Genomic DNA, 115343 nt, shown 5'->3' with positions numbered 1-115343 from the left:
AAGATTTCAGCATCAGTTAGCTCATCAAACCAACCTTCTGAATCGCGTACAACGGCTTTGGCATGGTTCCAGCTTTGTGGGTTACCAATACGAATTGCAGTTGCAACAGTTTCAGGGTTTTCTACAGGCGCACCACGTAAGAATGGCGCAGCGCCAGACGCTTGATAACCCACCATGATTGGGCGGCCTTCAGGGTTTGGACCTGTGAATTTGTCCGTTGCTGCGTCATAGACCACTTGCTCGAATTGATCGGCAGATTGGTTGGCAACCGCTTCGGTATAACCCATCCAGTGTGCAGTAATGTTGCCTGCGTTACCTACAGGTAAGCAGTGGTAATCTGGTGCACGACCTAACTCATCTACAATTTCATACGCAATGGTCTTTTGACCTTGTAGGCGGTAAGGGTTGATCGAGTTCACAATGGTCACAGGTGCTTGGTCAGCAACTTCTTTAACTAGACGCATACCATCGTCAAAGTTACCGCGGATTTGCATGGTGATGGCACCGTACATCATCGCTTGTGCCATTTTACCCATGGCAATTTTGCCTTCAGGAATTAAAACGAATGCTTTGATGCCTGCACGTGCAGCATAGGCAGCAGCAGCAGCAGAAGTATTACCTGTAGATGCACAGATAATGGCTTTTGAACCTTCTTCAACTGCTTTAGTAACTGCCATGGTCATACCACGGTCTTTAAATGAACCTGTCGGGTTTAAGCCTTCATACTTCACATAAATTTCAACATCTTTACCAATAATGCGTGGAATATTCTCAAGCTTAATCAGTGGCGTGTTTCCTTCGCCTAGAGAGATTGCACGTGTGGTTGCAGACACTGGTAAACGGTCACGATAACGGTCAACTAAACCAGTATAACGATTGGCATTCGACATGATGATGTTCCAATTGTGTGTAGAGCTTGGCAAGGGGAAATACTCCCCTTCACCCGATTAATTATCAAGCGATTCTAAACGAATTCGTACAATTTCGCCATGAATGGTTGGCAATGCTTGAATTTGTTGTAACGCTTCATCCATTTTCGATTCTAGGACTGGGTCAGTCAGAATCACGATAGGAATAAGGTCTTTTAAGCGTGATTGCTGCATGATGGCATCAATACTGATTCCCGCACGGCTTAAAATTGTGGTGACATCAGCAAGTACGCCAGTTTGGTCTTCGGCATTAATGCGAATGTAGTAACCCGTGGTCATTTCTTCACGGCTTAAAATTGGCAAGTCGGTTAAGGCTTCAAATGCCAATTGTGGAATTGTACCTGCGCCATCTTCGGTATAAGAAATGTCACGGACAATATCAACGACATCTGCAACTACTGCAGAGGCTGTTGGACCTGCACCTGCACCTGCGCCATAATAGAGCGTTGGACCAACCGCATTGGCTTGTACCAAGACCGCGTTTTTCACGCCATTAACATTGGCAATCAATTCTTCTTCAGGAATTAAAGTTGGGTGAACACGCAATTCAATACCTTTATCGGTACGACGGGCAATCCCCAAGTGTTTGATGCGGAAACCGAGTTCTTCGGCATATTTCACATCTTGTGCGGTCACTTTGCCAATACCTTCGGTAAAGACTTTGTCAAACTGTAGTGGAATACCAAATGCACATGAAGCCAAAATAGTCAGTTTGTGTGCAGCATCAATACCTTCGACGTCAAAAGTCGGATCGGCTTCGGCATAGCCTAACTCTTGCGCTTCTTTCAGTACATCTTCAAATGCACGACCTTTTTCACGCATTTCACTTAAAATGAAGTTGCCTGTACCGTTGATGATGCCTGCCAACCATTCAATTTTGTTGGCAGCCAAACCTTCACGGATGACTTTAATAATTGGAATACCACCTGCAACCGCAGCTTCATAGGCAATTTGTACGGCATTGTCTTCAGCTGCTTTAAATAGCTCATTGCCGTGTTCTGCAAGTAGGGCTTTGTTGGCTGTCACTACTTGTTTGCCGTGCTTCATGGCTTCCATGATCACGTCATAAGCAGGGTGAATACCGCCCATCACTTCAACCACCACGTCTACATCGGGTTGACGGACAATGTCCATCAAGTCGGAGCTTTGCTTGACCGATTCAGGCAAGTTTAGGTCAGGACGCGGACGACGTGTTCCCACATAAGTGATTTCAATTTCACGACCGGTGCGACGTCTAATCTCAGCAGCATTTTCTTTTAATAGTTTAAGGGCACCACCACCCACAGTACCAAGACCGAGGATTGCCAGACGAACTGGTTTCACGTCACACTCCATATTTTAATAACTTTAAGCAAGCCTAGATCATAGCTAAAAAAACGCGCTGACTCTAGGGCAGATCTCACTTATCTTCACAGTATAAAAAAAAGTAAAATAACGCATAAAAAATCGTTATTTATATTGGCTTCATAGATGCTACGTCTTGGTATATTGGGATGATTCAGCATCTACAAAACCTCTATTTTTATTTGTCTAAACGCTTGATCAATTCAGCGGTAGACAGATAGCCGCCTAAATATACGCCTTCGGCATTATAAATTGCAGGTGTGCCATTGACGCCCATATTTAAGCCCAATTGATACTGAGCACGAACAGGGTTTTTACAGTTGGCAGGTGCAATTTGTGCGCCATTCATGACCTGATTAAAGGCAGCGTGACGATCTTCGCTACACCAAATTGCTTCCATAGCAGGCATGTGCTGTTCACCACGCGGCCAAGCAATGTAACGGACTTCAATGCCTTTACCATTCATTTCATCCATTTGTTCATGTAGACGATGGCAATATGGACAGCTGACATCGGTAAATACATAAATGACGTGTTTGGTTTTGCCTTTGGCAGGGAATGCCAATAAATCTTCCTGTTTTAATTCAGCAAAAATTTTCTTGTTCACGCCTGCTTGCAGGTTTTCACTGACGTTATGTAGTTCTTTGTCACCTAAACGGATCACATCGCCTTGAATAATGTATTTGCCATCACTGGTGGCATAGACCGATGACATGCCTTCAAGACTCACCCAAAATAAATTTGGAACTTCAGTGGCTTTAATGTCGGTAATTTTGGCGTTGATACCTGCAGTTTTAAAATGTTGCTGCAAGGTTGTACTTAAACGCTGTTGTGCATTGCGTTCAATTAGGGTTGATGCTTCACCCGTTGCAGGCGCACTGGCGGTGAGTGTGGTTTGCTTTTTATCTTCATTGTTTGCATTTGAACATGCGGTGATTGCAAAAGCACTTGCCAGTGAACAGGCAATCAAAAGTGTCGAGCGGGTAAATGTCATAAACAACCCTTTCTTGTTGGCATAAAAAATAGAGCGTTAGCATAACAAAAAATATTCGTGATCGTTAGGGTCTGTTGCCATTTCATAAATGGCTTACGTTCATAGATGAAGTGTCAACAGACCCTATGCTTCTACGTCGTTTTTGTTTTTTTAAGCCCGTGGATGATGTTGGGCATGCAATTGCTGCATACGGATTTGTGCAACGTGGGTATAAATTTGTGTAGTGGATAAATCGCTGTGCCCGAGCAGCATTTGTACCACACGTAAATCTGCCCCATGATTGAGTAAGTGTGTGGCAAAGGCATGTCTTAACGTGTGTGGCGATAACTCGGCTTGAATGCCTGCTTGCAGGGCATAGCGTTTAATGGCATACCAAAAATTTTGTCGGCTCATAATGCCGCCATGCACCGTTAAAAATAGATAATCGGTGGCACTTTTATACAGTTGCGGACGCGACTCGGTTAAATATTTTTCTATCCATTCACAAGCGACTTGTCCCATAGGCACCAAACGCTCTTTATTGCCTTTACCTACAATTCGTAAATAGCCTTGTTTTAGGTTGATTAATTCTAAACGTAAATTCAGCAATTCCGTCACTCGTAAACCGCAAGCATATAAGACTTCAAGCATGGCACGATCTCGTAATCCGAGTGCAGTGTTGATGTCAGGAGCGTGAATTAAGGCTTCAACATCGGCTTCAGATAAATCTTTGGGTAAGGCACGACCTAATTTTGGGGTTTTATGCGCAGCAACAGGGTTGTCAGAGCGCAGTTTGTGCTCTCTTAAAAATTTATAAAAAGAACGTAGTGCAGACAGGCAGCGTGCAATAGAGCGGGGGCTTTTTTGTTGTTTGGTGAGTTCGATGAGTACATCTGAAATATCGTCATGATTCCATTCAGGCATGGGTTTGCTGACATAGTCACTGCATTGAATTAAATCGGACAGATAGGCATTGCGGGTATGCGGGCTGACACTTTGCGCGATTAAATCGTTGCGATAGCCTTCCAAAAAGCTCAAAGCTTCTGGAATTTGTATTGCAGCAGGAATACGAGGTTTTTTGTTCAGCATAGGAATCACAGACGAAATCACAAAATTAATTGAGAAATTCGATAATAAGCAGCGTTATTTTCTACTCTAATCCAATTCAGCAAGGCTGTCGATGTGATATAAAGCATTTAAATGTAAGTCGACCTTATTTGTTAATTGTTCTCATTTGCATGTTATAATATGCAAAATGGTATAGGAATTTCACGGTGCGTTTGTCAGAACTTAAAGCAAAACAAACAGCCATCATCCGTCAGGTATTACGTACCGCCGATGGTGGAACATCCCTTAGTGACTTAGTGGCAAACCGCTTAGAAACACTGGGTTTTGTGCCGGGTACGCAGGTGCAGGTGATTACCAAAGGTATTTTTGGTGGTGATCCAATCTTGATTCAAGTGGGATTTACCCGTTTTGCTTTGCGCAAAGTAGAAGCTGAACGCATTGAAATTGAACAAGGGGTGTCCGCATGAGCGATGCCTTACGTATCGCACTTGTAGGGAATCCAAACTGCGGTAAAACATCTTTATTTAACCATTTGACAGGGACACGTCAAAAAGTTGGCAACTACGCAGGCGTGACTGTAGAGCGTAAAGTCGGGCAATTCACCTTGCCTTCGGGACAGGCGGTGCGGGTGTTGGATTTGCCCGGAACTTATAGTTTAGAAGCCACCAGTCCCGACGAAGCCATTACTCGAGATGTGGTACAAGGCAAAATAGCCGAAGAAGGTCAGCAAGATGCCTTTCTTTGTGTCGTGGATGCCACCAACCTGAAATTGCATTTGGGCTTGGTTTTGGAAATGATTGCACTGGGTCGTCCGATTTTGTTGGTACTCAACATGATGGATGAGGCGCGTCGTCGTGGCATGCAAATCAACACGCAAAAATTGTCTGAGCGTTTGGGTGTACCTGTGGTGGAAACCGTGGCAGTGCGTGATTCAGGTATTCAAAACTTAATGCATGCCTTAGATCAGGGCAAATTTGCTGTTCCGCAGACAGAATTGACAGGCTTAACAGGCAGTCAGCATCAACGGATTCAAACCATTTTGCATGATGTGGTGCACTTTGTAGATCAAGAAGACAAACGCTCCGACTTCCTCGATAAAATTTTTTTACATCCTGTATTCGGTTTAGTCAGCCTTGCGGTGATGATGTTTGTTGTCTTCCAAGCGGTATTTGCTTGGGCTGCACCGTTTATGGATGGCATCGAAAGTTTATTTGGCTGGCTAGGTGAAGTGATTGGCGAAAACATTAGCCATCCCTTGCTAAACAGCTTGATTGTGGATGGCATTATTGCGGGCGCAGGCGGTGTAGTGGTGTTCTTGCCGCAAATTTTAATTCTGTTCCTGTTTATTTTAATTTTAGAGGAATCGGGTTATTTGCCACGTGCCGCATTCTTGCTCGATAAGCTGATGTTTAGCGCAGGTTTGAGTGGTCGTGCCTTTATTCCATTGCTGTCTAGTTTTGCCTGTGCAGTGCCGGGCATTATGGCAACACGTAGTATTGCTGACCCACGTGATCGTTTAACCACGATTATGGTTGCACCGTTAATGACCTGTTCTGCGCGCTTGCCTGTATATGCCTTACTCATCGCGGCATTCATTCCCAATCAAACTGTATGGGGCATGTTTAATTTACAAGGTCTGGTCTTATTTGGTCTGTATATGGCGGGCATTGTGAGTGCCTTGGGCGTATCTTTTGTGCTTAAATTTTTACAAAAAGATAAATCTGAGCATGTCTTGTTGATGGAGTTGCCTAGCTACCGTTTTCCAGACCTAAAAAGTGTTTGGATTGGTTTACTAGATCGCGCCAAAATTTTCTTAAAGCGTGTCGGTGGCATTATTTTTGCGCTGTCGATTTTATTGTGGTTCTTGTGTACGTTCCCGCAACCGCCTGAAGGCGCGACCATGCCTGCAATTGACTATAGTTTTGCAGGGATGCTGGGGCATGTATTACAGCCAATTTTTGCTCCTGTGGGCTTTAACTGGCAGATCGTGATTGCCTTGATTCCTGCGATGGCAGCGCGTGAAGTGGTGGTGGCTGCATTAGGCACAGTCTATGCCTTATCTGCAGTGGATGAAGATGCCATGTCCCAAGGTTTGGCTGCTTTAATTAGTGGTGGTGGTGAACTGGGCTGGTCATTGGCAACGGGTTTATCGTTATTGGTATGGTTTATTTATGCACCGCATTGTTTGGCAACTTTAGCAACGGTAAAACGCGAAACAGGATCATGGCGTACGGTCAGTATTATGACCTGCTATCTATTTGGTTTGGCTTATTTCATGTCATTCCTGACTTATCAAACGGCATCGTATTTGTTGGGTTAAGGCACATGCCTGACCTACAGGAGTAGATGAACATGGTTGAAATTTTAATTGTTGCTGCATTGGTACTGTGGAGTGCTGTAGTAGTCTTTAAAAAAGTCTTTCCCAAGACTTCTGGCGCAGTTTTTCTAAAACTCTCCAATTTCTGTACTGAAAAAGGCTGGCATGGCTTGGCCAAATGGCTAAAACCTGCAGCCGCGGCAGGCTGTGGTGGCAGTTGTGGTTGTGATTCTCAAGATCAACCCGCAGAAAAGAAAGTTGAAGTTCAAGCGGTGAAGTGGAAATAGACTTGTTTATTCACTTTAGCAATATTCTTTTTAAAAACCGTCTGCAATATGACGGTTTTTTTACGCACTGACACAAAAAAACTGCAGGAACTGCAAACAGAAAAAGCATTCAAAACAGCAAAGTGCTACTATTTTGTCTGTTTCAAAATTAGCGCACAAAATGGGGCAAAAATGTTAATACAACGTGGTGGATTAAAAGTCGTTGCAGGACTTGGTATTTCTGGTGTTGCAGCCGTTAATTTTTTACATCATCAGGGTTACCGCGTTGCTGTGACAGATTCTCGCCCCACACCCCCAGGGCATGACCAAATTCCTGCCGAAGTGGAAACCCGTTTTGGTCAGTTTGATCAGGATTTATTGTTGTCTGCAGAAGAAATTGTGATTAGCCCAGGGCTAGATCCAAAACTCCCTGAAATTCAGGCTGCGATGGCGCAGGGCATTCCTGTGGTGAGTGAAATTCAGATTTTACGTCGTGCGACCGACAAACCTATTGTGGCAATTACAGGGTCTAATGCGAAAAGTACCGTTACCACACTGATTGGTTTAATGGCAGAGCAGGCAGGCAAAAAAGTCGCGGTAGGTGGCAATTTGGGACGCCCTGCGCTGGATCTGATCAAAGATGATCCTGAACTGTATATTTTAGAACTCTCCAGTTTTCAGCTAGAAACCACCTCGAATTTAAATGCAGAAGTGGCGGTAGTGCTGAACATGAGTGAAGACCATTTAGACCGTCATGGCGATATGCTCGGTTATCACACCGCCAAACATCGTATTTTTCAGGGTGTGAAAAAAGTGGTGTTTAACCGTGATGATGCTTTGAGTCGTCCGTTGGTGCCAGATCAGACTCCTATGCAAAGTTTTGGCTTAAATGCGCCTGACCTAAACCAATACGGCTTATTAAAAGATGATGATGGCAGCATGTGGTTGGCACGTGGGCGTGAGCGTTTATTAAAAAGCACCGAGATGTATATTCAAGGCACACACAATATTGCTAATGCATTAGCGTGTTTGGCATTGGGTGAAGCCATTGGTTTATCTATGCACAGCATGCTGGAAACGCTGAAAACCTTTAAAGGTTTGGAGCATCGTTGTGAATTCGTCAAAGAATTACATGGGGTGCGTTATTATAATGACTCCAAAGGAACCAACATCGGTGCAACTTTGGCAGCTTTAGATGGCTTGGGTGCAGCAATTCAGGCACAAGGCGGTAAGGTTGCGATTATTTTAGGTGGGCAAGGCAAAGGGCAGGACTTCACTGCGCTACGCCAATCATTGCAACAATATGCCAAACTGGCAGTGTTGATTGGTGAGGATGCTACGAAAATTGAAACAGCAGTTGCGGGAACAACCCAACTCTTAACTGCAGATACCTTGCAACAAGCAGTTGAAATCTGCCAACAACATACACAAGCGCATGATGTGGTGTTATTGTCACCTGCATGTGCAAGTTTTGATATGTTCTCGGGCTATCCAGAACGTGGTCACAAGTTCGTTGCTTATGTCAACGCACTGGTATAACAACAATAAGGTGTGAGATATGGCTGGCTTTGCTCAGACAACAATCAATAAACTCAATCAGGTCTATGAGCGCTGGTTACCCAAACTGCCAGCGGAAGTGAATGTACGCAATGTACTGATTTTTAGCGTACTGGCGCTGTTATGTATTGGTTCAATCATGGTGGCATCGGCTTCTATGCCTTATGCCGAGCGCATGCATGAAAATGCCTTTCACTATGTATTGCGTCATGGCATTTCTATTGTGGTGGCATTAATCGCTGCCGTGATTGCCTATAGAGTGCCGCTGAATACCTGGTTTAACAACACCTTCTTTCTGTGGATTGTGACCATTGCCTTGTTGGCTGCAGTGTTGCTGGTGGGTACTGAAGTCAATGGTTCTAAACGCTGGATTCGGGTCGCAGGTTTTACCCTGCAAGCTTCCGAAGTCGCTAAAGTGATGATGGCCATTTTTACCGCTGACTATGTGGTGCGCCGTGCCGAAGAAGTGCGTAATAACATTAAAGGTCTGATCCGTCTTGCAGTGATTATGGCAGTCACGGTAGGTTTGGTGATTGCAGAGCCTGACTTGGGGGCGACCGTGGTGATTGCCTTGACCATGTTAGGGGTCTTTTTTTTAGCTGGTGCGCCATTAATTCAGTTTGGTATTGCCTTTGGCGCGATTATTGCCGCCTTTGTGTTTTTGGTGGTATTTGAGCCTTATCGTTTTGAGCGTTTAATGTCGTTCTCAAACCCGTGGAATGACCCTTTGGGTGTCGGTTATCAGTTGTCTAACGCCTTAATGGCATTTGGACGCGGTGAATGGGCAGGCGTAGGCTTGGGGCATAGTATCCAGAAAATGTCCTATTTACCTGAAGCACATACGGACTTTATGTTGGCTGTCTTAGGTGAAGAGTTTGGCTTTTTAGGCATTTTTGTGGTGTTGAGCTTGTCTTTTGCTATGCTGATTGCCTGCATTAAAATTGGTCATCGCGCCCTGAAAAACCAGTACTTACGTGCAGGATATTTGGCTTATGGCATCAGCATTATCTTCTTATTACAGATTATGGTGAATGCAGGCATGAATATGGGTATGTTGCCTACCAAAGGTTTGACTCTACCTTTTATTAGTTATGGTGGTTCATCGTTAATTATGTGTGCAGTGATGGTGAGTTTGATTCTGAAAATTGAAGCCAGCACGCATGAGATTAACCCTAGCCGTGAAGAATCCAGCTTCTAGAATTTATCCTTCTATTTCGCTTCTGGCTGAGCATGGTGCAAGACCATGCTTGGCATGACTGTTCCGCAGTGTAAGCACTTGACTGTAGTATTTTTTTGTTTAGACATAGGAAACAAGGGAATAAAAAATAAGGAAAAATATTGTCGTTGCTGTCTGAGTTCATAGCTACTGCGAGTGCGGCAAACGGGGCAGCTAAATTGACTTTTCTCGACCACTTTGGTTTTCGGTCCAACACCAAAAATAAAAAACATGACACAACCTCAAATGATCCATTTCAATTTGAGCATAACTGAATTTTAAATTTTATAAATAATAGCCGTGTAAAGCTGTGCCTGTAGGAATACGTGAAAGATCCCATTGCTGAATGGCTTGCGTAAGCATGCGTGCAGGGGTGTCTAATTCGACAGTGGCTTGATTTAAGGCAGTTAAAGCGGCTTGTAGCAGCTTCGATGCTTGGGCTAAATCTAAAGCTTGTGCCAAGTTCTGTTTAGACAGTTTTTGCCCTTGTGCATTCATGGCTAAAGGCAGGTGCGTGTAGCTGAGTTTAGGGTAGCCTAACAGTTGCCCCAAATAGATTTGCCGTGCGGTGTTGTCGAGTAAATCTGCGCCGCGAACCACATGGGTAATGCCTTGCAAATAATCATCCACCACCACTGCCAGTTGATAATTGATAATGCCATCACGCCGTTTTAGGACAAAATCGCCCAAGTCCTGCGCAAGGTTGGAACATTGTTTGTCTTGCAGGCGGTCTTGAAAGCAAATCTCTTGGTCTGTGACTTTGACTCGAATCGCTTGATTGGCAAAATCTAAACCTAAATTGCGGCAAGTCCCTGCATAAATATGATTGGAGCCAAGCATTTTGCGGGTGCATTGACAGGCATAGACCAAGTCGCGTTGCTGCAATTGTTGCAACACGGCTGCATAGAGATCGAGGCGATCTTTCTGGAAAATAATTTCGGCATCTGGCTCAAATTGAAAGGCATCAATACAACGCAAGATATGATTTTCACTGCCAGGGTAAATGCGTGGGATGTCAGTATCTTCAATACGTACCAGCCAAGTGCCGTGCTGGGCTTTGGCATCGCAATAACTGGCAACGGCAGTAATGAGAGAGCCAAAATGCAAAGGGCCGGTTGGCGATGGCGCAAACCGACCTGAGTAGCGCGTCAGCGAAATATGATCTCGCTGCTGCGCATGGGGAGCATGCTCCGCTAAAGAATTTTCAACAGTCACAATTAACCGTTATTTTGCTTCTCTTTGATCTCTGCCAAAGTTTTGCAGTCAATACATAACGTTGCCGTTGGGCGTGCTTCTAAACGACGCAGACCAATTTCGATACCACAAGTTTCACAGAAACCATAGTCATCGTTTTTAATCGCTTCAATGGATTGTTCAATTTTACGAATCAATTTACGTTCACGGTCACGGGTACGTAATTCAATCGCAAATTCTTCTTCTTGTGTCGCGCGGTCATTCACATCAGGCAAAGCGGTATTTTCGTCTTGCATGGTGTTGAGTGTACGATCTACTTCTGACATTAACTCTTCTTTCCACGCCATTAAAATTTGACGGAAATGTTCGAGTTGTCCTTCAGACATGTATTCTTCATTCTTTTTCGGCTGATAAGGTGCAATACCAAATAAGCTAGCTGTAGAACCACCCTCTAAAGCCTTTGGCTTTGCCTTACGCACGCGTTTTGTAGCTTTTTCTTCTACAAGATCTGTTTGTTCGTCCAAGACTTGATTTTGGTTGTCATTCGCCATGTAGGGCATTCCTCATCATATGCGTAAGATTCATACGCGAAAAATATGGTGATATGCAAGTGTTTTTATCCACTCCCTCAGAAAGAATTCTCTCTTCGGGGGACGTCATCATATAGACTTTTTTTGATTATGGATAGTCTTTGATGTTTGGATGTGTTATCGCATTTTTTCGTTGAAGGCATAAAGTAAAGCAAAAAAAATAAAATGGAAAGTTAATAACCTGAAATTTCAAAATTTATTTGTTGTGTGACATGCTCAACCCGATGCACTTGGGTGCTAAAACTGCCATCTGCATTCAAATGTAACACACGGTAACCCGGTGCCTCAGGCCCAAGCGCAAAGTGCTGGCTATGTGGTTTAAATTGCACGCAGGTCGATGGGGTCGAGTAAAATTGAATCCCTTGCCATTCATTTAATGAGTCTTGATGCACATGCCCACACAGCACCAATTTGACATTGTTGTGGCGTGCCAATACATCAATTAAGGCTTCGGTATTTTTAAGTTTGTGCTGATCTATCCAGTGCGATTGCATATCAAAAGGATGGTGATGACAGGCAATAATCACCTGCTGCTGCGCATGTTGCTGTAAAAGCTGATCTAACTGCTGTAATTGTGCTGCGTCCATCCAGCCATCAATCCGACCTTTAACCGCAGTATTCAGTAAAATGACACTCCAATTGCCCAACTCAATTGCATGAACTTGATTGGACTGTAAATGGAATGGAAAAACCGCGGCATCATCATGATTGCCCGGAATCTGGAAATGCGGCGTATTCAAAGTCTGCATAAACTGCAAATAACGCTGATAGGTTTCAGCAACAGGGATTTGTGCTAAATCGCCTGTATGGAAAATAGCATCGAGCTGCGGATATTGCTGTTGAATATCGTGCATTACCGCGTGAAAGCTGCGTTCAGGATTCATGTGCACAAACTCTAAATCTTCCTGATTCATGAGGTGCGTATCTGAAATTTGTACAATTGTCCAGCGTTGCTGGTGATTGTTTGAGAATAAAGTCATGCCTGACCCCTTAGACATCCTTCACGGTTTTAATTTGTTGTTGTAACCATTGCAATGCCATGATGACAGGTGCGTTTTTTAGCCGACCATTGGTCAGCAAGTTTGGAATTTCCTGATAATCAAGAATGTGTAATTGAATATTCTCTCCTTCATCTGGCATACCAAACACGCCACCTTCCTGTGGTAACGTGGTGCTCGCACTATATAAGTGGAACAATTCTGCGCATGCACCCGCAGATGGATAAAAACTGAATAAATGTTGTAATTCTTTTAATTCACAGCCCGATTCTTCCAAAGCTTCACGACGAATGCAACTTTCAGGTGATTCATTGCCATCTAGCACGCCTGCAATCACTTCGAGTTGCCAAGGCGAGTCGCAATCATCAATTGCACCAATACGGAATTGTTCAATCAGGGCAAATTTTTGTTGTGGTGCATCATAAATGAGTACCCCAGCCGCTTCAGGGCGTTGAATGAGTTCACGCTGAAGGACTGGGGTATATGTAGTTTGATTAAACAAGCGATGGCTCAGGCTGACTTTTTCAACCTGAATAAAACCACGATACAGGTATTCACGTTGGTGAATCTGTGCATCGTGTTGTCCATAAGTTGCTTGTTGAATAATCTTCATAAATTCTCATCAGGATGAGCAAAGCATAATTTCATCCTAACTGAGATTTTATTGAATACAAACGCTTTTTAAACAAATTAGAGCTTATAGTATAATTTTTGACCATGTTCCTGATAAGCGGTTTTCATGGCTTTGAGACCTGATTCGACCTCTGCATCTACTTGCTCCGTTTTGTTCGCAGCATTTTGATTTTGTGCATAATCTCTCACGTTTTGCGTGATTTTCATCGAACAGAACTTTGGTCCGCACATTGAACAGAAGTGTGCAGATTTATGCGCTTCTTTTGGCATGGTTTCATCATGCATGCTGCGTGCGGTATCTGGGTCAAGGCTCAGGTTAAACTGATCTTCCCAGCGGAATTCAAAACGTGCTTTAGATAAGGCATTGTCACGTGCTTGCGCGCCCGGATGTCCTTTGGCAAGGTCAGCCGCATGTGCTGCAATTTTATAGGTGATGATGCCGTCTTTGACGTCTTTTTTGTTCGGTAAGCCTAAGTGCTCTTTAGGTGTCACATAGCACAACATTGCAGTACCGTACCAACCAATCATCGCTGCACCAATTGCAGAAGTAATATGGTCATAACCTGGTGCAATATCCGTGGTTAATGGGCCGAGTGTATAGAATGGTGCTTCTTTACAGACTTCAAGTTGCAAGTCCATATTTTCTTTGACCATGTGCATTGGTACGTGCCCCGGGCCTTCAATCATCACTTGCACATCATGTTCCCAAGCGCGGTGAGTCAATTCACCCAAAGTTCGCAGTTCGCTGAATTGTGCTTCATCGTTGGCATCTTGAATACAACCCGGACGTAAACCATCACCTAAGCTGAACGATACATCGTAAGCTTTCATGATTTCGCAGATTTCATCAAAGTGTGTGTAAAGGAAGTTTTCTTCATGATGCGCCAAACACCATTGCGCCATGATTGAACCGCCACGCGATACAATACCTGTTAAGCGATTGGCCGTGAGTGGTACATAACGCAATAACACGCCTGCGTGAATGGTGAAGTAATCCACACCTTGTTCAGCCTGTTCAATCAGCGTGTCTTTAAAGATTTCCCAAGTGAGGTCTTCGGCAATGCCGTTTACTTTTTCTAGTGCCTGATAAATAGGTACAGTACCAATTGGCACAGGCGAGTTGCGGATAATCCATTCACGGGTTTCATGGATGTTTTTACCTGTCGATAAATCCATGATGGTATCTGCGCCCCAACGGGTCGCCCAAGTCATTTTCGCGACTTCTTCATCAATACTTGAACCTAGTGCCGAGTTACCAATATTGGCATTGATTTTGACCAAGAAGTTGCGACCAATAATCATTGGCTCACATTCTGGGTGGTTAATGTTGGCAGGAATAATTGCACGACCTTCAGCCACTTCCTGACGTACAAATTCAGGCGTGATTTCAGTTAGATTTTTAGCTCCAAAGTTTTGCCCCGAATGCTGACGCATATCGACACCTTCGCGTTGGCGTTGGTTTTCACGAATGGCGATATATTCCATTTCAGGGGTGATGATGCCTTGTTTGGCATAGTGCATTTGGGTGACGTTTTTACCAACTTTGGCACGACGTGGCTTTTGAATATGGGCAAAACGAATCTCTGCAGTGCGAATATCGCGTAAACGCTCTTGACCAAATGCCGAGCTGAGGGTTTCTAGTTTTTCGGTGTCTTGGCGCTCTTCAATCCAACTGTCGCGGATGTTCGGCAAGCCTTTATTCAGATCAATTTCTACATTTGGATCGGTATACACACCAGAAGTGTCATACACCATGAGCGGCGGATTGTGCTCACCGCCTAAGCCTGTTGGGGTGTCGGTCAGTTCGATTTCACGCATTGGCACCTGAATGTCTGGGCGTGAGCCTTGAATATAGACTTTTTTCGATGCTGGCAAAATGCGGGTTAAATCTTTGGCATCTTGCTCGTGTTGAGCAGAAATGTCAGCAGGGGATAGATTCGTTAATTGGTTCATTGCAATGATCCTGAAGAATGAAATCAACGAATCAAGCACGACCAAAAACATTGCAATTGAGTTGTTGAGACTTTAATAGTTCAACATTAACCGTGTGGCTGGGTTTTTAGGTGGCTTGATTCCTACGCAGGTTTTAACCTGATCAGGTTCAACGGTACTTGGGTTTACAGCTTGGTTTGCAGATTTTAGGCTACAAACTCAGCATGGACACAATCTCAGCGAGGAATTACTCGCGCTCCGTCAAGCTGTATAAATAGTAGCACGTTGTTGGTATAAAAGCAGGCTTCGCGCGGCTTTTATTCTTTGATGCCTAATGACAAGTATTTGAGCTTTAAGCGACTTTGGATAATTAGCGAGTAATACAAACGGCATCACTAAAACAATCGCGTTTTGCATGGATGGAGATGTTCTTTAAATTTAAATATTGATGCAACTGTGCATGTACTAAAGCATCATCGCCATATTCACGCTGTTCACGTGCAGTGGGCTGTGCTGCAATTTCAGTGAGTCGTTGTTCACTGCTCATGTGTAAAAAGGCAAGGAATTTACGCGCTTGCTGTGCTAAGGGAGATTTTTGCAACTTTGCCAGTTTTTTAATTTCAAATAATACGGCAGGTTGGATACTGTATTCATCGACATAATCCTGAGAAACAGGACTGTTGACTGTGCCTTTAAACAGCAGCAAGGCATACACTTCGGCTAGATAACGTGCATCCCGTATAAAGTGACTTTTAGGATAACGCTGCACGTAATCTTCCCAAAATAAGGCGCGTTCTGCCAAATCGGCAGCATCAAGGGTGAGTCCACCATCACGCAAGCTGTGCTGCATATTGTCATTGGCCATTCTTTCAATAAAAATCTGCTCGGCATCGGGCATGTAAGGCGCAAAAATAATGGCTAAGTATTGTGGGCTACGACGATAAACCAACTGTGCTTCACCTGCATCGTATAGCTCTAAATAGGCTTGTCCCTTATGTTTCAATAAATATTGATCACGCAAGGCAAAGTTTTCAAAATGACTTTGCTGAATGGTCGGATGCTGCGCCATATCAAAAGCATGTTGATCAAAAGCGGCTTGTTCTGCAGCGCTGCGTTCTACATGCAAAAAGCGTTGATACATTTGGGTCGAAAGATTGAGTAAATTTAATTGCTCATTTAAAGGTAGCAACGGTAGGCAAACTTTTAAATCCTGATTAATTTGTTCTAGCGCAAACGTGGTGCGGGTATTGTCAATTTGCTGCATATTGTGCTGAATGTTTTCACACATTTGGGTCAAATCTACAGGTTCGCTGGCACTGGCCTGTACCTTTGGTGGTTCAGCTACGGGAGGCGTATCTGAATTTTGGCAGGCGAGCAAACACAGACAACTGCCAAGCAGTAGGGCAAGTTTACTGGTGCGAAGAAATTTAACCATTACAGCAATTCAACATGAGTATTCATTCATCATCTAGTGCCTTCATTTAGGCACTATGGATTCCAAAAATTCAAAATGAGTCATTCATACCAAAATTCTAAATTTAAAATATCCGCTGTGAGACACACGGTTTTAGAAGCTTGGGTCGAAGGACAAAGGGAGAGCTTGCATTGTAAAGTCAAAGCCGCGGAGTAAATTGTAGTATTCTGCTAGAGTTTGGTTACATGCCTGTGAGTAAGTGCCACTTTATGCAGTGATTGTTAGCACGTGTATGGCTTTGCTTAAGTATTGCAATGAATTGAAATAATATGAAAAATTATCAAAATTAATGAAAGTCATACGAAAAAAATGCAAATTCGCTTTAGTATGGGCAGTGTAAAATACATTGCAGTAGGATTGGCGAAATTACAGAGTGGGTTGATCGAAAAATAATGAAAAAAATGATGTTAGTGACATGCTTATGTTGGATGAGTTCAAGTGCTTTTGCTTTGGATTTAATGCAAGCCTATCAGCGTGCTCAAAATAGCGATCCGACTTGGCGCGCACAGCAATTACAATATCAGGCCGATCAATTAAATTTAGGGCTTGCGCAAGGCAATTTACTGCCAACTGTGACTCTGTCGGGCAATATCACCCGTAAAAGTCAGGAAATGAGTCGAGTCAATATTGCCAGTTCCTCGCCAGAGCTTTTAAGCAGTTCATCTTCAACTTCACGTCAAGTCGCGTTAACAGCACGTCAGCCTTTATTTCGTTGGGATGCTTGGCAAGCCCTGAAACAAGTCAAAACCTCGTTAAGCCTGAGTGAAGTCACCTTACGTTTACAACAACAGCAACATATTTTGAATGTATCAGAAGCGTATTTTAATGTGCTGAGACAGCAGTCTTTAACAACAGCATATTTACAAGAAGAAAAAGCTTTGTTGGAACAGCTCAATATGATGAATGCCAAACTGCGTGAAGGTTTGGTGGCTAAAAGTGAAGTCAGTGAAGCCAATGCGCAATATCAAAATGCACGAGCGAACAGGATTGGAACACATGTGCAGTTGGTTTTGGCACAAGAGCAGTTGGCACAATTGATTGGGCCATATCAAGAAAGTTTGGCAGTTTTGCGAGATGACTTTCAATTTCAAAAACCTGTGCCTGAAAGTTTAGAGGCATGGTCGCAATTGGCACAAACTCAAAATTTGGCTATTCAACAGGCACGTTTGCAGCGACAATATGCCGAAGATGCACGTCGGGTTGAACAAGCAGCACGTTATCCGCAGGTAGAAGCTGTGGGCAGTTATGGTTATGCCAAACAAAGCCCTGAAAGTATCATGTCGCCCGATGGTCAGTTCGACCAGGTCGGGATTGAAATGAACTGGAATGTGTTTAGCGGTGGGCGGGTCAATAAAAATGTGCAAAAAGCAGTGGTTTTGGTACAGAAATCTGAAGCCGAGCTAGATGCAGCAATCCGTAAAGCCAATACCGATGTGAAACAGGCATATTTACAAGTCGAAACTGATCAAGCCAAATTGCAGGCGCGACAGGCTGCAATGAATTCAGCAGATTTAGTGGCACGAGCATCCAAAGCGCAATATCAGGAAGGTTTAAAAACCATGGTGGATGTACTGTTGGCACAGCGTAACGCCTTTTCTGCCAAGCAGGATTATCTCAATGCACAGTATGACTATTTGAAGCATGTGTTACAGTTGAAAGCAGCCGTTGGGCAATTGACTGAACAAGATGTGCAGGAAATGAATGCTTGGTTGATTCGGAAAGCCATATAGGGTCTGTTGACATTTCATAAATGGCTTGCGCTGTAGGCTAAAACTGAGCAGATCAGGCATGAAACGCAGGGAATAGCGAGACTATTGCCAAGTTTCATAACGCAATCTGAGAAAGTTTTAGCCACATGAGCAAGAACAAAGCGTTGCTTTGTTTGCTGCGCAAGGGGGCGAGCATATTTTTGCTACTATTGCTTTATGAGTCAGTCATTTAGAATGACTAAATTTCCTGTCCCATGCCTTATATCAGCTAAAAAATATGCGTTGCCGCAAACATAGACGAAATGTCAACAGACCCAAGTCATTTTGTCATCTGAATGGCTTATGCTGTTTAAAGACAGAAACGATCAGACTTGAGAGTTTGGTGAGAAAATGTCATAAAAACGTCATCATTGCTGTGCTTTAATATTCAATCATTGCGTCAGTCTATCCTTTTGTTGTGGAGTGTATTCCTTGAGTACGAATAATCCTGTGTTAAGTCACCATATTTCTTCTCAGTTCAATGAAGATTTGCAGGATGTAAATACCAAATTTATGGCCATGGGTGGTTTGGTAGAGCAGCAGGTTGCCAACTCGATTCACGCACTCTTGGATACCGATGCAGCCTTGGCGGTAGAAGTTCAGTTCCAAGACAATGTTGTCAATCGCATGGAAACCGAAATTGATGAAGCCTTAACGTTGATTTTGGCGCGTCGTCATCCAGCCGCAATTGATTTGCGTATGGTGATTGCCATGTCTAAAGCCAATACTGACTTAGAGCGTATTGGTGATGAAGCTGCAAAAATTGCCCGTATTGCCCAAAACTTATGTGAAGAAGGTGGTTCGCCACGCGGCTATATGGAAACACGTCATATTGGTAACCAAGTGCGTGTCATGATTCACGATGCACTGGATGCTTTTGCACGTTTAGATGTCGATCAAGCACTGCGTGTTTTACTTGCCGATGCCGATATTGACCGTGAATATCAATCTGCAACACGTACTCTAATGACGTATATGATTGAAGATCCGCGTCATATTTCACGTGTGATTAATGTAATGTGGGTGTTACGTTCATTAGAGCGTATTGGTGACCACGCACGAAATATTTCAGAACAAGTGATTTATATGGTCAAAGGTTTTGACGTACGTCATACCAGCGTCAAAGAAATTGAAGAAAAAGTACAGGAACGCTAAGTTCAGCTTTTTTTTGAATATTCAGCCTCATCTAATGATGGGGCTTTTTTTTATGGCTTGAATGAGTCTTTTTGATTTTTGCTGATCTTTAAGATTTTGAAATAACCTGAATTTTGGATAAAAAAAATCTCAGACTTTGGGGGAAATCTGAGATTGAAATCGGGGATATTTATTATAGTGAGAGATAATTGCTTATCTCCTTGAAAATAAGTATAGGAAAATCACACTCAAGAATCATGTGGTTTATTGTAGTGGAATGTAGCGTTTTATATACAAATGTATTTTTAAATTACATTATTTTTAGTGTGATTATTTTTAAAACTATTCTTTTTGAAATCAATAATTAATCTATTGTTAAGTGTTTTGTTGTGACTATAAAATATACGCTTCAATCGAGAAATAAAAATAGGAAATTAGCTTAATTTTTTGAATCTATTTTCATTTATTTAAAACATTGTTGCGGCAACTCATAATCACAAATGGCATAAAAAAAGAGCCTTCATAAAGACTCTTTTAATTGTAAAATAAACAAGGTTTGAATTTTCCAAAATGAAAAAACAGTACTTGGATTAGTTTTGAGGTTTTAAGCCTTCTGCGACTTCCAAACTGGCATCATTGTTGAGAAACTTCTCACGTTGTTCTTCCAAAAACTTTTTCGCTTCAGGTTCAAACACATTTAAACGCTTTTCATTAATGAGCGTAGTTTGGTGTTTGAGCCATTCCTGCCAAGCCTGTTTAGATACCGTTTCAAGTAATTCTTGACCTTTGGCACCCGGAAAAGGAGCGAAATCCATCGCTTCCATGTCGGTTTGATATTTACGACAAAATACTTGTTTAGACATCTCTCACTTCCTGATTATGCATAAAGTTGAGCAAGACGTGTTTGAGCACGTTCAATTGCCGCTGCAACTTGTGCAGGCGCTGTACCGCCAATATGATCACGTGCATTTACAGAGGCTTCAAGGGTCAGTGCTTTTTCAAATACATCAGCTTGAATTAAATCTGAGAATTGCTGTAATTGTTCTAGGCTAAGTTCAGACAAGTCTTTGCCTTCTTGTACGCCCAATGCTACGGCTTTACCTACAATTTCATGTGCATCGCGGAATGCTACGCCATTTTTTACTAAGTAATCTGCAAGGTCAGTTGCCGTAGAGAAACCACGTAATGCAGCTTCACGCATTTCTGCAATGTTTGGTACTAAAGCAGGAATCATATCGGCAAATGCCATGAGCGAGCCGCGCACGGTATCAATGGCATCAAACAAAGGTTCTTTGTCTTCTTGGTTGTCTTTGTTGTAGGCAAGCGGTTGACCTTTCATCAGGGTCAACAGACTCATTAAATCGCCATAAACACGACCTGTTTTACCGCGCACCAATTCTGGTACGTCTGGGTTTTTCTTCTGCGGCATAATGGATGAGCCAGTGCAGAAACGGTCTGGAATATTCACAAATTTGAACTGTGCCGATGTCCATAAAATCAGTTCTTCAGACATACGCGACAAGTGCATCATAATTAAAGATGCAGCAGCGTTAAACTCAATCCCGAAATCACGGTCTGATACAGCATCTAACGAGTTTTCAGATACAGCTTCAAAGCCCAACAATTCTGCGGTAAAAGCACGGTCAATTGGGTAAGTGGTACCTGCCAAAGCAGCAGAACCCAAAGGCATACGATTAACACGTTTGCGGCAGTCAATTAAACGCTCAGAGTCACGTACCAACATTTCGAACCATGCCATAAGGTGATGACCAAAAGTCACAGGCTGTGCGGTTTGCAAATGGGTAAAACCAGGCATAATGGTATGCGTGTTTTTGGCTGCCAAGCTCAAAATGCCGTGTTGTAATTTTTTTAATAATTCTAAAATGGCATCAATTTCGTCACGGACATACAAACGAATATCGGTTGCCACTTGGTCGTTACGGCTACGACCAGTGTGTAATTTTTTACCTGTAATGCCAATACGCTGAGTAAGGCGCGATTCGATGTTCATGTGGACATCTTCAAGGTCAATACGCCATTCAAATTGACCTGCTTCAATTTCAGCCTGAATGGTATTTAAACCTTGAATAATATCGTCACGCTCTTCAGTCGTAAGTACGCCTACTTTGGCAAGCATCGTTGCATGTGCAATTGAGCCAGCAATATCTTGTTTATAAAAGCGTTGGTCAAATTGAACAGATGCTGTAAATTCAGCAACAAAAGCATCAGTCGCTTCAGAGAAACGACCGCCCCACATACCCGAAGTTTGGGCTTGTGACGGATTTGAGGAATTAGAAGATGTGGTCATATCGGCTCAATAAAGTAAAAAGCGGTGATTTGGACAAGAGTATAACAAATTCAGATTCACTTGCCGAAGAACAAGCCAATCAAACTTATGCTGATACGCAGGCAGAACAAAATTATGTGTATTTTTTTACGAAAATAGGGCGTTGGCAATATCTAATTGAACTATTTATTGGCAGTAATGCTTTGGCAATGGTCTTGGCTTTGGCTGAAGCACAGGGCTGGCAAGGTTTAAGTTTTACTCGGGTGCTGCAATATATTTTGTATATCAACTGGGTGGTATTGTGTTTTGCGGCTTTGGTTGAATTTTTTCAGGCACGTTTTTTACGCATGGGCTTGGCGCTATCGTTTATGGTGAGTTTTATCTTGCTGCAAACCATCGTATTGGTCACGACACTCAGTTTAAATACCTTATTGCATTTTGGGCAAAATTTTCATTTACAGCAGTTTAGTCTGGCTGAACTCATGCATGGGATTGGACTGCATTTGAGTTATGGTGTGATTTTGGGTGCGTTTTGTTTTCGTTATATCTATGTCCGAGAACAAGCTATTCAGCAGCGGCATAGCGAATTGCAAGCGCGGGTGCATGCTATGCAGGCCCGTATTCATCCACACTTTTTGTTTAACAGCTTAAATAATGTGATCAGTCTAATTGCAATTGATCCCGATAAAGCCGAGCAGATGCTGCTGAATTTATCACGTTTATTCCGTGCCAGTTTGCAGGAATTAAAACTGGTGAGCCTGAAAGATGAGATTGAACTTTGCCAGCGATATTTAGAGATTGAACAAATTCGTTTGGGTGATCGGTTGGCGGTAGAATGGAAAATTGAACAACCGCAACTGCTCAGTCAGGTACAAATTCCGTTATTAACTTTACAACCCTTGCTAGAAAATAGTATTTTTCATGGAGTTGAAAAAGTTTTAGCAAAGAGTACGATAAGTATATTGATCGAAATATTGCAAAACCAAGTCAATATTGTCATTACAAATCCGTATGTCAGCGATAAAATAAATTTAAGATCTGGACATGGGATTGCACTGCAAAACGTGGAACAGCGCTTAAAAGCGTATTATGGGCGCAGTGTTACTTTCAAAAATTATGCGGGGAATGGTATGTACACCACGGTGCTGCAATACCGTTATAAATAAAATAAGCTGTGATTGCTCTGATTTTTCTAGACTTGATAAAAATAAAGTTATTGACTTAAAAAGGAGGAAAAATGGACATCCTAATTTGTGATGATGAGCCTCTAGCTAGAGAGCGATTATCACGTTTGGTCACTCAACTGGGGCATCATGTGGTGGCAACGGCAGCTCATGGGCAACAGGCGATTGAACTGGCGGATGAACATCAGCCGGATGTCATATTATTAGATATTCAAATGCCGGGAATGGATGGTCTAAGTTGTGCTCAACATTTGCGTGAGCTTGATCCTATGCCAGCCATTGTGTTTTGTACCGCTTATGATGAACACGCACTTGATGCGTTTAAATCCAATGCGGAAGGCTATTTGTTAAAACCGATAATGCAACAGGAATTGCAACAGGTTTTAGATCATTTAACAAAACTCACGCAAGCGCAGATGAGTCATTTAAAACAAAAAGAAAATATGGACGAATTAAAAATAAAACGTCACCAAATCGCGGCGAAAACCTATCGCGGTGTAGAATTGGTGCCAATAGAAAATATCTACTATTTTTTAGCTGATCAGAAATATGTCACTGTGCGTCATAAAAATGGCAGTGTCCTGATTGATGAAACGCTGAAAGATTTAGAAACCGAGTTTGGTGATCAGTTTATTCGGATTCACCGAAATGCCTTGGTCTCGATTCAGTTTTTGGAGGGGCTAGAAGTGGTCAATTCAGGACAGTATCAGGTACGTTGCCGTGAGCTAGATGAGCGTTTGGCTGTTAGCCGACGACATTTGCCTTTATTGCGAGAACGCATCCAAAAACTCTAATTTGTCAGCATCATCGCAGATGAATACGCAACAGATTGATAAATCGGTAAAGAAATAGACTTGCATTTTTAGGGGATCAGGTTAAGTTTAGATGAACTTATTTATCTTGCTTAGCCACTATGATGAAAACCCTGAAAATTGCAACTCGACAAAGCCCGCTTGCGTTATGGCAGGCTGAACACATTCGTGCCCGCTTAGAGGCGATGCATGCCGATTTAACTGTTGAGTTGGTGACCTTTGTCACGCAGGGCGATAAAATTTTAGATACCCCATTGGCAAAAATTGGGGGGAAGGGCTTATTTGTCAAAGAATTAGAAGCCGCCTTAATGGATGGTCGTGCCGATTTAGCCGTACACTCTATGAAAGATGTACCCATGGCATTGCCTGAAGGTTTGAGCTTGGCGGTCATTTGTGAGCGTGAAGACCCGCTTGATGCCTTTGTATCGAATCACTATGCCAGTTTTGCAGATTTACCACAGGGCGCTAAAGTTGGAACTTCAAGCTTGCGCCGTAAATGCCAAATTTTGAAAGCGCGCCCAGATATAGAAATTATAGATTTACGCGGCAATGTGGGAACACGTTTATCTAAACTGGATGATGGTCAATATGATGCCATTATTTTGGCCAGTGCAGGTTTGAAACGTTTAGGTTTGGAGCAGCGTATTCGTCATACTATTCAGCCTGATCTGAGCTTACCTGCTGTTGGGCAAGGCGCTTTAGGTTTGGAGTGTCGTAGCCAAGATCAGGCGGTATTGGATTTGATTTTACCGTTGATGGATGCAGACACCAATGTGTGTGTACGTGCGGAACGTGCCTTTAATGCCTATTTGGAAGGTGGTTGTCAGGTGCCAATTGCAGGCTACGCAACTTTGCAGAATGGTCAGTTGCAGATTGAAGGTCGTGTTGGTAGTGTCGATGGGCAAACCATTCTTAAAGCTGTGCAATATGGCGCACCTGAACAGGCTGAAATGCTAGGTGAAGAATTGGCAAAAGCTTTATTGGCACAAGGTGCGGGTGAATTGCTCAAAGCCTTGTATCAATAGTCCATATTGCGTCAAAAGCCTATGCTCTTCATTAATACCCGACCTCAAGATCGTGCAGAGGCCTTAACTCAGGCTTTGCAGCAACAACACATTGAAGTCATTGATTTGCCCTTGTTGCAGCTTTCTGCACAGCCGTGGTCGGAGCAGCTGGCTAATTTATATGACCAGTTGCCTAACACGCATATCATTGTGGTGGTTAGTCCTACTGCTGTCGATATTGGGATGCAATATTTAGCCCAAAGCCAAATATCATTGCAGGACTTGCAACGTATACGTTGGGTGGCTGTGGGCGAAAAAACTGCAGAAGTTTTAAGTGGATATGGTCTTCACAGTGAAGTCCCGCAGGTTGAAACTTCCGAAGGGATGCTGAGTTTGCCGTGTTTACAAAATTTGAAAGTCGGCACACAAATTGCCTTTTGGCGTGGAGAGGGTGGGCGGCAATTCATGATGCAAACGCTGCTTGATCAGGGGATGCAGATCCATAATTTTGTGTTGTATCGGCGGGAGTGTCCTGCCAGTTCTATTGAAAAAATGCAGGCAGTACGCGCGCGTTTAATACAATCTTCAGAATTTATCATGATGATCAGCAGTGAAGCCAGTTGGTTAAACTGGCTAAGCTTAATTCAGCGGGATTTCGATCTACTGAACAAAGGTCATTATTGGGTATTGGGTGATCGTTTAGAGAAAATTTTGCTCGATTATCAAACGCAGCATCATACAAAATATAACGTATTCAAGTTGACCCATTTAAAAACAGAATTAATATTGCAGCAAATGATGCGCATGCAAGGAAAACTATGAAAAAACTGGTTGTGATAGTGGTGTTGATCGCTTTGGTCTGGATCGTCAAATTAAGTTTTGATGTGATGCAAATTTCAGCGCAACAACAGCAACTCAGTCAAAATTTGCATCTTGCAGAAAAAACCAATGCCAATTTAAATGATCAGTTGGTGGCTTTGCAGCGCCGTAATTATACCCAAGATGCGCCAGAACAGTCCGCAGTATCCAGCGCTGTGCAGCAAGAAGATGCGATTCAACCAGTAGATATGGTGGCGCAGCAATTGGACTTGGTGGAATTTTCCTTACAACAACAACAGTTTCACTATGCGACTGAAAAGCTAGCTCATTTAGACCGTGAGTTAAACGAATATGCTTTAGCTCCTGCTTTGAAACAAAGTTTGCACCAAGTTGTTCAGCAAGATCAGAAACAAATTCAACAATTTATAACAACACGTGATGCGCAATATCAACAAGTAAGTCAGTTATTGCAGCAATTAGATCAACAATTAAAACAGCAAGCTCAACAACCTGAGCTGAACCCTGCCGATGTCGATGATCGTTATTTTTGGCAAAAATGGCTGAGTATTGAATCTGCCAAGCAACCTGCGACACAGTTGATGCAGCGCCAGATTATTTTAAAAGAAGCACAATTGCGTCTATTGCTGGCTCGACAAGTCTTTATGCAAGGTCAATATGTGCAATATCAACAAGAAGTGAATGACATTATTCAGTTATTACAACAATTGCCTGATCAGAAAGCACAACAATTGGTTCAGCAATTAGAAAAAATTAAAAAATTAAATATCGTTCCAACGCCGAGTTTAAAAACACGTGCTTTATTGGGGGCGGTATAAATGAAACAGATTTTACTCGCCTATGTGGTGGTCAGTATTGTACTGGTCGCTTTGCTGAGCGTACTGAGTTATGGGTATGGTTCAGGCTATGTTTATGTGTATTGGCGCGAATGGCAATTACAAACCAATATTTGGTTGTTGTTGTTCTTTTTCTTGTCGATTAGTGTTTCGCTACAAATTTTATGGTTGTTGTTAAAGCGCTATTTTAGCCGTGAACAGCGTAAGGTTGAAACAGTATTTAACTTTAAAAATCTGCATCCATATGAGCAATTGGCGGTCATTTGGTTGCTAGATGCTGCAGAAGATCAACACCAATTTATTCGACAGGTGTTTGCCCAGTCAGGCTTGCTGAAAGGGGTGATGGAAGCACGTATGTACTCCATTCAACAGCAATATCCGCAAGCATTGGCTGCTTTAAATCAAAGCAGTTCTATGGCGTTTGAGTTGGCAGAAATACAGCGTATTGAAATTTATTTGGCGCAGCAACAACCTGAACAAGCTTTGACGCATTTAGAGTTTTTGAATCAGCACGAATTATCGCCGTGGTTATTTAAAGTCAAAACGGCTTATCAAAAGCGTCTAATTGCCTTGTGGGGCGAATTTGCCACGCAATATCCTTGGCATTATTTACGTTCGACCAAATACGGGCATTTAGATGCAGACACCAAGCAAAAGTGGCTGACTGAGTTATTAACCCAATTTGAGCAGGCTGATGCAGAAAATTTACAGGCTTTGCAGCAGCGTTATAGTGATTTAAGTGAGCAGATTTTCAGTCAGTCTTATGCCATTCAGGTGTTGTGGTTGAAGTTATTGTCGCGTCTGCCTGATTTGGCCGCACAACATGAACGTCTTGCGGTACAGATGTTGAGTGAACAGTTTAATCAGGAAGTGTTTTATTTATGGTTCCAACAGCAGTTGTTAAAACAACAACCTGATTATGCCAAAATTGAAAAGCAAATAAATCTGTGGGAACAGAAATACCCTGCATTACCTGTATTTAGTTTTGCCAAATGGCATATTTTTACAGCAACAGCGCGTTATTCAGAAGCCGAGCAATTACTGGATTTATATCCTGAACACGTATTAATGAGTTATTTAAGAGTTAAATCTAATTTAAAAGATCAGCCTGAATTATTAAAACAGTTAAATTTAATCTTTGAAAATAATTCTAATTTTGTCGAAATTAAAATTTAAGGGTGAGTTGTGTTAACACTAGCAGATTATCCAATTGTTTTTGAGCAGCGTGTTGCATGGGGAGATATGGATGCTTTTGGGCATGTCAATAATGTGATCTATTACCGTTATATTGAAAGTGCGCGTTTATATTATTTAGACCATTTAAAAATTTTACAGCAAGATGTTTTGACTGTGATTGCCTCAAATCAGTGCAAATATATACGTCCTGTGGTTTATCCTGATATTTTAAAAATTGGCGTTCGGGTAGAAGAATTGCGTAATAGTGCCATGCGTATGCATTATTTAATCCACAGTGAAGCACAGCAAATGGTGGTGGCAGAGGCAGATGCGGTGATTGTATGTGTAGATCGCGTCAATATGCAAAAAACCTTAATCCCTGAAAATGTACGCGCGGGTATTCATAAAATAGAAAAAACCGTACCGCATATTCTTGATTAAATCTTAATAATCAGTTCATAATATGTCCGACTGTTATTTATATGTAGAGTAGTAGATTTTTTATTGACGCTTCGGTTTGATAAAAATAGAATGAATCTGCTTAATTTAATAACTGAATATAAAAAGCATAGTTTTTGGAGTAAGTATGATGCCTGATATTAGCAATTTGTCTGTAGAACAGTTAAAGCGTTTACAAGCTGAAGCGGAAGCATTAATTGCCACGAAAAAAGATCAAGCAATTGAAGATGCCTATAATCAAATTTTAGCGATTGCAGACAATTTGGGTTTAAGCATTGAGCAGATTTTGGAAGTTGGCGAAAGCAAGCGTAAGAAAAGCCCACGTAAAACTGTAGCGCCACGTTATCGTAGCAAAATCAATTCTACAGATACTTGGACTGGTCGTGGTAAAAAACCACGCTGGTTAGTCGCTGAATTAGAAAAAGGTGCAAAACTTGAAGATTTTCTAATCTAAGCTTCATCAATTTGTCATTGATTTGACTTAGAGTTCAAAAACCAAGCAATACGGCTTGGTTTTTTATCTGTATCAATTGGCGACGCCGAAAAAGTGTGCATAATGTGTGAGTGTTATAAAAAGTCATTCATAGAAAAATTAGTAAGGTTGGTCGTGGTGGCATGATAAAGAAACCCAAATACATCACGTGGTGGATTTTCGCCCTCATTGCATCTTTGTTTTTTGTGTTATTACAAATTCCAGCAGCGTGGTTAATTTCAAAATTTTATAAAAATAATCAGACCTTACATAATGTGAGTGGCAATATCTGGAAGGGACAAGCCGATTGGCACAATGGACAGTTACGTGGTTCTTTAAGTTGGAATACACGTCCTTTAGATTTGGTTTTATTGCGTGTCGCTGCCGATGTTGAAGTACACAGTGGTAATACTAAACTCGAAGGCATTGTTGGCTATCGTTTTGGTAGCGTCTTGGTGCAATCTTTAGATGGGCAAGTTGCGCCAGAAACCTTAAAAAGTATTGTGGATTGGCAGTGGCCAAGTAATGCGATTCAACTCAAAGACATTCATTTGAATTTTAAAAAACAGCAAGGCTTCACCAAAGCCAAAGGACAACTGCAGTGGGCGGGTGGCGAATTGCTGTATCGTTTTGCTCAGCGCCAAGACCGTATGAATATCCCTGCGTTAAAAGGCAGTTTGTCCGATGAAAATGGCAAACTGTTATTTGATATTCGCGATCAACGTGAACAAAAAATGCTGAATATTGCGCTTGATCAAAGTTTGATGCTAGATGTGCAACTCACGCAACGCTTATTGATGAATATCGCCTCTTATGAAGGCAAAGCGGGCTTAGATACCTATGTGATCAGCACTCGCCAACCTCTATTAAAAGGAGGTTTCTAATGCGTACACTCTCTGAACGATTAGGGAATTTGCACTGGAAGCAGTTTGATCGTGCTGCGCCAGTATTTTTAGCTTTTTTGATTTTGTATCTGTGTTGGAAACTGGCGAGTTTATTTTGGTGGGTTGTTGCGCCGCCCCAAGTCATGCAAATTGATCGGGTGGAGTTGGGTTCACAGCAACCACAAATCCCGAATATTACCTCCTTTGCATTGTTTCAAGAACTTGGGCGCAGCAACACTGCCGATGATCAATTAAATATGACTTTGCAAGGTGTAGTGGTTGGGCAGCCGAGTCAGTTTTCTTCTGCGGTCATTAAAGTGAATGAGGTGGCAGAGCGTTACCGTGTGGGTGATGTGATTGATTTGAGTCAGTACCAATTGGCAGAAGTCTACTGGGATCGGGTGATTTTACGTCATAGCAGTGGCGCGACGCGTGAAGTATTGTTTAAAGGTATTGAAAATGGTTTAAATCAACCTATCGCACCTTTAATTCCAAGTGGTAATCAAGCTCCTGTAACTGCACCTACGCAGTCCGCACAACCGAATAATGCCATTGGACAGGCAGTACAGCGCATACAGGAAGATCGCGAACAATACTTAAAAGAGATGGGTGTTGAAGCAAATACGGGCAATGGTTATGAAGTGACTACACGTACGCCAGCCGCTTTAAGAAATAAACTGGGTTTACAGCCAGGTGACCGTATTTTGTCTTTAAATGGGCAAAACGTCGGGCAAGGACAAAGCGATGCACAATTGCTTGAACAGGCACGTCGTGAAGGTCAAGTGAAATTAGAAATAAAACGTGGTGATCAAGTGATGACCATACAACAAAATTTTTAAATGGATCGGCATCGTAACTACATGCAGAGACATATTTAGGGTTAGGAAACACAGTAGATTATGGCTTTATTGAATTATGAGCGTCCATTTTGGGCATTACTGGCTGCTGCACCGCTTGTTGCAATGGTGAGTACTGCAAGTCATGCGCAAACCTGGAAAATTAATTTACGTGATGCGGACTTAACTGCATTTATTAATGAAGTGGCCGATATTACGGGCAAGAACTTTGCAGTCGATCCGCGTGTGCGTGGCAATGTCACGGTGATTTCCAACAAAGCCCTGAATAAAAATGAAGTCTATGACCTGTTTTTAGGCGTATTGAATGTGAATGGTGTGGTGGCAATACCATCAGGCAATACCATTCGCCTTGTACCTGACAGCAATGTAAAAAGCTCAGGCATTCCCTATGATGGTCGTCAAAATGCGCGTGGTGACCAAATTGTAACGCGAGTGATTTGGCTAGAAAATACCAATGCCAATGACCTGATTCCTGCTTTACGTCCGCTCATGCCGCAGTTTGCGCATTTGTCTGCGGTCGGGGGCACCAATGCTCTAATCGTGTCTGATCGTGCCAGTAACATTTATCAGTTAGAAAGCATTATTCGTAACCTAGATGGTACGGGGCAAAATGACATTGAAGCGATTAGCCTGCAATCCAGTCAAGCCGAAGAAGTCATTGGCTTGCTTGAGTCGATGAGTTCGACAGGGGCAGCGAAAGATGTTAAAGGTTCGCGTGTGCGTATTGTGGCGGACAACCGTACCAATCGTATTATCATCAAAGGCGATACCGCAACACGTAAACGCATTCGTCAAATGATTGAAATGATGGATGTGCCTGCGGCAGATCGTTTGGGTGGTTTGAAGGTTTTTCGCTTGAAATATGCCAGTGCACAGAATTTAGCAGAAATATTGCAAGGTCTGGTTTCAGGACAGGCGGTGAGCAGCAGCTCTAATGCAAATAGCAACAGTAACAACAACAGTGCTAGTAATTTAAGCAGCACCAATAACAACACAGGTAATTCATCGACTATTTCCACCCCAAGTATTAATTTGGGTGGCAGCTCGAATAGCAACAATCAAAACAACATCACCAGTTTTAATGGTAATGGTGTCAGTATTATTGCCGATGGCTCGCAAAATGCTTTGGTGGTCAAAGCCGATCCGCAGTTGATGCGTGAAATTGAATCGGCCATTCAGCAACTAGATACCCGTCGTCAACAAGTGTTGATTGAAGCTGCGATTATAGAAGTGGAAGGTACCGATGCCGACCAATTGGGTGTGCAGTGGGCATTGGGCGATTTAAGCAGCGGTATCGGTCTAATTAATTTTGACAATATTGGTGCAAGTTTAAAAAATGTTGCTGCAGGCTATTTAACTGGTGGTGCAGCAGGCGCAGGCAGTGCGATTGGTGCAGGTACGTCATTGGTGTTGGGTGATTATCGTGAAGGTCGTGATGGTTCACGCAAGCTATATGGTGCGATGATTCAGGCCTTGAAGGAAAAAACCAAATCCAATTTATTGTCTACGCCATCTATTGTGACCATGGACAATGAAGAAGCCTATATTGTGGTTGGTGAAAACGTTCCTTTTGTAACAGGTTCATTATCTACCAATGGTGGTGTGGCAAATCCGTATACCACTATTGAACGTAAAGATGTCGGGGTTACTTTAAAAGTCGTGCCACATATTGGTGAAGGCGGAACACTACGCTTGGAAGTTGAACAAGAAGTGTCAGATGTCAAAGCCAATAAAGGTCAGGCGCAGGATTTAGTCACCAGCAAACGCGCAATTAAAACTTCTATTTTGGCCGAGCACGGACAAACCATTGTCTTAGGTGGCTTAATTTCTGATAACTCGGTTTATAGTCGTCAGGCTGTGCCAGGTTTGGGTGCTATTCCAGGGTTGGGGCGTTTATTCCGTTCCGATGGTCAATCTAATCAAAAACGTAATTTATTGATTTTTATTCACCCAACCATTGTGGGAGATAGTCAGGATATTCGCCGTATTTCGCAGCAGCGTTATAGCCAATTGTATAGCCTTCAGTTGGCAATGGATGCCGATGGTAGCTTTGCTAAACTGCCTGAGAATGTTAGCGATGTTTATCAGCAGCGTTTGCCTGTATCTCGAGTTGCGCCGCAAACAGGAACTTATCAAACCTTACCATCAGCAGTGTCTGCAAACCGCACAGCAACGGTGGTGAGCACCCCTGTTGCGATTGAGCCTGCGGTACAGCGCCAAAACGTAGTTTTGCCGCAGCAGGAAGTCAGCAAAACTAAAAATACAGTCACTACGACCACAATTCGCGCTACACCTTAATCGTATCCTGCGCAGATTGTGGTTGAGGGCATGTTATGATGTCGCCAAATCACACGAGAGAAGTTATTTATGACTTGGAAAATACAAGCAATTAGCGGTGAATTTACTGGCCAAGAAATTAGTATCGACCGTGATATGTTGGTGGGGCGTCATCAAACTGCAGATTTGGTGCTGCAATCGGCAGAAATTTCACGTAAACATGCGGCTTTTTTACTTAAAGAACAAGCGCTGTATGTGCAAGATTTAAATTCTTCCAACGGCACTTTTGTAAATGATTTACGCATTGCCGATGAAACCTTACTTAAAGAAGGTGATATCGTCCAATTTGCCAGCTTAAAGTTTTCAGTATTTGCGCCTGCGGTTGAATTGGAACATGCGGCAGATATCGCCGAAACTGCTGAAAAAGTCACAGCACAAACAGAAAAAACACCTGCACAGCAAATGAACGAGCAGGGAATGCCTGAATTGAATCAACGTGACAGTTCTGTGCAATTAAACCGTGATGGTATGCCGCAAGGCGTGGCAGTACCAAAACCAGCACCTATTCCAGAAGGCGTGGATATTCATGCAGTTCCAGCAGAGCCAACACCTGTGTCTGTCGAGCAGCCTGTTTCTCGTGTGGAACAAGAGAAAGAACAGCAAAAAAATGCTTCTGTTGGCTTGATTTCACTGATTGTCTTGGTGATTTTGGCAGTTTTGGCTTGGCTATTGTTTAAATAAGCAGCCTTTGCTTTACAATCAAGGCATGCGATCGCATGCCTTTGTTCATTTAGGGGGAAGAATGTCTATTGCTCAGCTTGATACACGTCAAGTCATTTTATTTGATTTAGATGGCACTTTGGTCGATTCTGCGACAGATTTATACCGCGCCATGAACATGAGTTTAAATGCACTGCAACTGCCTTTGGTAACACTGGAACAAGTGCGAACTTGGGTGGGGAAGGGAACTGCGGTATTTTGCAATAGTGTCTTATCGCACTTAATGGGCGAAGTTCATCCTGAACAGCAACAACAGCTACTGAACACCTTCTTAGAAATTTATAATGCCGATCCGTGTATCGACACACAACCATTCCCGGGCATTATTGAATTTTTGGACTGGGCAAAAGCACAACAAAAAACCTTAGTTTGTGTGACCAATAAACCTGAACTACCTGCTCGTGCCATTGTTGAAGCATTAGAGATGCAACACTATTTTGCTGATGTGATTGGTGGAGATCGCTTTGAGGAGCGTAAACCACACCCGCGTCAATTGCTGCATTGTGTTGAACATTATCAAGTGGAGAAGTCTCAAGTCTTGATGATTGGTGATTCTTCTAATGATGTTGAAGCCGCGCGTCGAGCGGGGATTGATTGTATTGTGGTCAGCTACGGCTATAATCATGGTGAGCCGATTGCCAATTGTCAGCCGCAACAAATTGTGGATAATTTAACTGAATTGTTAAATATTTAAGATTCAAAAATCAAATAATTTTACGTTAATTGCTATATAAGGATATCAATATGAGTCAGGCTGTAATGCCCATATTTCGATGGCGACGCTAGTCAATCTACAACCGTCCTTCACTTCGTCTTATCGAAAACATTGCTACATCGAAATATAGAGAGCTTCACATGACCACTCTGACTCAATTTGAACAACTTAAAGCAGCAGGCTACAACCTCATTCCTGTATATCGCCAGCGTTTGGCCGATACCGAAACTCCATTGTCGGTATTTGCACGTTTGAAGCAGCATCAACAAGCCTATTTGTTTGAGTCTGTAGAAGGTGGTGAAAACTGGGCACGTTATTCAATTATTGGTTTGGGTGAATCTACAGTTTTCTCCTGTAATGCGGGTGAACTCACCATCCAACATGCTGACGGTTCAATCGAAAAACAAACTTGTGCACAGCCGTTTCAGTATATCCGCGATTTTCAAGCGCAATTTAAAGTGCCTACGCAAGCTGACTTGCCTGAATTGCCAAGCTTTACAGGTGGTTTGGTGGGTTATTTTGGTTACGATGCAGTGCGTTATATCGAACCGCGTTTAAAAAACGTGCCTGCAGCAGATCCAGTCGGTTTGCCTGATATTTGGATGATGTTGTCTAAAACAGTCATCGTGTTTGATAACTTAAAAGATACCTTGTTCTTAATTGTGCATGCCGATGCAGCGCAGGCAGATGCTTATGACAAGGCACAACAACAACTCGATGCACTAGAAGAAATTTTAGCAACCCCGATTAGTCTAAAAGCAGAAAAACATACGCCACCACATTTTGAATCGCTTACAGGCAAAGAAAAATTCTTGGCGACCATTGATACCGTCAAAGAATACATTCGTGCAGGCGATGTTATGCAAGTGGTGCCTGGACATCGCATGGTGTCAGATTTTGATGGTGAGTCGTTACAGGTTTATCGTGCTTTGCGCCATCTCAACCCATCGCCGTACTTATTCTTGGTACAAGGCAAAACTTTGGGCGATGATCAGCCGTTTCATATTGTCGGCTCATCACCTGAAATTTTATCGCGTTTGGAAAATGGTATTGCCACTGTGCGTCCTTTAGCAGGTACACGCCCGCGCGGTAAAACCAAAGAAGAAGATTTGGCACTTGAGCAAGATTTGTTGTCGGATGAAAAAGAAATTGCCGAACACTTAATGCTGATTGACTTGGGGCGTAATGATGTCGGGCGTATCGCCAAAATTGGTAAAGTACAAGTGACTGATCAAATGGTGATCGAGCGTTATTCGCATGTCATGCATATTGTGTCCAATGTGCAAGGTGAAGTGCGTGACGATGTCGATGCTTTGGATGTTTTTCAGGCAACTTTCCCTGCAGGGACACTTTCGGGTGCACCAAAAATTCGTGCCATGGAAATTATTGATGAAGTTGAGCCTGTAAAACGTGGTGTTTTTGGTGGTGCTGTTGGTTATTTAGGCTGGCATGGCGAAATGGACATGTCGATTGCGATTCGTACCTGTGTTATTCGTCAAAATAAGGTCTATGTACAGGCAGGCGCAGGTCTAGTTGCGGACTCAAATCCTGAATCTGAATGGAATGAAACCCAAATAAAAGCTCGCGCAGTGATCAAAGCGGTTGAATTATCATCAAATGGATTGATTTTATGAGTTTTTAGCGTTTTTTTTGAAAAAAACACTTGCACGGATTTCAAGTTTTGCTAAACTGCACACCGTTCCGATACGAAACGTACGAAACACTAAGAAACGCCGGCATAGCTCAGTTGGTAGAGCAACTGACTTGTAATCAGTAGGTCCACAGTTCGAATCCGTGTGCCGGCACCATCTTAGGGAGTTTGAGTTGTTAAGTAAAGAACGAACACTGAGTAAGTGTGAAAATGGTGGGATTCCCGAGCGGTCAAAGGGAGCAGACTGTAACTCTGCCGCGTAAGCTTCGAAGGTTCGAATCCTTCTCCCACCACCATTAACTTCGATAGAAGTGGTAATTACCAACATAGATGCGGGAGTAGCTCAGTTGGTAGAGCGGCAGCCTTCCAAGCTGCATGTCGCGAGTTCGATCCTCGTCTCCCGCTCCATCGAAGGATTTGTCGCTCTTATAGCTCAGTGGTAGAGCACTCCCTTGGTAAGGGAGAGGTCTCGAGTTCAAATCTCGATAAGAGCTCCAGATACAGTTTAGCGATTATTCGCACAAGATTTTCAAAAAGCAGGCTTATTAGTCTGCTTTTCAAGTATTAGGTGTCTAGTTTTTTAGGCGATATGTCGGGGCAGAGTTTTACTCAGCATTGTGTTCGACGTAAACGAGGAAGATGAACATGGCTAAGGCTAAGTTTGAACGTAATAAGCCACACGTTAACGTGGGCACAATCGGTCACGTTGACCATGGTAAAACAACTTTAACAGCTGCGATTGCTACAGTATGTGCACGTAAGTTTGGTGGTGAAGCGAAAGATTACGCTGCTATCGACTCTGCACCAGAAGAAAAAGCACGTGGTATTACAATTAATACTTCTCACGTAGAATACGACTCCCCAACTCGTCACTACGCGCACGTAGACTGCCCAGGTCACGCCGACTATGTTAAAAACATGATCACTGGTGCTGCTCAGATGGACGGTGCGATCCTTGTTTGTTCAGCGACTGATGGTCCAATGCCACAAACTCGTGAACACATCCTTCTTTCTCGTCAGGTAGGTGTACCTTATATCATCGTATTCTTAAACAAATGCGATATCGTAGACGACGAAGAGTTAATTGAATTAGTTGAAATGGAAGTTCGTGAACTTCTTTCTACTTACGACTTCCCAGGCGACGACACTCCAGTAATCCGTGGTTCAGCACTTGCTGCACTTAACGGTGAATCAGGTCAATATGGTGAAGATGCTGTAGTTGCTCTTGTTGAAGCGCTTGATACTTACATCCCAGAGCCAGTACGTGCAATCGACCAAGCATTCTTAATGCCAATCGAAGACGTATTCTCTATTTCTGGTCGTGGTACAGTAGTAACTGGCCGTGTAGAAACTGGTATCGTGAAAGTAGGCGAAGAAGTTGAAATCGTTGGTATCAAAGACACAGTTAAAACAACTGTAACTGGCGTAGAAATGTTCCGTAAACTTCTTGACGAAGGTCGTGCGGGCGAGAACTGTGGTGTTCTTTTACGTGGTACTAAGCGTGAAGACGTACAACGTGGTCAAGTACTTGCTAAGCCAGGTACAATCAAGCCACACACTAAATTCGATGCGGAAGTATACGTACTTTCTAAAGAAGAGGGTGGTCGTCACACTCCATTCCTTAACGGTTACCGTCCACAATTCTATTTCCGTACAACTGATGTAACTGGTGCAATCCAGTTGAAAGAAGGCGTTGAAATGGTAATGCCAGGTGACAACGTTGAAATGTCAGTAGAATTAATCCACCCAATCGCAATGGACCCAGGTCTACGTTTTGCGATCCGTGAAGGTGGTCGTACTGTAGGTGCGGGTGTTGTTGCTAAAGTAACAGCATAATTATAGAATGTGTTAAACAGGTCGAGAGCTTTGGCTCTCGTTCTGTTTTGTAGGTCAGTAGTTCAATTGGTAGAGCGTCGGTCTCCAAAACCGAATGTTGGGGGTTCGAGTCCCTCCTGGCCTGCCACTTTTTTTAAAAAAGCTTGATGTCGGCTAATCTAGTCATATAATAAGTCGCGAATTCTACGACGAGTACAAAAATGTCGAATGATAAATCGCGTGACGCATTAAGCGACGCGCCAATCCCTCAAAGAAATAATTCTGCTGAAGTTGTTCAATCGAGTTCTCCATTAGACTACGTGTTGTGGGGTATCGCTTTGATTTTATTCATTGCTTCGATGATGGTGAATCAGCATCTTCCTGCGTATTGGGCACCAGCCAATGATATTTGGGTGCGTGTTGGGGTAATTTTGGCTTGTATCGTTGTGGCTTTAGGTTTATTATACGCCACCCATCAAGGCAAAGGCTTTGTTCGTTTGCTTAAAGATTCACGTATTGAGTTACGTCGAGTCACTTGGCCTACTAAACAGGAAACTGTAACAACGTCATGGCATGTATTGATTGTTGTTGTAGTCACTTCAATTGTATTGTGGTGTTTTGACTATTTGTTAGGCTGGGCAATCAAGTTAATTATCGGGTAAAAGAGCTATGAAACGTTGGTACATTATTCATGCCTACTCAGGTTATGAAAAACAAGTGATGCGTTCGCTTAATGATCGAATCCAGCGTAGCGCTGTTGCCGATAGCTTTGGTGAAGTCCTTGTTCCTACCGAAGAAGTGGTAGAAATGAAGGATGGTAAGAAACGTAAGTCAGAGCGTAAGTTCTTTCCAGGCTATGTATTGGTTGAAATGGAAATGAACGATGAAACTTGGCACATTGTTAAAGAGTGTCCAAAAGTTTTAGGTTTTATTGGTGGTACAGCAGAAAAGCCTGCCCCAATTACGCAAAAAGAAGCTGACGCGATTCTTGCACGTGTACGCAATACTGGTGAAGCACCTCGTCCGAAGACGATGTTTGAACCAGGCGAAGAATTACTTGTGATTGATGGTCCATTCACCGACTTTAAAGGCGTGGTGGAAGAAGTTCAATACGAGAAGTCACGTTTAACGTTGACAATTAATGTATTTAATCGACCTACTCAGGTTGAGCTGGAATTTCGTCAAGTCGAAAAATCCGTTTAAGTTTGAGTGGTTGGAAAACGCCCGATTTATGATGAATCGGGCATTGTTGTTGTAACGGTATCGTTACTTAAAATATTGGGGAGCCTAGCGGCGTTTGTACCCAGAGGTAATTTGAAATGGCTAAGAAGATTGACGGCTATATCAAGCTGCAAGTTCCAGCTGGTAAAGCGAATCCATCTCCACCAATTGGTCCTGCATTAGGTCAACGTGGTGTTAACATCATGGCATTCTGTAAAGAATTCAATGCTGCTACACAAAAAGTTGAACCAGGTTTGCCAATTCCTGTAGTGATCACTGTGTACAACGACAAGTCGTTCACATTCATCATGAAAACTCCTCCTGCTGCAATTCTTCTTAAGAAAGCTGCAGGCATTCAAAAGGGTTCAGCTGTACCTAACAAAAACAAAGTTGGTAAGTTGACTCGTGCTCAATTAGAAGAAATCGCGACTACTAAAGAACCAGATTTAACTGGTGCTGATTTAGAAGCACGTGTGCGTACCATTGCTGGTTCTGCACGTTCTATGGGCTTGGATGTGGAGCTATAAGACATGGCAAAGTTAACTAAACGTCAAAAAGCCATTGCTGCTGCTGTAGAAGCAAACAAAGTTTACACTTTGGAAGAAGCAGTTGAAGTTCTAAACAACCTTCCTGCTGCTAAATTCAAAGAATCTTTGGATGTTGCGGTAAACCTAGGTGTTGACCCACGTAAATCTGATCAGGTTGTTCGTGGTGCGACTACACTTCCTGCAGGTACTGGTAAAACTGTACGTGTAGCTGTTTTCGCTCAAGGTGCTGCTGCAGAAGCTGCTAAAGCTGAAGGCGCAGACGTAGTTGGTTTCGACGACTTAGCTGAAAGCATTCAAGCGGGTAACCTTGACTTTGACGTTGTGATTGCAGCTCCGGATGCAATGCGCGTAGTAGGTAAGTTGGGTACGATTCTTGGTCCACGTGGCTTAATGCCAAACCCTAAAGTGGGTACTGTAACTCCTGACGTTGCGACTGCAGTTAAAAATGCAAAAGCAGGTCAAGCGCGTTACCGTGTAGACAAAGCGGGTATTATCCACGCTGCGATTGGTCAAGTTGGCTTTACTGCTGAAGCAGTTCGTTCAAACGTTGAAACCTTAGTTGCTGACTTGAAAAAGTTAAAGCCTGCAACTTCTAAAGGCGTATACATCAAAAAGATCACTTTGAGCTCTACTATGGGTCCTGGTCTTGTTATTGATGTACAGAACGTTTCTAACTAAGTCTGACTTAGAAAGAATTTTAAAGTCCTGAAAAGTCTCCTTCTCCCTCTGGGAGAAGGTCGGGATGAGGGTTAAACCTCTCCCTAACCCTCTCCTAGCAGGAGAGGGGGACATTCAGGCGGACTTTGAATTGGTAAATGAGAATTTATCAGCGTCAAAGACCTCAGGCGAGAGTAGTTTTATGCTGCTTTCTTAATCTTCCAGCCTGGGTAGACGCGGTGGTGTGATTTATTCCTCCTCCGCGTGTAAGTTCAGCAATGAATTTACGAATTGGGAGTGTGCTTCATGTAAGCACATAAATCACCGTTAGGAGGTTTTACAATGGCTCTTCTTATCGAAGACAAAAAACAGATCGTAGCAGAAGTTAACGAAGTTGCTTCTAAAGCGTTCTCTGCTGTTGTTGCTGACTATCAAGGTATGAGCGTTGAGCAATTAACGGCTCTACGTGTTGAAGCGCGTAAATTAGGTGTTACTACACGTGTTGTACGTAATACTTTGGCTAAACGTGCTTTTCAAGATACGCAATTCACGATCTTGAACGACAACCTTGTTGGCCCAACAATTTTAGCTTTCTCAACTTCTGAAGACGACATGGGTGCAGCTGCACGCTTGTTCGAAGAATTCGCTAAAACGAATAAAGCATTTGAACTTAAAGCTGCTGCATTTGACGGCAAACTTTATCAAGGTGCTGAAGTTAGCGTAATTGCGAATCTTCCGAACCAAGAAAAAGCGCTTACTATGCTTGCAAACGTTCTTCAAGCTCCTATTTCGAAATTGGGTCGCCTTATTACTGCGCTCAAAGAGAAAAACGAGTCAGAAGCTGCATAAGCTTAAATTTATTTCCACACCATTCAATTTCCATTTGGAGTTATTCTCATGGCTTTAACTAACGAAGAAATCTTAAACGCAGTTGCTGAAAAAACTGTTCTTGAACTTGTTGAACTTATCTCTGCTTTTGAAGAGAAATTCAATGTATCAGCTGCTGCTGTTGCTGTTGCTGCTGCTCCAGGCGCTGGCGCTGCTGCTGCAGAAGAGCAATCTGAATTCAACGTTGAGTTGACTTCTTTCGGTGCGAACAAAGTTGCTGTAATTAAAGCAGTTCGTGAAGCTACTGGCCTTGGTCTTAAAGAAGCTAAAGACATCGTTGAAGGCGCTCCTTCAGTGATCAAAGAAGCTGTTTCTAAAGAAGAAGGTGAAGAGCTTAAGAAGAAACTTGAAGAAGCTGGTGCTACAGTTACACTTAAGTAATCTTAAGGGGAGTCGATTTTTTTATAATCGACTCCAAAAAATGGCTGATGGCTCTTGGGTCATCAGCCTTTTTGCGTTACAATTATCGGCTCGATTTTTGTTTGAATGATGGGAAAACCATCGAAAACAATATAAATTAATAAAATCAAACGCTTACCAATATTTTTCCACATTTAAAAATATTGTTAAGCGTTTTAATACCACTAAAAATTGCAGCATTTGTAAAGAGTGGTGGCCATATCGGCCTGCGTAATTCCTTCTAAACCCGTTCTGCAGGCGGGTTTAGTTTACTTTCCGAGGACTCCAGATGGCATACTCATATACCGAAAAGAAACGGATCCGTAAGAATTTTGGTAAATTGCCCCAAGTAATGGATGCACCGTACTTGCTTTCGATTCAAGTCGACTCGTACCGTACTTTCCTTCAAGATGGCAAAACTCCAAAAAGCCGCGAAGATATCGGTCTCCAAGCCGCATTTCGTTCAGTTTTTCCTATAGAAAGTTATTCTGGCAATGCTGCTTTAGAATTTGTTGAGTATAGTCTTGGTAAGCCTGAGTTTGATGTACGTGAGTGTATTCTTCGCGGCTCAACTTATGCGGCACCAATGCGCGTAAAAATTCGTTTGATCATTAAAGATCGTGAAACGAAATCAATCAAAGATGTGCGTGAGCAAGAAGTCTACATGGGCGAAATGCCATTGATGACGGATAACGGTACCTTTGTGATTAACGGTACTGAGCGTGTAATTGTTTCTCAATTACACCGTTCACCAGGCGTGTTCTTTGACCATGATAAAGGTAAGACCCACTCGAGCGGTAAAGTGTTGTATTCAGCACGCATTATTCCTTACCGTGGCTCATGGTTAGACTTTGAATTCGATGCCAAAGACCTCGTTTATGTGCGTATTGACCGTCGTCGTAAATTGCTTGCGACTGTAGTGTTGCGTGCATTGGGCTATAGCAATGAACAAATCCTAGACTTGTTCTTTGAGAAAGTACCTGTCTATTTAGACATGGGTAGCTACCAAATTGACCTTGTCCCAGAACGCTTACGTGGCGAAATGGCACAATTTGACATCACTGATACTGACGGCAAAGTGATTGTTGAGCAAGGTAAACGCATTAATGCGCGTCACGTACGTCAAATGGAAGCAGCTGGTCTTGAGAAGCTTTCAGTTCCTGATGAGTACTTGTACGAACGTATTACTGCAGAAGACATCCAGCTAAAAGATGGCGATGTGATTGCTGCAAACACCTTGTTAAGCCATGAAATCATGGTGAAACTTGCAGAAGGTGGTGTTAAACAATTTAACATCCTATTCACCAATGACATCGACCGTGGTTCGTTCATTGCGGACACCTTACGTGCAGATACAACTGTTGGTCGTGAAGATGCTTTGGTAGAAATCTACAAAGTGATGCGTCCAGGTGAGCCACCGACGAAAGAAGCCGCTGAAAATCTGTTCAATAACTTGTTCTTCTCTTCTGAGCGTTATGATTTATCGCCAGTAGGTCGTATGAAGTTCAACCGTCGTTTGGGTCGTCCTTACGAAGTGGGTACAGATCAGAAATCACGTGAAGTTGAAGGTATTTTGTCTAACGAAGACATTACCGATGTACTTAAAACATTGATCGAAATCCGTAACGGTAAAGGTGAAGTCGACGATATCGACCACTTGGGTAACCGTCGCGTACGTTCAGTGGGCGAGATGACTGAAAACCAATTCCGTGTTGGTTTGGTACGTGTTGAGCGTGCTGTAAAAGAGCGTTTGTCACAAGCTGAAACAGACAACCTGTCTCCGCAAGATTTAATCAATGCGAAGCCAGTGGCTGCTGCAATCAAAGAATTCTTTGGTTCAAGCCAATTGTCTCAGTTCATGGACCAAAACAACCCGTTGTCTGAAATTACCCACAAGCGTCGCGTATCTGCGCTTGGTCCAGGTGGTTTGACACGTGAACGTGCAGGCTTTGAGGTACGTGACGTACACCAAACTCACTATGGTCGTGTGTGTCCAATTGAAACGCCTGAAGGTCCAAACATTGGTTTGATCAACTCGCTTTCTGTTTATGCAAAATGTAATAATTTTGGCTTCTTGGAAACGCCATACCGTAAAGTGGTTGATGGTCGTGTAACCGATGAGGTTGAGTATTTATCTGCAATTGAAGAAGTGGGCACGATCATTGCGCAAGCGGACTCAAGCGTAGACCAAGATGGCAATTTAACAGAAGAATTCGTATCTGTACGTCACCAAGGTGACTTCGTGCGTATGCCGCCAGAGCGCGTGACGCACATGGACGTTTCTGCACAGCAGGTTGTATCTGTAGCAGCATCACTGATTCCATTCCTTGAGCACGATGACGCCAACCGTGCCTTGATGGGATCGAACATGCAACGTCAGGCTGTTCCGACGCTTATCGCTGATAAACCACTTGTGGGTACAGGGATGGAAGCGAACGTAGCACATGACTCAGGTGTATGTGTGATTGCAAACCGTGGTGGTCGTATTGAATATGTCGATGCTTCACGTGTAGTCATTCGTGTGAACGAAGAAGAAATGATCGCGGGTGAAGCAGGTGTAGATATCTACAACCTGATCAAATACACACGTTCAAACCAAAACACTTGTATTAACCAAAAAGTTTTGGTGAAGATGGGTGATAAGGTAGGTCGTGGTGATGTATTGGCTGACGGTCCATCTACAGATGGCGGTGAGCTTGCACTCGGTCAGAACATGCGTGTCGCGTTCATGACTTGGAATGGCTATAACTACGAAGACTCGATCTTGCTTTCTGAGCGTGTACTTCAAGAAGACCGTTTAACTTCGATTCACATTCAAGAATTGTCATGTGTTGCACGTGATACCAAATTGGGTGCGGAAGAAATCACAGCTGATATTCCAAACGTGGGCGAAGCTGCACTGTCTAAACTAGACGAGTCTGGTATCGTTTACATTGGTGCTGAAGTGACTGCAGGCGACATTCTTGTTGGTAAAGTAACGCCTAAGGGTGAAACTCAGTTAACGCCTGAAGAAAAATTGCTTCGTGCAATCTTCGGTGAAAAAGCAGCAGATGTGAAAGATTCATCATTGCGCGTTCCATCAGGTACTAAAGGTACTGTGATTGACGTTCAAGTCTTTACCCGTGATGGTCTAGAAAAAGACGAACGTGCACAAGCGATTGAAAAAGCACAACTTGATGCATACCGCAAAGACTTGAAAGAAGAATACAAAATCTTTGAAGAAGCAGCGCGTGAACGTATTATCCGCTTATTAAAAGGTCAAGAATCTAACGGTGGCGGTACAACTAAACGTGGCGACAAACTTTCTGAAGATGTGTTGTCTGGTTTAGAGTTAGTTGATCTACTTGAAATTCAACCAAGTGATGAAGCAATTGCTGAGCGTTTAACTCAAATTCAAACTTTCTTGAAAGAGAAGAGCTTTGAAATTGATGAGAAATTCGCTGAGAAGAAACGTAAGCTTTCTACAGGCGATGAACTCACTACGGGCGTGTTGAAAGTTGTTAAAGTTTATCTTGCTGTTAAGCGTCGCATCCAACCGGGTGACAAGATGGCGGGTCGTCACGGTAACAAAGGTGTTGTATCAAACATCTTGCCTGTAGAAGACATGCCGCACGATGCTAACGGTGTACCAGTAGATATCGTATTGAACCCACTAGGCGTACCATCGCGTATGAACGTGGGTCAGATTCTTGAAACACACTTGGGTATGGCAGCCAAAGGTTTGGGTGAGCAAATTGATAAAATGCTCAAACAACAACGCGAAATTGCTGAACTACGTGAGTTCCTAGACAAGATTTATAACAAAGTCGGTGGCGAGCAAGAAGATCTTGACAGCTTAACTGATGATGAAATCTTGGTATTGGCTGGCAACTTACGTGCAGGTGTTCCATTGGCTACTCCTGTATTTGATGGTGCAGAAGAAGGTCAAATTAAAGAATTACTTGAACTGGCTGAATTACCACGTTCAGGTCAAACCGTGTTGTACGATGGTCGTACAGGCGAGAAATTCGACCGTCCAGTGACTGTAGGTTATATGTACATGCTCAAACTCAACCACTTGGTGGATGACAAGATGCACGCGCGTTCTACAGGTTCTTACTCACTTGTAACGCAACAGCCGTTGGGTGGTAAGGCACAATTCGGTGGTCAGCGTTTCGGTGAGATGGAAGTCTGGGCACTTGAAGCATACGGTGCTGCATACACACTTCAAGAAATGCTCACTGTGAAGTCGGATGACGTTGAAGGTCGTACCCGTATCTATAAGAACATTGTAGATGGTAACCATTATATGGACCCAGGTATGCCTGAATCGTTTAACGTATTGACCAAAGAGATCCGTTCTTTAGGTATCAACATTGAACTGAAAAATGGTGACTAAGCATCTCCATTAAATCTCCCTAGATCCCTCTTTATAAAAGAGGGACTTTTCCCCCTTTGAAAAAGGGGGATTAAGGGGGATTAAAACTCAGTTAAAAAACAATATTTGTGACCCAGTTGGGATGTGAAAACAGCCTCCCAGCACACGGAGAAAAAAATTGAAAGACTTGCTCGATATCATGCGCAAAAAGACGGATTCAGACGGTCATGCTCCAGTAGAGTTTGACCGCATCCGTATTGGTCTTGCGTCACCAGAAATGATTAAGTCATGGTCTCACGGTGAAGTTAAAAAGCCAGAAACCATTAACTATCGTACGTTTAAGCCTGAACGTGATGGTTTATTCTGTGCCAAAATTTTTGGTCCAGTAAAAGATTACGAATGCTTGTGTGGTAAATACAAGCGTATGAAATACAAAGGCGTCATTTGTGAAAAATGTGGCGTTGAAGTAACGACTGCAAAAGTTCGTCGTGAGCGTATGGGTCACATCGAACTCGCTTCTCCAGTTGCACACATTTGGTTCTTGAAATCATTACCAAGCCGTATTGGTTTATTACTTGATATGACTTTACGTGATATCGAGCGCGTATTGTATTTCGAATCTTATGTGGTTACTGACCCAGGTATGACGCCATTTGAGAAATATCAACTTCTCAATGACGAAGAATACTTCAATGCTCTAGAAGAGCATGGTGATGAATTCACTGCGAAAATGGGTGCTGAAGCAGTTCAAGACTTGTTAAAAGACATCGATCTTGAAGCTGAAATTGCTCGTTTACGTGAAGAAATTCCACAAACAACTTCAGAAACTAAGCTGAAAAAAGCGTCTAAGCGTTTGAAGTTGATGGAAGCGTTCAAAGAGTCGAACAACAAGCCAGAATGGATGGTGATGAATGTACTGCCTGTACTTCCACCAGATCTTCGTCCGTTGGTTCCACTTGAAGGTGGTCGTTTTGCGACGTCTGACTTGAACGATCTTTATCGTCGTGTGATTAACCGTAACAACCGTTTGAAGCGTCTTCTTGACCTTGCAGCGCCAGACATCATCGTACGTAACGAAAAACGTATGTTACAAGAGTCTGTTGATGCCTTGTTAGATAACGGTCGTCGTGGTCGTGCAATCACAGGTTCAAACAAGCGTCCGCTTAAATCTTTGGCAGATATGATCAAAGGTAAGCAAGGTCGTTTCCGTCAAAACTTACTTGGTAAGCGTGTTGACTATTCAGGTCGTTCGGTGATTACCGTTGGTCCAAACCTACGTTTACACCAGTGCGGTCTTCCGAAGAAAATGGCACTTGAACTGTTCAAGCCATTCATCTTTGCGAAACTACAAGCTTCAGGTCAAGCTACCACCATTAAAGCTGCGAAGAAAATGGTTGAGCGCGAAACCCCAGAAGTTTGGGACGTACTTGCCTCTGTGATTCGTCAACACCCAGTGATGTTGAACCGTGCGCCTACACTTCACCGTTTGGGTCTTCAAGCATTTGAACCGATCCTGATTGAAGGTAAAGCCATCCGTCTACACCCACTCGTTTGTGCTGCGTTTAACGCCGACTTCGACGGTGACCAAATGGCGGTACACGTACCATTAACGCTTGAAGCGCAATTAGAAGCGCGTGCGTTAATGATGTCCACCAACAACATCTTGTCTCCTGCGAACGGTGAACCAATCATCGTACCATCTCAGGACGTGGTGTTGGGCTTGTATTACATCACGCGTGATGCAATCAATGCCAAAGGTGAAGGCATGGTGTTTGCAGATACGCACGAAGTAAACCGTGCACTTGCAACGGGTCAAGTTGACTTACACGCTCGCGTAAAAGCACGTGTACACCAAACCGTAATCAATGAAAATGGTGAGCGTGAGCAACAAACTATTGTTGTAGATACGACACCAGGTCGCTGCTTGCTTTGGGAAGTTGTGCCTGAAGGTTTAAGCTTCGAGCAAATTAACCTAGAGATGAACAAAAAGAACATCTCAAAGTTAATCAACTCTTGCTACCGTAAATTAGGTCTAAAAGACACGGTTATTTTTGCAGACCAATTGATGTACTTGGGCTTCCGTCAAGCGACACGTTCAGGTGTTTCTGTGGGTATGGAAGACATGGTTATTCCACCACAAAAACAAGCAATTATTGAAAAAGCAGAAACTGAAGTTCGTGAAATTGAACAACAGTTCGAGCAAGGCTTCGTAACTGCGGGTGAGCGTTATAACAAAGTGGTCGATATTTGGGCACGTACCAACGACCAAGTTGCTAAAGCGATGATGGACAACTTGTCATTCACAACTGTGAAAAACAAACAGGGTGAAGACGAGAAGCAAAAATCATTCAACTCGATCTACATGATGTCGGATTCAGGTGCGCGTGGTAGTGCGGCACAGATTCGTCAGTTGGCGGGTATGCGTGGTTTGATGGCGAAACCAGATGGTTCGATCATTGAAACGCCAATTAAAGCGAACTTCCGTGAAGGTTTGACGGTACTTCAGTACTTCATTTCAACTCACGGTGCGCGTAAAGGTTTGGCCGATACCGCATTGAAAACAGCGAACTCAGGTTACTTGACACGTCGTTTGGTTGACGTTGCACAAGACTTGGTAATTACTGAGCCAGATTGCGGTACTTATGGCGGTTTAGTGATGACACCATTCATTCAAGGTGGTGATGTCATTGAAAACCTTGGTACGCGTGTATTAGGTCGTGTAACTGCAGAAGATGTGAAGAAAGCGGGTTCAGACGAAGTTATTCTGCCACGTAACACACTCATTGATGAAAAACTTGCTAACTTCTTAGAAGAGCAAGGTGTCGATGAAGTAAAAGTACGTTCAGTGGTATCTTGTGAATCGACCTTTGGTGTATGTGCGAAGTGTTATGGTCGTGACCTAGCACGTGGTCACTTGGTGAATCCAGGTGAATCTGTGGGTGTAATGGCTGCTCAATCGATTGGTGAGCCAGGTACACAGTTAACCATGCGTACATTCCACGTGGGTGGTGCGGCAAGCCGAACTTCTGCAGCCAATAGCGTACAAGTGCGTAACAAAGGTTCAGTACGTTTCCATAACGTGAAAACTGTACAACACGCTAAAGGTCACTTGGTATCTGTTTCACGTTCAGGTGAAATTGGTATTGCCGATGAGTTAGGTCGTGAGCGTGAGCGTTATAAACTGCCATACGGTGCGTCAATCTTGCTCAAAGATGGCGAAGCGGTAGAAGCTGGCGGTATTGTGGCGACTTGGGATCCACACACGCATCCACTTGTGACCGAAGTTGCGGGTAAAATCCGTTTCAGCCAAATTGCTGATGGCGTGACTGCAACCTCGAAAACTGATGATGCAACAGGTATGACCACAGTTGAAATCTTGCCAGTGACTTCACGTCCTGCGTCAGGTAAAGACTTACGTCCTGCTGTGGTATTAGACACTGTGGATGGTGGCGAACAGTTCTACTTCTTGCCACAGAACACGATTCTTTCTGTCCGTGATGGCGAAAATATCGGTGTGGGTGACGTTATTGGTCGTGTACCACAAGAATCTTCACGTACTCGTGATATTACCGGTGGTTTACCACGCGTTGCAGACTTATTTGAAGCACGTAAACCAAAAGAGCATGCGATTCTTGCAGAAGTGTCAGGTATCGTGAGCTTTGGTAAAGAAACCAAAGGTAAGAACCGTTTAGTGATTACACCAGATGATGGCTCTGAGATTTACGAAGAGTTGATTCCAAAATGGCGTAACATCAACGTGTTTGAAGGTGAGCATGTGAACCGTGGTGAAACCATTTCTGATGGTCCACAAAACCCACATGACATCTTACGCTTGAAAGGTGAAGTGGCATTAACCAACTACATCGTGAACGAAGTTCAAGACGTTTACCGCTTACAAGGTGTAAAAATTAACGATAAGCACATTGAAGTCATCGTGCGTCAAATGTTGCGTAAAGTTGAAATCACCGATGGTGGCGATACGAGCTTCATCAAAGGCGAACAAGTGGATTACATTCGCGTGGTACAAGAAAACCAAGCTGTACTTGCACAAAACAAGTTCCCAGCGAAGTTTGAACGTCAATTGATGGGTATCACCAAAGCATCGCTTTCAACAGACTCGTTCATTTCTGCTGCATCGTTCCAGGAAACTACACGTGTGTTAACTGAAGCGGCTGTAACAGGTAAAGAAGATGATTTACGTGGCTTGAAAGAGAACGTTGTTGTGGGTCGTTTGATCCCAGCAGGTACGGGTCTTGCTTACCACTTAGAGCGTCGTCGTCAAGAAGCTGAAGCTGCTGAATTGGCATTAGTGAATGATTTCTCTGATGTAGATCAAGCATTAAGCCAAGCATTTAGCGATGAATTTAACGATCTCTAATTCGTTTTAAAGCATCATTTAAAGACGCCTTTCGAGGCGTCTTTTTTTTGCCAACGTTTTAGTTGCATATTTTGCTTTAATAAAGCCGCAATATTGCATATAGTGAATTAAGAACAATTTAAAAATATCAAGAAAACTAAGGGGATAGCTTATGCAATTTAGAGGACTGACACTGTGTTTATCGGCAATGCTACTGAGTGTGTCTGTTTCGGCTGCACCAATGCCAAACAGCATTGTGGTGAAAGACAAAGCCATTGTGCCTATTCTAAAAACTGAAGTGATTCGTACAGTGACAGGTGAAAAGCCTATACGCCATGTAGAAGCCACGATTTTTGAAGTGAGCAATCAGGGTAAAGATATTGTGGCAAAGGAAGTTGTTTTTGATGATGATCAAGCACAGTTTTCAGAGAAACAATTGGGTATTCCTGTGATTCAAAAAGGTGGGGTGATTGTACCAACCTCAAAAATTGAGTTGAATAAAACCCTAAAGCAGGATGGTAAAGTCATTTCTGAAGTGAAAACGATTGATGCAGAAGGCATGGAATATAAGCAGGGGCAGGCGCCAATTCATCGCACATTAAAACTGGATCGGGTCAAAACGCCTGAAAGCAAAGAAACAGTTTCTCATGCTGTGTTTACTGAAGATGGTAAAACCACACGTGATGTGGTGGTAGTTGAAGAAGAGGGTACAGAATCCTTTATGATGCCTTAAGCATTTTACAGAAATACTCATATCTTACTGTGCTTGGTAACAGTTTTTTCAAAGTTGTTACCGCAATATGCACTAAGCTGAGAGCGAATAGACCGAGGGGGAGTGATCACCATGAAAAAAGTATTGAGTGTATTGGCAATTGCCACAGTATCGACCATGCTTATGGCGGGTTGTGAAAGCATGAGTTCTAATGACCAACGTATTGGTGCTGCAGCATTAGGCGGTGCCGTTGGTGGCGCAGCGGGTAACAGCGTAGGTGGTAGTGTTGGTGCAGCAGCAGGCGCAGGTGCAGGTGCAGCAGTTGGAAGTAAAACCCAAGATGGTTCTAACCGTAACGCAACCTATAGTGGAATTGGCGGTGCGATTGGTTCAATTTTAGGTAAAGAAGTGATAGGTGGTAATGCAGGCGCTGCAATCGGTGGTGCTGTTGGTGGTGGTGCTGGTGCAGCCATCGAGCAAAAGCGTTAATCTGAATACGAACAGCCATGCCATCCTACTGAAGTATTTATATTTCAGTACATCCAACGCAGAGTCTTATGATTCTGCGTTTTTTATGCGCTAGCTGAAAAATTAATGCGTTTGGATAAATTGATTGACTGCTTGAGTATAAGCATTATTTTGTCCCAATGACTTGTTGATTTCAGCATGTGAAAGTCGGACAGGCAATAACTGGGTTTGAGTTCCGAATTTCTGTGCTTGTTGAATAAATTGTCGAGCTTGAGTACAGGGTTGATCTGCACGGATGGTTGAGCACACCGCGAGAAATGCAGGTAAAGCTTGATGTAGCTGAGCTATCGGAGAAAGGGCTTTCCAGTTGGAAGGTTGATCACCAAAGGCTTGATCATAAAAACGTGCATGACGTGTTTGCATTATCTTTTCTATATCATAAGCCGCGCTATCTAAAGCAACTGTAGCACGCCAAGGCTGTGGCTGGGGTGCCAGCCAATGGGGGCGAACGGTTAATAGACTGACCAGGTGTGCGCCCGCAGAATGTCCCATCAGCACCAAGCGTTTTGAGTCAGCATGCCAATGCGGTGCCTGATTTTGGATATAAATAAGCGCTTGGGCGATATCCTGAGTTTGCTGCTGTACGGTCACATCTGGAACTAATCTATAGTTGATAGACACAAAAATCCAGTTTTGCTTGGTCCAGTAACTCAGCTTATTTTTGACCACAGCAGCATGATTTTTATCACCCATTTTCCAAGCACCGCCATGGACCATCATCATGAGCGGGGCTGGTGTTTGATCTGTGAGTACTTTGGCAGGGAAATAGACATCCATCACTTGTTGAGGATGAGATCCATAAGCCACATTTTTCAAAGTCTGGACTTTGGTAAATGTATTCGGCACCAAAGCATGGAGGGATGTCGATGAATAGAAACAAAGTAGGGAAAAGATTGGCACAAGATTTTTTTTCATTTTAATGATCCTTTAATTTTAAATACTATCAATGTTTATAATTTTTATGATCCACTGATGTATCAACAGTAATACGTTAATTAATTCATACCTGCTCAAAAAGAGTAGAGAAGTTTGTCGGTGACATTGATCTTTTTGTCTTTTGATTAAAATAATATTACCAACAACGCAGAATCATTAGATTCTGCGTTTTTATGTGAGCTAAAAATTACGTTGCTACGGCTTTGGGCTTTTTACGTCGGATATATAACGTTTTATGCACTTCTGCAATTCGTACACCTGATTCATCGATAATATTGAGCGTATATTGACGTGTCAGAGGAGCATAGTCTTCTGCGATCTGTTTGATTTCCTCGACTTCAGCGGCACTTAGGCGAATATCGGCATACACCGTACTGCGTCCTGGGGCGAGGAAATGAATCGTTGCCGCTTTATCCCAAACAATATATGTTGAACCCAAGTGATGCATCAGAATTAACATATAAAATGGATCTACCATGGAATAGAGGCTGCCGCCAAAATGTACGCCGACAATATTTTGATTTTTGCGAGTGAGTGGCATTTTGACACGGACATGGTGGTTGGCTAAATCGATTTGATCAATTTCAATACCTGCACCCCGATAGGGTGGGTACCGATTTAAAAAGTATTTAGAAACGATAGGAAGTTGCTGCAATTTTTTGATGAGGTTCATGTGATATTTCATAGAGCCTAGAGCAGATTGTCTTTTATATTAGTATGAAATTTAAGCAAACCTATGGCATATTTTGTTATTCTCAACAGCAATCGTGTCAATAAAAACCAACAGGATGTTTATGCAAGCGCAAACGCAATGGATTGAAACCTCTGATCGACAACAGCTCTATGTCAAAACTTGGGGCGAAAAAAAAGCACCTGCACTGATTTTGGTGCATGGCTATCCAGATAACCAAGAAGTCTGGGAACGGGTGATTGCCGTGTTGGTGCAAGATTTTTATGTGGTGAGTTACGATGTACGTGGTGCGGGACAATCCTCCATTCCCAAATCCATTCGTGCCTATAGCTTGGCTCAATTGGCTGCAGATTTAATGACTGTTGCTAATGCCGTTTTGGGGCAGCGTGCATTTCACTTGGCAGCTCATGACTGGGGTTCAATTCAGTCTTGGGAAGCGGTGACGGATCCAGAATTAAAGGGACGAATTTTATCGTACAGCAGTATTTCAGGCCCATGTTTGGATCATGCAGCGTTCTGGATGCGTAAGCAGTTTTCTGAAAATAAAATTAAATTTTTCAAACAAATGCGTAAATCTTGGTATATTGCTGCCTTTCAACTTCCTGCACTTGCGCCTACAGTTTGGCAGTTCTTTCAACCTGAACAATGGCGTCAGGTAGTGATGCGCTTAGAACGCGATCAAGATATTCCGGTCAATCCTAATATCCGCAAAGATGGGCGCTATGGCGTCAATTTATATCGTGCCAATTTTATCCCACGTTTATTAAAGCCGCGTCAACGTTATGCAATTTGTCCTGTGCAAGCTATTGTCTTGAAATATGATCAATTTGTGGGTGCTGAATTGATTGATGAAATGTCGCTTTGGGTAGATGATTTTCAACGTGTAGAGTTGGCTGCCAATCATTGGGCAATTCTTAGTCAGCCACAAGCTGTTGCTACAGCTATCCGTGACTTTGCTTATAAGCATGAAAATCAGTGATTTTTGCTTGATCATACTTAGATTCATTTGTCGGAGTTGAATGTTTGGTCAACTCCAATCTTCATAATCTCTGATAAAATAGCTTCTTTTTTGAATTTCATCTCTTATGTTCGCAATTCTTGCTGCCATTGCAATCATGTTCGGATTGTCGTTGGCTCGTGTGCCTGTGGTTTTTGCCTTGGTTATTGGTGCAGTTTCAGGTGGTTTACTGGCTGGTTTAGGCTTACAAGGCACTTTAGATGCGTTTAATAATGGCTTAGGTGGTGGCGCTAAAATTGCCCTTGCTTACGGTATTTTAGGTGCATTTGCTTTGGCTTTGGCACGTTCAGGTTTGCCTGACTTATTGGCCTACAAACTGATTCGCACTTTAACAGGTAGCAGTAATACTAAGGTACAGAACCGCGTTAAATATCTGATTTATTTTACTGTGGCTTTGGCAGCGGTATTTTCACAGAACTTAATCCCTGTACACATTGCATTTATTCCTGTATTGATTCCACCTTTATTAAGTGTTTTCAATCATTTAAACTTAGACCGTCGTGCAGTGGCTTGTTTGCTGACTTTTGGTTTGGTTGCCACCTATATGTTTGTTCCTGTCGGTTTTGGTGCAATCTTCCTGAATGATATTTTGGCGCACAATATCAACACCTTTGGTGCTCCGTATGGTTTTGCCATTCAAAATGAAGATATTCCTTCTGCTATGTTTATTCCTGTATTTGGGATGTTTATTGGTCTATTGTTTGCGTTATTTGTAAGTTATCGCAAGCCACGACACTATCTAGATGTGCAGGTAGCACGTACTCAAAGCATTTCGAGTGAGCTCAATGCAAATACCGCCGCGCCAACCCTACAAGCGCCTCAGATTGCAAAATTTACCTTGTGGATGGCAGTGTTTGCGATTATTGCAACCTTGGCGGTGCAATTGTATTCAGATTCGATGATTCTGGCAGGTTTGGTGGGTGTTGCCATTTTAAGCTGTGCGGGAATTTTCAAATGGAAAGAAGCAGATGATGTGATCATTACAGGTATGCGTATGATGGCACTCATCGGCTTTATTATGATTGCTGCACAAGGTTTCGCTTCAGTGATTGAAGCGACTAATCAAGTGCCTGCTTTGGTAGAAGCGTCGGTGGAATGGATTGGCAATAGCAAAGCTTTGGCTGCATTTTTAATGTTATTGATTGGTTTGTTAATCACCTTGGGGATTGGCTCATCTTTCTCTACCGTGCCTATTTTAGCGATTATTTATGTGCCTTTATGTTTGCAGTTCGGTTTTAGCCCTGCAGCAACCATTGCGATTATTGGTACAGCAGCAGCCTTAGGAGATGCGGGTTCTCCAGCATCGGATTCAACCTTGGGGCCAACTTCGGGTTTAAATATGGATGGGCAGCACGACCACATGAAAGACAGTGTGGTACCGACTTTTATTCACTTTAATATTCCACTGATTATTTTTGGCTGGATTGCAGCGATGGTGCTGTAAATCATCACCAAAATTTGTAAGCACACGTGTTCAGAATAGGTTGGGCACGTTGCAGCATCGTGCTAAAACGACAAGAAGAATCTTTCTCAAATTCATCCTTGCATCTGCCGATTGAATCTCAATACACGATTTAAAATCTTCAAACAGAATGATTCATTTTCGTTGTAATTAACTTCTAATATTAGAATGAAGATGATTTTAATTCTCTTTATTTAATTTAAATAATTTTTATTGGTTTTTTATTTTTTGAAAATATAAAACCCGAGTGAATCAATCTATTTAAAATAAATTTGTTTTAATTTTTAAATAAATATAAGATGTATTTTAAATAAACCTTTTAATATATTTTTTAAATAAAATTGAGTAATATAGTCGGGAAATAATAATATAAACTCTATTAATTAACTCGGGTTTTAAAACCAAGTAATTTAGTCTATTTAAAATAAATTTATATAATAATGAATAGCTTATAAAATAATTAAAATATTATGTTTAATATGTGTTGCATATTAATAGTGGTCATGTTTAATATTAATTAAGCGTTAAGATTTTTATTCTAAAGGTGGTTTTGAAATGTTAAAGCATGTTGCTCTAATTGCATTAATGGGAATGTCTGCTTCTGCTATGGCAGGTCAATGGCAAGTTAAAGTTGGTGGTTCGGTTATTTCTCCAACCCAAGATAGTACAACATTAGGTCTTAATGTTGAGGCTGATCATGAGTATGCATTTACCCCATCTGTAGAATATTTCTTTAATGACAATATCTCTGCAGAATTATTGCTTGCAACTCCGATTAGCCATGATGTTTTGGTGGAAGGCGAGTCTGCTGTTAAAATCAAACACTTACCACCAACGTTAACAGCGAAATATCACTTTAAAAATGCAACCCGTTTTACACCATACATTGGTGTAGGTGGTACTGCATTTGTTGCATGGGATGAAAAATCAGATGCATTAGGTAAAGTTAAAGTTAAAGAAGATTTTGGTTTTGCAGGCCAAATCGGTTTTAACTTCCAGCCAGCTGATGCGAAAAACTGGGGTGTATTCGTTGATGCACGTTATGCACAATTGAGTCCTGAAGTAACTTTAGTTGATGTAGGTAACCATAAATTCGATTTAGACATCGACCCAATGGTGTACACCATCGGTTATAGCTACAAATTCTAATTATAAAATGTAGCTCTTTATAATAATAAAAATCAGCGCAACCCCATCTTTATGATGGGGTTTTTTATTGCAAAAAATAACAAATGTAGCGAATGAAAAAATTGAGAGCATATGCCATGTTCATTTACAGTCTGAAAGATAAAGTAAAGAACGATAAAAAAAGGAATTAATTCATGTTGATCAAATACGGTTGGTTTGTGTGTCTTGGTTTAATGCTGAGTGTCGCAGGGCATGCGGCGAGTTTTTCTTGTGAGAAAGCCAAAACACAAACGGAACATGCCATTTGTGAACATCGTGCGGTCAATGATGCCGATGTGAAAATGGCCACCACCTATCGTATCGTCAGCCGTTTGGTCGCTATGGGGACGCGCTCACAAATTCGTGATGAACAACTGCGTTGGTTAGAGTTGCGTGATCGTTGTGGCGCTTCCGTCGATTGTTTAACCCAAGTGTATAATTTGCGTCAGCAGAAATTAGAGTATCATTTAAATCAGGTCTATCAACGTGCGCCTTTTTAAATTTTTCTGGGTTTAGGCTTGAAAAATCTGGTAATCACTCCAATTCATTAACACATCCAACAATAACCATGTTTATGAATTTAAGGAGTGATGAATGAGCGAGCACAGCCAAAAACACAGTTTCCAAGCCGAAGTGGCGCAGTTATTACATTTGGTGACCCATTCTCTTTATTCCAACCCTGAAATTTTCTTACGTGAACTGATTTCTAACGCATCAGATGCCTGCGACAAATTACGTTTTGAGGGTATCAATCATCCTGAATATTATGAAAATGATCCTGATTTACGTGTGCGTATTCGTTTAGATCAAGATCAGAAAACCATAACCATTTCAGATAACGGCATTGGTTTAAGCCAACAGGAAGCAATTGAGCATTTGGGTACCATTGCCAAATCCGGCACCAAAGACTTTATGTCTAAATTAACGGGCGATCAAAAAGCCGATGCGCAATTGATTGGTCAATTTGGTGTGGGTTTCTATTCGGGTTTTATCGTGGCGGATAAAATCACCGTTGAATCACGCCGTGCGGGATTGGCTGCAGATGAAGCCGTGCGTTGGAGCAGTGCGGGTACGGGCGAGTTTGATGTCGAGCAAATTCACAAAGCAGAACGGGGTACCGATATTATTTTGCATTTGCGTGAAGATGCACTGGATTATTTAGAAAGCTACAAAGTTAAGCAGATCATCAATAAATACTCTGATCACATCAGTTTGCCAATTCAAATGCAGAAAGAAGTATGGCAGCAAGAAGAAGCAGCTGAAGGTGAAACACCGAAAGCAGGTCAGTATGTGAAAACTGATGAGTGGGAAGCAATTAACTCGGCCAGTGCGTTGTGGACGCGCAATAAAAACGAAATTAGTGAAGAACAGTACATTGAGTTTTATAAAAACCTCAGCCACGATTTTGACGCACCATTGGCATGGGCGCATAACCGTGTTGAAGGCAGTACTGAATACACCCAGTTGTTGTATGTGCCAAGTAAAGCACCGCACAACATTTTTACTCGTGAAGCCAAAGCGGGGATTAAATTGTATGTGAAGCGCGTATTTATTATGGATGAGGCAGACAACCTGATCCCGAACTATCTACGTTTTGTACAAGGTGTGGTGGACAGCGCCGATTTGCCATTGAACGTGAGCCGTGAGTTATTGCAAGAAAGCCGTGATGTGAAAACCATCCGCGAAGGCAATACCCGTCGTGTGTTGACCATGTTGGACAATTTAGCCAAGTCTGAAGATGAAAAAGACCAAGAAAAATTTAAGCAATTCTATCAAGAATTTGGTTCAGTTTTAAAAGAAGGCTTAGGCGAAGACTTTGGCAACCGTGAACGTATCCTGAAATTATTACGCTACGCTACTTCAAGTAATGATGACATCAGTACCTCATTGGCGGACTATAAAGCGCGAATGAAAGAAGGTCAGAAAGCCATTTACTACGTTACGGCAGACAACTTGAACGCAGCAAAGCATTCTCCACAGTTGGAGTTGTTTAAGAAAAAAGGCATTGAAGTGTTGTTGATGGCAGAACGCGTAGACGAGTGGGCGATGAACTTTGTGCAGGAGTTTGATGGCACGCCAATGCAAAACGTATCTAAAGGTGCGGTTGATTTAGGCGATCTACAAGATGCTGAAGAGAAGAAAGCTTTAGACGCGGCTGCAGAACAATTTAAACCTGTGGTTGAGCAATTGTCTGCATCTTTAAGCGGTAAAACCAAAGAAGTGCGTGTGACTACACGTTTGGTTGATTCCCCTGCTTGTTTGGTAACAGGTGAAGGTGAACTGTCACCACAATTGATTCGTATGTTGAAGGATGCAGGGCAAGCTGTACCTGATATGAAGCCAATTTTGGAAATCAACCCAGAGCATCCTTTGGTGAAAAAATTACAGGACTCCAATCAATTTGATGATTTGGCGCATGTGATTTTTGATCAAGCTGTTATTGCTGAAGGTGGCTTGCCTGAAGACCCAGCGGAATATGTGAAACGTATTAATAGCTTACTGTTAAAGTAAGTCTGCTTTCGCATGAACATGATCGATGATGCGTTGTACAAATAATGCATCGTCATCTTGCAAGATCATCTTGCAAAAAAACCAAGTCCTGTTCGCAAGACTTGGTTTTTTAATTTGGCTTGATTGTAGATGTTACCTGTTTAGAAAATGGCTTCTAAACGCACTAAAGCACCGAGATAATGATTACGATCTGCGCGATCATCATTTAAATAATTGACATCGCCCTGAATAAAGAACCATTCACGTAAAAATGGTTGACGCCAAGAGACAAATGGCCCCCAACGATTTAAACGTAAGTCATCATCGTGATAATAACCGCCTGTATAAATGCCATAGTTAAAGCGGTTGCCTGCAAAGAATTGATGTTGTCTAAAGGTGTAGTTGTCCCAAACCAAATCATCATCTTGTTCATCGGCATAGGTCAGGCTAAATTGATTGGACAAGAAAGCCTGATTGGGGCGTGCGTGCGTGAGCTCCAAGTTGGTTCTGAGATAATTTTCACTGTCGATGCCATAACGATAAATTTGTTCGGCATGAAAAGAGAAATCATTTTCCAAAGTCCAGTCTTTAGAGGCTTTTAAACGCAGATAAATATCATCGCCAGAACGTACCCCTAAATCGACATCTGTTTCAAAAGGTAGACGCTCGGCAAAGTTCGACCAACGTAATGCCAGAGAACTGTTGTCTTCACGGCTACGTTTGCTGTCTACAGTTTTGTCTGCATCATGCGCTGGGTTTTCGTTGGTAATGGCGACGTTATTTTGCAATTCGTTATCGAGCGAGTCATCACCAAAGACCACACTGAGTTTATTTTCAAGCGTAGGCAGTTTGATTTTCCCGCGAATACGAGGTTTGACTTCATATTCATTATGCTTATCCCAACTGCTATCGACCAAAACCCGCAAAGTGGCTGAGGCAGGCTGTTCAGGACTTGGTTCACCAAACCAGTTATCCAGTTTATGTGCTGTTTTATCTGCCCAGTTGCGAATATTTTTTTGACGTTGATCGAACCAAGTTAAATGTTCCGTTTCTGCGGTGGCAGGTACAATGGGTTCATTGGATTGTTCGGGTAACACCGTCGGTGTAGCATCAATCCAACGTGGAATCGTGTAATAAAAACCGTTTTTATCTGCTGCACTTGGCGGAGCGACAGGCAATTCATAAGGTGGCAGTGGCGTATGGGCTTGATCCACTGCTTGAGTTGATTCTTGTGCAAAAGTGATGCCTGCGACCCCACTTAAGAGACAGCTTAATATAAAAGGCGATGTGTGCTTTATTCTTGACATTATTTACTGATCTTTAAGCCATTTTTGTTAGTGTTGAAAATCTATGAGATAAAAGCAAGACTTGGCTACAAAATCATAATATAAACGGCAGTTTTTAGGCAGAAACCTCTTTTTCTTGATACATTTGAAGTGCTTGGCATAACTGCAAAGCATCAATCGGTTGCTGTAATTGGGAGATGACTTTTTGAATCATTTGCCAACTAATACCTTGTTGTCGATCTAATAAAATGTGCGGTATAGCTTGTTCAGTACGGGACAGTTGTAAGCGCTTTTGACCATGAATCACACGAATTTTTTGTCGTTCTTTCAGTAAAATCAAAGGGGTATGACTCTGTGCTTCACTTTCTTCAAACTGAATAAACTTAGTAGTTTGAATGTGCTGTATTGGAATGAAAGGAAAATAATGCTCTTGCTGCCACACGATTTGAGCATCATGACTATAGCATTGAAAAAGCTGATCGAAATCAAATAAATGTTCTTGTAATTTTTCCCAAGAAATTTCACGTATTGCTGCAATTTCATGTTCAAACTGTTGGCAAAAGTTTTGAGTCAAACGAATCGCTTGCATTTGATCTAATGCGCCAAGCAGTACCACATATTTAATAAAGCGTCCTTGCGTATTGGTTTGTTCTGCCAAATATACCGCACGCGCCAACACCTGTTGCTGATCTTCTTCGGGATCAGACAAATGCACCAATACATCGGCATATTGCGTGACTTCTGGCGCTTCAGGCAAAAAGACCCGATACAACTGTGCTGACTCATTTTGGCTAAGATTCAGCGCAGAAATGGGGCAACTATATTGGCTTAACAATAGATTATAAGCTGGGTTGACGCTTGGTTTTTGCGTGCCAGCCGTCATCTGGGCAGTATCTATTGTCGTTGCATCAGGCTGAGTTATATCCAATGTTGCATTGGAAATGATCGTTTGGTCTGCTGTCGGTTCAATTGTAAGTTCATCTTTAGCCACGTCCACAACTTGAGTATCAGACGAGGCAACTTCTTCTGTAGCGATGTGGTCTGTAATGAATTCAAATTGAATTGGCGAATCTACAGCTTTATTTTCTTCTGGGTCTACAGTGGCAAAAATTGGTTGAGTTTGTGCTGCTTCTATCGTTACAGTTTGAGCAGCTTCTAGCACAGCAGCTTGTTTCAGTTCTGCATCGGTTTGAAGGCAGTGATACTGTTGCTGCTGTTCCAACATCCAGCGATAGACCTGCTCTAAATCTTGAAATTCGCTTAGCAGAGCAGTGCGGTCTGCAGCAGGAATTAACCAAATTTGCCAACCTGCTCTCGGTTGATACAAAATCGCCCAACCTGCTTCAGGCTGTTGATAAAGTACTGTTTCAAGTGCTTCAAGTTGTGTAAATACGCCACGAAAAGATTGTGCATATAAACTTTGTTCTGCAAAAGTTACCGCAGTTTGAATTGGATTTTGTGAGGCTTTAAATGTGAGCAACTGTTTTTGAAAAATCGGTTTATCGCACAGCATAAAAATTTCTTTAATGCGTGCTTTGGCTTTGGCTGTTTCATACAGACTGAGTCTTTTATGCGTTAAAGCATCAATTAAGTCGCGTAATTCTTTAATCAACAGTGATTTTTCTAGTGTATTCATTGATGCATACTTAAATATGTTGTTGTGCTTTTTCCAAATAATCTGCCAAGACAATATTCAGAGCCAATTCAATCAATTTATATTCTGCCGATTGTGGTTGAGGATAGCGTTTGGCTAATTCTATTAAATGGTTGACCTCAATCGCTTGAGGTGGAATTTTTCTTTGTATAAGTGCTTGAAGTTGTTGCATAGGCATCTGCTATAGCAATGAAAAAAAATCACTTTAATTATATGGATTTAATTAAAAAATACATGCTAAAAATTGTCAGCTTTTGTGCTTTTTTAGACATTATTGACAAAAAATGCGCTTTTTATATGAAAAATAATCAAAAAAATTTAAATCGCAGTGCCAAAAAAGTATTAGCAATTGGGTAGAACACAGTTTTTAGATGTTGCATGGACGATTTAAAGCAAATTTAGCATTAGAAAAACAAACAGCAGCCTGCTTTAGACTGCTGTTTGGGGAGAGAAATGGGAGAGATTAATACAGCTAAAATTTGTGGATAAAACGCGTAACTTAAGCTGCCTTTTGCGAAGTTGGTTCATTTACAACAGCTTCAGATGCAGCCGATTCTGTATTCACTTTTTGAGTTGGAAAATCAGGTACATGCACAATTTGAGCAGATACATTTGCAGCAATTGCTAAAAGTGAAACCATCAAAACAGATTTAAACATATTCATGGGAATATCCATCCAAAGTGTTAATGTCTAGGCAGAAGAATAGACATCGTAGGGAGATCAAACGAAATAAAAAATTCACATGAATCATAACAAAGTTTAAAATTTACAAAATGATCATTTCGGCAATTATTTTAAAAATAGCAATATAAAACAATATATTAGAGTTTTAGCTCTAGTTTTTTGTGTAGGCTTAAATGGTTGAGATGTCTGCAAAATTTGTATTTGGATAAGTCTGAAATGAGGGTGAATGGTGACAATTTTTGACAGTGTGAAATCATGTAATGTTTTGGCTGTGATTGGTTAAACAGTCTAAAAATGCGGTTTTTTTAATCTATGATGGAATTCCAATAACGATAAAGGACAGTGAGAAAATCATGGCAATTGCAAAAGTAGTTGAAGTTAATTCAAGCAGTACAAAAAGTTTTGAAGACGCGATTCAGACTGGAATCGCTAAAGTGACAGAAACAATTAAAAATGTCCAAGGGGCGTGGATTAACGAACAAAAAGTGGTGGTTAAAGACAATCAAATCACGGAGTATCGGGTCAATTTAAAAATCAGCTTCTTGGTTGAATAACACCTCGCTTCATTAACGAAGCATAGTAAGATGACAACTAACCGAAGCATGGTTGCGGGGCAAAGCTGGAACTTTGACCCATTTTAAAAGCACAAAAAATCCCGTAATGGGATTTTTTTGTGCGTCTAATTAGCCGGAAGAACACTATTCAGCCTTGTCTGTATTTCAATCTTAAGCTTTGGGTTCAGACACATCGCATTGTTCTGCATCGCAGCTTGCTGCATCTTCAAGCTCTAGCTCGCTTGCTGTTTCAAGGGCTTTTTGCAGAACTTGCACAAAGACTTCACGTGGCTGTGCACCTGCTAAAGCAATACGCTGATCAAATACGAAGAACGGTACGCCAGTGACGTTTAATTGTTCACGTGCAACTTCTTGGTCAAATTTTACAAAGTCGGCATATTCGTCAGAATCTAGAACATCATCCACTTCTACAGGATTCAGCCCAATACGTGATGCAACATCTTCTAGTGTTTCACGCTCGCCAATTGCCAAACCTTGAGTCATATAGCTATAGAAAAAAGCCTCTTTGGCTTCGCTGCCCAAGCCTTTGCTTTGCGCTAAATGCACCAAGCGATGGGCATTAAAGGTATTGCCAGAGTTGGCATTTTCCCATTGAAAGTCAATGCCTTCAGCTTTTGCCATTTCGGCAATATTACGCTGCATGTCTTCTACTTCGGCAAGGCTGCGCCCATATTTTTGTGCCAAACGCTCTGAATTGGACACTTCCTGACGCGGTGGCGCATCTGGATCAAGTTCAAAGCTGTGCCAATGCACTTCTAATTCTACACCTGCTTCTTCAGCAGCAGCCTCTAAACGTTTTTTGCCGATATAGCAAAACGGGCAAACAATATCTGACCAAATATCAACGCGCATGAACAATCTCAAATTCTGTTTTTTACTAAGATGGGGATGTTACATAAAATTTAAAGCATAAAGCGATGCTAAACTTATTTTTGAGCATCTGATCAAATAGCGTCATGGATACAGAATCATATAAAGGCATAAATGAATTGATTTATTTCACTATATTCTAATGGCTGCATTAGAAAATAAGCATAAAATGCTATACAAATGTGACAGGCTTCACGCTAAGATATTGCAAATACTAAAAAATAAGAGGGCACGCATGCGACGTATAGTGCTAATTATAGGATGTGCAACGCTGCTGATTTTTGGCGGGATGTTTTATCAATATCAACAGCAGCAAAAACAAGTCACTCAATTGCATGCTTATCAAAATGTGATTTATGAAAAAGCCGAACAAATTTTTGTACAGGCACAGGATTGGTCTAAGCCGATTCAAATTGACTTAAAAGATAATCGTTTAGATGGCGACTATCAAATTATGGCGAGTTTTGTCTTGAGTCACATGGTGCAAAGTGCCGAAGCGCGCAATAGCTATTTACGTGAATTAAAAGCCTTGAATTGGGATCAGTTTTTAGATCCTCAACGACTTGCTGCAGATAAAAAACAAGACTATGCTGATACCGAAGCCATGTTGGTGCAAGTACGTGCCATGGTAGAGCTGTATCAGGAACATTTAGAACAGCATGAAGCGATGGCTTTGGAGCAGATTGAGAATCTTGAAATCAATCATAATTTGCGCCGTCATTTAGCAGAATCTTTGCTAGAAAGCCGCCATAATGACCAAGGACACGCATTATTTGAATTGGAAAAGAAAAATTTGGGTAAGGCGTATGTGTTGTTTGCAATTTTAAAAAACAATAAATGGGAGCTCAAAAACAATACCTTCATGTTCTATGAAGATGCAGCCTTGAAAGAATTTAATGCGGTATATCAAGAGATGGTGCAGCTCAATACGCAAATGCAAGAGATCACTCAGCAGCATCAGCGGGCACTGGAAAGCAAGTTGTAAGGTCTGGCAAATCCTTACATCAAATTGTCAAAAGAATGTCATCTGCCGTTCAAATCTCTTGCCTAAACTGTGCCTGTTGATTTAATTGCTCAGCTAGGCAGGTCCAATATGAACAGCATTCAAGTCTTTGATGATATTCAACAACTGTATTTGCAATTCTTAGAAAATAAAAACTACCCGAAACTCGAAAATTTAAATAATTGGGGCAAGAACCGTTACTTCTTTAATCAGCACTTTCGTTTGGTTGAAGATTGGCATCAGACTGAACAAATTGTGATTGAATTTAATCAACAATATTATTGCTTGGATACAGGCAGCGCCCCAGACTTTATGGATAAAGAACGCTATATGACATGGTTGATGGGGGAGTTGTTGGTTTAAGCCGTGCAGGTAAATCACAACTGATCAGCCATCTAGTCTTCAAGATAACAATGCAAAAGAATAAAATTTAAAAATTAGAACAGCTCAAAACAACAAAATAAAAAATCCCCGCATGATGCGAGGATTTTTTTATTACGAAGACTTTTTACACACGCTCAATAATTGTCGCGATACCTTGACCAAGACCGATACACATGGTCGCAAGACCAATTTGCGTGTCTTGTTGTTCCATCACGTTCAACAACGTGGTGGTGATACGCGCACCTGAACAACCCAATGGGTGACCGAGTGCAATTGCACCACCGTTCAAGTTCACACGATCTTGCTGATCATAAATGCCTAAGCCTTTTAGAACAGATAGACCTTGTGCAGCAAACGCTTCGTTTAATTCAAAGGTTTGAATGTCTGCAATTGACAAGCCCGCACGTTTAAGTGCTTTTTGCGTTGCAGGTACTGGGCCATAACCCATGATTGCTGCATCACAGCCTGCAACGGCCATAGAGCGAATCACCGCGCGTGGTTTCAAACCTAATGCTTGTGCACGTTCAGCAGACATAAGCAACATAGCAGAAGCACCATCAGACAATGCTGAAGATGTCGCCGCAGTTACGGTACCGCCTTTCGGATCAAATACAGGACGTAAAGCTTGGAATGCTTCAAGGTTAGCATCTGGACGAATCACTTCGTCGATGTCGCATAGTTGTTTAAAGCCGTTTGCATCATGACCTTCAATGCCAATGATTTCGTTTTTAAAACGGCCTTCTTGCGTTGCAGCCCATGCACGACGGTGTGATTCCACACCAAAGGCATCTTGCTCTTCACGAGAAATACCGTTCATGCGACCCAACATTTCAGCAGTTAAGCCCATCATGTTTGAGGCTTTGGCATAGTGCTTCGATGCAGCAGGGTTGATGTCGATACCGTGCATCATGCCCACGTGGCCCATGTGCTCTACACCACCAATGATGAAAATATCACCCTGATTGGTTGAAATTTGTGCCGCAGCGGTGTGGATCGCTTGCATTGAAGAACCACACAGACGGTTTACAGTTTGACCCGCTACTGTTTTTGGAAGATCAGCCAATAAAGCAATATTACGACCAATGTTCATACCTTGTTCTAGGGTTTGGTTAACACAGCCCCAGATCACATCTTCAACTTCGTTGACATCAAACTGGTTACGAGCAACTAAAGCACGAACCAATTCAGCCGATAGACTGTCAGCACGTACATTGCGGAACATACCGTTTTTGGTTTTACCCATTGCAGAACGTACGCCATCAACGATGACAACGTCACGTGGATTTAAAGTAGCCATTCACGTTGCTCCTTAACCGTAGAATTTTTTGTTGTTAGCAGCCATGTCACGCAACATTTGTGGCGCTTCATAAGCTTTTCCTAAGTGTGCATACTTGTCGCAAAGCGCAACATATTCAGCAACACCTGTTTGGTCGATGTAACGGCATGGACCACCACGGAATGGAGGGAAACCTACGCCCATAATCATCGCCATATCTGCTTCAGATGGTGTCGCCACGATGTTGTCTTCTAAGCAACGTACAGTTTCGTTACAGAACGCAAGCATCATACGGTCAATGATTTCTTGTGCATCAAATTCGCGTTTTTCAGATGTTGCTACAGATGCTACAAGCTCATACGCAGTTGGGTCGACCACTTTGGCTTTTTTGCCTTTACGATCCAATTCATATTTGTAGAAACCAACGTCATTTTTTTGACCTAGACGTTTGTTTTCGTACATGACTTGGATTGAGCCTTTATAGTCTGGCTTCATACGGTCTGGGAAACCTTCTGCCATGACTTCTGCACCGTGAACGCCCGTGTCGATACCAACAACGTCCATCAGGTAAGCAGGGCCCATTGGCCAGCCGAATTTTTCCATGACTTTGTCAACTTGCTGGAAGTCTGCGCCATCTTTAAGTAACAAGTCGAATGCACCAAAGTAAGGGAACAATACGCGGTTCACCAAGAAGCCTGGGCAGTCATTCACTACGATTGGTGTTTTACCCATTTTCTGAGCAAGTACCACAGTAGTCGCAATCGCTTCAGGTGAAGTTTTTTCACCACGAATCACTTCTACCAATGGCATCATGTGCACTGGGTTAAAGAAGTGCATGCCGACAAAGTTTTCTGGACGTTGTAGGTTTTCTGCCAAACGTGTAATCGAAATGGTTGATGTGTTTGACGCGATAATGGTGTTTTCACGTACTGATTTTTCAGTTTCAGCCAACACAATGCCTTTGACTTTCGGATTCTCAGTCACGGCTTCAATCACGATATCTACTTCTTTAAACTCGTCATAGCTTAAAGTTGGGCGGATACGTGCCAAAGTTTCACCCATTTTGGCAGGTGTCATTTTTTTACGTTCAACTTGTTTGGTCAGCAATTTGTTTGCTTCAGACATCCCCAATGCCAATTGTGGATTGCCAATGTCTTTCATGATAATTGGTGTGCCTTTGCTTGCCGCTTGGTAAGCAATACCGCCACCCATGATACCCGCGCCGAGTACAGCCGCTTGGTTAACAGGATGCGCACCTTTTTCATATTTTTTCGAGGTCTTCTTCACCACTTGGTCGTTGATGAACAAGCCAATCAACGCGCCTGCTTGTGGCGTTACCGCAGCTTTAGCAAAGCCTTCCGCTTCCGCTTTGAGTGCGTCATTACGTGGCAAGCTTGCACCTGCTTGTAAAGAATCAAGCATGAGTTTTGGTGCAGGGTATTGTGCAGGATTCGCTTTCGCTAATACCGCACCTTTTGCAGTGTTGAACGCCATCATTTGTTCAAGTGGGTTCAATTTCACTGGGTCTAATTTTTCTTGGCGTTTTGCTTTCCAGTCCAAACGACCTGCAATGGCTTGTTTAACCAAATCAAGCGCAGCCGCTTGTAATTGATCTGCAGCAACTACAGCATCTACAGCACCGTCTTTAAGTGCAGCATCAGGACGTTTAGGGTTGGCCATTGCCATCCATTCAACCGCATTGTCGATACCAATAACGCGGCTTAAACGAACCGTACCACCAAAGCCCGGGAAAATACCGAGTTTGATTTCTGGTAAGCCCACTTGTGCTTGGTCTGACATGACACGGTAGTCACATACCAAACACATTTCAAAGCCACCGCCCAATGCCATACTATTGATTGCAGCAACTTTAGGAATTTCTAAATCTTCAAAAGCATTGAAGATGTCGTGAACAGGCAATGCCCAATCCACAATAGCTTGTTCGCCTTGAGCGAAGTTTGCGCCAAATTCGGTGATGTCTGCACCCACGATAAAGGTTGATTTCGCAGAAGTGACGATTAAACCTTTCACTTCATTGTTTGCTTTAACAGCCTCAATCGCAGCTTTAAAGTCTTCAATCGTTGCACGGTTAAATTTGTTGACCGACTCACCTTGTAAGTCAAAGCGGAATTCTGCAATTCCGTCCGAAAGCATTTGGACGGTAATGGCATTGCCAGCGTGGATCATGCCTGATCTCCTTTATTTTGGAGGACTTCTAAGTTGATGTTATGAAGCGTGTGCGATAGTCCTGCACACATATATGCCTCGCTAATCTTACGATAACTATATCGAAAAAAAATATAGCAAGTTGTATCAAGCCGTGACGCAAGGGTCATGATTTTTCTCATAGCGCGGAATTGCTTTTTGACCCGATTTTAAAATCCTATGTTTAAAGAAAGATGAAAGTGATTGTTTTCTCTTTTATTTTTAATCAGGTTGTATTGCATTTTCGATTTAGAAAAGCTTGATAAATAGATGTTATCAGTGGGTTGTTTGGGACAGAAAAGTCAATCCCTTGTTTTGATGATAAGTTTTAAAGCATGAAGTCGATAGGTTTGGACAGCGACTTGCAATGCTGTGTTCTATTTTCTGCTATGACCTCATGCGCTGAAATTGAGTAGAATATGCGCCATTTTTGAATTTCAGCTGTTTTCAGCAATTTGGGTTGTTCTATGTTGAAGTGGGTTATTTTGGCGATTTTTATCGCTTCAGCGTTGTATATTCAACAGCGCGGCAAGGTGCGTCATAGTTTTTATCGTCAGTTTTTTGACCATTCTACCATTCTCGCACCGATCAACTATTTAATGTACTTATTTTCTAAAGTGCCGAATCAACCTTATATCGACACCCAGCACTTTCAAGATTTAAAGGTTTTGGATGACAATTGGGAAATGATTCGTGATGAAGCCAAAGCTTTGTATGAACAGGGTGGTATTAAAGCTTCAAGTAGCTACGATGATTTGGGATTTAACTCATTCTTTAAAACAGGCTGGAAGCGTTTTTATTTAAAATGGTATGACTCCGCGCATCCATCTGCCGCAGAATTATGTCCAAAAACCACAGCATTATTAAAAACTTTGCCTAGCATTAAGGCGGCGATGTTTACTGAACTTGCGCCCGACAGTCGTTTAGTGCGTCATCGCGACCCGTACGCAGGTTCATTGCGTTACCACTTGGGATTGATGACACCAAATGATGACCGTTGTTTTATTGATGTCGATAGTGAACGGTATTCATGGCGTGATGGTGAAAGTGTGGTGTTTGATGAAACCTATATTCACTATGCTGAAAATGGCACTTCTCAAAACCGTATTATTTTCTTTGCCGATGTCGAGCGTCCGTTAAAATCTCGCTGGATGCAAAAGTTTAATCACTGGTTTGGCAAAAATGTGATGACCGCAGCAAGCTCTCCGAATGAAGCAGGCGATCAGACGGGTGGCTTAAATAAAGTCTTTGGCTATGTCTATCAAGTGCGTTTAAAAGCCAAGGCTTTAAAAGCTAAAAATAGTCGTGTGTACTATTTCTTAAAATGGTTTTTAATGCTGGGGATTTTCTTCTTAATTTTTATTCGCCCTTATGTGTTTTAGAGTATCACAACGCCTTTCGGGGCGTTTTTTTATGACATTTTTGAGCAATTTCAGCAACGAGCTTTAATCCAGACCTACTTTTATGTATAGAATGAAGTAAATAGGGGAATTTTTATGCAAACGTTTCGTTCTAAAAAAGATTGGTGGGTTTTGGCTTTTGTGATTTGTATGTCTGGTCTATTGATTCAGTTATTGCTGACCATGTACGCCAAAGGCACGATGCCAGCATTTCCTGTGCACACAGGGGTGTATTTCATTACCATTTTTGTGTTGTGGTGGCCTGTGTTCAATACGCGCTATCAGGTCGATGCAGAACGCTTGCAGATCCGTTGCATGTTTTTAAAATGGGACATTCCACGCGACAGTATTCAAAAAATATCTAAAACCAATAATTCGGTAGCGTCACCTGCTTTGTCGCTGAAGCGTTTAAAAATTGATTATCTTCTAGCGGGGCAGCCAAAATTTGTATTGGTTTCACCTAAAGATCAGACCAAATTTAGTCAAGCCTTGGGAATGGAAATTACCGACTAATCCCTAGGGTCTGTTGACATTTCATAAATGGCTTGCGCTGTAGGCTAAAACTGAGCAGATCAGGCATGAAACGCAGGGAATAGCGAGACTATTGCCAAGTTTCATAACGCAATCTGAGAAAGTTTTAGCCACAGCCTTTCAGGACGAGCATATTTTTTGCTGCTATTGCGTTATGAGTCAGTCATTTAGAATGACTAAATTTCCTGCCTCATGCCTTATATCAGCTAAAAAATATGCATCGTCGCAAACATAGACGAAGTATCAACAGACCCTGGATCCTAATATTTTGAATAACTTGGGTTTGAATTGGGCGTATGAATCTTGAGGGAAATGTGGTTTGAAATTATTTTGGATGTTGCTGTGTTTTATATTGTTAAGTGCTTGTCAAACCACGCAGCAGAACAGTCGAATCATTGCTAGTGCATTTAATCTCACCACAGGTTTGCAGCAAAAAAACATGGATCGCTATGCACCCAAAAACATAAAAGTGCAGCATGATATTGTGTATGCAACGCAGCCCAATTTGAGTTTTGACTTGTATCAAGACAGTCAATTGCAAGATTTAGCGGCACGCCCGACAATTGTCTGGATTCATGGTGGTGGCTGGATTGCAGGTTCAAAAGCCCACGCACGTGGCTATTTTAAATTATTAGCCGCGCAGGGCTTTAATGTAATTGCCGTACAATATCAATTTGCCCCGCATGCAACTTATCCTACTCAGTTGCAACAAATTGATCAGGCTTTAAATTACATCACGCAACATGCAGAAAAATATCAGCTTAATCCACAACAATTATATTTAGCAGGCGATTCTGCAGGGGCGAATTTAGCTAGCCATTATGCCGCATTATTGAGTAATCCTGCATTTGCACAGCAGTCTAATTTACAGCCGACTATTCAGCGCAAACAACTTAAAGGGCTGATTTTGCACTGCGGGATTTATGATCTAAAAGCGTTTGTTGAAACTGCGCCAGATGAAATGAATATCGTAGAGTGGGGTGTTTATAATTTGGTGCAGGCTTACACGGGAGATCGGAAACAGGACAGTGAATTTCTGAAGAATATTTCGCCTATTCAACATTTAACGGCAAACTATCCTGCGGTATTTATCAGTGGTGGTAACAAGGACTTTTTAACAGAAACTCAATCTATGCCGATGCTGCATGCTTTACAGCAACAGCAGATTCCTGTGACGACAGCATTTTATCCAGATATAAAAGCATGGTTAATTCACGAATATCAATTTTTTATGCACCAAAAAGAAAGCCAGCAAACTTTTGCTAAAACAGTAGAATTTATCCGAAGCACAGCAGACCCTAATGTATCGCGCATACAATAAATCAATACGATGCTTCAGAAAAAAGTGTTTGTTAACTGCTTAAGTTATTTAGCTTTTGCTTTGTTTAAACTTTAAAACTGCCAAAACCACACAACCAAAAATCAGTCCCCAAAATGCAGAACCAATACCAAAAAACTGCACCCCAGAAGCACTAAATAAAAAGGTCAATAAAGCGGCTTCACGCTCTGCAACGTGCTGAAAGGCGAGGGCGATGTTGTGTCCAATAGTGCCAAGCAGTGCAATTCCTGCCAAAGCAGTAATAAAAACAGCTGGGAATGACATCAACAAACTGGTGAGCGTTGCAGCAAAGATCCCCATCAAGATATAAAACAAACCGCAGCTAATTCCCGCAATATAGCGTTTACTGGCATCGGGATGCGATTGATCATCTAAGCTAATAGCAGCACTGATGGATGCGATATTGACACTAAAACATCCAAATGGCGCGAAAATCGCTTGTGCTATGCCTGTCCAGCCAATTAGGTGACGTACATTCGGGTTAAAGCCATAGCTTTTGATCATGGCAAGACCGGGTAAATATTGCGATGCCATATTAATGACAAACAAAGGCAGGGCTAAACCTAAAATAGCAGACCAACTTAATTCAGGTTGCATCCAAACTGGTTGTGCAATACTCCATTGCACACTCGGCATTTGAAATTGCAAGAAGATTGGGCATAGTGCGACCCCAATCAATACAGTTAAAACAATGCTATAACGCGGGCTAAATCGTTTTGCCAATACATAGGCTGCCAATAAAGACAAAATAAATGCCCATGCTTCTTGCAGACTGGTAAATAGGGCAATCCCAAATTTAAGCAGCACACCTGCCAACATGGCGCTGGTTAAGCTTTGTGGAATATAAGTCAGTACCTTTTCAAAAATACCCAAAAAGCCAAGCACTGCTGTGAGTACGCCACAAAACAAAAATGCGCCAATTGCTTCGTGTAAGCTATAACCGCTGCCCGTGGCGATAATCAGTGCCAAGCCTGCGGTAGACCATGAGGTCGCCACAGGATATTTAAATTTCCAAGATAAAATCAGCCCGCTTAGACCAATACCTAAACCCAACGCCCAAAACCAAGAGCTGATTTGCTTAGCACTTGCGCCTAAAATTTGTGCTGCCTGAATGACTAAAACCGCGGAAACACTAATACCGACCAAGAAGGTAATAAAACCTGCAAATACTGCAGGCACAGAGAAGTCATTTAAAAGTTTTTGCATGCTTTCTTAGACATATTTTCTATAATTTATGAACAGATCATACACATTTGAACAAATAGTCAAAAGTGTTTTTTATACTTTTTTTATAGCGTTGAGCTTGCCAGTCTAAAGCCAAAACCGCAGAACAAAATACCAATGCTTGCAACGCAAATGGCTGCAATTTTATAGCGTTGATTGAAATAACTGGCTAATTTGACTCCTGAAAAAATCAAGATAGATAAATAACCCATGCTAATGATTTGTAGGACGATGGCTAAAACAGCAAAGCTCAGCATCGGGTAGGTGTAATCAGGATTGACGAATTGCACAAAAAAAGACAAATAAAACAAAATTGCTTTTGGGTTAATAACGCTAATCATTAAAGCAGTTCGGTAGGGATGAACCCGTTCAGTTGTATTGCTCGTTGCTGTTGTAGAAAGATTGGCGTGCGAAGTTCTGGTTTGTGGAAACCATGTTTTATAGGCTGCAATCAGTAGTTTAATACCTAAATAGCCTAAGTAGAGCGCACCAACTACTTTTAATAAGGTGAATAGCCATGGAAAAGCATGCAATAATGAGGCTGCCCCTAAAATGGTGCACACAATTAAAATCAGATCACCCGTAAATACACCGAAAGCAGCTGCATAGCCTGTGCGTATCCCAAAGCGTGAAGCCACTGACATGACATAGAGTGAGTTTGGGCCAGGCAAGAGCACAATTAAGGTTGTGCCAATTATAAAAGTGCTGAGGTCACTAATACCAAACACGCAAACTCACCTAAATAAAAACCGATGTTGCAGTATAACAACATCGGTTTTGTGGCTTAGTAAAAATTTTGGAATTTTACTGGGATAGGTTAAAGCTTAAGCTTTAATCTCTGCATCTAAGCCGAAAGACTGGCGTAATAGGGTGGCAAGTTGCTCACGCGCTTTAATAAAGCCATCAATGCCGCCTTGTAACAATTGGAACGCCATCAAATCTGCCTCAAGTTGCGCTTTGAATTGTTCCTTTTCAATTGCTGCCAGTGGTTCAGCTTGAACTTGAATGCCATTGGTCGATAACGCTGCAGCGACTTCTCGTTCATCAGCTTCAAGTTCTGCCAATAAATTTGGTGCAACGGTCAATAAATCACAACCAGCTAAAGCCAAAACCTGATCAATACTACGGAAACTCGCGCCCATAATTTCAGTTTGTACTTGATGCTGTTTATAGAATTGATAAATTTTCTTCACCGAAAGTACACCCGGATCTTTTTCAATAGGGTAGTACATGACATTTTCAGCTTTTTTATACCAATCTAAAATACGACCCACAAATGGTGAAATCAACGTCACTTTGGCATCTGCACAAGCATGTGCCTGATGTAAACCAAACAATAAGGTTAAATTGGTGTGAATGCCTTCGGCTTCCAACACTTTCGCCGCTTGAATGCCTTCCCATGTCGATGCAATCTTAATCAAAATGCGGTCTGAATGAACACCATAAGCTTGGTACAGTGCTAAAAGTTCTTTGGCTTTGGCAATGGTCGCATCACTGTCATAAGACAAAGAAGCATCCACCTCAGTCGAAACACGACCTTCAATCAGCTTTAAAATTTCTACACCAAATTTGACCGTTAAAATATCAATGCTGCGCTCAACCAATAGATCATTTGTATAACCTTCAGCTTTGGCTTGCTCAAATGCAGCTTCAATCAACGCTTTATTTTCAGGTTGATTTGCAGCCGCCGTAATGAGTGATGGGTTGGTGGTCGCATCCAAAGGACGAAACTTTTCAATCGCAGCCAAGTCACTACTATCTGCAACAATGGTGGTTAAGTTTTTTAGTTGATTTAAGGCTGTCTGTGTCATTCGAGATCTAGTTCTTAGGTTATTGCTTATACATTCAGTTATATCACAAACAGCTTTTAACCCAAGTACCAAGTAAGAGGGTTTGTGGATTATTTACCAGTTTTTCTCAGATTTCGGACGTGATTAATCAAAAAATGAGCAGCAGCGCCCAATTGATGTTCTCGGCTCCAGACCAAATCGACAAAATATTCAAATTTTGGGGTGAAATCTAGCAGCTGTAAAATTTTTAATTCGTGTTGTAGTTCGGGATGTTCATTCAGCATTTCCAAGGGCAAGACACCCCAGCCTAAACCCTGCTTAATCATACTGCAGGCAGAATGATGATTATCGGTACGCCAATAGTGCTTAGAAAATAACAACTCGGGTTTAATCTGCCGATCACGGCTCGCCACTACAATTTGCCGATTTTGTAAAATCTGTTCAAAACTGACTTGATCAGATTCAGCCAGCGGTGAATGTCGGGCAGCGACAGGCACTAAAATTTCACGTTTTAATTCCACAAATTGTTCACTGCTTTGTAATTGTTCGCGTTCAAACATAAAGGCCAAGTCCGCTGCTTGAGTCATCAGTAAATGTAACGCATCTTCTTGTGGTGCAGAGAAAATATTGATCTGCAATTCAGGAAATTGCTGTTCTAGCAGCACAATATAATCTGTCCAGCGAGTGTGTAGTAATTCAGATACCACCACAATATTTAAGTGGGGTTCTAGCCCAGAACTGAGTGCAAAAGCATGCTGTTTCCACTGCTTCATTTCTATGAGCAGTTGTTTACTTTTTTCGTAAAGACTCTGTGCTTGTGGGGTAGGCAGAGGTTCACGCCCAACCCGTTCAAACAGTTTTAAGTCTAAATCAATTTCTAAATTGGCAATTGACATACTAATTGCCGAAGGCACTTTGCCCAATTGACGTGCAGCTGCAGAAAAAGAACCCGTTTCCATGACGGTGATAAAAATAATCAGCTGATCTTGATTGATATTCATGACAGAGGTTGGCTTTTATCTTTCAATATTATTGATGGATTCTAACTCGATTGGTCAATTAAATGAAAATAAAATAAGCGGGGAAGGATAAGTATTTGAGTAAGCAGATGTTGATTTCCAAAAGAAGATGGGTACATGCCCTGAGTTATGAAGTGATTTTATTGGTCATCATTGCTTTGGCATTAAGTTATGTGTTTGAAATGCCAATGCAAGTGACAGGTGGTCTAGGCATTGCGATGGCGGTGACATCGGTGCTGTGGAATATGTTTTTCAATCATTATTTTGAAAAGTTTGAAGCGCAACACCAATTACGCAGAACTTTTAAAATCCGCGTTTTACATGCAATCGGTTTTGAAGGTGGCTTAATGCTCGCCACTATTCCCATGGTGGCGTATGCCTTAGAAATATCCCTGCTGCAGGCAATTTTGATTGATTTGCTGATGACGCTCAGCATTTTGCTCTATACCTTTATTTTTCAATATTGTTATGACCATATTGAAGCGAAACTGGGTTATGCCCCGCAACATTCAGTCAGATAAAGCGCTAGTAGCTAATTAAAAGTTGGCTGCTATAAATTTAGGGTTATAAAAAAGCCACCTGAATGAATCAAGTGGCTTTTATCTCTATCTAAATTAGAACTAGGCAGAATTATTTTTCAATAATGGCTGTTACACCTTGACCGCCTGCTGCACAGATTGACACCAATACGCGACCTGAACCTTTTTGATTCAGAAGTTTCGCCGCAGTGGCAATAATACGTCCGCCTGTTGCTGCAAATGGGTGACCTGCTGCCAAAGATGAACCTTTGACGTTCAGCTTGCTACGATCAATTGATCCTAAAGGTGCATCTAAACCTAAACGCTCTTTACAGAAGTTCGGATCTTCCCATGCTTTTAAGGTCGACAAGACTTGAGATGCAAACGCTTCGTGAATTTCGTAATAATCGAAGTCTTGTAATGTTAAACCAGCACGTTCAAGCATACGTGGAACAGCGTACGCAGGTGCCATCAACAAACCTTCTTTTTTGCCTACAAAATCAACTGCTGCAGTTTCTTGGAAAGTCAAATATGCCAAGACTTCGTGACCATTGGCTTTTGCCCATTCTTCAGAGGCAAGTAATACGCAAGATGCACCATCGGTTAGTGGAGTCGAGTTACCTGCAGTCATAGTGCGCGCGTCGCCTTTACCAAAAGCAGGTTTTAACTTCGCTAGTTTTTCTACAGTAGAATCTGCACGTAAGTTATTGTCACGTTCTAAACCTAAAAATGGCGTGATGAGATCATCAAAGAAACCTTCGTCATAGGCAGCTGCCATTTTTTGGTGAGATGAAGCTGCTAACTCATCCTGCGCTTCACGAGAGATGCCCCATTCCAACGTAGTAATGGCTTGGTGGTCGCCCATTGATAAACCTGTGCGTGGTTCACCGTTACGTGGCGCATCCATTAAATCTTTAATATTGATTTTGGTTAATGCTTTTAAGCGGTCTTTACCTGTCTTTGCAATATTCAATTCGAGCAATGCTTTACGCAAACCATCACCAAAAGCGATTGGTGCGTCAGAAGTCGTATCTACACCGCCTGCAACACCAACCTCGATTTGACCAAGTGCAATTTTATTCGCAACTAAAAAAGCAGCCTGCAAGCCAGTACCACATGCTTGTTGTATATCGTAAGCTGGTGTTTCAGGAGCAAGGGCAGTATTGAGTACGCACTCACGAGTCATGTTAAAGTCACGGCTGTGTTTGAGCACTGCACCTGCAACAACTTCACCCAAACGCTGACCTTGTAAGTTGAATCGTTCAACAAGACCATTTAATGCTGCTGTAAACATATCTGTATTAGATGCAGTAAAGTAAGCGCCATTAGAACGTGCGAATGGAATACGGTTACCACCGATAATAGCAACGCGGCGAACAGTGTTTTGGCTCATAATTTTATCCTGTTGAACAGAGGTATTGGTATTAGATGGTGCTTTTGTTTGCGTTGAAGCAGTTGTTTTAGCACGGCTAGTCGTGCGGGTACGTGTAGTTTTTGTCGTACTCGTGTTGGAACGGGTTGCAGTGTTGCTACTTTTGCTTGTACGTTTAGCAGTTGATGTATTTGACACAGAATCCGTTGCAGAATTTTCCACTGCTGGATTTTCTTGAGTTGTTTTGCTCATAAGGCTTTTCCAAGCATGTTAAGGGTCTACTTGATGCGTACATTAGCACAATAGTATGACAGCTGAATTGACTACAATGACATTGCAGAATGCATTCAGGTCAAGACATCTCATAATTAACTCAAGTATGATTTAGCACAAACGGGTAACGCTATTGAAATGTGGGCATTTGGCATCATATTGATGTTAAAAGATATCGTGTAATCCATCAAAAAATGAATTTATGAGAGATAATAATCATGACTGATCAATATCAAACATTTGCAAAATCTCCTATTGGTAAATTTGTCATTAAAAATTTGGGTTTACCATCCCCAACTTTTTTAGATCGTTTTGAGTCTGCAACACCAGTGGTAAAAGGTGCAGTACTTTTAGGTGCAGCCCCTGCAAGTGATTTGTCTGCATCAATTGCACAAGTTTTAGCTAATGTACATGCCAACAGTTATGCAGGTAACAATGCAGAATTGCAACAAGCTGCGGCAAAAGTGGGCTTAAATTTAGGTGCATTCAATCCAGGCGATAAAGAATCTAAATTTAAAGTGGTGGTGTTTGATGCTTCAGGTATTGAAAACTCTGAACAATTAAAAGCGCTTTATGAGTTCTTTAACCCAATCTCACGCCAAATTCAGGCTTCTGGTCGCGTGGTGGTGATTGGTACTACACCAGAAACTGCAGGCAGTGTGAAAAAAGCCATTGCACAACGCGCTTTGGAAGGTTTTGTAAAATCGGTAGGCAAAGAATTTAAAAAAGGCATTGCGGCTAACTTAATTTATGTCGATCAAGGTGCTGCAGCAAACTTAGAATCTACGTTACGTTTTGCAATTTCACCACGTTCTGCTTATGTGTCAGGTCAGGTGATTCGTGTGTCGAGTGCTGCAACTGTAGATGTAGATTGGGCAAAACCATTGGCAGGTAAAACTGCAGTGGTGACAGGTGCAAGCCGTGGTATTGGTGAAGCGATTGCGCATGTGTTGGCACGTGATGGTGCACACGTTATTTGCCTAGACGTTCCACAACAACAAGCAGATTTAGACCGTGTTGCTGCTGAAATTGGTGGTTCAACGCTAGCAATTGACATTACTGCTGCAGATGCAGGCGAGCAAATTAAAACAGCTGCCGCTGCACAAGGTGGTTTGGATATTATTGTGCATAATGCGGGGATTACCCGTGACAAAACTTTGGCAAATATGAAACCAGAGCTTTGGGATTTAGTCATTAACATCAACTTGTCTGCAATTGAGCGTGTGAACGATTACTTATTGGCAAATGATGGTTTAAATGCCAATGGTCGTATCGTTTGCGTATCTTCAATTTCAGGTATTGCAGGCAACTTGGGTCAAACCAACTATGCAGCATCTAAAGCTGGCGTGATTGGTGTCGTGAAATTTACCGCACCTGTTTTAAACAACGGGATCACGATTAATGCCGTTGCACCTGGCTTTATTGAAACGCAAATGACCGCGGCAATTCCTTTTGCTATTCGTGAAGCTGGTCGTCGTATGAACTCTATGAGCCAAGGTGGTTTACCTGTAGACGTTGCAGAAACCATTGCTTACTTTGCTTCATCGGCATCGACAGGTATTAATGGTAACGTGGTACGTGTTTGTGGTCAAAGCTTGTTAGGGGCTTAACACCTTCAAAGTTCTCTCCCTTGGGGAGAGGATTTAGGAGAGGGAGATAAGGGGATAGATTATTAACCCTTCTCTCTAGCTTTCTCCCAGCGGGAGAAAGAACTCCATTAAATAAATTAGAAAAACTTCTCAAAGGTTCAGTATGAATACTCGCCATTTTAGTCAACTTCCAAAACCCTATTTAGCCTATCCAAAAGTGATTCAGGGCTTAATTTTTAAAAAGCCAAAAGGTGAAAAAGTTCTGCCGCAAGTTGAATATGTGGTGGATTCATTCAAGGTCGATCAAAAGCACTTAAAAGCCTATAATGCAGTGACAGGTTTTAAAAATAACGGCTATATTCCTGCAATTTATTTGGCTGTATTGTCACAAAGTCTGCAAATGCACATGATGACCCAAGAAGCATTTCCATTTGCAATTTTGGGCTTGGTGCATATTCGCAACCAAGTCAAACAAAGCCGTAAAGTTGGATTGAATGAACAACTGACCTTGTCGTGTAAATTTGGTGAATTGCAACCACATGATAAAGGCGTACAGTTTGATTTTATTACCACCGTTAAAGTAGGCAATGAGGTGGTGATGGAAGGTTTGACCACGTATTTAGCACGTCAAAAAACCACCACTAAAGCTGCTGCAAAGCCTGCAGAAAGCAAAGCGCTAAACTATGCCGTTCAAGCTGAATGGGATATTTCTGAAAATACAGGTCGCCGTTATGCTTTAACGTCTGGCGATTTTAACTTAATTCATATCCACGCGATTACTGCAAAAGCATTTGGCTTTAAACAAGCGATTGCGCACGGCATGTGGAGCAAAGCCAAAGCCTTATCTAGTTTAACTTTGCCAGATGCTTATGAAGTCGATGTGTGGTTTAAGTTACCTATGTATTTGCCATCTAAAGTTGAGTTTTTAACTGCAACGGACGCTAAAAATACAGATTTTTTAATTCGTAACAGTAAAAACCAAAAACCGCATGTGACAGGTGTTGTCACCGCGCTTTAATTCAGTGATCGAAAGCCCAGATTATTTAAATTTGGGCTTTTTATTTGCGCTAAACTTTTATTAACAAGAAAAACGAGATAAACAGGACGATGCAACATTTAAAGGATTATATTTTTGCTGAAAATGAAAATTATCGTGGATGGGTTGCGCCTGAGTTTCATGATTTAGCGATGCAATTTAGCCGTTTGCAAAATGCACGTAGCCAACAGGGCGGAGCTGCTTTAGCGGTGTACTTTCAAGGTCAGAAAGTCGTCGATATTTACACAGGTAAAAAGTCGCCAGATGAAGACTGGCAAGCCGATACGTTATCGGTATGTTATTCCACAGGCAAAGGTGTATTAGCGACACTGGCACATATTTTGGTCAGTCAAGGACTGGTCGATTACGATACTCCCATTTATATATACTGGCCTGAATTCGCCCAAAATGGCAAAGCAACGATGACTTTAAAGCACATACTAAGCCATCAAAGTGGTTTATATGACATACGTAATATCATAGCCGATGCGACTGAAATGGCAGATTGGTCGCACATGCTGAATGTGCTGGCTCAAGCCAAGCCTCGTTTTGATGTGGCAAGTGAGGCGGCATATCAACCTTTAACTTTTGGTTGGCTGGTCGGTGGGATTTTAGAAAAAGCTACAGGTCGAACATTGGCTGAACTGATGCAGCAATACTTGGTTGAACCTTTGGCTTTGGATGGGGCTTATTTTGGTGTGCCTGCATCTGAGCTTTCGCGTGTCGCACGACCATTTAAAACTGCTGTGACATCAGTGCAAACAGATTCATCACCCACAAATAAACAGACAGCTAAAGTTCAAAACCAAGCTAAATCGAGCAAACGTCCTGTATCAATATTCGATAAAGTCATTGCATGGAGTGGGCAAAATCCGCAAGACTTTCAGGATGGCATGATTTCCAAAGGCATGAAAAATTTTAGTTTTTTTAGTGATACTGGTTTGCAAGCTGTGATTCCTGCTGCCAATGGTGTATTTACTGCCCAAAGTTTGGCACGTATTTATGCCATGTTGGCGCAGAGTGGATCATGGCAGGGTCAGCAATTGGTTCAGCCTGAAGTTTTTCAGCAATTAAGCCAAGTGCAATATGTGCAGCGTGATCGAGTTATGCCTATCCCGATGCATTGGCGATTAGGCTATCACCGTGTATTAAGTTTGGGTAAGCGCTCTCACGGTTTTGGACACATGGGTTTTAATGGTTCAGGCGCGTGGTGTGATCCTGACCGTCAACTCAGTTTTGCCTATACCCATAATTTTGCTGCAGGTTCTTTAATTGGTGATTATCGACTTTGGGGACTGAGTCAGGAAGCCATTCGCTGTGCAGATCGGCAATTGCAAGGGCGTAAAGGCTGGTTTTAGGCGTGATTGTACGTTCACTCTTTGCCAAAAAAACAGTATGCTTAGACCTGTAAAAAGGAGCATTCATGTATCAGGTACTTGCGCGTAAATATCGTCCTCGTAATTTTAATGAATTGGTGGGACAAAACCATGTATCACGGGCATTGACCAGTGCTTTGGAACGTGGGCGTTTGCACCATGCTTATCTTTTTACGGGAACACGTGGTGTAGGTAAAACTACCATTGCGCGTATTTTGGCCAAATGCCTGAACTGTGAAACAGGCGTGACATCTACCCCATGTGAAGTGTGTCCGACCTGTACTGCGGTCAATGAAGGTCGTTTTATTGATTTAATCGAAATTGATGCGGCGTCACGTACTAAGGTTGAAGACACACGTGAGTTGCTCGATAACGTACCTTATGCACCGACTCAGGGACGTTTTAAGGTTTATCTGATTGACGAAGTGCACATGCTGTCTACACATTCGTTCAATGCTTTGCTAAAAACTTTGGAAGAACCGCCTGAGCATGTGAAGTTTCTGTTTGCGACCACAGACCCACAAAAACTCCCCATTACTGTGATTTCGCGCTGTTTGCAATTTACTTTGCGTCCATTGCAGGTCGATGAAATTACCAGTCATTTAACGGATATTTTAGCCAAAGAACAGATTGTTGCAGAGCAAGATGCAATTTGGCAGATTGCTGAATCTGCGCAAGGTTCTTTGCGTGATGCGATGTCTTTGACAGACCAAGCCATTGCTTATGGTCAGGGTGAAATTCATCATCAAGATGTTAAAGACATGTTGGGGCTGATTGACCGTACCATTATTTATGATTTGATTTTAGCGATTCATCAAAACCAGCAGCAGCGTGTGAGTCAGTTGTTATTGCAATTCAGACAGCAAGCTTTAGATGTGTCTTTGGTGCTGGATCAATTGATTTCGACACTGCACGAACTGGCAATCATGCAATATCTGCCAGATTTGAACCTGAAATACAGTGCTGAGATCAATCAAAAAATACAACAGCTTGCAGGACTGATTTCTGCGCAGGATATTCAGCTCTATTATCAGATTGCCTGTAAAGGACGTGCCGATTTACAAATTGCTGTAACCCAAGAGCAAGGTTTTGAAATGTGTGTGCTGCGTTTGCTGGCATTTCGTCCTTTGCAAGCCAATGAAGTGTTGGTTTCTGCTGTACCTAATACGGCACAAACAGCACCTGAATCTGCTCAGTTTGTTACCCAAAGTGAGCAAGCCCCTCAGCCTGTAATGCAAAATTCAGCCATTGAGACGCATCAAGCGGGTGAATTGGACGCAGTTGCAGCATCTGATACTCAAACTCATCATGCTGTTGGGCAGGATATTGATGGATTTGAGTATGAAGATAATGAATACCTTGAGCAAAACACAGCACAGCCTGCCATTGTAGAACCATCTTCCGATGACTTCTTGGATGATGAACCTGATATTGATGAACAAAATAGCGTGGTTCAGAATCATGAGCATGCTCTGCCTGAAAGTACTGTAGATCAGTCAGCACCAGAAGTATTAAGTGTTCAAAATATCGCCCCAACAGAACAGATTGTATTTGACCCAAATGCAGCAGAACCATTATTTGGTTTAGACAGTGAAGCAGAAAATAATACGGTAGCGGCAACCAATACACCAAATCAAGATGACTTTTTACTGGAAAGTTTTGATGCGGTTGCACCGTTAGGTGATCTTGCTGCATCAGCCGAAACATCGCTAGTTTCATCTACACTACAATCGAATAATGCTTCACCGTCAATTACACAAAATGTAAGTAATGCAGAAACCGCTTTATTTGATTTAGCAGCGACTGAAGTCGAACCGAATGTTGCCAGTGCGACAGCACAACCGCAGCAAACCATAGCATCTAATGCCGATGATCAATTAATGCCGCAGGATATTCTGCGTTTACAGCCGCAAGTTTTAGAAGGTGAGTGGACTTTAGACAAGTGGGAATATTGGTTTAGACACAGCGAGTTGTCACCTGCCGTGCAAGAATTGGCGCAGCATGGCGTAATGACGGGGCAGATTAATGCTGAATCGGTTTTTCATATTCCTGAGCAATATCAGCAGTTATTGACTCAACTGCAACATGCTTTAGAAAGTGCTTTAAAAGAACAGTGGAGTAAAACTCTGTTTAAAGTGCAATATGAAAATGTGGATGACACGACACCGTACATTTTGCAGCAACAGCGCAAACAACGCGCTTATCAACGGGCTGAAAATTTATTGCATCAAGAACCGATTGTGAAAGATATTTTGCAAAACTTTGATGGCGAATTACATAACATTCAGTTGAAATAACCTGTTGTTAGCTTTTGTTTGCAGAATTTTAAGGCTGGGTCAAACCAGCCTTATTTTTTGCTAAGCTCAAGCTGAATCTGTGCTTTTATATGGCTGTAATGCTTCGCGGATGGAGTCAGGAATCGGGCAGTTTTGGCGTGTAATTCGATCTACAAATACATGCACCACTTGTCCTTGTGCAGCGGCAAGATTTTGATTGTTTTTAAAAATTGCCAAATCATAAATTAAGGATGAGTTTCCAATTTTTTGAATAGCAACACCTACTTCAATCATTTCAGGATAGGACAATTCCTGCAAAAAATGACAGGTGGAATTGACCACTAAACCAATACAGGGTGATCGTTTGGGTTCAAAGCCTGCTTTTTGCATCAGTAGGGCATTGGCTGCGCTGTCAAAATAGCTGTAATAAGTGACATTATTGACATGTCCATACATATCGTTGTCTGCCCAGCGAGTTTGGATGGGAAAGAAAAAAGCGTATTGCTCACGGGTTTTGGTGTCAGGTTTCACAAGTTTACCTATATTTTTATCGACGTGGTGTCATGCTTTAATGGGTGGAAATCATCCCAAATAAATGTAGAAAGTTAAATACAGAACGTTAAGCGTAAATGTTAGGCATAAATGGCTTGGTAAATCTGTAACGCATCCTGCATTTGCATTGCTCTCGGGTTGTTTTGCAATAAACGGCTTTGCAGCATCGCATCTTCTGCCAGTTGTGGCAGCATGTTTTCTGCTATGCCTAGGGCATTGAGTTTTAACACCAAGCCACTTTGATCTAAATGATTTTGTAAATGATCAATAAACAAATCACATAATCCATCTGTGCAGCCTTTACTGCGTGAGTCTAACCAACACATCAGTTCTGCATAATACTGTTTGGCTGCAGGCGCATTAAATTTTAAAACTTCGGCTAGTACCAATGCATTGCTATGCCCATGTGAAATATGGAAATGTCCGCCTAAAGGATAGGCAAGCGCATGTACCGCAGCCACAGGAGCATTGGCAAAGGCTTGTCCTGCCAGCATTGAACCAAACAGCATGTTTTGCCGTGCTTGCATATTGCTGCCATCTTCAAGCACTAATTTTAAGTTTTGATCAAGTAAACGCAGCGCATGTTTTGCCAGAAAATCTGAATACGCATTTTTTTTGATTTTAGAAGTATAGGCTTCAATGGCATGTACCATCGCATCTATACCTGTGGCTGCGGTAATCTGTGCAGGTAGATGACGGGTAAAATTGGCATCTAAAATGGCAACATCGGCATATAAAATAGGAGAAACAATGCCTGTTTTACTGGTTGCACCTGTGGTGACAATGGAAATAGGTGTGACTTCTGAACCTGTGCCTGCTGTAGTGGAAACTAGAATGAGCGGTAAACGTGGTGCTTTCGCATTGCCGACACCGTACAAGTCTGACAGTTGTTGAGTTTGTGCAGGATGACTCAGCACGGCAATAATTTTGGCGACATCCATCGCACTACCCCCACCAAAACCTAATACAACATCAATATTTTGCTGTTTGGCAAAATCAACTGCTTCTAACACAATCTGTTCTGCGGGGTCGGCTTGCACATTCGAGTAAATGGCATAGTCCAGTTGCAGTTGCTTTAAAATTTCTAAAATAGGTTGATGTAATTGTTGTTGTAAAATGCCAGCATCGGTGACCAATAACAAACGCTTATAATTTTTTTCGGTTAAAACCGTTTTTAGTTCAGAAATTGAACCCAATCCAGAAATAATGTTGCCAACTGTTTGAAATTGAAAATGCTGCATCGTCTTTATTCCTAATTTTTATACTTAATTCAACATTATTGTAGGGTCACGATATAGGATTCATATCATAAATAACTTAACATAAGACTCTTAAAAATAAAGTAGCTTTGAGGTTGTTTATGTCATCCAAAACGCCATATAAGGTGTTATGTGTTTGTTTGGGAAATATTTGCCGCTCTCCAACGGCAGAAATTGTACTTCGACATTTTTGTGATGAACAACAACTCAATGTGTTGGTAGATTCTGCTGGAACCAGTAATTATCATCCAGGCAAAGCCCCAGATTTACGCAGCCAAAAACATGCGTTCAAACGTGGTTATGACTTATCTACATTGCGCGCGCGTCAGTTACGTATACAAGACTTTGTCGAGTTTGATTTGATTTTGGCGATGGATTTTGAAAACTTAAGCAATATTCAATCTTTAATGCGCCGTGCTGAAGCTGAACTGGGCAGTTTGCGCGCTGAAATAGCCTTAATGAGCGAACACGATCCGCATTATACGCAGCAAGAATTACCCGATCCATATTATGGCGAAGCCGATGGTTTTGAGCGGGTGCTCGATCAATGCGAGTCGAGTAGTCGCGCATGGGTGAAAGTTTTACAACAACAATTTGAATTGAAGGTTTAAGTCATGCACATTCACTACAACATGCAACTCAAACCTTTCAATACGCTCAATTTAGATGCAACTGCGTCGCATTATGTCAAAATTGAAAATATTCAAGATGTACAGGATGCTTTGGCATTTGCTCAGACAGAACAATTAAATGTGCTGATTTTATCGGGTGGTAGCAATATGTTATTGCCTGAACATATTCATGCCTTGGTCATGCACATGGATATTCAGGGCATCGAAAAATGCGCTGAAGATGATGCAAGTGTCACCCTAAAAGTTGGGGCAGGACAAGTCTGGCATGAGTTTGTGTTGTGGAGTACGGAACAAAAGTTATATGGTCTGCAAAATCTGGCTTTAATTCCAGGTTTGGTCGGCGCTTCACCTGTGCAAAATATTGGTGCTTATGGCGTTGAAGTCGGTGAGTTTATTGAATCTGTGCAGGTCTATGATCGTGAATGCCAACAATTCAGCTCAATTGTTGCTGCAGATTGTCAGTTTGCCTATCGACACAGTATTTTTAAAGATCATCCCAACCGTTACATCATTACCCATGTGACTTTTAAACTGTTAAAACAGGCTGCGTTAAAATTAAATTATGGCGACTTAAAAGCTGCTGTAGGCGATGAGCAAACTGCTGAAAATCTGCAGCAACAAGTCATTCAAATTCGCCAAAGTAAGCTGCCTAATCCTGCAGAATATCCAAATGTAGGTAGTTTCTTTAAAAATCCTGTGATTTCGACTCAGCAATTTGACCAAATTGCAGCACAATTTCCAAATTTACCCCATTACCCACAGCCGAATGCGCAAGTTAAAATTGCAGCAGGCTGGTTGATTGATCAAGCTGGCTGGAAGGGAAAACAACTGGGTGTGGTGGGTATGTTTCATAAACAAGCGTTGGTTTTAGTCAATTATGCCGATGCCACTTTGGCAGATGTGCAACACACCTATCGTGCTGTGCAGCAAGATGTTTTGAGTCGTTTTGGTATTTCACTCGAACCTGAACCTGTGTTATTTGATGAAACAGGTTTGATTCGTGCACATCAACCGGTAGGTTAAGTGAAGATGAAACAGAATCGTTGGATGCTCAGATTGGTACAAATTGCTGCCGTGCTCTTTGTATTGTTTGCAGCATTCATGATTTTTATTTATTCACCTTTTTATTCTACTTTGGTGGTCAAAACGCTGAACACTTTGGTGCCTGTAGAAGTGAATCAAGTGGCAGCAAAAAGTCAGCAAATGGCGGCTTTTAGTGATCAAGACAGTTTGGAGCCCGGTTCAGATTTATGGATTGCCCGACAAGCTTATCTGAAGCTCATGGAGCAAGAAATCCAATCTAAAAATTCGCAAAATTTAACTTTAATTCAGGCACGTTATAAAGCCTTACAAGCGCTTATTTTAGAAGAACAAACGCAAAAAAAAATAGCCTCAGAACAAGAGTTGCCGCAAGTCCCATTGTTGGTGTCTAATGCAGCTTCTGAAGCGGTTGTAGAAGACCCATCCGAAAATGTAAAAGCCTTGCTCAATTTGGATAGTCATGAAAATCAGGCACTCATGGAACAATACTTGGAGTTTTTAAGCACTCATAAAATTGCCGAAACCGAAAGTGAGCCTGTAGATGAAGAAATCTTTAAAGATATTGCTTTAATTCAGCAACAAAATATTCCAAAAATACCTGCAAACTCTAAACCTTATGCGATTGTGGTTTTAGGTGGTGGCTTAACTTTAGATGATAATGGCAAAGATATTGTGGTCAATGACTACACACGTTTACGTTTAGAAACGACCCTAGCGGTGGTAAAACAATATCAATTGCCGATTGTACTGAGTGGTGTAGAAGCACCTTATATGCAGCGTTGGTTAAAAAAATATGATGTCGAAGCAAAATTATTAGAAGATCGCAGCATGAATACTTGTGAAAATTCACGTTTTAGTTCTTTATTATTACAAAAAAAAGGGGGGGCGCCGACAGTGATTTTGATTACAGACCGTTATCACATGCCACGCACCCGCCGTTTATTTGCTTTGAATGGAATTGAAACGATTCCAGTCGAGGCTCCCATGCCGACTCAACTGACCGCATGGCGTCCAAGTGAACAAAACTATGATCACAGTCGCCGTGCCAATTATGAAATGCTTGCCGCCATTCGGGATGTCTTGATTGGTTCTAGCGCATGTCGCGAGGTGCCATAATGCCTGATATTCCATTTTTAAACCCAAGCGTGTTGAAGCAATTAGATTTGCCAGTGCCGAGTAGGGAAACCACACCACAAATTCTACAACCTTTAAATTTGAATCGTGGTTTTGAACCGAGTGTTGAGTTACAAGCCTATCGACAGCTATATGGTTTTCATTTGTTGGACTGTGAACATTGGCAAGGCTATGTGCAAATGCCGTTGTTTAAATTGCATGTGCAAATTTTTCAACCCGATTTAAGCAAAACCAAATTTGATCAGGTGCAGGGCACGGTATTTCTACTGCATGGCTATTTGGAACATAGCGGGATTTATCAACCTATCGTCAAAGAATTATTAGAGCAGGGCTTTAGTGTTTTGACTTATGATTTGCCCGGACATGGATTGAGTGATGGTTATCCTGCCAACATCAAAAATTTTGATCATTATCAGCAAGTATTACATGCGGTTTATCAATATGTAAAAAATGCCGATCAATTGCCAAAACCGTGGTTGGGCATTGGGCAAAGTACAGGTGGTGCAATTTGGATGCATCACTTGTTGGAATTTGCTCAGCGCCGTGAAAATCCATTTGTAGAGCGTGTGTTGTTGTTATCGCCTTTGATTCGTCCTGCAAAATCGGCATGGTGGCATAACTCTGTTGGTTTGGGCATTATCCGTCGGATTAAGCGTGAAGTGCCGCGACATTTCCGACGCAATAATCATAATCCTGAATTTTTACGCTTTGTGCGTTTAAAAGACCCGCTGCAACCTAGAATGATGGGCATGGATTGGATTTTAGCCATGTCTAAATGGATGTTGGAGATGGAAGAACGTCCAGCTTGCCGTATTCCTGTTTGGTTGGCACAAGGGGCGCAAGATCAAACCGTAGATTGGCGCTACAACATTGAGTTTATTCGGCGTAAATTCCGCCTGCAAACCTTACTCATGTTAGAAGAAGGCTCGCATCAATTAATCAATGAACGTGCGGATATTCGTGCGGCTTTAACAGGGCTGATTCCTGCATTTTTACATGCACATAGCTCTAAGACTTATTATTAATTTATCAACCATCTTTTAAATACGGCTCTACATTTGCTTTGATGCTGTTCTCGGCATCAAAGCATATTTATGCTGCGCTGCTCATTAAAATGTGAAGCGATTTCTAAAATAAAATAGTACTTCACATTTATTTTTTATTTCATGCTCGAGTTTCATGTTTCAGTGCTATGCTCATGTTTATAAAATAAGCTAAATTTGAAAAACTCCTTAATTCTAGGGATAGTGTTTACATCAAAACGATTGATATATTTACAAGCATAATCAAGGGGATGAATGATGGCAGAAATGGAAGCGATATTACCCGTACCGGTTTTAATTGTTGAAGATGAGCCTATTATTCAGTCACGTCTTAGAAAAATTTTGCATGATATTGGCTATCAAGATGACATGCTATTTTTCGTGAGTCATCTTAAAGCTGCAATGACGTGTATAGAAGATCATCCGATTGCTTTAGCTTTAGTCGATTTAGGCTTGCCCGATGGCAATGGTAAAGAACTAATCGAACAATTACATTTTAGAGATCCAAGCGCATTAATTTTGGTGATTTCTGCATGGAGCACCCAAGACAGCTTATTTTCTGCAATTCAAGCAGGTGCAACAGGCTATGTGCTTAAAGAACGTGATGATGCTGAAATTATTATCGCAATACGCAGCATTTTAAGAGGTGGTGCACCGATAGACCCATTTATCGCCCGTGAAATTTTATCGCAAATTTCACATCAAAAAGTATCCGTGCTGACCGAAGATTTATCAGATCGCGCCGATGCTCAAGCATTCAACTCACATTATGAACAGCTCACCAATCGTGAATTAGAAATTTTAAATCTGGTGGCGCAGGGCTTAAGTAACCGTGAAATTGCTGAGCAATTATTTGTGTCGCGTTATACCGTTGAAAGTCATATTAAACATATCTATCGGAAGTTGTCGGTCACTAAACGCACTAAGGCTGTCAGTACCGCTAGAACTTTAGGTCTTTTATGATTCAAAGGCTTTGGCAGTGTGGTTTGGGCGTGTTGTTATTGTTCTGTGCGTGGCAAAGCTATGCGCAGCAAGTGGTGTACCCAATTAATCAGTACTGCAATGTGCATGTACTTTCAATCAGCTCTGCCAAAACAGCATCACATAATAAAAAACCTGAAACGGGTTGGGAAAATGTTCAACTGCCCGACGTTTGGGATGATCGCTGGAAAAATTATAATGGTGGGGCGTGGTACAAAATAGAGTGGGAGTGGTTTTGTGAGCGTGATCATCGTTTAAATCAACCCATCGTTTTTGCACTGAATTTTTTAAATAGTGCAGGGGCAGTTTATCTGAATCAAGATTTACTTTGGGCAAGTCAACATTTAGAAGAGCCTTTGTCAAAAAACTGGAATATGCCACGTTACTGGATTTTACCTATTTCAGGCTTAAAACAAGGTAAAAATCAAATATTGGTCTATGTAAATGGATATGCATTTCAAAATGCGGGTATAGGAAAAATAAGTTTTAATAATGTGCATAACAATATTGAACAGCACCAGCAAAGTATATGGAATAAACGTACTTTATTTGAAATTAATGCGATTTTATCTGCCACTTTAGGCATTTTATGTTTGGTTATTTGGCTGTTTTTACGCCGTGATCAGAGTTTTGGTTGGTTCGCGTTGAGTTGCATGTTCTGGTTATTATTTATTTCTCATTTTTTAACCACAGAAACCTTTCCATACCCAAGTGTATTGGTGGCATCTCAAGCCAATTTAAGCTTTTTTATCCTCTATGTTTTAGCTTTTAGTCTGTATTTAATTAGGTTTGTCAATCAACGCTTGCCAATATTGGAAGAAAGTATTTTTATTCTGAGTTTAGCGGTAATTGTTTGTGTGTTTTTAACACCCTTAGATTATGTCAAACTGGTATTTTGGATTGTCTTTTTAAGTTATGCCAGTTTACTGGTCGTGGTTTATTTTTATTTGGCGTATTTAGCGTATAAATCCCCAAAAACAGAAGTATATCTGCTGTTATTTTGTTTAACCTTGATTGGCCTTTTCGCGGGTGTAGATGTATTTCGTTTAAGTAACGCGGCAACAGCAAGTTTATATCAGCCATTATCACCGTATACCTCGCCAGTGATTACTATATTTATTGCGATTATTTTAGGCATGCGTCTAAAAAGAAATATTCAAAAAATTGAGAAATTTAATCAAAATTTAGAGCTTAAAGTTTTTGAAGTCAGTGATGATTTAAAACGCAGTATGTCGGAAAAGCATTATTTGGAACTGGAAAATGTGCGTTTGCAAGAACGGATTCATCTATCGCATGATTTGCATGATGGTTTGGGTGCATCTTTGGTACGTTCCATGATTATGGTCGACCAAAGCGAACAGAACATGAGTAATCAGCAGTTCTTATCTATGCTGAAATTACTGCGTGATGATTTACGTCAAATTATTGATAGTGGTTCTTCCATTGGTTCTAAAGTGCCTGAAAATCCTAAAATTGGGGTTGCGCCAGTACGTCATCGTTTTAGTCAATTGATGGATGAAATGGATATTCATTCCAAGTGGGATTTTCCAAATGAATGGGTGATTGAGCCGAATTCGTTACAGTGCTTAACTTTGATGCGGGTATTAGAAGAAAGTTTAACCAATGTGATTAAACACAGCCAAGCCAAGCATGTATCCGTCAGTATGCAATTTGTACCGCCTAAGCAATTGGTACTTAAAATTCAGGATGATGGTGTAGGTTTTGAAGCCAATAGCGTGCTTGAACATGGCATGAGTATTGGGATGCGCAGTATGAAAATGCGTTTAGAACGGGTTGGAGGGCAATTAAAATTAAATTCGACACCTGGCTATACGTTAATTCAGGCAGTTTTAACTTTAGATCCCGCTTATCTAAATTCCCCAAGATGAATTGATCATCTTGAGGGGGCTGAAACGAATATTTTAAGCGTCTTCAGCAGGTAACAACATTAAAATGGATTCATTGAGCAGTTGTACCAAATCTTCCAGAATATCTGCGTCGTAAAGGTTTTCATCGAGCAGCACGCGTTCACCATTGGCAATTTTTTGCAGCGTAGGGATAGATGCTTCTGCGACACAAATCGCTTCACCATTCGCCCAAAATAAAACTTCATCTAGCTGATTTGCATAAAGTAGGCGAGAGGCGGGTTCCAACATGATTTGATAACCCTGATCTAGCGCATCTTCTAAATCGCCTACACCTATTTCATCTACTTCAGGAATATTTTCAGGATATTTCGGTTCAGACATTAAGCTTAAAATCGCATCATCCAACACCGATGAGTTTTGTAAACGCGCCCACAATTCTGCTTTCAGATAATCCAATTCTGTCGCAGTCATTTCGCCAATTTGGGTATTTTTTTTACGAACAAGGTCTTGTAGTGGCGTGCGTAACATTTCATCGGCAGAGAATTTATCGCTCACTCGATCCATCATTTCACTAATATTCGGCATGCGGAAACCGAACGAGAACGTCAGACAATCATCTTCCGCCACGCCATAATGTGCCAAACCCGGTGGCACATAGAGTAAATCGCCAGGTGCAAGAACTTCATCAAAATTGACCTGCATTTCAGGCAATAATTTTAACGGTTGTCCTGCGACAAATTCAGTTTCAGCATCACACATTTGCCCAAGTTGCCAACGACGATGTCCATAGCCTTGTAGCAAAAACACATCGTAGAAATCAAAATGCTGACCTACAGAGCCGCCTTTAGGGGCATAAGACACCATTATGTCATCACGTCGCCATTGCGGAATAAAAGGAAATTTTTTCCAAAGTTCAGCGAGATCAAAAGAGTAATGATCAACGGCTTGTACCAATAGCGTCCACAACTTTGGCATTTTTTGAAAATCAGCCTTAATGAGCGGTGATGATTTCACAGTCCATTGATTTGGATCGCGATCTTTTTGTTTGATTAAACGGGCAGTCACATCTTCTTCAAGTGCCAGTTCCATTACATCACTAGGTTCAAGTAGGTTGGCAATTTCTGGGAGTGCATTGCGTACCAAAAGTGGTTTTTTTTGCCAATATTCACTTAGGAATTGTTCTGCGGTAATTCCGCCCAAAACATCTAAAGGTTGCGACATAAAATAGCCTAAGCAAGTTTTATCAATAATCTCAATATTGTCTGATTTGTCGCTGCAAAGGGCAAGGTGATTTATAGTCTTTATAAATATTCACGGCTGTTAAATTACACAGTTTTAAACTTAAGGAACCTGAATATTCAGCATTCTTAACATGCGGCATAACTGAATCATCGGCAGACCCATCAAAGTAGTTTGGTCATTGCCTTGCATGGCTTCAAACAGACTAATACCTAAACCTTCGCACATAAAACTACCTGCACAATGTAGCGGTTGTTCCTTTGCAACATATCGTGCAATTTCATTGTCGGTTAAGTTGCGGAATTTAACGGTGTAGTGTTCTACAACTGTTTGTTCAAAGCCTTTAGATTGCTGCTGCACACTCAGCGCAGTGCTGAAATAAACCGTTTGACCTGAATTGGCTTGTAATTGTTGTATGGCTTTTTCTGAAGTGAGCGGTTTACCTATAAAAATATCTGGCTGCTGTTCACGCCATGCCACTTGATCTGAACCAATTACAATTGCATCAGGATATTGCTGCGTAATACAGTGTGCTTTTTCAAAAGCCAAGCGTCGCGCCAAATTATCTGCATGCAATTCACCCTGTGCAGATTCATCAATATCAGGTGAAATTGACTTATACGCCAAATGCAGACGATTCATCAATTGCTGACGAGTTTGACTGCCAGACGCTAAAATAATTTCAGGATGTTGCATCAGATCATCACACCGCATAATCCATCAAAATATCTAAAGGCACATAAGACAATACTGACTGATGACAGGCTTGAATTTTAATTGGTGGTGCTTGACCTGCCTGATAGGCTTCAACCCAACGGGTGACGCAAATACACCAGAAATCACCCGGTTGTAAGCCGTTAAAACCAACTTCTGGTACTGGCGTGATTAAATCATTGCCAATTTTTTGCGAGAAATTTAAAAAATCAGAGGTCATTTGTGCACAAACGGTGTGCTGACCTAAATCGGTTGGGGCGGTATGACAAAAACCGTTACGAAAATATCCAGTAATAGGATCAAAGCAACAACTGGCGAGAGATTCGCCCAAAACATTTAAACGATTGATATTTGGATCAGGATGAATAGACATAAGTGCGAGAAAGATGGTGGCTTTTCTCTATCATAATCAAAACTTTTGCTTTAAACAGCAATTCTACAAAAGTTGCTAACCTTTTTCTGCATAATCATTTAAAATCGTGGCGTTTTGATATCAATAAAGTGAGCTATACATGAACTTTCAGCGTATGACTGACCTCGATTTAGCAGGTAAGCGTGTCCTTATTCGTGAAGATTTAAACGTACCTGTTAAAAATGGTGTGATCACCAGCGATGCACGTTTACGTGCGGCATTGCCAACGATTCAAGCTGCTGTTGCCAAAGGTGCAGCAGTGATGGTGTATTCTCACTTAGGTCGTCCTGTTGAAGGTGAGCCAAAAGCTGAACAATCTTTAGCACCTGTAGCTGCGTATTTAACCCAAGCATTAGGTCAAGATGTTCAACTGATCACTGACTATTTAGATGGTGTAGACGTTGCTCCTGGTCAAGTCGTTTTATTGGAAAACTGCCGTTTTAACCACGGTGAAAAGAAAAACAACCCAGAACTTGCCGCTAAATATGCAGCATTGTGTGATGTATTTGTGATGGATGCATTTGGTACCGCGCACCGTGCAGAAGCCTCTACTGAAGGCGTTGCACGTTTAGCACCAGTGGCAGCAGCAGGCCCATTATTGGCTGCGGAATTAGATGCTTTGGGTCGTGCCTTAAAAACACCTGAAAAACCAATGGTGGCGATTGTTGCAGGTTCTAAAGTATCGACTAAGTTAGATGTATTGACTTCATTGTCTGATATTTGCGATCAATTAATTGTAGGCGGTGGTATTGCCAATACTTTCCTTGCTGCAGCAGGCTATAACGTGGGCAAATCATTATGTGAAAATGATTTGATTGACACTGCCAAAGCAATTGCCGCAAAAGTTTCTGTACCACTGCCAACCGATGTTGTAGTTGCAGATGCCGCTGAAATTAATTTTGAAGATTTCTTGGGTTCATTGGCAGCAGCGAAAGCAACTGTGAAAAAAGTTGAAGATGTTGCAGACAACGATATGATTTTAGACGTAGGCCCAGAAACTGCAAAAGCATTTGCTGAAATTTTAAAAACTTCAAAAACAATTCTTTGGAATGGCCCAGTGGGTGTATTTGAAGTTGATCAATTTGGTGAAGGTACGAAAGCACTTTCATTGGCGATTGCAGAATCTGCAGGTTTCTCTATTGCAGGCGGTGGTGACACTTTAGCTGCAATTGACAAGTATGAAGTTGCAGACAAAATCGGCTATATCTCTACAGGTGGAGGTGCATTCCTTGAATTTGTAGAAGGTAAAACCTTACCTGCAGTTGCGGTATTATTAGAACGCGCTTAAATCTAGAAAATTTATCAATAATTTTTAAAAAGGTTGACTTCGGTCAACTTTTTTATATTTATGTCATGCCGTAGTCATCAAAATGTCATAAATATGCAATAAACTGTAGTAAATGAATGACCTAACTGTAGGAAATGACGATGATTCAAAAACTAACACTTGCTGCTTTAATTGCTGCATCTTTAGCCTTGACTGCTTGTGCAAAAAAAGAAAGCGCACCTGCGACTGAAACTGATGCATCTTCTGCAGTTGTAGATAACGCTCAAGTTACACCAGAACAACAAGCTGCAATCGACGCAATTGACCAACCAATCTTGGATGAAGGCAACACCGATATTCCTGAAGACGTTGCAAATGCACCTGCTGACGTTGCGACTGCAGACACAGAAGTTGCTGCTTCTGAAGCGCAATAAGTGCTGAAAAACGACAAATTGTAGTAATTTGTTTAAAAGTCCCTGCTTTTGCAGGGACTTTTTTTTGAAAAAGGCGATTTGTTGCTGAATTGAAACAAATCACAGGGTAGAATAACCAACATTATTTGGGAGGATATTATGGCTCTTATTTCATTGCGCCAGCTCTTGGATCATGCCGGTGAACATGCTTACGGCGTTCCAGCGTTTAACGTCAACAACTTAGAACAAATGCGCGCAATTATGTTAGCCGCAGATGCAACCAATTCACCTGTAATTGTTCAAGCTTCGGCAGGTGCGCGTAAATATGCAGGTGCGCCATTCTTGCGTCACCTGATTTTGGCTGCAATTGAAGAGTGGCCACATATTCCAGTGGTTATGCACCAAGACCATGGTACAAGCCCTGATGTATGTCAGCGTTCGATCCAACTAGGCTTTTCATCAGTAATGATGGATGGTTCTTTGGGTGAAGATGGTAAAACACCAACGTCGTATGAATACAACGTCGAAGTGACGCGTCGTACTGTGCAAATGGCGCATGCGTGTGGTGTATCGGTTGAAGGTGAGATTGGCTGTTTAGGTAGTCTTGAAACAGGTATGGCAGGTGAAGAAGATGGCGTGGGCGCAGAAGGCGTACTTGACCACTCTCAATTGTTAACATCTGTTGAAGAAGCACGTAGCTTCGTTGCAGATACTAATGTGGATGCTTTAGCGATTGCTGTTGGTACTTCGCACGGTGCATACAAGTTTACTCGTCCACCTACAGGCGATATTCTTGCAATTGACCGTATTAAAGAAATTAATGCTGCGTTGCCAAATACACACCTTGTAATGCACGGCTCTAGCTCTGTACCACAAGAATGGTTGGCGGTGATTAACCAATACGGCGGTGACATCAAAGAAACTTATGGTGTACCTGTTGAGCAATTGGTTGAAGCAATTAAGCATGGTGTGCGTAAAATCAACATCGATACAGATTTACGTTTAGCTTCTACTGGTGCAATGCGCCGTATGATGGCAGAACAACCAAGCGAATTTGACCCACGTAAATTCTTCGCAAAAACTGTAGATGCAATGAAACAAATTTGTATAGACCGTTATGAAGCATTTGGTACTGCAGGTAATGCAGACAAAATTCGCCCAATTTCTTTAGAGAAAATGGTTGAACGTTACAAATAATTCTTAATTTAATTAAGAACTCGAAAGCCCACAGTCCTTGTGGGCTTTTTACTGATGAGTCCACAACTTCCAATCAAGAACAAAAACAATCCTCGAGCGTGTCATGGAACTGATTGTAGCCGCAGCCTTTTGTAGTGTACTGGTCTCTATTTTATTAAAAGTCTGCAAAACGCAGGGTTTTAACCCCATGCAGATGATTACATGGAATTATGTCAGTGCCAGTGTGTTGTGTTTTTACTGGTTTAAACCCAACTTGGGCACGATCTCAATCCAACATACGCCGTGGTGGCTCATTATTAGTTTGGGTGTGTTGTTGCCCAGTGTCTTTTTAGCATTAGCAAAATCGTTGGACAGCGCAGGTATTTTAAAAACTGAAATTGCACAGCGTTTGTCAGTGGTTTTGTCTTTAGCAGCCGCTTATTTTATTTTTCAGGAAAATTTTAGCCAACTGAAAATTGTGGGAATTGCGCTTGGGATTATCGCGGTCTTATGCATTTTGTATTCGCATCGTGCTGCAGTGCAGTCTGCTAAAGCGCAACAAGGCATCTTATATTTGAGCTGTGTTTGGCTGGGTTATGCACTGATTGATGTTTTGCTTAAATACAGCACAGGTTTAGGACTGCAATTTGCAGTTGCGCTGAATTTGATGTTTGTATGTGCTTTTGTTTTGGCGATGGCTTATATCTTAATCCGCGATAAAAGCATGGGCAGTATGCAAAATATCAGTGCAGGTTTAATTTTGGGTGCACTGAATTTTGCCAATATTGCCTTGTATGTCAAAGCTCACATGCTGCTCAAAGACAGCCCTGCAGTGGTATTTGCAGGGATGAATATTTTAGTGGTGCTATTTGGCGTGATCAGTGGAGTATTGTTCTTTAAAGAAAAGCTGAAAAGCACGACCACTATTGGGCTAGGCTTGGCATTGCTTAGTGTGCTTTGCCTCGCTTATGCCATGACGGTTTAAGATAACTCAACATAAAGCGAAAAGGATGTCGCAATAAATCTGCAGTTTCTGCAAGACCATGCAGCATTGTGGTTCTATCGCAGATCGGGCAGCGCAGGGTTGGATAGCTTGGTTTGGCTTGATATAAATACAGTTTTTTACAACGTCGGCATTCTAGTTTTAGCGGCATTAAATTGAGCATCATACACCTCATTTTTATTTTTGATAGAGATTGAGTACAGATTGCAAATATAGATAAAGCAAAATTCAGACCAAAAAATAGGGACAAATTTTGTCCCTAGTGTTATCGCATGTTTGTTTTACAGTTGCGTGAAAATCTCGCGTTTATCAAGGCGTGATTTTGGCAGTTTGGCATTAAAATCTTGTTCACTACGATAGCCTAAACACAATAAAACCGAAGGAATCAGTCCTTGCTCAGTTAGTTGCAGTTCTTGAGTTAAAATTGCTTCATCAAAACCACCAATTGGCGTTGCGTCAATTCCTTCAATGCCTGCAGCCAAAAGCATTTGTCCGAGTGCAATAAAGGTTTGATTTTCTGCCCAACGCTGAATATCGCCTTTTTCATTGCGGTAGTAATCGACATAACCTGTGCGGCTGTCTTTCTGACCTTGTTTAGCGGCTTCATCTTTAAAGCGTCCACTAGCAGCATCCTGATTAAGCAGGTTTTCTAAATGTAATTCGCTAATGTCAGCTTTGGTGCAAAATAAAATGGTATGCGAAGCATCTAAAACTTTAGGGGCGTTATAGGCGTACTTTCCAACTAAAGCTTTAGCAATACGTTGTTTGGCTTCAGGGCGATCTGCAATAAAAAAATGCCACGGCTGAATATTAATGGAAGATGGTGCTAAACGCAGAATTTCTAATAAACGCTCAAATTGTTCTGCAGGAATAGTGCGACTCGCATCATAGGCTTTGGTCGTATAACGAGTTTGTGCAACGTTGAGCAAATCCATGAATCATCTCCATTTAAAGACTATATTTGGGGCAGGTGTGCGCCAAAAGCTTAACATGCCTCGCTATGCTAACGGAATGAATCCATGTGCTATTTATGCGGTTAAGATGAGATGAGCACGACATAAACATCTTTAAACTTAGTGTTAAATTCAATCATGCAAGACGTTTTCACTATTGGTTGTTTATAGCAAATAGGCGTTAAATATAAACTTGAGCATGGTGCATCCCAAAGGTGTATGGATGGAATATATCAATTATTTTAAGCGTAAATTAAAAACTCAGCAGCAAATTGGCTTATGGGTAGGTTTAGCAGATGCGTATGGCACTGAAATTGCCGCCAATGCAGGCTATGACTGGCTTTTAATTGATGGGGAACATGCACCAAGTGATTTAAGAACCACTTTGTCACAATTACAAAGTATTGCGGCTTATCCCTCTCAAGCGGTGGTGCGCCCGCCGATTGGCAGTGTGCAACTCATTAAACAACTGTTGGATATTGGCGTACAAACTTTGCTGATTCCTATGGTTGAAAGCGTTGAACACGCTGAGTTGATGGTCAAAGCGGTACGTTATCCACCTGAAGGTATTCGCGGCGTAGGCGCAGCTTTAGCACGTGCAACTCGCTGGAACAGTATTCCAAATTATTACGCGACAGCGCATGAAAATATTTGTTTGCTCATTCAAATTGAATCGGTCACAGGTTTAGAAAATCTGGATGCTATTTTACAAGTCGATGGGATTGATGGGGCGTTTATTGGTGCGGTGGATTTATCTGCCACGATGGGTTATGAAGGCAATCCGAACCATCCAGAAGTACAAGCCGCTGTGGTCGATGCGATTCAACGGATTCGTGCAGCAGGCAAAGCAGCAGGGATTTTATCGACCCAACATGAAGTGACACAAAAGTATTTGGATTTAGGCACAGAATTTGTGGCAGTTGGGGTAGATACCAGTGTGTTGATGACTTCGCTGCGTGAGTTGTTGGCTAAATATAAAGCTGATGCCGAAGTGATTAAAACGGAAGGTGGGTATTAATCTGCTAACTAAGTAGATTTTAGTTTGGTGTACCTGACGAAGTACCTTTAGCGTTGTATCCATTATTTTTATGTAAAGATGTTGGGCTTAATAGTTCCAGCTGCTCAGTTGCCAAGTTGCTAAGGCTTGATTTGGTTCAACTACTAAAATTTGTGCAGCATCTGCGCGCCAATCGCCTAATACAATTCTAGGTTTGCCGTGTTCATTGTGAATATTTGGACGATGCGTATGCCCATGAATTAACACATCTGCATGCTGCAAGGCTTGTGACACAGCATCTGCATTTACGTCCATGACGTCATAACTTTTGACTTGATTGGCTTGCTGACTTTTTTTGCGGAAACCTTGTGCAAGTTTTTGCCGAAAAGCCAAAGGTGTTTTCTTTAAAATCCCTAAAATGATGGGATTGCGAATGATTTTACGGAATTTTTGATAGGACACATCATCGGTACACAGTGCATCGCCATGTTCTAAACGTACCTGTTGAGAACCAATATGCAGCGTGTACACATCGGGCAGGAGTTGTCCTGAAAACTGATCTAAAAATTTCTGACCCAAAGCGAAATCACGATTGCCGACAATAAAGTAAATTTGATTACCTGCTTGGCTAAATTGCTTTAAACGTGCAACAACTTCATCGAGCCACGCTGCGGTGTAATCATCGCCAATCCATGCATTAAACCAGTCGCCTAAAATATACAGTTGGGTGTTTTTATTTTGATAAGCGTCTAGCAAATCTAAAAACCCCCGAACAAGTCGAGGGTGATTTGGTGACAAGTGTAAATCTGCGATAAACAGATAGGTCACGAATTATTCCTTGGAATCTCCCGAAATCCCTCTTTTAAAAGAGGGATTTCTCCTCCCTAAACGAATTTTAAAGCAGTACTTTAAAATGATGTGCGTAAGCGAGGTCGGGTAAGATTCTTATTCAGCAATGATTTTTGCAGATTCAATCACCACATTTTCTAGTGGAACATCTGCGTGATAACCACGGTTGCCAGTACGCACGCCTTTAATTGCATCTACAACGTCCATACCTTCAACAACTTTACCAAACACGGCATAACCCCAACCTTGTGCAGTTTTGCCTGTGTGGTTTAAGAAAGAGTTATTTTTTACGTTAATGAAGAACTGTGCAGAAGCAGAGTGAGGTGCTTGGGTACGTGCCATTGCAATTGTACCAACATCGTTGCTTAAGCCGTTGTCTGCTTCGTTTTCAATCGCATCACGTGTTGCTTTTTCTTTGAAGTTTTCATCCATGCCACCGCCTTGGATCATGAAACCATCAATAACACGGTGGAAAATTACGCCGTCATAAAAACCATCACGAACGTATTCTAAGAAGTTAGCAACTGTAATTGGTGCTTTTTCAGCGTTCAATTCTAAAACAATACGACCTTTATTGGTGTTTAATTCGACTTGAGGAAAACTCATTGTGTAATCTCCTAAACATGGACACGAATGCCATGGGTTTTTTGGTTGAGAGAAGCATAAGCAAACTGTAAACTACAAGGCAAGTAAAAACGTTATTTTCTTTGTTAAAAACAAGGAAAAGCGTTCTAATGGGTGACGTATGCTTCACTACTGAAGTTTCTGTAACCTAGTTTATCCAATTTTATTTTAGAAGTGATTTTATTGCTATGAAGCCAAATGATGTTGTTGCATCTCTGCCAAACACCCCGACACCAAGTTCAAATGCCTCTGTCGATGCTGTGCAGCAAGAACAACAGCCGGGCTTAGACTTTATACGTCAAGTCATTACCGATGATATTGCGGCGGGTCGCACTCAGCAGGTGGTGACACGTTTTCCACCTGAGCCGAATGGTTATTTGCATATTGGTCACGTGAAAGCAATTTGCTTGAACTTTGGCATCGCACAAGAATATCAAGGGGTGTGTAACTTACGTTTTGATGACACCAACCCAGATGCAGAAGAACAAGAATATGTTGATGGTATTGCCAATGACGTGAAATGGCTGGGTTTTGAGTGGAATGGCGAACCACGCTATGCATCAAGCTATTTCGATCAATTATATACATGGGCAATTCAGCTGATCGAACAAGGCGATGCTTATGTCGATTTGCAAACCCCTGATGAGATTAAGCTCAATCGTGGTTCTTTTGTAGAGCCGGGTAAAAATTCGCCATATCGTGATACGCCAGTAGCAGAAAACTTGGCTTTATTTGAAAAAATGCGCAATGGTGAATTAGGCGAAGGTCAGGCAGTACTCCGTGCCAAAATTGATATGGCTTCACCAAACGTACACATGCGTGATCCGATTTTGTATCGTGTTTTACATTCATCGCATCACCAAACGGGCGATAAATGGAAAATGTACCCAATGTATGATTATGCGCATCCATTATCAGATGCCATTGAAGGCATTACTCATTCACTATGTACTTTAGAATTCCAAGACCATCGTCCATTCTATGATTGGGTGGTGGAAAAGGTGAAATCCGAGGCTGTGCCGCGTCAGTATGAATCTAGCCGTTTGAATATTGATTACACCATCACATCTAAGCGTAAATTGCGTAAATTGGTTGAAGGCGGTTTTGTGAATGGTTGGGATGACCCACGTATGCCAACAGTGGTAGGTATGCGTCGTCGTGGCTTTACACCAGAAGGTTTGCGTGATTTCTGTAAGCGTGTAGGTGTGTCTAAGTCGGATGGTATTGTGGATGTGGCAATGCTTGAATATTGCATCCGTCAGTCATTGGAAAATACTGCAGCACGTGGTATGGCGGTGTTAAATCCACTTAAAGTGACTTTGACTAACTTGCCAGAAGCATTAGATTTGGTCCATGCACGTCATCCAAATGTAGATATGGGTGAACGTATCATTCCGCTGACTTCTGAAATTTACATTGACCGTAAAGACTTTGAAGAAGTGCCGCCTAAAGGCTTTAAGCGTTTAGTGCCTGAAGGAGAAGTACGTTTACGTCATGCTTATGTAATCAAGTGTGATGAAGTGATTAAAGATGCTAACGGCGAAGTCATTGAGCTGAAATGTTCAATTGACCCTGAAACTTTGGGCAAAAACCCAGAAGGTCGTAAAGTAAAAGGCGTGATTCACTGGGTCTCTGCAAGTAAAGGCGTTGCGGCAGAAGTTCGCTTATATGATCGCTTATTTACCGAATCTGACCCAGAAGTGGGCGATGATTTCTTGGCGAATCTAAACCCTGAATCATTGACGGTGGTACAAGCCATTGTTGAACCTGCATTGGCAAAAGCACAACCTGAAGATCGTTTCCAATTTGAACGAGAAGGTTATTTTGTTGCAGATCAATACGACCATACAGCAGAGAAACCTGTGTTTAACCGTATTTTAGACTTAAAAGACAGCTTTAAGCCGGGTAAGTAAAATCTTATTTAGGTTTTAGCTTGTAATATAAAAGCCCAATTTGATCAATTCAGGTTGGGCTTTTGATTTTGTCTTTAAAATATTTTATAAGATACACAGTGTCGCTAAAATGGCAGCATTAGCGGTTTTTATGTTGTTCCTGCTTCATCAGGATTTGCGGTAACTGCATTTTGGCTTTGTCGCGTAGTTTCTTCTTAATATAGAGCACTAAAGCAAAGCAAGTGGTGGTCAGGGTCAGCATCATACTATTCATATAACTCATCAATGAGCTGACATACCCAATGGTGGTCAAACGATCCATCATCTTAAATACTTGCGGACTGCTTTCTACACCTGTAATAGCCCAAGTGCATAAATGTTCACAGTTATTCATAATCAGATGATAATTATTTTCGTGCATTCTAGAACGCATACGACGCACCACTTTGCGGCCTTTATACTTGGGCGCATGATACGACTGCACAATAATATTTTTGCCGTGACTAAACTTTTCAATACTGGTCATTTCAATCGGGTGTTTTTTGAAAAGATGTGCGAAACCCGAATAGTGAATCACGCGACCACGCCCAGCATAGATGCCATGATGGCTATAGCCGAAATGTTTCACAATTAAATGTGCCCCTAAAGGAAATCGTGTTTTCTGCTTGAGCATCGTACGCTTGACCAATAAAGTAACATGAGTAGAGAAAAGAAATTAGGTTTTATAGTGTACTGCGTCTGACGCAAATATGCGATAACCCATTCAGTTATATGCACAATTTGTAACATAGCAGGTATGGAGATGATAATGTTTCGTTCTCGGTGGAAGTACTTATTACTCAGTTATTTATTCTGGACGCCTGCTGCACAGGCGGAAATTCGCGCATGGACGGTCAATAACAGTAAAATTAATGTAGATGTAGTGGAAGTGACGCAGTTGTCACAGCTAGGCTTATATCTGAAAGATCAGCAAGGGAAACCGTATCAGCAAATTTCACAATTACAAAAAAATCTACAGTCTTGTGAAAACATGCAATTTGCCATGAATGCAGGCATGTTTCATCCAGATTATTCGCCTGTGGGTTTGTATGTGGAACAAGGACGACAACTTAAAAAGCTGAACCGACAGCAACAGGGATGGGGGAATTTTTTAATTCAGCCCAATGGTGTACTGGCGTGGAATCATCAACGGGTGTTTTTAGGCACAACCCAACAATATGCCAATCAAGCGTTCAAAGCGCATTATGCGACACAGTCTGGCCCTATGTTGGTTGTCAATCACCAGTTAAACTCCCATTTTTTGGCAGACAGTACTTCTTATAAAATTAGAAATGGAGTTGGGTTAAAAGACCAAAGCCTGTACTTTGTGATTAGTAACACGCCTGTGAATTTTCATCAATTTGCCACCTTTTTTAAAGATGAGCTGCAAACGCCAAATGCCTTGTATTTAGATGGTTCGATTTCTACAGCGTATATTCCGCAATTACAACGTCATACTCATCCACATCGCAATTTAGGTCCAATTTTAGCTTATATAGATCATCAAGGCTGTAAACCCTAACATTGGAATTTGGTTTTGGCTTGGCTGAATTTATTGTCCAATAAAACCTAAGGCTGTGCCTTGCATCCTGCAGATTTTGACTGCTTCTTCGCTTTTCATTTGTTTGACTTCATTTTCAAATTGCTTTTTTTGTTGTTTAAGTTGCTCATCTGAAATACCCATGTTTTTAGCAAAACTTTCCATTTTCTCCCAAGTTTCGGCACATTCTTTCGGCATTGGGCTACAGGCTGTTAAACTTAGGCTGAGTAGGGCAAGACAGCTAAGGCTAGTTTTTTTCATTGTCATTTTCTCTGTTTGAATAATTCGAATTTATTGGTGTGATGATTATGTGTAGAAATATTAGCGCATGATTATGAAGATATGATTGACTGCGTTTGAAAAGATTAGCGTTTTTGTGCAAGCTCAAGCACGTATTAAGATTTATAAAATTTATTGTTTTAAGTGCCAATATATTTGAAGCAATTAAAAAAGGCACTTAGTTCAACTAAATGCCTTTTTTATCATATTCCATTACTGGAATGGTAGATGCTGGAGTTCATTTAACTCTTTGCGGCTATAACCTCGCGAAGCGAGAACCTTCTTAATCCCGATAATGACATCTTCATCTGTGGCTTTGGTTAAAGCTTCGAGAAGTTGTTCATTTGTCTTGCAAGAGCAATCATTTTCAACACAAGCAATTTGATTTTTATGCTCGTTTTGCTGTTCTGTAGAGAACAACTTTTGCCAAAAACTCATAGAGCCTTCATTCACAACCTAACATAGATCGAAATATAGCCAATATAAAAAATAAATCAAGTCGACCTAAGTGATAAAAGCAGCAATCGAGTTGCAGAATTTTCGATGATATTGCATTTTTTTAACGAAATTATGACAGTTAAAGGGCTTGTAATGCTTTAACTGATTCATTTACATCATAATATTTACAAGTGCTAAAAAGGAGAACTTGTAAATATTGAAGAATAATGCAACAAATTGTTTAAATCTTTTCCAGTAAAACACCCGACTCAACATGATGGGTGTATGGGAATTGATCAAACAGTGCAAATTGCGTCACTTTATGGTTTTGACACAAGGTTTTTAAATTGTCATGCAATGTGTCTGGGTTGCACGAAATATAAATAATACGCTTAAAACGCTGTAGGAGTTTTAAGGTTGCATCATCAATTCCTGCGCGTGGCGGATCGACAAAGACCGTATCAAAATCATAACTTGCAAGATCAATGTTCGCTTCTTGCAAGCGGCGGAATTCACGCTCACCGTTATAGGCTTGAGTAAACTCTTCAGCCGATAAGCGTGCCACTTGAATATTCTCAATCTGGTTTTGTTCAATATTCCACTGCGCTGCATATACCGAAGATTTAGCCAGTTCTGTGGCAAGTACACGACGGAAACGAGTCGATAGCGGCAGGGTAAAGTTACCATTACCACAATAAAGTTCTAATAAATCTTGCTCAGAATGTTCGGCAACCGTACATGCCCATTCCAGCATTTTTTGGCAAACTTGCGCGTTTGGCTGGGTAAAGCTGCTTTCAATTTGCTTATAGGTATAAGTGCGCTCAAAAACCTGTAATTGTTCAACTACATACTCATCGGATAGCACGAATTTTTGCCCACGGCTGCGTCCAATCAGTTTAATGTTTAATGCTTTGCTCAAAGCTTGGGCTGCAGGCTCCCAATCAGATTCAAGTTTGCGGTGATAAAGCAGTGAAACCAACATTTCGCCACTTAAAGTCGCTAAAAAATGCACTTCAAATAAACGAGCCGATAATACGGGATCGGCTTTCAGGGCGGCTAACAGCTTTGGCATTAATAAGTTAATGCTGCGGTCTGCAATCGGAAACTCATCTACACGAATAACTTTTTTCTGCTTATCTTCACTGCGTTCAAACATGGCATAAAACAGATCATCTTCAATATGCCAAATTCGGAACTCTGCCCGCATACGGTAGTTGTGTTCTGGTGAGGCAAATACTTGCAAGGCAGGCGGGTTATATTCGGCAAATTGGGCAGAAATACGGGCAACTTTTGCATCAAGTTGTTGCTGATAAGATGAGGTCATATGCAGTAAACATCACAAACACAGAGAAAGAGCGATGGTAACAAAGTTTTAAAGAGATACCTAAAACTATTATGAAAATGATGCAATCCTGCAAGATGTCAAAATAGCCTAAGCATGTTGATGACATCTTACAAGTGGAAAAATTTAGATACTGTAATTACTTTAAACTTGATGTAATTGATCGAACAATTGCTGCATGCCCTCAGTGGCAGTTTTGGAAATCCGTTGAAATTGAGCAGGAAGTTGGGCTTGCATGGCTTTTGGGTCAATATAATAAGCCTGACAATTTGCAGGAATTTCGTGTACTAATCCAGCAACAGGGTACACCACCAAACTTGTACCAATCACAATAAAAATATCGGCATCTTGAATCAAATCCAGTGCTTCTTCATAGGCAGGAACTGCTTCGCCAAACCAGACCACATGCGGACGTAAAGGATAGCCTTGTGGGCAAAGATCCTGTTGCAAGTTCAGCGAGTCACCTTCAATTGGAAAAAATTCTGTCGTGTATTGTGCATGAGGCCCTGAGCTTTTGGCTAAACGAATATTGCCGTGTAAATGCAAAACTTCTGAACTGCCTGCACGTTCATGCAAATCATCAATATTTTGGGTGATCACTTGTACATCAAAATCATCTTCAAGTTCAGCAATTAAGCGATGCGCCAAGTTAGGCTGCGCATTAAGAATGTTTTTACGACGTTCATTATAAAAGCGTTGGACTAATTCAGGATTCCTTGCCCATGCTTCAGGACTTGCGACATCCTCCACGCGATGTTTTTCCCATAAGCCATCACCATCTCTAAAGGTGTTGATTCCACTTTCTGCGCTCATACCTGCACCCGAAAAAACCACTAATTTACGCATGTTTTATTCTCTTGATGGATGGTTAGATTTGAGTATAAGTGCCGAAAATAGAAACACAAATCTACAGCTCATTTTTTCAGAATTTTAAGTATCTAAATATGTGAAAGTTTAGTGTTGTCTATAACTTTGCTGAATAATTGAATCAAAGTTCACTTTTTATTGCTTGTTATTTCATTTTAATGATAGAACATAAAGTAAAGTAGTATGACGCTGCAAAATCAAATATTGATGAACCAGAACCTATAATAATGTGCAGAGGATGCCATGTCACAACACAATCCATCGCCAAATCACACGCCTGCAACTCACAGTGAAAAAGTGAAATTTGATTGGAAAGATCCTTTTTTGCTTGAACAGCAATTGACTGAAACCGAACGTATGATTCGTGATAGTGCCTATGCTTATTGTCAGGAAAAATTACTGCCGCGGGTACGTGATCAGTTTAGACATGAAACGGTAGATCGCAGCATCTTCCGTGAAATGGGTGAGCTTGGTTTGTTAGGCTCAACCATACCTGAACAATATGGCGGTGCAGGTTTAAATTATGTGAGTTATGGATTAATTTCACGTGAAATTGAACGGGTCGATTCAGGCTATCGTTCTATGGCAAGTGTACAAAGCTCATTGGTGATGGTGCCAATTTATGAGTTTGGCAGTGAAGCACAAAAACAGAAATATTTACCCAAACTTGCTTCGGGTGAATGGGTGGGATGTTTCGGTCTGACTGAACCTGATTTTGGCTCCGACCCTGGCAGTATGAACAGCAGAGCACATAAAGTTGCTGGCGGTTATCGTTTACACGGTGCGAAAATGTGGATTACCAATAGTCCAATTGCCGATGTATTTGTGGTGTGGGCAAAAGAAGTTTCAGCAGATGGGCAAGTGGGTGATATTCGCGGTTTTATTTTAGAAAAAGGTTGGGATGGACTTTCTGCACCAATCATTCAAGGCAAGGTTGGTTTACGCGCTTCAATCACAGGTGAAATTGTCATGGACAATGTTTTTGTGCCTGAAGAAAATATGTTACCTGAAGTGCGTGGTTTAAAAGGGCCGTTCACTTGTTTAAATAGTGCACGTTATGGCATTGCTTGGGGTGCTATGGGTGCGGCTGAGTTTTGTTGGCATACTGCGCATCAATATACGATGGATCGGATTCAGTTCGGACGTCCTTTGGCGGCCAATCAGCTCATTCAAAAGAAACTTGCCGATATGCAAACCGAAATCGCGCTGGGTTTACAAATTGCTTTACGTTTTGGTCGTATGAAAGATGAGGGTATTGCTTCACTCGAAGGTACTTCGCTGATTAAACGCAACAACTGTGGCAAGGCCTTAGAGATTGCTCGTATGGCGCGCGATATGCTTGGTGGGAATGGTATCAGTGATGAATATGGCGTGGCGCGGCATTTGGTCAATTTGGAAGTCGTGAATACCTATGAAGGGACGCACGATGTGCATGCGCTAATTTTAGGTCGTGCGCAAACGGGTATCGCGGCTTTTGCCAATTAAATCTAGATCTAAACTAAATCTAGGTCTAATGATGCTACGGTGGAAAATATTGCAAACCACATTTTCCACCGTTTTACTTTAGCTGTTTAGTTTTAAAAATTGGCTAATTTCCTGATTAAATTTCAACGGTTCGGTCAGTAAAGGGGTATGCCCAGATTGGTGAAATATGACTTGTTTCGCATTCGGCATAGCTTCTACCACTTGACGTTGTCCTTCTGCCGCATACAAGGTCGATTGTGCGCCTGTAAAAAAGACTGTCGGACAACCCAGTTGAGTTAAAGCCTCACGATAATCTTCCTGATGGTGTAAATAATTGTCGATATACCAGCGTAAATAATCTAAACGCTGTGTAGGTAAAATATAGCGTTGTAAAACAGGACGTTTGACGGCCAGTTTAAATAAAAACGGACTGATTTTATTGCTGGCTTGTAATTCTATAAATTCTAGCCAAAGTTCGACTAAGTTTTTACGCTGCAACACATCCATTTGTTGAATATCAGTATATTGCGCGTGATCATGTAAAAACTCGGACAGATGAATCAATAACTGTTTAAATTGTTGATGTTGATTGCCAAATAAGCCATAAGGCCAGTTTTCATCTACCCCAATTTTTGGTGCTTGGTCAATTTGTAAATAACTGCTTAAATGCGCAGCCAATTGTCCATATTGCATGCCATGCATGGCAGTGGTTGCCCCCATGGAATAGCCAATCAGTTTAAATTGTTGCAGGTTCTGTTGTTGAAGCAGACTGTTTAAATCTTGCCAATGGCTCGAAATAGCATCCAGTTCTGGAACGGCACACAGGTTTGAACCCCCAAAACCACGCCAGTCTGGAATAATAAAACGATACTGCTTTTTATGTTGATACAGAAATGGCAACCATTGCCAACTGTGCATGCCTAAACCTGAAAGCACAACCACAGGCTCACCTTGACCAAATTCACGTACAAATAGAGCTTCGCCATCGGGCATGCGGTAAAAAGGCATCAGCATTTCCTTGCATGGTTGTAATTAAAGATGCGTTATTCTTTATAGCATAGCCTGATCATTTCTGTATGGTGAGCAACCCTGATTTCACATTGATGTGGTTGCTATTACTTAAAAATATACTTTTAAGATGAGGCTTCGGCATCAAACTTTTTCAGTTCAGGAATCACATTTTCTAGCCATTCAATCCAGCCAATTTCCTGATCTATCCCTAGCTGCAAAATCATTTTATGAATATACAGGGTACGGTTGTTCGCAGGTGCTTGGCTAAAGTCTTTGGCAAAAATCTGTTGATAGGTGTGCAACTTGGCTTTGTGAAGCAGCAAATGTCGTTCTAGTTCGGGTAAGACGCTGTTGCCGCCAAGTTGGGCTTCGGCACGTAAACGTACCATAAGTTCTTCGCGTAATTGTGCAGGCGGGCTTTGCTCGACCATCCAGTTTGCCAGTTCATGCCGCCCCAAAGCTTCTACCTGATAGGTTTTGCTACGACTGCTAGAATCTTCATCTTCTAAGGTTGAAATCCAACCTTTTTTCAGCATGGTATTTAGTTCGCGATAAATTTGTTGATGGGTCGCATTCCAGAAAAACCCCATAGAGCGGTCAAAACGGCGTGCCAATTCAATACCGTTACTGGGTTTTTCAATTAAACTGGTCAATAAAACGTGAGCGAGCGACATAAACAGAGCAACTTTATTTTTTTCAGCTTTAATTATGCAACATGTTGCATAAAAATTAAATCTAGAATATAAAAGTATGCAACAAGTTGCATTAAGCATAAAACAGCCAGCATTTTTGCCAGCAGGGAGATTCTATGTCTGACTATCCACATTTACTTGCGCCTTTAGATTTAGGCTTTACCACTTTAAAAAATCGGGTCTTAATGGGTTCAATGCACGTTGGACTAGAAGAAGCACCGGGTGGATACGAACGTATGGCGGCTTTTTATGCAGAGCGTGCAAAAGGTGGCGTTGGGCTGATTGTAACAGGTGGTATTTCACCGAATGATGCAGGCTTAACCTTTGCGGGCGGCAATAAACTTGATACTCGTCAAGAAGCAGAAAAACATAAAGTGGTGACTCAGGCTGTGCATGATGCAGGCGGCAAAATTGCTTTACAGATTTTACATACGGGACGTTATTCCTATCAGCCCGATATTGTCGCACCGTCAGCAATTCAGGCACCGATTAACCCAAGTAAACCACATGCACTAACATCGGCAGAAGTACAGCAAACCATTGCCGACTTTGTGAATTGTGCCAAATTGGCACAATACGCAGGCTATGATGGTGTCGAAATCATGGGTTCGGAAGGCTATTTAATTAATGAGTTTATTGTTGCGCGTACCAACCATCGTGATGATGAATGGGGCGGCAGTTATGAAAACCGTATTCGTTTCCCAATTGAAATTGTTAAACGTACCCGTGCAGAAGTGGGTGAAAACTTTATTATTATTTACCGCTTGTCGATGTTGGATTTAGTCGAAGGCGGTTCGAGTTTTGAAGAAGTGGTGCAATTGGCACAAGCGATTGAAAAAGCAGGTGCAACCATTATCAATACAGGGATTGGCTGGCATGAAGCACGTATCCCAACCATTGCTACCAAAGTCCCTCGCGCAGCTTTTACATGGGTGACAGAGAAATTAAAAGGTTTGGTTAAAGTGCCACTGATCACTTCAAACCGTATTAACACCCCTGAAATGGCTGAGCATGTTTTGGCTGCAGGACATGCCGATATGGTATCGATGGCACGTCCAATGTTGGCAGATGCTTTCTTTGTGCAAAAAGCAGAGCAAGGTCGCAGTGATGAAATCAACACATGTATTGGTTGTAACCAAGCTTGTTTAGACCATATTTTCTCAATGAAGATTGCTTCATGTTTGGTCAATCCACGTGCTTGCCATGAAACAGAACTCATTTTTAAAGAAGCAACACAGACTAAAAAAATTGCGGTGATTGGTGCAGGGCCTGCAGGTTTGAGCTTTGCAACCTATGCTGCAGAACGTGGGCATCAGGTGACGATTTTTGAAGCATCGAATCAAATTGGTGGGCAGTTTAATATTGCTAAAACCATTCCTGGTAAAGAAGAGTTTTACGAAACTTTGCGCTATTTCAAACGCCAAATTGAGCTGCAACCGAATATTAAATTGGTATTGAATCATACGGCTAGTTTTGAACAATTGCTCAATGCTGACTTCGATGATGTGGTTGTGGCAACAGGTGTAACCCCGCGTCAATTGGATATCGCAGGTATTAATCACCCTAAAGTGCTGAGCTATATTGAGGTATTAAAAGAGCGTAAGCCTGTAGGTCAACGTGTTGCGATTATTGGCGCTGGTGGTATTGGTTTTGATACTGCAGAATATTTAAGCCATGAAGGTGAAAGTGGTAGTCTAAATCCTGAAAAATTCTACGATGAATGGGGAATTGATACCAATTATGCGCATGTCGGTGGTTTAAAAGCAGCAAAAGTTGAAGAATCGCCACGTGAAATTTATTTATTGCAACGTAAAGCATCATCCGTGGGTGCTGGCTTGGGTAAAACAACAGGCTGGATTCATCGTACAGGTTTAAAAAACCGTGACGTTAAAATGATTGCAGGGGCAAGTTATGACTTGATTGATGATCAAGGCTTGCACATTACCGTCAATGGTCAAAGCACAGTGTTAGAAATCGATCATGTGGTGATTTGTGCAGGACAAGAATCTTACACCGCTATGTATGAGCAATTACAGGCAGCAGGCAAAAATGTGCATTTAATTGGTGGGGCGAAAGAAGCAGGTGAGTTAGATGCCAAACGCGCAATCCGTCAGGGTGCTGAATTGGCAGCGAAAATTTAATATAATTCCTTCTCCCTCTCCTTTGGGAGAGGGTTGGGGAGAGGAAGAATAATCGCACTCTGCCTAGTGCTTAAGTCTCGCTCAGGGGGCTTTGTATAGAAATGAAATATCAAAACAAAAAAGGAACTGAACATGACCTTGGAAACAACAAAATTAGCCATACAGCGTTGGCATACAATGCTGCAAAACCGTGATATGTCTATTTTGAGTGAATTGCTAGCAGATGATGTGGTGTTTCGTTCACCTGTGGCGTATCAACCTTATGCAGGCAAACAAGTGGTGTTTTTTATTTTGACCAATGTAATTCAGGTCTTTGAAAACTTTACTTATCACCGTGAGTTTTATACTGAAGATGGTTGCAATGTTGTACTTGAATTTTCCGCCAATGTGGGAGATAAAAAACTTAAAGGAATTGATATGATTCAATTCAATGCACAAGGACAAATTGTGGACTTTGAAGTGATGATTCGCCCGAAAAGTGGTTTAGAGGCATTGACTGTGCAAATGGGACAACGTATGGCTGCCTTTATGCCAACCGAAAAATAAAATACCGCGTGTGTATGGCAATGAAGTTGTTTTATAGAAATCGGTTTCGGGTTGGCATGCTTGAAAGTGCATGTATTGCTTGGGAGTAAAATGATGTCTACATTACAAAAAATAGCGAAAATTACACAAGCGGTTTTAGATCAGGTCACAGGCGCAGATTTACCGACGTTGTATTATCATCCACATGGAGAAATCCGTCGGGTATTGGATTATTTACCACAGCTCAAAGAAAAATACCGTCCAACGCCGTGGCTGTCCAATACACATGCGCATCTTTTATATTTTGATTTAATTAAAAAGAAAACCATTCGTCAGCAGTATGATCGGGTTGATCAACTCACTATGCAAGATGGCGGTATCACCGCAGTTGCTTGGGTGGGTTATGACTTACCTGCAGATACTCC

General features: G+C 41.8%; 108 protein-coding genes, 5 tRNA genes and 1 riboswitch (2 of these 114 running past the window's edge). Of the genes, 70 read left to right on the top strand and 43 right to left on the bottom strand.

Features of this window, described 5'->3' with window-relative positions:
- The 4 genes from thrC to xerD all read right to left on the bottom strand — a co-directional run.
- Positions 1–890, bottom strand: partial view of a threonine synthase gene (gene thrC, locus E0H79_RS04750; RefSeq protein WP_004975706.1) — the 5' portion only. It extends 250 nt beyond the left edge of the window; 890 of the gene's 1140 nt are visible here — the first part of the coding sequence; the start codon lies at positions 888–890; the stop codon falls past the left edge of the window.
- Positions 891–947: 57 nt separating this feature from the next.
- Positions 948–2252, bottom strand: coding sequence for a homoserine dehydrogenase (locus E0H79_RS04745; RefSeq protein ID WP_004975708.1), 1305 nt, complete (start codon positions 2250–2252; stop codon positions 948–950).
- A 199-nt stretch (positions 2253–2451) separates the two neighbouring features.
- Entirely contained in the window at positions 2452–3267 is an 816-nt protein-coding gene (locus E0H79_RS04740) for a DsbC family protein (protein ID WP_131260990.1), read from the bottom strand.
- 150 nt (positions 3268–3417) lie between these two features.
- Positions 3418–4335: a site-specific tyrosine recombinase XerD gene (gene xerD, locus E0H79_RS04735; RefSeq protein ID WP_004975712.1), complete on the bottom strand. Its 918-nt coding sequence runs from the start codon at positions 4333–4335 to the stop codon at positions 3418–3420.
- Positions 4336–4520: 185 nt separating this feature from the next.
- Here xerD and E0H79_RS04730 point away from each other — a divergent pair, with 185 nt between their 5' ends.
- From E0H79_RS04730 to ftsW, 5 genes are all read left to right on the top strand, one after another.
- Positions 4521–4781, top strand: a complete 261-nt coding sequence (locus E0H79_RS04730) for a FeoA family protein (RefSeq protein WP_004975713.1) — start codon at positions 4521–4523, stop codon at positions 4779–4781.
- Positions 4778–6634 carry a ferrous iron transporter B gene (feoB, locus tag E0H79_RS04725; RefSeq protein ID WP_131260988.1) on the top strand — a complete coding sequence of 619 codons (1857 nt, stop codon included), beginning with the start codon at positions 4778–4780 and terminating at the stop codon, positions 6632–6634. The genes E0H79_RS04730 and feoB overlap by 4 nt, the downstream gene beginning before the upstream one ends.
- A 32-nt stretch (positions 6635–6666) precedes the next feature.
- Positions 6667–6918: a DUF6587 family protein gene (locus E0H79_RS04720; RefSeq protein WP_004975717.1), complete on the top strand. Its 252-nt coding sequence runs from the start codon at positions 6667–6669 to the stop codon at positions 6916–6918.
- 171 nt (positions 6919–7089) lie between these two features.
- Positions 7090–8436, top strand: a complete 1347-nt coding sequence (gene murD / locus E0H79_RS04715) for a UDP-N-acetylmuramoyl-L-alanine--D-glutamate ligase (protein WP_026438396.1) — start codon at positions 7090–7092, stop codon at positions 8434–8436.
- Positions 8437–8455: 19 nt separating this feature from the next.
- Entirely contained in the window at positions 8456–9652 is a 1197-nt protein-coding gene (gene ftsW / locus E0H79_RS04710; protein WP_004975720.1) for a putative lipid II flippase FtsW, read from the top strand.
- A gap of 11 nt (positions 9653–9663) precedes the next feature.
- Here ftsW and E0H79_RS04705 read toward each other — a convergent pair whose 3' ends face one another.
- From E0H79_RS04705 to E0H79_RS04675, 7 genes are all read right to left on the bottom strand, one after another.
- Positions 9664–9903 carry a zinc-ribbon domain-containing protein gene (locus tag E0H79_RS04705; RefSeq protein WP_104852920.1) on the bottom strand — a complete coding sequence of 80 codons (240 nt, stop codon included), beginning with the start codon at positions 9901–9903 and terminating at the stop codon, positions 9664–9666.
- Positions 9904–9955: 52 nt separating this feature from the next.
- The gene (gluQRS, locus tag E0H79_RS04700; RefSeq protein ID WP_165492518.1) at positions 9956–10885 is read right to left on the bottom strand and encodes a tRNA glutamyl-Q(34) synthetase GluQRS; all 930 of its coding nucleotides are present in this window, start codon (positions 10883–10885) and stop codon (positions 9956–9958) included.
- Between the two features lie 2 nt (positions 10886–10887).
- Positions 10888–11415, bottom strand: a complete 528-nt coding sequence (gene dksA / locus E0H79_RS04695; RefSeq protein ID WP_004975725.1) for an RNA polymerase-binding protein DksA — start codon at positions 11413–11415, stop codon at positions 10888–10890.
- 212 nt (positions 11416–11627) lie between these two features.
- A complete protein-coding gene (gene cpdA, locus E0H79_RS04690; RefSeq protein WP_004975727.1) occupies positions 11628–12434 on the bottom strand; it encodes a 3',5'-cyclic-AMP phosphodiesterase in 807 nt (268 codons plus the stop codon).
- 10 nt (positions 12435–12444) lie between these two features.
- On the bottom strand, positions 12445–13065 hold the full coding sequence (locus tag E0H79_RS04685) for an NUDIX domain-containing protein (RefSeq protein ID WP_004975729.1): 621 nt from the start codon (positions 13063–13065) through the stop codon (positions 12445–12447).
- Between the two features lie 77 nt (positions 13066–13142).
- Entirely contained in the window at positions 13143–15038 is a 1896-nt protein-coding gene (gene thiC, locus E0H79_RS04680; protein WP_131260987.1) for a phosphomethylpyrimidine synthase ThiC, read from the bottom strand.
- A gap of 102 nt (positions 15039–15140) precedes the next feature.
- Positions 15141–15288: riboswitch (TPP riboswitch) on the bottom strand.
- A 99-nt stretch (positions 15289–15387) separates the two neighbouring features.
- Positions 15388–16452: a hypothetical protein gene (locus E0H79_RS04675; RefSeq protein WP_131260985.1), complete on the bottom strand. Its 1065-nt coding sequence runs from the start codon at positions 16450–16452 to the stop codon at positions 15388–15390.
- A 431-nt stretch (positions 16453–16883) separates the two neighbouring features.
- Here E0H79_RS04675 and E0H79_RS04670 point away from each other — a divergent pair, with 431 nt between their 5' ends.
- Both E0H79_RS04670 and phoU read left to right on the top strand, forming a co-directional pair.
- Positions 16884–18221: a TolC family outer membrane protein gene (locus tag E0H79_RS04670; RefSeq protein ID WP_104852922.1), complete on the top strand. Its 1338-nt coding sequence runs from the start codon at positions 16884–16886 to the stop codon at positions 18219–18221.
- A 450-nt stretch (positions 18222–18671) separates the two neighbouring features.
- The gene (gene phoU, locus E0H79_RS04665; protein WP_004975736.1) at positions 18672–19394 is read left to right on the top strand and encodes a phosphate signaling complex protein PhoU; all 723 of its coding nucleotides are present in this window, start codon (positions 18672–18674) and stop codon (positions 19392–19394) included.
- A gap of 569 nt (positions 19395–19963) precedes the next feature.
- Here phoU and E0H79_RS04660 read toward each other — a convergent pair.
- On the bottom strand, positions 19964–20236 hold the full coding sequence (locus E0H79_RS04660) for an oxidative damage protection protein (protein ID WP_004975738.1): 273 nt from the start codon (positions 20234–20236) through the stop codon (positions 19964–19966).
- A 14-nt stretch (positions 20237–20250) separates the two neighbouring features.
- A complete protein-coding gene (argH, locus tag E0H79_RS04655) occupies positions 20251–21681 on the bottom strand; it encodes an argininosuccinate lyase (protein WP_171458207.1) in 1431 nt (476 codons plus the stop codon).
- Here argH and E0H79_RS04650 point away from each other — a divergent pair.
- The 30 genes from E0H79_RS04650 to E0H79_RS04505 all read left to right on the top strand — a co-directional run bounded on the left by E0H79_RS04650 (position 21672) and on the right by E0H79_RS04505 (position 51047).
- Complete coding sequence (locus tag E0H79_RS04650) at positions 21672–22826, top strand: sensor histidine kinase (protein ID WP_131260983.1); 1155 nt, start codon at positions 21672–21674, stop codon at positions 22824–22826. The genes argH and E0H79_RS04650 overlap by 10 nt on opposite strands.
- Before the next feature lie 71 nt (positions 22827–22897).
- Positions 22898–23638, top strand: coding sequence for a LytR/AlgR family response regulator transcription factor (locus E0H79_RS04645; RefSeq protein WP_104852924.1), 741 nt, complete (start codon positions 22898–22900; stop codon positions 23636–23638).
- Between the two features lie 122 nt (positions 23639–23760).
- Positions 23761–24681, top strand: a complete 921-nt coding sequence (hemC, locus tag E0H79_RS04640) for a hydroxymethylbilane synthase (protein ID WP_131261008.1) — start codon at positions 23761–23763, stop codon at positions 24679–24681.
- A 21-nt stretch (positions 24682–24702) separates the two neighbouring features.
- Positions 24703–25482, top strand: a complete 780-nt coding sequence (locus tag E0H79_RS04635; protein ID WP_131260981.1) for a uroporphyrinogen-III synthase — start codon at positions 24703–24705, stop codon at positions 25480–25482.
- Positions 25479–26315: a hypothetical protein gene (locus E0H79_RS04630; RefSeq protein WP_131260979.1), complete on the top strand. Its 837-nt coding sequence runs from the start codon at positions 25479–25481 to the stop codon at positions 26313–26315. The genes E0H79_RS04635 and E0H79_RS04630 overlap by 4 nt, the downstream gene beginning before the upstream one ends.
- The gene (locus E0H79_RS04625; protein ID WP_131260976.1) at positions 26316–27509 is read left to right on the top strand and encodes a heme biosynthesis protein HemY; all 1194 of its coding nucleotides are present in this window, start codon (positions 26316–26318) and stop codon (positions 27507–27509) included. It begins immediately after the preceding gene.
- A 9-nt stretch (positions 27510–27518) separates the two neighbouring features.
- Complete coding sequence (locus E0H79_RS04620; RefSeq protein WP_004975749.1) at positions 27519–27950, top strand: acyl-CoA thioesterase; 432 nt, start codon at positions 27519–27521, stop codon at positions 27948–27950.
- A 145-nt stretch (positions 27951–28095) separates the two neighbouring features.
- Positions 28096–28422: an H-NS family nucleoid-associated regulatory protein gene (locus tag E0H79_RS04615; protein ID WP_004975751.1), complete on the top strand. Its 327-nt coding sequence runs from the start codon at positions 28096–28098 to the stop codon at positions 28420–28422.
- A 161-nt stretch (positions 28423–28583) separates the two neighbouring features.
- Entirely contained in the window at positions 28584–29324 is a 741-nt protein-coding gene (gene gspN, locus E0H79_RS04610; RefSeq protein WP_131260974.1) for a type II secretion system protein N, read from the top strand.
- Entirely contained in the window at positions 29324–30163 is an 840-nt protein-coding gene (locus E0H79_RS04605; protein ID WP_004975757.1) for a type II secretion system protein N, read from the top strand. Before gspN ends, E0H79_RS04605 begins: the two co-directional genes overlap by 1 nt.
- A gap of 60 nt (positions 30164–30223) precedes the next feature.
- The gene (gspD, locus tag E0H79_RS04600) at positions 30224–32479 is read left to right on the top strand and encodes a type II secretion system secretin GspD (protein ID WP_131260972.1); all 2256 of its coding nucleotides are present in this window, start codon (positions 30224–30226) and stop codon (positions 32477–32479) included.
- Positions 32480–32548: 69 nt separating this feature from the next.
- Positions 32549–33199 (top strand): FHA domain-containing protein, encoded by a 651-nt coding sequence (locus E0H79_RS04595; RefSeq protein ID WP_131260970.1) that lies wholly within the window; start codon positions 32549–32551, stop codon positions 33197–33199.
- Positions 33200–33260: 61 nt separating this feature from the next.
- Positions 33261–33932 carry a phosphoglycolate phosphatase gene (locus tag E0H79_RS04590; protein WP_004975764.1) on the top strand — a complete coding sequence of 224 codons (672 nt, stop codon included), beginning with the start codon at positions 33261–33263 and terminating at the stop codon, positions 33930–33932.
- 161 nt (positions 33933–34093) lie between these two features.
- Complete coding sequence (trpE, locus tag E0H79_RS04585; RefSeq protein ID WP_131260968.1) at positions 34094–35587, top strand: anthranilate synthase component I; 1494 nt, start codon at positions 34094–34096, stop codon at positions 35585–35587.
- A gap of 98 nt (positions 35588–35685) precedes the next feature.
- Positions 35686–35761: transfer RNA gene (locus E0H79_RS04580), tRNA-Thr, on the top strand.
- Positions 35762–35816: 55 nt separating this feature from the next.
- Positions 35817–35900: transfer RNA gene (locus tag E0H79_RS04575), tRNA-Tyr, on the top strand.
- Between the two features lie 36 nt (positions 35901–35936).
- Positions 35937–36012: transfer RNA gene (locus tag E0H79_RS04570), tRNA-Gly, on the top strand.
- A 14-nt stretch (positions 36013–36026) separates the two neighbouring features.
- Positions 36027–36101 (top strand) — tRNA-Thr (locus E0H79_RS04565).
- 148 nt (positions 36102–36249) lie between these two features.
- Positions 36250–37440: an elongation factor Tu gene (gene tuf / locus E0H79_RS04560; RefSeq protein WP_004975768.1), complete on the top strand. Its 1191-nt coding sequence runs from the start codon at positions 36250–36252 to the stop codon at positions 37438–37440.
- Between the two features lie 51 nt (positions 37441–37491).
- Positions 37492–37567, top strand: a tRNA-Trp gene (locus E0H79_RS04555).
- A gap of 73 nt (positions 37568–37640) precedes the next feature.
- The gene (gene secE, locus E0H79_RS04550; RefSeq protein ID WP_004975769.1) at positions 37641–38081 is read left to right on the top strand and encodes a preprotein translocase subunit SecE; all 441 of its coding nucleotides are present in this window, start codon (positions 37641–37643) and stop codon (positions 38079–38081) included.
- 7 nt (positions 38082–38088) lie between these two features.
- On the top strand, positions 38089–38622 hold the full coding sequence (gene nusG / locus E0H79_RS04545) for a transcription termination/antitermination protein NusG (protein WP_004975770.1): 534 nt from the start codon (positions 38089–38091) through the stop codon (positions 38620–38622).
- Positions 38623–38738: 116 nt separating this feature from the next.
- Positions 38739–39167 carry a 50S ribosomal protein L11 gene (gene rplK / locus E0H79_RS04540; RefSeq protein WP_004975771.1) on the top strand — a complete coding sequence of 143 codons (429 nt, stop codon included), beginning with the start codon at positions 38739–38741 and terminating at the stop codon, positions 39165–39167.
- A gap of 3 nt (positions 39168–39170) precedes the next feature.
- Positions 39171–39866, top strand: coding sequence for a 50S ribosomal protein L1 (gene rplA / locus E0H79_RS04535; protein ID WP_004975774.1), 696 nt, complete (start codon positions 39171–39173; stop codon positions 39864–39866).
- A gap of 321 nt (positions 39867–40187) precedes the next feature.
- A complete protein-coding gene (gene rplJ / locus E0H79_RS04530) occupies positions 40188–40694 on the top strand; it encodes a 50S ribosomal protein L10 (RefSeq protein WP_096902333.1) in 507 nt (168 codons plus the stop codon).
- A 48-nt stretch (positions 40695–40742) separates the two neighbouring features.
- Positions 40743–41114 (top strand): 50S ribosomal protein L7/L12, encoded by a 372-nt coding sequence (gene rplL / locus E0H79_RS04525; protein ID WP_004975779.1) that lies wholly within the window; start codon positions 40743–40745, stop codon positions 41112–41114.
- A 307-nt stretch (positions 41115–41421) separates the two neighbouring features.
- Entirely contained in the window at positions 41422–45510 is a 4089-nt protein-coding gene (gene rpoB / locus E0H79_RS04520) for a DNA-directed RNA polymerase subunit beta (RefSeq protein WP_131260966.1), read from the top strand.
- Between the two features lie 157 nt (positions 45511–45667).
- Entirely contained in the window at positions 45668–49867 is a 4200-nt protein-coding gene (gene rpoC / locus E0H79_RS04515; RefSeq protein WP_096902331.1) for a DNA-directed RNA polymerase subunit beta', read from the top strand.
- Between the two features lie 151 nt (positions 49868–50018).
- A complete protein-coding gene (locus tag E0H79_RS04510; protein ID WP_131260964.1) occupies positions 50019–50579 on the top strand; it encodes a hypothetical protein in 561 nt (186 codons plus the stop codon).
- A gap of 111 nt (positions 50580–50690) precedes the next feature.
- A complete protein-coding gene (locus E0H79_RS04505; RefSeq protein ID WP_004975789.1) occupies positions 50691–51047 on the top strand; it encodes a hypothetical protein in 357 nt (118 codons plus the stop codon).
- A 102-nt stretch (positions 51048–51149) separates the two neighbouring features.
- Here E0H79_RS04505 and E0H79_RS04500 read toward each other — a convergent pair whose 3' ends face one another.
- Positions 51150–52001 carry an alpha/beta hydrolase gene (locus E0H79_RS04500; RefSeq protein ID WP_096902328.1) on the bottom strand — a complete coding sequence of 284 codons (852 nt, stop codon included), beginning with the start codon at positions 51999–52001 and terminating at the stop codon, positions 51150–51152.
- 208 nt (positions 52002–52209) lie between these two features.
- The gene (locus E0H79_RS04495; protein WP_131260963.1) at positions 52210–52695 is read right to left on the bottom strand and encodes a DUF4442 domain-containing protein; all 486 of its coding nucleotides are present in this window, start codon (positions 52693–52695) and stop codon (positions 52210–52212) included.
- Positions 52696–52816: 121 nt separating this feature from the next.
- Here E0H79_RS04495 and E0H79_RS04490 point away from each other — a divergent pair, with 121 nt between their 5' ends.
- The 5 genes from E0H79_RS04490 to htpG all read left to right on the top strand — a co-directional run bounded on the left by E0H79_RS04490 (position 52817) and on the right by htpG (position 58871).
- Positions 52817–53692 carry an alpha/beta fold hydrolase gene (locus E0H79_RS04490; RefSeq protein ID WP_131260961.1) on the top strand — a complete coding sequence of 292 codons (876 nt, stop codon included), beginning with the start codon at positions 52817–52819 and terminating at the stop codon, positions 53690–53692.
- Positions 53693–53798: 106 nt separating this feature from the next.
- Positions 53799–55175: a Na+/H+ antiporter family protein gene (locus E0H79_RS04485; protein WP_131260959.1), complete on the top strand. Its 1377-nt coding sequence runs from the start codon at positions 53799–53801 to the stop codon at positions 55173–55175.
- A gap of 573 nt (positions 55176–55748) precedes the next feature.
- Positions 55749–56342: an OmpW/AlkL family protein gene (locus tag E0H79_RS04480; protein WP_131260957.1), complete on the top strand. Its 594-nt coding sequence runs from the start codon at positions 55749–55751 to the stop codon at positions 56340–56342.
- 173 nt (positions 56343–56515) lie between these two features.
- Complete coding sequence (locus E0H79_RS04475) at positions 56516–56860, top strand: lysozyme inhibitor LprI family protein (protein ID WP_131260954.1); 345 nt, start codon at positions 56516–56518, stop codon at positions 56858–56860.
- 94 nt (positions 56861–56954) lie between these two features.
- Positions 56955–58871 carry a molecular chaperone HtpG gene (gene htpG, locus E0H79_RS04470; protein ID WP_131260952.1) on the top strand — a complete coding sequence of 639 codons (1917 nt, stop codon included), beginning with the start codon at positions 56955–56957 and terminating at the stop codon, positions 58869–58871.
- A gap of 140 nt (positions 58872–59011) precedes the next feature.
- Here htpG and E0H79_RS04465 read toward each other — a convergent pair whose 3' ends face one another.
- The 4 genes from E0H79_RS04465 to E0H79_RS15220 all read right to left on the bottom strand — a co-directional run bounded on the left by E0H79_RS04465 (position 59012) and on the right by E0H79_RS15220 (position 62454).
- Positions 59012–60157, bottom strand: a complete 1146-nt coding sequence (locus E0H79_RS04465) for a hypothetical protein (protein ID WP_131260950.1) — start codon at positions 60155–60157, stop codon at positions 59012–59014.
- A gap of 94 nt (positions 60158–60251) precedes the next feature.
- A complete protein-coding gene (locus E0H79_RS04460; RefSeq protein WP_131260948.1) occupies positions 60252–61772 on the bottom strand; it encodes a hypothetical protein in 1521 nt (506 codons plus the stop codon).
- Between the two features lie 10 nt (positions 61773–61782).
- Positions 61783–61962, bottom strand: coding sequence for a hypothetical protein (locus tag E0H79_RS04455; protein ID WP_019836108.1), 180 nt, complete (start codon positions 61960–61962; stop codon positions 61783–61785).
- 327 nt (positions 61963–62289) lie between these two features.
- Complete coding sequence (locus tag E0H79_RS15220) at positions 62290–62454, bottom strand: hypothetical protein (protein WP_019836107.1); 165 nt, start codon at positions 62452–62454, stop codon at positions 62290–62292.
- A gap of 374 nt (positions 62455–62828) precedes the next feature.
- Here E0H79_RS15220 and E0H79_RS04450 point away from each other — a divergent pair, with 374 nt between their 5' ends.
- Positions 62829–63029: a dodecin family protein gene (locus E0H79_RS04450; RefSeq protein ID WP_004975809.1), complete on the top strand. Its 201-nt coding sequence runs from the start codon at positions 62829–62831 to the stop codon at positions 63027–63029.
- A gap of 171 nt (positions 63030–63200) precedes the next feature.
- Here the strand turns inward: E0H79_RS04450 and E0H79_RS04445 are convergent, their stop codons facing one another.
- A complete protein-coding gene (locus E0H79_RS04445; protein WP_004975810.1) occupies positions 63201–63902 on the bottom strand; it encodes a DsbA family oxidoreductase in 702 nt (233 codons plus the stop codon).
- 253 nt (positions 63903–64155) lie between these two features.
- Between E0H79_RS04445 and E0H79_RS04440 the strand changes: the two genes are divergently transcribed.
- The gene (locus E0H79_RS04440) at positions 64156–64905 is read left to right on the top strand and encodes a hypothetical protein (RefSeq protein ID WP_104852942.1); all 750 of its coding nucleotides are present in this window, start codon (positions 64156–64158) and stop codon (positions 64903–64905) included.
- A gap of 108 nt (positions 64906–65013) precedes the next feature.
- Entirely contained in the window at positions 65014–65286 is a 273-nt protein-coding gene (locus tag E0H79_RS04435) for a hypothetical protein (protein ID WP_004975814.1), read from the top strand.
- A 145-nt stretch (positions 65287–65431) separates the two neighbouring features.
- Here the strand turns inward: E0H79_RS04435 and fadA are convergent, their stop codons facing one another.
- Positions 65432–66604, bottom strand: coding sequence for an acetyl-CoA C-acyltransferase FadA (fadA, locus tag E0H79_RS04430; protein WP_131260946.1), 1173 nt, complete (start codon positions 66602–66604; stop codon positions 65432–65434).
- Positions 66605–66616: 12 nt separating this feature from the next.
- On the bottom strand, positions 66617–68770 hold the full coding sequence (gene fadB / locus E0H79_RS04425) for a fatty acid oxidation complex subunit alpha FadB (protein WP_131260943.1): 2154 nt from the start codon (positions 68768–68770) through the stop codon (positions 66617–66619).
- 485 nt (positions 68771–69255) lie between these two features.
- On the opposite strand from fadB, the gene lpxO reads away from it, so the two are divergent.
- The 3 genes from lpxO (at position 69256) to E0H79_RS04410 (ending at position 72040) form a co-directional block, all read left to right on the top strand.
- Complete coding sequence (lpxO, locus tag E0H79_RS04420; RefSeq protein ID WP_131260941.1) at positions 69256–70170, top strand: lipid A hydroxylase LpxO; 915 nt, start codon at positions 69256–69258, stop codon at positions 70168–70170.
- A gap of 114 nt (positions 70171–70284) precedes the next feature.
- On the top strand, positions 70285–70701 hold the full coding sequence (locus E0H79_RS04415; protein ID WP_131260939.1) for a PH domain-containing protein: 417 nt from the start codon (positions 70285–70287) through the stop codon (positions 70699–70701).
- Between the two features lie 352 nt (positions 70702–71053).
- Entirely contained in the window at positions 71054–72040 is a 987-nt protein-coding gene (locus E0H79_RS04410; RefSeq protein ID WP_131261006.1) for an alpha/beta hydrolase, read from the top strand.
- 48 nt (positions 72041–72088) lie between these two features.
- On the opposite strand, the gene E0H79_RS04405 is transcribed toward E0H79_RS04410, so the two are convergent.
- From E0H79_RS04405 to E0H79_RS04390, 4 genes are all read right to left on the bottom strand, one after another.
- A complete protein-coding gene (locus E0H79_RS04405) occupies positions 72089–73264 on the bottom strand; it encodes a benzoate/H(+) symporter BenE family transporter (RefSeq protein ID WP_131260936.1) in 1176 nt (391 codons plus the stop codon).
- A gap of 83 nt (positions 73265–73347) precedes the next feature.
- Complete coding sequence (gene leuE, locus E0H79_RS04400; RefSeq protein WP_004973255.1) at positions 73348–74010, bottom strand: leucine efflux protein LeuE; 663 nt, start codon at positions 74008–74010, stop codon at positions 73348–73350.
- A 96-nt stretch (positions 74011–74106) separates the two neighbouring features.
- Positions 74107–75093, bottom strand: coding sequence for a transaldolase (gene tal, locus E0H79_RS04395; RefSeq protein ID WP_131260935.1), 987 nt, complete (start codon positions 75091–75093; stop codon positions 74107–74109).
- A gap of 89 nt (positions 75094–75182) precedes the next feature.
- Positions 75183–76073, bottom strand: coding sequence for a LysR family transcriptional regulator (locus E0H79_RS04390; RefSeq protein ID WP_131260933.1), 891 nt, complete (start codon positions 76071–76073; stop codon positions 75183–75185).
- Between the two features lie 107 nt (positions 76074–76180).
- Here E0H79_RS04390 and aceI point away from each other — a divergent pair, with 107 nt between their 5' ends.
- Complete coding sequence (aceI, locus tag E0H79_RS04385) at positions 76181–76612, top strand: chlorhexidine efflux PACE transporter AceI (protein ID WP_104852103.1); 432 nt, start codon at positions 76181–76183, stop codon at positions 76610–76612.
- Between the two features lie 109 nt (positions 76613–76721).
- On the opposite strand, the gene E0H79_RS04380 is transcribed toward aceI, so the two are convergent.
- Positions 76722–78233 (bottom strand): acetyl-CoA C-acetyltransferase, encoded by a 1512-nt coding sequence (locus tag E0H79_RS04380; RefSeq protein ID WP_104852102.1) that lies wholly within the window; start codon positions 78231–78233, stop codon positions 76722–76724.
- Between the two features lie 239 nt (positions 78234–78472).
- Between E0H79_RS04380 and E0H79_RS04375 the strand changes: the two genes are divergently transcribed.
- The 4 genes from E0H79_RS04375 to dnaX all read left to right on the top strand — a co-directional run bounded on the left by E0H79_RS04375 (position 78473) and on the right by dnaX (position 84552).
- Entirely contained in the window at positions 78473–79864 is a 1392-nt protein-coding gene (locus E0H79_RS04375; RefSeq protein ID WP_096900884.1) for a 3-oxoacyl-ACP reductase, read from the top strand.
- A 142-nt stretch (positions 79865–80006) separates the two neighbouring features.
- Positions 80007–80861, top strand: a complete 855-nt coding sequence (locus E0H79_RS04370; RefSeq protein ID WP_131260931.1) for a MaoC family dehydratase — start codon at positions 80007–80009, stop codon at positions 80859–80861.
- Positions 80862–80950: 89 nt separating this feature from the next.
- The gene (locus E0H79_RS04365; protein ID WP_131260929.1) at positions 80951–82237 is read left to right on the top strand and encodes a serine hydrolase domain-containing protein; all 1287 of its coding nucleotides are present in this window, start codon (positions 80951–80953) and stop codon (positions 82235–82237) included.
- Between the two features lie 65 nt (positions 82238–82302).
- Positions 82303–84552 (top strand): DNA polymerase III subunit gamma/tau, encoded by a 2250-nt coding sequence (dnaX, locus tag E0H79_RS04360; RefSeq protein ID WP_131260928.1) that lies wholly within the window; start codon positions 82303–82305, stop codon positions 84550–84552.
- Positions 84553–84618: 66 nt separating this feature from the next.
- Here the strand turns inward: dnaX and E0H79_RS04355 are convergent, their stop codons facing one another.
- Positions 84619–85062 (bottom strand): acyl-CoA thioesterase, encoded by a 444-nt coding sequence (locus E0H79_RS04355; protein ID WP_165492517.1) that lies wholly within the window; start codon positions 85060–85062, stop codon positions 84619–84621.
- Positions 85063–85163: 101 nt separating this feature from the next.
- Entirely contained in the window at positions 85164–86324 is a 1161-nt protein-coding gene (locus tag E0H79_RS04350; protein ID WP_131260924.1) for an iron-containing alcohol dehydrogenase, read from the bottom strand.
- A 119-nt stretch (positions 86325–86443) separates the two neighbouring features.
- On the opposite strand from E0H79_RS04350, the gene E0H79_RS04345 reads away from it, so the two are divergent.
- From E0H79_RS04345 to E0H79_RS04320, 6 genes are all read left to right on the top strand, one after another.
- Positions 86444–86953: a low molecular weight protein-tyrosine-phosphatase gene (locus E0H79_RS04345; RefSeq protein ID WP_004973278.1), complete on the top strand. Its 510-nt coding sequence runs from the start codon at positions 86444–86446 to the stop codon at positions 86951–86953.
- A gap of 3 nt (positions 86954–86956) precedes the next feature.
- Positions 86957–87997 (top strand): UDP-N-acetylmuramate dehydrogenase, encoded by a 1041-nt coding sequence (gene murB / locus E0H79_RS04340; protein WP_131260922.1) that lies wholly within the window; start codon positions 86957–86959, stop codon positions 87995–87997.
- Positions 87998–88003: 6 nt separating this feature from the next.
- Entirely contained in the window at positions 88004–89131 is a 1128-nt protein-coding gene (locus E0H79_RS04335; RefSeq protein ID WP_131260920.1) for a YdcF family protein, read from the top strand.
- Entirely contained in the window at positions 89131–90174 is a 1044-nt protein-coding gene (locus E0H79_RS04330; protein WP_096900878.1) for an alpha/beta hydrolase, read from the top strand. The genes E0H79_RS04335 and E0H79_RS04330 overlap by 1 nt, the downstream gene beginning before the upstream one ends.
- A 276-nt stretch (positions 90175–90450) precedes the next feature.
- Positions 90451–91155 carry a LuxR C-terminal-related transcriptional regulator gene (locus tag E0H79_RS04325; protein WP_131260917.1) on the top strand — a complete coding sequence of 235 codons (705 nt, stop codon included), beginning with the start codon at positions 90451–90453 and terminating at the stop codon, positions 91153–91155.
- Complete coding sequence (locus E0H79_RS04320) at positions 91152–93062, top strand: ATP-binding protein (RefSeq protein ID WP_131260915.1); 1911 nt, start codon at positions 91152–91154, stop codon at positions 93060–93062. Before E0H79_RS04325 ends, E0H79_RS04320 begins: the two co-directional genes overlap by 4 nt.
- A 33-nt stretch (positions 93063–93095) precedes the next feature.
- On the opposite strand, the gene E0H79_RS04315 is transcribed toward E0H79_RS04320, so the two are convergent.
- The 3 genes from E0H79_RS04315 to E0H79_RS04305 all read right to left on the bottom strand — a co-directional run bounded on the left by E0H79_RS04315 (position 93096) and on the right by E0H79_RS04305 (position 95367).
- Positions 93096–94262 carry a cupin domain-containing protein gene (locus E0H79_RS04315; RefSeq protein WP_131260913.1) on the bottom strand — a complete coding sequence of 389 codons (1167 nt, stop codon included), beginning with the start codon at positions 94260–94262 and terminating at the stop codon, positions 93096–93098.
- Positions 94263–94382: 120 nt separating this feature from the next.
- The gene (locus tag E0H79_RS04310) at positions 94383–94976 is read right to left on the bottom strand and encodes a Maf family protein (protein ID WP_131261004.1); all 594 of its coding nucleotides are present in this window, start codon (positions 94974–94976) and stop codon (positions 94383–94385) included.
- 7 nt (positions 94977–94983) lie between these two features.
- Complete coding sequence (locus E0H79_RS04305; protein WP_004973294.1) at positions 94984–95367, bottom strand: DUF2237 family protein; 384 nt, start codon at positions 95365–95367, stop codon at positions 94984–94986.
- Between the two features lie 139 nt (positions 95368–95506).
- On the opposite strand from E0H79_RS04305, the gene E0H79_RS04300 reads away from it, so the two are divergent.
- The 4 genes from E0H79_RS04300 to E0H79_RS04285 all read left to right on the top strand — a co-directional run bounded on the left by E0H79_RS04300 (position 95507) and on the right by E0H79_RS04285 (position 99247).
- Complete coding sequence (locus E0H79_RS04300; protein WP_004973295.1) at positions 95507–96694, top strand: phosphoglycerate kinase; 1188 nt, start codon at positions 95507–95509, stop codon at positions 96692–96694.
- 140 nt (positions 96695–96834) lie between these two features.
- Positions 96835–97107, top strand: a complete 273-nt coding sequence (locus E0H79_RS04295) for a hypothetical protein (RefSeq protein WP_131260911.1) — start codon at positions 96835–96837, stop codon at positions 97105–97107.
- A gap of 138 nt (positions 97108–97245) precedes the next feature.
- Positions 97246–98283 carry a class II fructose-bisphosphate aldolase gene (gene fba, locus E0H79_RS04290; RefSeq protein ID WP_131260909.1) on the top strand — a complete coding sequence of 346 codons (1038 nt, stop codon included), beginning with the start codon at positions 97246–97248 and terminating at the stop codon, positions 98281–98283.
- Between the two features lie 103 nt (positions 98284–98386).
- Positions 98387–99247 (top strand): DMT family transporter, encoded by an 861-nt coding sequence (locus E0H79_RS04285; RefSeq protein WP_131260907.1) that lies wholly within the window; start codon positions 98387–98389, stop codon positions 99245–99247.
- Here E0H79_RS04285 and E0H79_RS04280 read toward each other — a convergent pair.
- Together E0H79_RS04280 and nfsB are read right to left on the bottom strand one after the other, a co-directional pair.
- On the bottom strand, positions 99210–99431 hold the full coding sequence (locus E0H79_RS04280) for a hypothetical protein (protein WP_081402487.1): 222 nt from the start codon (positions 99429–99431) through the stop codon (positions 99210–99212). The genes E0H79_RS04285 and E0H79_RS04280 overlap by 38 nt on opposite strands.
- Positions 99432–99546: 115 nt before the next feature.
- On the bottom strand, positions 99547–100200 hold the full coding sequence (gene nfsB, locus E0H79_RS04275) for an oxygen-insensitive NAD(P)H nitroreductase (RefSeq protein ID WP_004973304.1): 654 nt from the start codon (positions 100198–100200) through the stop codon (positions 99547–99549).
- A 241-nt stretch (positions 100201–100441) separates the two neighbouring features.
- Between nfsB and hpaI the strand changes: the two genes are divergently transcribed.
- Positions 100442–101236, top strand: coding sequence for a 4-hydroxy-2-oxoheptanedioate aldolase (gene hpaI, locus E0H79_RS04270; protein WP_131260905.1), 795 nt, complete (start codon positions 100442–100444; stop codon positions 101234–101236).
- Between the two features lie 87 nt (positions 101237–101323).
- Here the strand turns inward: hpaI and E0H79_RS04265 are convergent, their stop codons facing one another.
- Both E0H79_RS04265 and E0H79_RS04260 read right to left on the bottom strand, forming a co-directional pair.
- A complete protein-coding gene (locus E0H79_RS04265) occupies positions 101324–102043 on the bottom strand; it encodes a UDP-2,3-diacylglucosamine diphosphatase (protein WP_131260903.1) in 720 nt (239 codons plus the stop codon).
- Positions 102044–102160: 117 nt separating this feature from the next.
- Positions 102161–102670 carry a peptidylprolyl isomerase gene (locus E0H79_RS04260; RefSeq protein ID WP_004973310.1) on the bottom strand — a complete coding sequence of 170 codons (510 nt, stop codon included), beginning with the start codon at positions 102668–102670 and terminating at the stop codon, positions 102161–102163.
- A gap of 206 nt (positions 102671–102876) precedes the next feature.
- On the opposite strand from E0H79_RS04260, the gene E0H79_RS04255 reads away from it, so the two are divergent.
- A complete protein-coding gene (locus E0H79_RS04255) occupies positions 102877–104601 on the top strand; it encodes a glutamine--tRNA ligase/YqeY domain fusion protein (protein ID WP_131260901.1) in 1725 nt (574 codons plus the stop codon).
- 118 nt (positions 104602–104719) lie between these two features.
- Here the strand turns inward: E0H79_RS04255 and E0H79_RS04250 are convergent, their stop codons facing one another.
- Entirely contained in the window at positions 104720–105253 is a 534-nt protein-coding gene (locus E0H79_RS04250) for a lecithin retinol acyltransferase family protein (RefSeq protein ID WP_096900868.1), read from the bottom strand.
- A 135-nt stretch (positions 105254–105388) separates the two neighbouring features.
- Between E0H79_RS04250 and E0H79_RS04245 the strand changes: the two genes are divergently transcribed.
- The gene (locus E0H79_RS04245) at positions 105389–106141 is read left to right on the top strand and encodes a phosphodiester glycosidase family protein (protein WP_228258769.1); all 753 of its coding nucleotides are present in this window, start codon (positions 105389–105391) and stop codon (positions 106139–106141) included.
- Between the two features lie 30 nt (positions 106142–106171).
- Here E0H79_RS04245 and E0H79_RS04240 read toward each other — a convergent pair whose 3' ends face one another.
- The 4 genes from E0H79_RS04240 to E0H79_RS04225 all read right to left on the bottom strand — a co-directional run bounded on the left by E0H79_RS04240 (position 106172) and on the right by E0H79_RS04225 (position 109064).
- Positions 106172–106420 carry a hypothetical protein gene (locus E0H79_RS04240; protein ID WP_004973320.1) on the bottom strand — a complete coding sequence of 83 codons (249 nt, stop codon included), beginning with the start codon at positions 106418–106420 and terminating at the stop codon, positions 106172–106174.
- Positions 106421–106651: 231 nt separating this feature from the next.
- Positions 106652–106876, bottom strand: coding sequence for a hypothetical protein (locus tag E0H79_RS04235; protein WP_004973321.1), 225 nt, complete (start codon positions 106874–106876; stop codon positions 106652–106654).
- A 241-nt stretch (positions 106877–107117) separates the two neighbouring features.
- Positions 107118–108200, bottom strand: a complete 1083-nt coding sequence (gene trmA / locus E0H79_RS04230; RefSeq protein ID WP_131260897.1) for a tRNA (uridine(54)-C5)-methyltransferase TrmA — start codon at positions 108198–108200, stop codon at positions 107118–107120.
- A 162-nt stretch (positions 108201–108362) separates the two neighbouring features.
- Complete coding sequence (locus tag E0H79_RS04225; RefSeq protein WP_004973326.1) at positions 108363–109064, bottom strand: SIR2 family NAD-dependent protein deacylase; 702 nt, start codon at positions 109062–109064, stop codon at positions 108363–108365.
- Positions 109065–109328: 264 nt separating this feature from the next.
- Between E0H79_RS04225 and E0H79_RS04220 the strand changes: the two genes are divergently transcribed.
- Complete coding sequence (locus E0H79_RS04220) at positions 109329–110570, top strand: acyl-CoA dehydrogenase (RefSeq protein WP_131260895.1); 1242 nt, start codon at positions 109329–109331, stop codon at positions 110568–110570.
- Positions 110571–110648: 78 nt separating this feature from the next.
- Here the strand turns inward: E0H79_RS04220 and E0H79_RS04215 are convergent, their stop codons facing one another.
- Complete coding sequence (locus tag E0H79_RS04215; RefSeq protein ID WP_096900864.1) at positions 110649–111557, bottom strand: alpha/beta fold hydrolase; 909 nt, start codon at positions 111555–111557, stop codon at positions 110649–110651.
- 125 nt (positions 111558–111682) lie between these two features.
- Positions 111683–112234 (bottom strand): PadR family transcriptional regulator, encoded by a 552-nt coding sequence (locus E0H79_RS04210; protein ID WP_004973333.1) that lies wholly within the window; start codon positions 112232–112234, stop codon positions 111683–111685.
- Positions 112235–112368: 134 nt separating this feature from the next.
- On the opposite strand from E0H79_RS04210, the gene E0H79_RS04205 reads away from it, so the two are divergent.
- From E0H79_RS04205 to E0H79_RS04195, 3 genes are all read left to right on the top strand, one after another.
- On the top strand, positions 112369–114393 hold the full coding sequence (locus tag E0H79_RS04205; protein ID WP_131260893.1) for an NADPH-dependent 2,4-dienoyl-CoA reductase: 2025 nt from the start codon (positions 112369–112371) through the stop codon (positions 114391–114393).
- Between the two features lie 132 nt (positions 114394–114525).
- Positions 114526–114939 carry a nuclear transport factor 2 family protein gene (locus E0H79_RS04200; protein ID WP_131260891.1) on the top strand — a complete coding sequence of 138 codons (414 nt, stop codon included), beginning with the start codon at positions 114526–114528 and terminating at the stop codon, positions 114937–114939.
- Between the two features lie 90 nt (positions 114940–115029).
- Positions 115030–115343 carry the 5' portion of a YheT family hydrolase gene (locus tag E0H79_RS04195; protein WP_026438425.1) on the top strand. It continues 793 nt past the right edge of the window, so the window shows 314 of its 1107 coding nt (coding positions 1–314); it begins with the start codon at positions 115030–115032; its stop codon lies off the right edge, out of view.

This window comes from Acinetobacter sp. ANC 5045 (assembly GCF_004331005.1).
GTDB lineage: Bacteria > Pseudomonadota > Gammaproteobacteria > Pseudomonadales > Moraxellaceae > Acinetobacter > Acinetobacter towneri.
The sequence above is the reverse complement of the archived record's forward strand: the minus strand, read 5'-3'. Positions and strand labels throughout refer to the sequence as shown.

Bases quoted from the DNA above. Each gene is read 5' to 3' on its own strand.
- E0H79_RS04435 (WP_004975814.1), top strand. From the start codon at position 65,014: ATGAACAGCATTCAAGTCTTTGATGATATTCAACAACTGTATTTGCAA.
- gspD (WP_131260972.1), top strand. From the start codon at position 30,224: ATGGCTTTATTGAATTATGAGCGTCCATTTTGGGCATTACTGGCTGCT.
- E0H79_RS04405 (WP_131260936.1), bottom strand. From the start codon at position 73,264: ATGCAAAAACTTTTAAATGACTTCTCTGTGCCTGCAGTATTTGCAGGT.
- E0H79_RS04455 (WP_019836108.1), bottom strand. From the start codon at position 61,962: ATGCAACAACTTCAAGCACTTATACAAAGAAAAATTCCACCTCAAGCG.
- E0H79_RS04605 (WP_004975757.1), top strand. From the start codon at position 29,324: ATGCGTACACTCTCTGAACGATTAGGGAATTTGCACTGGAAGCAGTTT.
- E0H79_RS04490 (WP_131260961.1), top strand. From the start codon at position 52,817: ATGCAAGCGCAAACGCAATGGATTGAAACCTCTGATCGACAACAGCTC.
- E0H79_RS04615 (WP_004975751.1), top strand. From the start codon at position 28,096: ATGATGCCTGATATTAGCAATTTGTCTGTAGAACAGTTAAAGCGTTTA.
- murB (WP_131260922.1), top strand. From the start codon at position 86,957: ATGCACATTCACTACAACATGCAACTCAAACCTTTCAATACGCTCAAT.
- E0H79_RS04245 (WP_228258769.1), top strand. From the start codon at position 105,389: ATGTTTCGTTCTCGGTGGAAGTACTTATTACTCAGTTATTTATTCTGG.
- E0H79_RS04250 (WP_096900868.1), bottom strand. From the start codon at position 105,253: ATGCTCAAGCAGAAAACACGATTTCCTTTAGGGGCACATTTAATTGTG.
- E0H79_RS04415 (WP_131260939.1), top strand. From the start codon at position 70,285: ATGCAAACGTTTCGTTCTAAAAAAGATTGGTGGGTTTTGGCTTTTGTG.
- E0H79_RS04450 (WP_004975809.1), top strand. From the start codon at position 62,829: ATGGCAATTGCAAAAGTAGTTGAAGTTAATTCAAGCAGTACAAAAAGT.
- E0H79_RS04380 (WP_104852102.1), bottom strand. From the start codon at position 78,233: ATGAGCAAAACAACTCAAGAAAATCCAGCAGTGGAAAATTCTGCAACG.
- E0H79_RS04365 (WP_131260929.1), top strand. From the start codon at position 80,951: ATGCAACATTTAAAGGATTATATTTTTGCTGAAAATGAAAATTATCGT.
- E0H79_RS04685 (WP_004975729.1), bottom strand. From the start codon at position 13,065: ATGAAGATTATTCAACAAGCAACTTATGGACAACACGATGCACAGATT.
- trmA (WP_131260897.1), bottom strand. From the start codon at position 108,200: ATGACCTCATCTTATCAGCAACAACTTGATGCAAAAGTTGCCCGTATT.
- ftsW (WP_004975720.1), top strand. From the start codon at position 8,456: ATGGCTGGCTTTGCTCAGACAACAATCAATAAACTCAATCAGGTCTAT.
- rpoB (WP_131260966.1), top strand. From the start codon at position 41,422: ATGGCATACTCATATACCGAAAAGAAACGGATCCGTAAGAATTTTGGT.
- E0H79_RS04670 (WP_104852922.1), top strand. From the start codon at position 16,884: ATGAAAAAAATGATGTTAGTGACATGCTTATGTTGGATGAGTTCAAGT.
- E0H79_RS04310 (WP_131261004.1), bottom strand. From the start codon at position 94,976: ATGCAACATCCTGAAATTATTTTAGCGTCTGGCAGTCAAACTCGTCAG.
- tal (WP_131260935.1), bottom strand. From the start codon at position 75,093: ATGACACAGACAGCCTTAAATCAACTAAAAAACTTAACCACCATTGTT.
- htpG (WP_131260952.1), top strand. From the start codon at position 56,955: ATGAGCGAGCACAGCCAAAAACACAGTTTCCAAGCCGAAGTGGCGCAG.
- E0H79_RS04295 (WP_131260911.1), top strand. From the start codon at position 96,835: ATGATTCAAAAACTAACACTTGCTGCTTTAATTGCTGCATCTTTAGCC.
- dksA (WP_004975725.1), bottom strand. From the start codon at position 11,415: ATGGCGAATGACAACCAAAATCAAGTCTTGGACGAACAAACAGATCTT.
- E0H79_RS04285 (WP_131260907.1), top strand. From the start codon at position 98,387: ATGGAACTGATTGTAGCCGCAGCCTTTTGTAGTGTACTGGTCTCTATT.
- E0H79_RS04410 (WP_131261006.1), top strand. From the start codon at position 71,054: ATGTTGCTGTGTTTTATATTGTTAAGTGCTTGTCAAACCACGCAGCAG.
- E0H79_RS04375 (WP_096900884.1), top strand. From the start codon at position 78,473: ATGACTGATCAATATCAAACATTTGCAAAATCTCCTATTGGTAAATTT.
- E0H79_RS04630 (WP_131260979.1), top strand. From the start codon at position 25,479: ATGAAAAAACTGGTTGTGATAGTGGTGTTGATCGCTTTGGTCTGGATC.
- E0H79_RS04260 (WP_004973310.1), bottom strand. From the start codon at position 102,670: ATGAGTTTTCCTCAAGTCGAATTAAACACCAATAAAGGTCGTATTGTT.
- E0H79_RS04445 (WP_004975810.1), bottom strand. From the start codon at position 63,902: ATGCGCGTTGATATTTGGTCAGATATTGTTTGCCCGTTTTGCTATATC.
- fadA (WP_131260946.1), bottom strand. From the start codon at position 66,604: ATGGCTACTTTAAATCCACGTGACGTTGTCATCGTTGATGGCGTACGT.
- E0H79_RS04595 (WP_131260970.1), top strand. From the start codon at position 32,549: ATGACTTGGAAAATACAAGCAATTAGCGGTGAATTTACTGGCCAAGAA.
- E0H79_RS04480 (WP_131260957.1), top strand. From the start codon at position 55,749: ATGTTAAAGCATGTTGCTCTAATTGCATTAATGGGAATGTCTGCTTCT.
- E0H79_RS04345 (WP_004973278.1), top strand. From the start codon at position 86,444: ATGTCATCCAAAACGCCATATAAGGTGTTATGTGTTTGTTTGGGAAAT.
- E0H79_RS04650 (WP_131260983.1), top strand. From the start codon at position 21,672: ATGTGGTCATATCGGCTCAATAAAGTAAAAAGCGGTGATTTGGACAAG.
- E0H79_RS04370 (WP_131260931.1), top strand. From the start codon at position 80,007: ATGAATACTCGCCATTTTAGTCAACTTCCAAAACCCTATTTAGCCTAT.
- xerD (WP_004975712.1), bottom strand. From the start codon at position 4,335: ATGCTGAACAAAAAACCTCGTATTCCTGCTGCAATACAAATTCCAGAA.
- E0H79_RS04460 (WP_131260948.1), bottom strand. From the start codon at position 61,772: ATGAATACACTAGAAAAATCACTGTTGATTAAAGAATTACGCGACTTA.
- E0H79_RS04740 (WP_131260990.1), bottom strand. From the start codon at position 3,267: ATGACATTTACCCGCTCGACACTTTTGATTGCCTGTTCACTGGCAAGT.
- hpaI (WP_131260905.1), top strand. From the start codon at position 100,442: ATGGAATATATCAATTATTTTAAGCGTAAATTAAAAACTCAGCAGCAA.
- E0H79_RS04510 (WP_131260964.1), top strand. From the start codon at position 50,019: ATGCAATTTAGAGGACTGACACTGTGTTTATCGGCAATGCTACTGAGT.
- E0H79_RS04215 (WP_096900864.1), bottom strand. From the start codon at position 111,557: ATGCCTTTTTACCGCATGCCCGATGGCGAAGCTCTATTTGTACGTGAA.
- feoB (WP_131260988.1), top strand. From the start codon at position 4,778: ATGAGCGATGCCTTACGTATCGCACTTGTAGGGAATCCAAACTGCGGT.
- E0H79_RS04675 (WP_131260985.1), bottom strand. From the start codon at position 16,452: ATGGTTAAATTTCTTCGCACCAGTAAACTTGCCCTACTGCTTGGCAGT.
- E0H79_RS04645 (WP_104852924.1), top strand. From the start codon at position 22,898: ATGGACATCCTAATTTGTGATGATGAGCCTCTAGCTAGAGAGCGATTA.
- dnaX (WP_131260928.1), top strand. From the start codon at position 82,303: ATGTATCAGGTACTTGCGCGTAAATATCGTCCTCGTAATTTTAATGAA.
- E0H79_RS04485 (WP_131260959.1), top strand. From the start codon at position 53,799: ATGTTCGCAATTCTTGCTGCCATTGCAATCATGTTCGGATTGTCGTTG.
- rplL (WP_004975779.1), top strand. From the start codon at position 40,743: ATGGCTTTAACTAACGAAGAAATCTTAAACGCAGTTGCTGAAAAAACT.
- murD (WP_026438396.1), top strand. From the start codon at position 7,090: ATGTTAATACAACGTGGTGGATTAAAAGTCGTTGCAGGACTTGGTATT.
- E0H79_RS04505 (WP_004975789.1), top strand. From the start codon at position 50,691: ATGAAAAAAGTATTGAGTGTATTGGCAATTGCCACAGTATCGACCATG.
- E0H79_RS04280 (WP_081402487.1), bottom strand. From the start codon at position 99,431: ATGATGCTCAATTTAATGCCGCTAAAACTAGAATGCCGACGTTGTAAA.
- E0H79_RS04500 (WP_096902328.1), bottom strand. From the start codon at position 52,001: ATGAAAAAAAATCTTGTGCCAATCTTTTCCCTACTTTGTTTCTATTCA.
- E0H79_RS04475 (WP_131260954.1), top strand. From the start codon at position 56,516: ATGTTGATCAAATACGGTTGGTTTGTGTGTCTTGGTTTAATGCTGAGT.
- E0H79_RS04350 (WP_131260924.1), bottom strand. From the start codon at position 86,324: ATGCAGCATTTTCAATTTCAAACAGTTGGCAACATTATTTCTGGATTG.
- E0H79_RS04200 (WP_131260891.1), top strand. From the start codon at position 114,526: ATGACCTTGGAAACAACAAAATTAGCCATACAGCGTTGGCATACAATG.
- E0H79_RS04705 (WP_104852920.1), bottom strand. From the start codon at position 9,903: ATGTTTTTTATTTTTGGTGTTGGACCGAAAACCAAAGTGGTCGAGAAA.
- E0H79_RS04305 (WP_004973294.1), bottom strand. From the start codon at position 95,367: ATGTCTATTCATCCTGATCCAAATATCAATCGTTTAAATGTTTTGGGC.
- E0H79_RS04495 (WP_131260963.1), bottom strand. From the start codon at position 52,695: ATGAACCTCATCAAAAAATTGCAGCAACTTCCTATCGTTTCTAAATAC.
- thiC (WP_131260987.1), bottom strand. From the start codon at position 15,038: ATGAACCAATTAACGAATCTATCCCCTGCTGACATTTCTGCTCAACAC.
- E0H79_RS04235 (WP_004973321.1), bottom strand. From the start codon at position 106,876: ATGAGTTTTTGGCAAAAGTTGTTCTCTACAGAACAGCAAAACGAGCAT.
- cpdA (WP_004975727.1), bottom strand. From the start codon at position 12,434: ATGACTTTATTCTCAAACAATCACCAGCAACGCTGGACAATTGTACAA.
- E0H79_RS04225 (WP_004973326.1), bottom strand. From the start codon at position 109,064: ATGCGTAAATTAGTGGTTTTTTCGGGTGCAGGTATGAGCGCAGAAAGT.
- E0H79_RS04335 (WP_131260920.1), top strand. From the start codon at position 88,004: ATGAAACAGAATCGTTGGATGCTCAGATTGGTACAAATTGCTGCCGTG.
- lpxO (WP_131260941.1), top strand. From the start codon at position 69,256: ATGTTGAAGTGGGTTATTTTGGCGATTTTTATCGCTTCAGCGTTGTAT.
- nfsB (WP_004973304.1), bottom strand. From the start codon at position 100,200: ATGGATTTGCTCAACGTTGCACAAACTCGTTATACGACCAAAGCCTAT.
- hemC (WP_131261008.1), top strand. From the start codon at position 23,761: ATGAAAACCCTGAAAATTGCAACTCGACAAAGCCCGCTTGCGTTATGG.
- E0H79_RS15220 (WP_019836107.1), bottom strand. From the start codon at position 62,454: ATGAATATGTTTAAATCTGTTTTGATGGTTTCACTTTTAGCAATTGCT.
- E0H79_RS04390 (WP_131260933.1), bottom strand. From the start codon at position 76,073: ATGAATATCAATCAAGATCAGCTGATTATTTTTATCACCGTCATGGAA.
- rplJ (WP_096902333.1), top strand. From the start codon at position 40,188: ATGGCTCTTCTTATCGAAGACAAAAAACAGATCGTAGCAGAAGTTAAC.
- E0H79_RS04590 (WP_004975764.1), top strand. From the start codon at position 33,261: ATGTCTATTGCTCAGCTTGATACACGTCAAGTCATTTTATTTGATTTA.
- fba (WP_131260909.1), top strand. From the start codon at position 97,246: ATGGCTCTTATTTCATTGCGCCAGCTCTTGGATCATGCCGGTGAACAT.
- E0H79_RS04325 (WP_131260917.1), top strand. From the start codon at position 90,451: ATGGCAGAAATGGAAGCGATATTACCCGTACCGGTTTTAATTGTTGAA.
- E0H79_RS04465 (WP_131260950.1), bottom strand. From the start codon at position 60,157: ATGTCAAGAATAAAGCACACATCGCCTTTTATATTAAGCTGTCTCTTA.
- argH (WP_171458207.1), bottom strand. From the start codon at position 21,681: ATGACCACATCTTCTAATTCCTCAAATCCGTCACAAGCCCAAACTTCG.
- E0H79_RS04720 (WP_004975717.1), top strand. From the start codon at position 6,667: ATGGTTGAAATTTTAATTGTTGCTGCATTGGTACTGTGGAGTGCTGTA.
- E0H79_RS04440 (WP_104852942.1), top strand. From the start codon at position 64,156: ATGCGACGTATAGTGCTAATTATAGGATGTGCAACGCTGCTGATTTTT.
- E0H79_RS04300 (WP_004973295.1), top strand. From the start codon at position 95,507: ATGAACTTTCAGCGTATGACTGACCTCGATTTAGCAGGTAAGCGTGTC.
- fadB (WP_131260943.1), bottom strand. From the start codon at position 68,770: ATGATCCACGCTGGCAATGCCATTACCGTCCAAATGCTTTCGGACGGA.
- rplA (WP_004975774.1), top strand. From the start codon at position 39,171: ATGGCAAAGTTAACTAAACGTCAAAAAGCCATTGCTGCTGCTGTAGAA.
- E0H79_RS04255 (WP_131260901.1), top strand. From the start codon at position 102,877: ATGAAGCCAAATGATGTTGTTGCATCTCTGCCAAACACCCCGACACCA.
- nusG (WP_004975770.1), top strand. From the start codon at position 38,089: ATGAAACGTTGGTACATTATTCATGCCTACTCAGGTTATGAAAAACAA.
- E0H79_RS04220 (WP_131260895.1), top strand. From the start codon at position 109,329: ATGTCACAACACAATCCATCGCCAAATCACACGCCTGCAACTCACAGT.
- tuf (WP_004975768.1), top strand. From the start codon at position 36,250: ATGGCTAAGGCTAAGTTTGAACGTAATAAGCCACACGTTAACGTGGGC.
- E0H79_RS04205 (WP_131260893.1), top strand. From the start codon at position 112,369: ATGTCTGACTATCCACATTTACTTGCGCCTTTAGATTTAGGCTTTACC.
- aceI (WP_104852103.1), top strand. From the start codon at position 76,181: ATGTTGATTTCCAAAAGAAGATGGGTACATGCCCTGAGTTATGAAGTG.
- secE (WP_004975769.1), top strand. From the start codon at position 37,641: ATGTCGAATGATAAATCGCGTGACGCATTAAGCGACGCGCCAATCCCT.
- E0H79_RS04635 (WP_131260981.1), top strand. From the start codon at position 24,703: ATGCTCTTCATTAATACCCGACCTCAAGATCGTGCAGAGGCCTTAACT.
- rplK (WP_004975771.1), top strand. From the start codon at position 38,739: ATGGCTAAGAAGATTGACGGCTATATCAAGCTGCAAGTTCCAGCTGGT.
- E0H79_RS04240 (WP_004973320.1), bottom strand. From the start codon at position 106,420: ATGAAAAAAACTAGCCTTAGCTGTCTTGCCCTACTCAGCCTAAGTTTA.
- E0H79_RS04660 (WP_004975738.1), bottom strand. From the start codon at position 20,236: ATGTCTAAACAAGTATTTTGTCGTAAATATCAAACCGACATGGAAGCG.
- trpE (WP_131260968.1), top strand. From the start codon at position 34,094: ATGACCACTCTGACTCAATTTGAACAACTTAAAGCAGCAGGCTACAAC.
- E0H79_RS04210 (WP_004973333.1), bottom strand. From the start codon at position 112,234: ATGTCGCTCGCTCACGTTTTATTGACCAGTTTAATTGAAAAACCCAGT.
- E0H79_RS04315 (WP_131260913.1), bottom strand. From the start codon at position 94,262: ATGTCGCAACCTTTAGATGTTTTGGGCGGAATTACCGCAGAACAATTC.
- E0H79_RS04625 (WP_131260976.1), top strand. From the start codon at position 26,316: ATGAAACAGATTTTACTCGCCTATGTGGTGGTCAGTATTGTACTGGTC.
- E0H79_RS04330 (WP_096900878.1), top strand. From the start codon at position 89,131: ATGCCTGATATTCCATTTTTAAACCCAAGCGTGTTGAAGCAATTAGAT.
- gspN (WP_131260974.1), top strand. From the start codon at position 28,584: ATGATAAAGAAACCCAAATACATCACGTGGTGGATTTTCGCCCTCATT.
- E0H79_RS04320 (WP_131260915.1), top strand. From the start codon at position 91,152: ATGATTCAAAGGCTTTGGCAGTGTGGTTTGGGCGTGTTGTTATTGTTC.